This is a genomic window from Butyrivibrio sp. XB500-5 (genome assembly GCF_003625505.1).
Taxonomy (GTDB): Bacteria; Bacillota; Clostridia; order Lachnospirales; family Lachnospiraceae; genus Butyrivibrio.
Genome location: NZ_RAIS01000001.1, coordinates 230,687 through 346,029, shown reverse-complemented (window position 1 = coordinate 346,029; position 115,343 = coordinate 230,687). Strand labels below are relative to the sequence as shown.

The 115,343-nt window shown below is 41.9% G+C and carries 99 protein-coding genes and 1 other RNA gene (2 of these 100 running past the window's edge); 94 read left to right on the top strand and 6 right to left on the bottom strand.

Features of this window, described 5'->3' with window-relative positions:
* From D6856_RS01535 to D6856_RS01405, 28 genes are all read left to right on the top strand, one after another.
* Positions 1 to 259, top strand: the end of a protein-coding gene (locus D6856_RS01535) for a zinc dependent phospholipase C family protein (protein WP_120685450.1). The gene continues 446 nt to the left of window position 1, outside the view; 259 of the gene's 705 nt are visible here — the last part of the coding sequence; the start codon falls outside the window, past its left edge; its stop codon occupies positions 257 to 259.
* Positions 260 to 428: 169 nt separating this feature from the next.
* Positions 429 to 725, top strand: a complete 297-nt coding sequence (locus D6856_RS01530) for a zinc ribbon domain-containing protein (RefSeq protein ID WP_120685449.1) — start codon at positions 429 to 431, stop codon at positions 723 to 725.
* A 13-nt stretch (positions 726 to 738) separates the two neighbouring features.
* Positions 739 to 1,107: a DUF2085 domain-containing protein gene (locus D6856_RS15490; protein ID WP_092243818.1), complete on the top strand. Its 369-nt coding sequence runs from the start codon at positions 739 to 741 to the stop codon at positions 1,105 to 1,107.
* A gap of 121 nt (positions 1,108 to 1,228) precedes the next feature.
* On the top strand, positions 1,229 to 2,134 hold the full coding sequence (locus tag D6856_RS01520; protein WP_120685448.1) for a helix-turn-helix transcriptional regulator: 906 nt from the start codon (positions 1,229 to 1,231) through the stop codon (positions 2,132 to 2,134).
* A gap of 68 nt (positions 2,135 to 2,202) precedes the next feature.
* Positions 2,203 to 2,634, top strand: coding sequence for an MmcQ/YjbR family DNA-binding protein (locus tag D6856_RS01515; protein WP_120685447.1), 432 nt, complete (start codon positions 2,203 to 2,205; stop codon positions 2,632 to 2,634).
* 41 nt (positions 2,635 to 2,675) lie between these two features.
* On the top strand, positions 2,676 to 3,389 hold the full coding sequence (locus D6856_RS01510; RefSeq protein ID WP_120685446.1) for a DinB family protein: 714 nt from the start codon (positions 2,676 to 2,678) through the stop codon (positions 3,387 to 3,389).
* Between the two features lie 3 nt (positions 3,390 to 3,392).
* Positions 3,393 to 4,268, top strand: a complete 876-nt coding sequence (locus D6856_RS01505; protein ID WP_120685445.1) for an SPL family radical SAM protein — start codon at positions 3,393 to 3,395, stop codon at positions 4,266 to 4,268.
* Between the two features lie 53 nt (positions 4,269 to 4,321).
* Complete coding sequence (locus tag D6856_RS15120) at positions 4,322 to 4,483, top strand: hypothetical protein (protein ID WP_158588697.1); 162 nt, start codon at positions 4,322 to 4,324, stop codon at positions 4,481 to 4,483.
* Positions 4,484 to 4,491: 8 nt separating this feature from the next.
* Entirely contained in the window at positions 4,492 to 5,220 is a 729-nt protein-coding gene (locus D6856_RS01500) for an ion transporter (protein ID WP_120685444.1), read from the top strand.
* A gap of 143 nt (positions 5,221 to 5,363) precedes the next feature.
* Positions 5,364 to 7,487 carry a methyl-accepting chemotaxis protein gene (locus D6856_RS01495; protein WP_120685443.1) on the top strand — a complete coding sequence of 708 codons (2,124 nt, stop codon included), beginning with the start codon at positions 5,364 to 5,366 and terminating at the stop codon, positions 7,485 to 7,487.
* A 94-nt stretch (positions 7,488 to 7,581) separates the two neighbouring features.
* Positions 7,582 to 9,717: an HD domain-containing phosphohydrolase gene (locus D6856_RS01490; protein WP_120685442.1), complete on the top strand. Its 2,136-nt coding sequence runs from the start codon at positions 7,582 to 7,584 to the stop codon at positions 9,715 to 9,717.
* A gap of 36 nt (positions 9,718 to 9,753) precedes the next feature.
* Positions 9,754 to 13,989, top strand: coding sequence for a hybrid sensor histidine kinase/response regulator (locus D6856_RS01485; protein WP_120685441.1), 4,236 nt, complete (start codon positions 9,754 to 9,756; stop codon positions 13,987 to 13,989).
* Positions 13,990 to 14,025: 36 nt separating this feature from the next.
* Positions 14,026 to 16,428 carry an HD-GYP domain-containing protein gene (locus D6856_RS01480; protein ID WP_120685440.1) on the top strand — a complete coding sequence of 801 codons (2,403 nt, stop codon included), beginning with the start codon at positions 14,026 to 14,028 and terminating at the stop codon, positions 16,426 to 16,428.
* Between the two features lie 40 nt (positions 16,429 to 16,468).
* On the top strand, positions 16,469 to 17,227 hold the full coding sequence (locus tag D6856_RS01475) for a response regulator (protein ID WP_120685439.1): 759 nt from the start codon (positions 16,469 to 16,471) through the stop codon (positions 17,225 to 17,227).
* Positions 17,228 to 17,259: 32 nt separating this feature from the next.
* The gene (locus D6856_RS01470) at positions 17,260 to 18,942 is read left to right on the top strand and encodes a CotH kinase family protein (protein WP_120685438.1); all 1,683 of its coding nucleotides are present in this window, start codon (positions 17,260 to 17,262) and stop codon (positions 18,940 to 18,942) included.
* A gap of 16 nt (positions 18,943 to 18,958) precedes the next feature.
* Complete coding sequence (locus D6856_RS01465) at positions 18,959 to 20,053, top strand: substrate-binding domain-containing protein (protein ID WP_158588791.1); 1,095 nt, start codon at positions 18,959 to 18,961, stop codon at positions 20,051 to 20,053.
* A complete protein-coding gene (locus D6856_RS01460) occupies positions 20,046 to 21,524 on the top strand; it encodes a sensor histidine kinase (protein ID WP_120685436.1) in 1,479 nt (492 codons plus the stop codon). Before D6856_RS01465 ends, D6856_RS01460 begins: the two co-directional genes overlap by 8 nt.
* Before the next feature lie 49 nt (positions 21,525 to 21,573).
* A complete protein-coding gene (locus tag D6856_RS01455; RefSeq protein ID WP_092243786.1) occupies positions 21,574 to 23,169 on the top strand; it encodes a response regulator transcription factor in 1,596 nt (531 codons plus the stop codon).
* 4 nt (positions 23,170 to 23,173) lie between these two features.
* Positions 23,174 to 24,256, top strand: a complete 1,083-nt coding sequence (locus D6856_RS01450) for a sugar ABC transporter substrate-binding protein (protein ID WP_242948080.1) — start codon at positions 23,174 to 23,176, stop codon at positions 24,254 to 24,256.
* Positions 24,257 to 24,467: 211 nt separating this feature from the next.
* The gene (gene chvE / locus D6856_RS01445) at positions 24,468 to 25,622 is read left to right on the top strand and encodes a multiple monosaccharide ABC transporter substrate-binding protein (RefSeq protein ID WP_120685435.1); all 1,155 of its coding nucleotides are present in this window, start codon (positions 24,468 to 24,470) and stop codon (positions 25,620 to 25,622) included.
* A gap of 106 nt (positions 25,623 to 25,728) precedes the next feature.
* Complete coding sequence (mmsA, locus tag D6856_RS01440; RefSeq protein WP_120685434.1) at positions 25,729 to 27,276, top strand: multiple monosaccharide ABC transporter ATP-binding protein; 1,548 nt, start codon at positions 25,729 to 25,731, stop codon at positions 27,274 to 27,276.
* On the top strand, positions 27,276 to 28,466 hold the full coding sequence (gene mmsB / locus D6856_RS01435) for a multiple monosaccharide ABC transporter permease (RefSeq protein ID WP_120685433.1): 1,191 nt from the start codon (positions 27,276 to 27,278) through the stop codon (positions 28,464 to 28,466). The genes mmsA and mmsB overlap by 1 nt, the downstream gene beginning before the upstream one ends.
* 128 nt (positions 28,467 to 28,594) lie before the next feature.
* Positions 28,595 to 30,271, top strand: coding sequence for a M3 family oligoendopeptidase (locus tag D6856_RS01430; RefSeq protein ID WP_120685432.1), 1,677 nt, complete (start codon positions 28,595 to 28,597; stop codon positions 30,269 to 30,271).
* Positions 30,272 to 30,291: 20 nt separating this feature from the next.
* Entirely contained in the window at positions 30,292 to 30,858 is a 567-nt protein-coding gene (locus D6856_RS01425) for a GNAT family N-acetyltransferase (RefSeq protein ID WP_120685431.1), read from the top strand.
* Positions 30,843 to 31,679 (top strand): TrmH family RNA methyltransferase, encoded by an 837-nt coding sequence (locus tag D6856_RS01420; RefSeq protein ID WP_120685430.1) that lies wholly within the window; start codon positions 30,843 to 30,845, stop codon positions 31,677 to 31,679. The genes D6856_RS01425 and D6856_RS01420 overlap by 16 nt, the downstream gene beginning before the upstream one ends.
* A 49-nt stretch (positions 31,680 to 31,728) precedes the next feature.
* Positions 31,729 to 33,423, top strand: coding sequence for a phospho-sugar mutase (locus tag D6856_RS01415; protein ID WP_120685429.1), 1,695 nt, complete (start codon positions 31,729 to 31,731; stop codon positions 33,421 to 33,423).
* A gap of 54 nt (positions 33,424 to 33,477) precedes the next feature.
* Positions 33,478 to 34,917 carry a GGDEF domain-containing protein gene (locus D6856_RS01410; RefSeq protein ID WP_120685428.1) on the top strand — a complete coding sequence of 480 codons (1,440 nt, stop codon included), beginning with the start codon at positions 33,478 to 33,480 and terminating at the stop codon, positions 34,915 to 34,917.
* Between the two features lie 109 nt (positions 34,918 to 35,026).
* On the top strand, positions 35,027 to 35,986 hold the full coding sequence (locus D6856_RS01405) for an NAD(P)-dependent oxidoreductase (protein WP_120685427.1): 960 nt from the start codon (positions 35,027 to 35,029) through the stop codon (positions 35,984 to 35,986).
* A 49-nt stretch (positions 35,987 to 36,035) separates the two neighbouring features.
* Here the strand turns inward: D6856_RS01405 and D6856_RS01400 are convergent, their stop codons facing one another.
* Positions 36,036 to 36,845, bottom strand: coding sequence for a hypothetical protein (locus D6856_RS01400; protein ID WP_120685426.1), 810 nt, complete (start codon positions 36,843 to 36,845; stop codon positions 36,036 to 36,038).
* Between the two features lie 156 nt (positions 36,846 to 37,001).
* Between D6856_RS01400 and D6856_RS01395 the strand changes: the two genes are divergently transcribed.
* A complete protein-coding gene (locus D6856_RS01395) occupies positions 37,002 to 37,253 on the top strand; it encodes a hypothetical protein (protein ID WP_092243752.1) in 252 nt (83 codons plus the stop codon).
* A 103-nt stretch (positions 37,254 to 37,356) separates the two neighbouring features.
* Here D6856_RS01395 and D6856_RS15115 read toward each other — a convergent pair whose 3' ends face one another.
* Both D6856_RS15115 and D6856_RS01390 read right to left on the bottom strand, forming a co-directional pair.
* A complete protein-coding gene (locus D6856_RS15115) occupies positions 37,357 to 37,530 on the bottom strand; it encodes a hypothetical protein (protein WP_158588790.1) in 174 nt (57 codons plus the stop codon).
* 211 nt (positions 37,531 to 37,741) lie between these two features.
* Positions 37,742 to 39,205 (bottom strand): methyl-accepting chemotaxis protein, encoded by a 1,464-nt coding sequence (locus D6856_RS01390; protein ID WP_120685425.1) that lies wholly within the window; start codon positions 39,203 to 39,205, stop codon positions 37,742 to 37,744.
* 190 nt (positions 39,206 to 39,395) lie between these two features.
* Here D6856_RS01390 and D6856_RS01385 point away from each other — a divergent pair, with 190 nt between their 5' ends.
* The 20 genes from D6856_RS01385 (at position 39,396) to D6856_RS01290 (ending at position 62,649) form a co-directional block, all read left to right on the top strand.
* Positions 39,396 to 40,313: a glycosyltransferase family 2 protein gene (locus D6856_RS01385; RefSeq protein ID WP_330543865.1), complete on the top strand. Its 918-nt coding sequence runs from the start codon at positions 39,396 to 39,398 to the stop codon at positions 40,311 to 40,313.
* 95 nt (positions 40,314 to 40,408) lie between these two features.
* Positions 40,409 to 41,632 carry an EAL and HDOD domain-containing protein gene (locus D6856_RS01380; protein WP_120685423.1) on the top strand — a complete coding sequence of 408 codons (1,224 nt, stop codon included), beginning with the start codon at positions 40,409 to 40,411 and terminating at the stop codon, positions 41,630 to 41,632.
* Positions 41,633 to 41,660: 28 nt separating this feature from the next.
* Positions 41,661 to 42,803: a hypothetical protein gene (locus D6856_RS01375; protein ID WP_120685422.1), complete on the top strand. Its 1,143-nt coding sequence runs from the start codon at positions 41,661 to 41,663 to the stop codon at positions 42,801 to 42,803.
* A gap of 31 nt (positions 42,804 to 42,834) precedes the next feature.
* A complete protein-coding gene (locus D6856_RS01370; protein ID WP_120685421.1) occupies positions 42,835 to 44,763 on the top strand; it encodes an EAL domain-containing protein in 1,929 nt (642 codons plus the stop codon).
* Positions 44,764 to 44,790: 27 nt separating this feature from the next.
* On the top strand, positions 44,791 to 45,813 hold the full coding sequence (locus D6856_RS01365; RefSeq protein ID WP_120685420.1) for an extracellular solute-binding protein: 1,023 nt from the start codon (positions 44,791 to 44,793) through the stop codon (positions 45,811 to 45,813).
* Positions 45,806 to 47,482, top strand: coding sequence for a sensor histidine kinase (locus D6856_RS01360; RefSeq protein ID WP_120685419.1), 1,677 nt, complete (start codon positions 45,806 to 45,808; stop codon positions 47,480 to 47,482). Before D6856_RS01365 ends, D6856_RS01360 begins: the two co-directional genes overlap by 8 nt.
* 22 nt (positions 47,483 to 47,504) lie before the next feature.
* Positions 47,505 to 48,272: a response regulator transcription factor gene (locus D6856_RS01355; RefSeq protein ID WP_120685418.1), complete on the top strand. Its 768-nt coding sequence runs from the start codon at positions 47,505 to 47,507 to the stop codon at positions 48,270 to 48,272.
* A 184-nt stretch (positions 48,273 to 48,456) separates the two neighbouring features.
* Positions 48,457 to 49,635, top strand: a complete 1,179-nt coding sequence (locus D6856_RS01350) for an ABC transporter substrate-binding protein (RefSeq protein ID WP_120685417.1) — start codon at positions 48,457 to 48,459, stop codon at positions 49,633 to 49,635.
* Positions 49,636 to 49,722: 87 nt separating this feature from the next.
* On the top strand, positions 49,723 to 51,435 hold the full coding sequence (locus D6856_RS01345; protein WP_120685416.1) for an ABC transporter permease: 1,713 nt from the start codon (positions 49,723 to 49,725) through the stop codon (positions 51,433 to 51,435).
* Positions 51,436 to 51,450: 15 nt separating this feature from the next.
* Positions 51,451 to 52,512 (top strand): ABC transporter ATP-binding protein, encoded by a 1,062-nt coding sequence (locus D6856_RS01340; protein ID WP_092243700.1) that lies wholly within the window; start codon positions 51,451 to 51,453, stop codon positions 52,510 to 52,512.
* A 23-nt stretch (positions 52,513 to 52,535) separates the two neighbouring features.
* A complete protein-coding gene (locus D6856_RS01335) occupies positions 52,536 to 53,234 on the top strand; it encodes an MgtC/SapB family protein (protein ID WP_120685415.1) in 699 nt (232 codons plus the stop codon).
* Between the two features lie 158 nt (positions 53,235 to 53,392).
* Positions 53,393 to 54,607 carry a PrsW family glutamic-type intramembrane protease gene (locus D6856_RS01330; RefSeq protein WP_120685414.1) on the top strand — a complete coding sequence of 405 codons (1,215 nt, stop codon included), beginning with the start codon at positions 53,393 to 53,395 and terminating at the stop codon, positions 54,605 to 54,607.
* A gap of 147 nt (positions 54,608 to 54,754) precedes the next feature.
* Positions 54,755 to 55,849 carry a TRAP transporter substrate-binding protein gene (locus D6856_RS01325; RefSeq protein ID WP_120685413.1) on the top strand — a complete coding sequence of 365 codons (1,095 nt, stop codon included), beginning with the start codon at positions 54,755 to 54,757 and terminating at the stop codon, positions 55,847 to 55,849.
* A gap of 97 nt (positions 55,850 to 55,946) precedes the next feature.
* On the top strand, positions 55,947 to 56,471 hold the full coding sequence (locus D6856_RS01320) for a TRAP transporter small permease (RefSeq protein ID WP_120685412.1): 525 nt from the start codon (positions 55,947 to 55,949) through the stop codon (positions 56,469 to 56,471).
* Positions 56,471 to 57,766 carry a TRAP transporter large permease gene (locus D6856_RS01315; RefSeq protein ID WP_120685411.1) on the top strand — a complete coding sequence of 432 codons (1,296 nt, stop codon included), beginning with the start codon at positions 56,471 to 56,473 and terminating at the stop codon, positions 57,764 to 57,766. The genes D6856_RS01320 and D6856_RS01315 overlap by 1 nt, the downstream gene beginning before the upstream one ends.
* Before the next feature lie 12 nt (positions 57,767 to 57,778).
* Complete coding sequence (locus D6856_RS01310) at positions 57,779 to 58,249, top strand: YcxB family protein (RefSeq protein WP_092243683.1); 471 nt, start codon at positions 57,779 to 57,781, stop codon at positions 58,247 to 58,249.
* A gap of 187 nt (positions 58,250 to 58,436) precedes the next feature.
* Positions 58,437 to 59,816, top strand: a complete 1,380-nt coding sequence (locus D6856_RS01305; protein WP_243113986.1) for a sensor histidine kinase — start codon at positions 58,437 to 58,439, stop codon at positions 59,814 to 59,816.
* Between the two features lie 17 nt (positions 59,817 to 59,833).
* Complete coding sequence (locus D6856_RS01300; protein ID WP_243113985.1) at positions 59,834 to 60,625, top strand: response regulator transcription factor; 792 nt, start codon at positions 59,834 to 59,836, stop codon at positions 60,623 to 60,625.
* Entirely contained in the window at positions 60,622 to 61,632 is a 1,011-nt protein-coding gene (locus tag D6856_RS01295) for a TRAP transporter substrate-binding protein (RefSeq protein WP_120685408.1), read from the top strand. The genes D6856_RS01300 and D6856_RS01295 overlap by 4 nt, the downstream gene beginning before the upstream one ends.
* Before the next feature lie 21 nt (positions 61,633 to 61,653).
* Complete coding sequence (locus D6856_RS01290) at positions 61,654 to 62,649, top strand: helix-turn-helix transcriptional regulator (protein WP_120685407.1); 996 nt, start codon at positions 61,654 to 61,656, stop codon at positions 62,647 to 62,649.
* Here the strand turns inward: D6856_RS01290 and D6856_RS01285 are convergent.
* Together D6856_RS01285 and D6856_RS01280 are read right to left on the bottom strand one after the other, a co-directional pair.
* Complete coding sequence (locus D6856_RS01285) at positions 62,627 to 63,202, bottom strand: accessory gene regulator B family protein (protein ID WP_120685406.1); 576 nt, start codon at positions 63,200 to 63,202, stop codon at positions 62,627 to 62,629. The two genes, D6856_RS01290 and D6856_RS01285, sit on opposite strands and share 23 nt — an antisense overlap.
* Positions 63,203 to 63,206: 4 nt before the next feature.
* Positions 63,207 to 63,977 carry a LytR/AlgR family response regulator transcription factor gene (locus D6856_RS01280; protein ID WP_092243662.1) on the bottom strand — a complete coding sequence of 257 codons (771 nt, stop codon included), beginning with the start codon at positions 63,975 to 63,977 and terminating at the stop codon, positions 63,207 to 63,209.
* 213 nt (positions 63,978 to 64,190) lie between these two features.
* Here D6856_RS01280 and D6856_RS01275 point away from each other — a divergent pair, with 213 nt between their 5' ends.
* From D6856_RS01275 to D6856_RS01115, 33 genes are all read left to right on the top strand, one after another.
* Positions 64,191 to 65,492, top strand: a complete 1,302-nt coding sequence (locus D6856_RS01275; RefSeq protein ID WP_120685405.1) for a sensor histidine kinase — start codon at positions 64,191 to 64,193, stop codon at positions 65,490 to 65,492.
* A gap of 92 nt (positions 65,493 to 65,584) precedes the next feature.
* On the top strand, positions 65,585 to 66,316 hold the full coding sequence (locus D6856_RS01270; RefSeq protein WP_120685404.1) for a polyphosphate polymerase domain-containing protein: 732 nt from the start codon (positions 65,585 to 65,587) through the stop codon (positions 66,314 to 66,316).
* A gap of 46 nt (positions 66,317 to 66,362) precedes the next feature.
* The gene (locus tag D6856_RS01265; RefSeq protein WP_092243653.1) at positions 66,363 to 67,040 is read left to right on the top strand and encodes a DUF4956 domain-containing protein; all 678 of its coding nucleotides are present in this window, start codon (positions 66,363 to 66,365) and stop codon (positions 67,038 to 67,040) included.
* Positions 67,041 to 67,060: 20 nt separating this feature from the next.
* Positions 67,061 to 67,204 carry a cyclic lactone autoinducer peptide gene (locus D6856_RS01260; protein WP_120685403.1) on the top strand — a complete coding sequence of 48 codons (144 nt, stop codon included), beginning with the start codon at positions 67,061 to 67,063 and terminating at the stop codon, positions 67,202 to 67,204.
* Between the two features lie 410 nt (positions 67,205 to 67,614).
* Positions 67,615 to 69,114, top strand: a complete 1,500-nt coding sequence (locus D6856_RS01255; protein ID WP_120685402.1) for a tagaturonate reductase — start codon at positions 67,615 to 67,617, stop codon at positions 69,112 to 69,114.
* 112 nt (positions 69,115 to 69,226) lie between these two features.
* The gene (locus D6856_RS01250) at positions 69,227 to 70,147 is read left to right on the top strand and encodes a transporter substrate-binding domain-containing protein (protein ID WP_243113984.1); all 921 of its coding nucleotides are present in this window, start codon (positions 69,227 to 69,229) and stop codon (positions 70,145 to 70,147) included.
* Positions 70,148 to 70,323: 176 nt separating this feature from the next.
* The gene (locus D6856_RS01245) at positions 70,324 to 71,112 is read left to right on the top strand and encodes an amino acid ABC transporter permease (protein WP_092243644.1); all 789 of its coding nucleotides are present in this window, start codon (positions 70,324 to 70,326) and stop codon (positions 71,110 to 71,112) included.
* The gene (locus tag D6856_RS01240; RefSeq protein ID WP_120685401.1) at positions 71,096 to 71,872 is read left to right on the top strand and encodes an amino acid ABC transporter ATP-binding protein; all 777 of its coding nucleotides are present in this window, start codon (positions 71,096 to 71,098) and stop codon (positions 71,870 to 71,872) included. The genes D6856_RS01245 and D6856_RS01240 overlap by 17 nt, the downstream gene beginning before the upstream one ends.
* Positions 71,873 to 71,976: 104 nt before the next feature.
* Positions 71,977 to 72,864 (top strand): YicC/YloC family endoribonuclease, encoded by an 888-nt coding sequence (locus tag D6856_RS01235; RefSeq protein WP_120685400.1) that lies wholly within the window; start codon positions 71,977 to 71,979, stop codon positions 72,862 to 72,864.
* On the top strand, positions 72,857 to 73,120 hold the full coding sequence (locus D6856_RS01230) for a DUF370 domain-containing protein (RefSeq protein WP_120685399.1): 264 nt from the start codon (positions 72,857 to 72,859) through the stop codon (positions 73,118 to 73,120). Before D6856_RS01235 ends, D6856_RS01230 begins: the two co-directional genes overlap by 8 nt.
* Positions 73,110 to 73,730 carry a guanylate kinase gene (gene gmk, locus D6856_RS01225; protein ID WP_120685398.1) on the top strand — a complete coding sequence of 207 codons (621 nt, stop codon included), beginning with the start codon at positions 73,110 to 73,112 and terminating at the stop codon, positions 73,728 to 73,730. The genes D6856_RS01230 and gmk overlap by 11 nt, the downstream gene beginning before the upstream one ends.
* Before the next feature lie 51 nt (positions 73,731 to 73,781).
* Positions 73,782 to 73,976 (top strand): DNA-directed RNA polymerase subunit omega, encoded by a 195-nt coding sequence (gene rpoZ / locus D6856_RS01220; protein ID WP_120685397.1) that lies wholly within the window; start codon positions 73,782 to 73,784, stop codon positions 73,974 to 73,976.
* 115 nt (positions 73,977 to 74,091) lie between these two features.
* On the top strand, positions 74,092 to 75,447 hold the full coding sequence (gene rimO, locus D6856_RS01215; RefSeq protein ID WP_120685396.1) for a 30S ribosomal protein S12 methylthiotransferase RimO: 1,356 nt from the start codon (positions 74,092 to 74,094) through the stop codon (positions 75,445 to 75,447).
* Complete coding sequence (pgsA, locus tag D6856_RS01210) at positions 75,444 to 75,986, top strand: CDP-diacylglycerol--glycerol-3-phosphate 3-phosphatidyltransferase (protein WP_120685395.1); 543 nt, start codon at positions 75,444 to 75,446, stop codon at positions 75,984 to 75,986. The genes rimO and pgsA overlap by 4 nt, the downstream gene beginning before the upstream one ends.
* Positions 75,973 to 77,811: a DEAD/DEAH box helicase gene (locus D6856_RS01205; RefSeq protein ID WP_120685394.1), complete on the top strand. Its 1,839-nt coding sequence runs from the start codon at positions 75,973 to 75,975 to the stop codon at positions 77,809 to 77,811. The genes pgsA and D6856_RS01205 overlap by 14 nt, the downstream gene beginning before the upstream one ends.
* 38 nt (positions 77,812 to 77,849) lie before the next feature.
* Positions 77,850 to 79,526 carry a hypothetical protein gene (locus D6856_RS01200; protein WP_120685393.1) on the top strand — a complete coding sequence of 559 codons (1,677 nt, stop codon included), beginning with the start codon at positions 77,850 to 77,852 and terminating at the stop codon, positions 79,524 to 79,526.
* 15 nt (positions 79,527 to 79,541) lie between these two features.
* On the top strand, positions 79,542 to 80,747 hold the full coding sequence (locus D6856_RS01195; protein ID WP_120685392.1) for an ion transporter: 1,206 nt from the start codon (positions 79,542 to 79,544) through the stop codon (positions 80,745 to 80,747).
* A gap of 13 nt (positions 80,748 to 80,760) precedes the next feature.
* Positions 80,761 to 81,600 (top strand): HAD-IIA family hydrolase, encoded by an 840-nt coding sequence (locus D6856_RS01190; RefSeq protein WP_243113983.1) that lies wholly within the window; start codon positions 80,761 to 80,763, stop codon positions 81,598 to 81,600.
* Positions 81,597 to 82,988, top strand: a complete 1,392-nt coding sequence (locus D6856_RS01185) for a tetratricopeptide repeat protein (protein ID WP_120685391.1) — start codon at positions 81,597 to 81,599, stop codon at positions 82,986 to 82,988. Before D6856_RS01190 ends, D6856_RS01185 begins: the two co-directional genes overlap by 4 nt.
* A gap of 23 nt (positions 82,989 to 83,011) precedes the next feature.
* A complete protein-coding gene (locus D6856_RS01180) occupies positions 83,012 to 83,680 on the top strand; it encodes a thiamine diphosphokinase (protein ID WP_120685390.1) in 669 nt (222 codons plus the stop codon).
* A gap of 34 nt (positions 83,681 to 83,714) precedes the next feature.
* Positions 83,715 to 84,890 carry a cation diffusion facilitator family transporter gene (locus D6856_RS01175; RefSeq protein WP_120685389.1) on the top strand — a complete coding sequence of 392 codons (1,176 nt, stop codon included), beginning with the start codon at positions 83,715 to 83,717 and terminating at the stop codon, positions 84,888 to 84,890.
* A gap of 24 nt (positions 84,891 to 84,914) precedes the next feature.
* Positions 84,915 to 86,657, top strand: coding sequence for a DUF4153 domain-containing protein (locus D6856_RS01170; RefSeq protein ID WP_120685388.1), 1,743 nt, complete (start codon positions 84,915 to 84,917; stop codon positions 86,655 to 86,657).
* 91 nt (positions 86,658 to 86,748) lie between these two features.
* Positions 86,749 to 87,468 carry a hypothetical protein gene (locus D6856_RS01165; RefSeq protein WP_120685387.1) on the top strand — a complete coding sequence of 240 codons (720 nt, stop codon included), beginning with the start codon at positions 86,749 to 86,751 and terminating at the stop codon, positions 87,466 to 87,468.
* Between the two features lie 78 nt (positions 87,469 to 87,546).
* On the top strand, positions 87,547 to 89,094 hold the full coding sequence (gene gpmI / locus D6856_RS01160) for a 2,3-bisphosphoglycerate-independent phosphoglycerate mutase (RefSeq protein WP_092243586.1): 1,548 nt from the start codon (positions 87,547 to 87,549) through the stop codon (positions 89,092 to 89,094).
* Positions 89,095 to 89,176: 82 nt separating this feature from the next.
* Positions 89,177 to 89,419 carry a preprotein translocase subunit SecG gene (gene secG / locus D6856_RS01155; protein WP_243113982.1) on the top strand — a complete coding sequence of 81 codons (243 nt, stop codon included), beginning with the start codon at positions 89,177 to 89,179 and terminating at the stop codon, positions 89,417 to 89,419.
* 75 nt (positions 89,420 to 89,494) lie between these two features.
* Positions 89,495 to 91,858: a ribonuclease R gene (gene rnr / locus D6856_RS01150; protein WP_120685385.1), complete on the top strand. Its 2,364-nt coding sequence runs from the start codon at positions 89,495 to 89,497 to the stop codon at positions 91,856 to 91,858.
* A gap of 18 nt (positions 91,859 to 91,876) precedes the next feature.
* A complete protein-coding gene (smpB, locus tag D6856_RS01145; protein WP_092243578.1) occupies positions 91,877 to 92,347 on the top strand; it encodes an SsrA-binding protein SmpB in 471 nt (156 codons plus the stop codon).
* 82 nt (positions 92,348 to 92,429) lie between these two features.
* Positions 92,430 to 92,785, top strand: a transfer-messenger RNA (tmRNA) gene (gene ssrA / locus D6856_RS01140).
* Between the two features lie 65 nt (positions 92,786 to 92,850).
* Positions 92,851 to 94,530, top strand: a complete 1,680-nt coding sequence (locus tag D6856_RS01135) for a glycoside hydrolase family 3 protein (RefSeq protein ID WP_120685384.1) — start codon at positions 92,851 to 92,853, stop codon at positions 94,528 to 94,530.
* Between the two features lie 151 nt (positions 94,531 to 94,681).
* Positions 94,682 to 95,770, top strand: a complete 1,089-nt coding sequence (locus D6856_RS01130; RefSeq protein WP_120685383.1) for a glycosyltransferase family 4 protein — start codon at positions 94,682 to 94,684, stop codon at positions 95,768 to 95,770.
* 19 nt (positions 95,771 to 95,789) lie between these two features.
* Positions 95,790 to 96,305 carry an acyltransferase gene (locus tag D6856_RS01125; protein WP_120685382.1) on the top strand — a complete coding sequence of 172 codons (516 nt, stop codon included), beginning with the start codon at positions 95,790 to 95,792 and terminating at the stop codon, positions 96,303 to 96,305.
* Positions 96,306 to 96,361: 56 nt separating this feature from the next.
* A complete protein-coding gene (proB, locus tag D6856_RS01120) occupies positions 96,362 to 97,159 on the top strand; it encodes a glutamate 5-kinase (RefSeq protein WP_120685381.1) in 798 nt (265 codons plus the stop codon).
* A 75-nt stretch (positions 97,160 to 97,234) separates the two neighbouring features.
* Positions 97,235 to 99,004: a methyl-accepting chemotaxis protein gene (locus tag D6856_RS01115; RefSeq protein ID WP_120685380.1), complete on the top strand. Its 1,770-nt coding sequence runs from the start codon at positions 97,235 to 97,237 to the stop codon at positions 99,002 to 99,004.
* Between the two features lie 79 nt (positions 99,005 to 99,083).
* On the opposite strand, the gene D6856_RS01110 is transcribed toward D6856_RS01115, so the two are convergent.
* Positions 99,084 to 99,653: a hypothetical protein gene (locus D6856_RS01110; RefSeq protein ID WP_120656332.1), complete on the bottom strand. Its 570-nt coding sequence runs from the start codon at positions 99,651 to 99,653 to the stop codon at positions 99,084 to 99,086.
* Positions 99,654 to 99,754: 101 nt separating this feature from the next.
* On the opposite strand from D6856_RS01110, the gene D6856_RS01105 reads away from it, so the two are divergent.
* From D6856_RS01105 to D6856_RS01050, 12 genes are all read left to right on the top strand, one after another.
* Positions 99,755 to 102,562, top strand: a complete 2,808-nt coding sequence (locus D6856_RS01105; RefSeq protein ID WP_120685379.1) for an FtsK/SpoIIIE family DNA translocase — start codon at positions 99,755 to 99,757, stop codon at positions 102,560 to 102,562.
* Positions 102,563 to 104,239 carry a formate--tetrahydrofolate ligase gene (locus D6856_RS01100; RefSeq protein WP_092243562.1) on the top strand — a complete coding sequence of 559 codons (1,677 nt, stop codon included), beginning with the start codon at positions 102,563 to 102,565 and terminating at the stop codon, positions 104,237 to 104,239. It abuts the gene before it with no gap.
* 61 nt (positions 104,240 to 104,300) lie between these two features.
* Complete coding sequence (gene folD, locus D6856_RS01095; RefSeq protein ID WP_120685378.1) at positions 104,301 to 105,164, top strand: bifunctional methylenetetrahydrofolate dehydrogenase/methenyltetrahydrofolate cyclohydrolase FolD; 864 nt, start codon at positions 104,301 to 104,303, stop codon at positions 105,162 to 105,164.
* An 11-nt stretch (positions 105,165 to 105,175) separates the two neighbouring features.
* Positions 105,176 to 106,627, top strand: a complete 1,452-nt coding sequence (locus D6856_RS01090; protein ID WP_120685377.1) for a chitobiase/beta-hexosaminidase C-terminal domain-containing protein — start codon at positions 105,176 to 105,178, stop codon at positions 106,625 to 106,627.
* Positions 106,628 to 106,679: 52 nt separating this feature from the next.
* On the top strand, positions 106,680 to 107,555 hold the full coding sequence (locus D6856_RS01085) for a sulfide/dihydroorotate dehydrogenase-like FAD/NAD-binding protein (protein ID WP_092243553.1): 876 nt from the start codon (positions 106,680 to 106,682) through the stop codon (positions 107,553 to 107,555).
* A 43-nt stretch (positions 107,556 to 107,598) separates the two neighbouring features.
* Complete coding sequence (gene gltA / locus D6856_RS01080) at positions 107,599 to 108,984, top strand: NADPH-dependent glutamate synthase (protein ID WP_120685376.1); 1,386 nt, start codon at positions 107,599 to 107,601, stop codon at positions 108,982 to 108,984.
* A gap of 82 nt (positions 108,985 to 109,066) precedes the next feature.
* On the top strand, positions 109,067 to 109,684 hold the full coding sequence (gene ruvA, locus D6856_RS01075; RefSeq protein WP_120685375.1) for a Holliday junction branch migration protein RuvA: 618 nt from the start codon (positions 109,067 to 109,069) through the stop codon (positions 109,682 to 109,684).
* Positions 109,685 to 109,688: 4 nt separating this feature from the next.
* Entirely contained in the window at positions 109,689 to 110,720 is a 1,032-nt protein-coding gene (gene ruvB / locus D6856_RS01070; protein ID WP_092243544.1) for a Holliday junction branch migration DNA helicase RuvB, read from the top strand.
* A 46-nt stretch (positions 110,721 to 110,766) separates the two neighbouring features.
* Entirely contained in the window at positions 110,767 to 111,180 is a 414-nt protein-coding gene (zapA, locus tag D6856_RS01065; protein WP_092243541.1) for a cell division protein ZapA, read from the top strand.
* A gap of 97 nt (positions 111,181 to 111,277) precedes the next feature.
* Positions 111,278 to 113,587 (top strand): peptidase U32 family protein, encoded by a 2,310-nt coding sequence (locus D6856_RS01060; RefSeq protein WP_207667257.1) that lies wholly within the window; start codon positions 111,278 to 111,280, stop codon positions 113,585 to 113,587.
* A gap of 4 nt (positions 113,588 to 113,591) precedes the next feature.
* Positions 113,592 to 114,974 (top strand): FtsW/RodA/SpoVE family cell cycle protein, encoded by a 1,383-nt coding sequence (locus D6856_RS01055; RefSeq protein WP_120685373.1) that lies wholly within the window; start codon positions 113,592 to 113,594, stop codon positions 114,972 to 114,974.
* Positions 114,895 to 115,343, top strand: partial view of a peptidoglycan D,D-transpeptidase FtsI family protein gene (locus D6856_RS01050; RefSeq protein WP_243113981.1) — the beginning only. 1,054 nt of this gene lie beyond the right edge of the window; only the first 449 of its 1,503 coding nucleotides appear in the window; the start codon lies at positions 114,895 to 114,897; its stop codon lies beyond the right edge, outside the window. Before D6856_RS01055 ends, D6856_RS01050 begins: the two co-directional genes overlap by 80 nt.

Here is a 115,343-nt window from a genome sequence, read left to right as displayed (position 1 = left end):
TAGAGCGTTCAATATTTATGAGAACGCAACAAAGGAAGAGCTTTCCAATGATTTTATGGAGGAATTTCCGGACTATGCATTTGAGAACAGGCGTGAATATATATGCGGATTTTACAGAAGTGATAACCATGGCGATCTTCACAGAGAATATAAGTATTTGACCAAAGAGCGTGCTGAAAGGTTCGTAAAAGAAACTGTGGACATTATCATGGATGCTTTAGACACGCGAAATGACGGAAAAAGAGCGATTGGCGAATAAAGACGGTTTATTTTTTCATATTATCAAATAACTGTTTTATATTTTGCTAAATTGGCTATTGTATTATTATACTGTTTGCTTTAAAATTACACATGTATTAAGGGAGCTGTTAAAAAAAAACATGTATAACAGCTGGAAAAATTCATAGTTTTGGAAGGAGATATTGAAAATGAGTGAAAACAATTTTGAGGGAAACAACGAGAACAATGTTAACGGCGTTGAAAATCAGTACAACGCGCCTCAGTATCAGGGACAGGCACCTGTAGTTGATAACGGAGGATTCCTTTGGGGACTTCTTGGATGCTGTATTCCTATCGTTGGTCTTATTCTTTTCCTTGTTTGGAAGGATACAAAGCCCAAGACTGCTAAGGCAGCCGGAATCGGTGCACTTGTTTGCGTAGGTATTTATATCGTTTATGTAATTATTGTTGCTATCTTCGGTATAGGTATGGCAACCATGGGATGATGAGAATCTGAATATGATTGAATGGATGTATCGTTGGTTACCAAGAATATTCGGTTGTCACTGTCGAAGCGACAGATCCTTTTATTATAAAGGACATCAGTTTCCGATATGTGCCAGATGTACAGGTGAACTGATCGGCGTTTTATCAAGTGTAATCTTGTTCTGGTTTTGGAAACCGTCGGTACTTATATCTTTTATCATGATGATACCGCTTATCGCGGATGGTTTTATCCAGCGCTTAACAAGTTATGAAAGCACAAACCTAAGACGAGTGATTACAGGGGTTTTGTTTGGAATAGGAATTATGGCGTTGCTTGCGCATTCTACTATTTTTGCTTTTAAGTTTGGATATGATTATGGCTTATCATTAAAAACAAGATAATACTGATTAAATTTTTACCCGCTTCTTGGATTATTTCCGATAAGCGGGTAAAATTATTTTATAAACATGACATATAGCTGTCATGTTATCTAAGTTATGATGTTTACGGAGAGTAGGAAATATGAAGATTGACAGGCTGATCGGAATATTATCGATACTTTTGCAAAAAGAGATGACGACTGCTCCGGAGCTTGCAGAGCACTTCGAAGTCTCAAGAAGAACGATAAACAGAGATATAGAAGCGCTGTGTAAGGCCGGGGTACCCATACAAACAACGCAAGGCACCGGCGGCGGAATCAGCATAATGAGCGGATATCGCATGGATAGGACAATTCTTACATCCAAAGATATGCAGATGATCCTTGCGGGGCTTAGGAGTCTTGATAGTGTAAGCGGCAGCAAGTACTACGGGCAGCTTATGGAGAAGCTTCAGACCGGTTCTTCCGAGTTTATCAGCGGAAAAGATTCTATGCTTATCGATCTTTCTTCGTGGTACAAGACATCACTTGCTCCGAAGATATCAACGATTCAGGACGCTATCGAAAACAGGCACCTTTTGTCTTTTGAGTACTATGCGCCTTCAGGTGAGAGTAAGCGCACGATCGAGCCTTACTATGTTGTGTTTAAGTGGAGCAGCTGGTACGTTTACGGTTTTTGCAGGAAACGAAAAGACTACAGGCTTTTTAAACTCAACCGTATGGACAAAGTGAAGCAAACAGATAAGTCTTTTGTCTGCAGAAACGCCCCGTTACCTGATCTTGAGACCGAGAATATCTATCCTATGGAGATCAAGGTGAAAGCTCTTTTTACCCCCGATGTGAAGTGGAGACTTGTAGAAGAGTTCGGCCCCGGTTGCTTTGAGGAGACCAAGGATGGGAAGCTGTTATTTACGGCAGATTACACCGACGCGGACTATTTTACCGATTGGATAATGACATTCGGGGACAAGGCGGAAGTGCTGGAGCCTGTCGAGGTACGAAAGAGAATCCGTGACATCGTCATCGCGATGAAGAAAATGTATGACTGAGTTTGTTTTGCGCAAATAAGTGAGCAAAGTCTTTTTATAGTAAAAACTTTTATTTGGAGGAATGAGTAGTGAAATACCCATGGATAGATGAATTTCTTATGGAGAAGCCGGGTGTGACCAGAGACCATCAGAAGGACTGGAATTGGATGCGCTATCAGATCGGCGGAAAGATGTTCGCCGCCGTGTGCATGGATGATGACAATAAGCCGTATTACATAACGCTTAAGCTCGAGCCGATGGAGGGGGATTTCCTCCGCAAGCAGTATGAGGACATTATCCCCGGTTACTATATGAACAAGACGCACTGGAACTCCGTGAAGGCAGACGGAGCAGTTCCTGATGATCTGTTAAAAGATATATTGGATAAAGCATACGACATAGTATTCAAAAGTCTTACGAAGAAAAAGCAAAAAGAGATACTTGGTACCAGAGATCCAAGCATGTCAGATGAAGAGTTTATGAAAAATGTAGACGAGAGAGTGAAGCGACTAAAAGGATAATATTACTTTTAATTATCATATTAAAAAAAGGGGTAAACACAATGAACAAAGACGAGATGATCAAGGCAATCAACTGTACATTCGAGGAACTAAAGGCTGCGCTTGAGGGAGATGATCTGGATAAGATTAAAGATCTTACGCTTGAGCTTCATGCGATGGTGCACCCGGCGTTAGTCTCGGGTAGAAGTGAGAAGACGGTTGCGGATATAGTGCTGGACTATGTTCTTTCCGGCAATCAGAATGAGATCGTTCAGAGAGAAACCTGGGATGCGGATCTTCACTATGCGGGAAGCAAGACGGTTCCCATGTGCTGGCAGCTTTGGCATACCTATAGGATAGAGGATCTTGTAAGTAATATACTTATGGAGAACGGTCAGCAGATATTTAATGATGAGTGGCAGAAGAAGATCGGTTCATCAATAACCGATACGGGTAACGCTCTTGAGCCCGATGAATTAACAGAGTGGGCCAAGAACATAAACGCTGAGGAGCTTAAGAACTACATGATAACCGTCGGCAAGAACACGCGCCGTATTTTGGCAGGACTTACTCTTGAGCAAATTAAGAACATGGTTCCCGAAGAGTGGGTTATGAGAATCCTTGAAGAGGGTGGTGTGACAACCGATTTCCGCTCTGTATGGCTCCTTGTATTCTGGGGAAGGCTTACTATCGGCGGAATGATCTTAACACCTATGACTTCGCATCATATGATGCATCTTCCTACCAGTATAGATAAGATTTGTAACAAGGAGTGACCTATGCATTTTGTGGATGCAAAAGGAATACTGACTTCAAACAACGGCCTTCACGGGATGAACATCTACAGGGGATGCACACACGGCTGTATATATTGCGATTCAAGGAGCACGTGCTATCAATTCACGCATGATTTCGAGGATATCGAAGTTAAGCAGAATGCACCACAGCTCCTTGAAAAGGCGCTTAAATCCAAGCGAAAAAAGTGCATGATAGGAACGGGAGCGATGTCTGATCCGTACATGCACTGCGAAGAGCAGCTTGAGCTCACAAGGAAGTGTCTTGAGATCATATCAAGATATGAGTTCGGCCTTGCGATCCAGACCAAATCAGATAGGATACTTCGTGATATAGACCTTCTTGATGAGATAAACAGGAAGGCTAAGTGCGTTGTCCAGATGACTCTGACGACCTATGACGATGAGCTTTGCAAGATCATTGAGCCAAATGTCTGCAACACCAAACGTCGCATAGAGGTCCTTGAAGAGATGCAGAAGAGAGGCATACCGACTGTAGTGTGGCTCACACCGATCCTGCCTTTTATAAACGACACGGAAGAGAATTTGATTCCAATACTTAATGAATGTGCCCGCGTGGGCGTAAAGGGCATCATAATATTCGGAATGGGGCTTACTTTAAGAGAAGGCGACAGAGAATATTACTATGCGGCGCTCGATAAGTATTTCCCCGGGATGAAGAAGAAATATATAGAGCGATATGGTAATGCGTATGAACTGCAGAGCCCGAATGAGAAAGCTCTTTTGACCATATTCAATAAGTTCTGTGCTGAGCACGGGATAATATCGGATCCGTACAAGTGCTTTGGATATCTAAATGATCTGCCGGATAAATACGAGCAGATATCTTTCATAAATTAATCAAATTGCTTCTGTAACACTCCTGTGCTACCATTGAAATAGAGGTAATTTGTATGCGAAATGATGTTAATGAAACAAGCCATCTCATCGGGGATGACGGTGTATACGAGAATGTCAAGATCAGACAGGCCAAGGTGTTTATAGCGCTTTGCAGGATCATTACCGTTGCGCTTGCAGTGCTTGGCTTTATGGCGCTGTTTGTCGGAACAAGGTAGGGATAAGTATGTATAACATCAAAAAGCGAATTTATGAAGTGCTTGAAGTTTCAAGTGTGGGTGACAAATCCAGTAGGGCCTATGACGTTATGATAACTGCAGCCGTCATTGTAGGTCTTCTTCCCATGACTATGAAAGGGGAGAATACGTACACCCGCATCATCGAGCTTTTTACGAGCCTTATCTTTTTTGCTGATTACTGCGCAAGAGTCTACACGGCTGATTACAAGATGGGATTTAAGAGCGTAAGGACTTATTTTGCTTATATCCTTACGCCTCTTGCAATCATGGATATTTTGTCCATCCTACCCGTTATAGCACTGTTTGTGCCTGTTTCCGGGTTCATACGTCTTTTAAAGCTCTTTAGGTTCTTTAGGATATTTAAACTGATACGTTATTCAAAGACCATGATAATAATCGCCAATGTGCTCAGAAAGGTTAAGAAGCAGCTCTTTGCGGTTCTTATCCTGATCGTCATCTATATCTTTGTTTCCGCCATGCTGGTATTTCAGCTTGAGCCGGATCTTTTTAACACGTTCTTTGACGCCCTATATTGGGCTACCATTTCTATCACGACTATCGGCTACGGTGATATCTCGCCCGTGACCCCGATAGGACGTATGATCACCATGATATCAGCACTTATGGGAATGGCAGTCATTGCTCTTCCTACAGGTATCATCACCGCTTCTTACATGAATGAGATAACAAGAAAAAAATCCAAGTACGAGCTGTGAATATTTTATAAAAAGTTAATGATTTGCCGATAAGATTTAGAATAAATTTACGAACAAAATGGTAAGATGTATATATAACGTTTTTAATTGTCAGATAATTATTCCCGGCATGTTTTTCTTTGGTGCGTCAAGGAGGCTGAGTAATGAAGAAGATCAACAATTTGAAGATTTACGTTAAGATGAGTCTTGTAATTGGTCTTGTTATTCTTATCGGACTTGGAGCTATTTACGGCATAATCAATACAACAACAAGATCTATTATGAGAAAACAGACAGAGGTAAGGCTGGCTGAGCTTACCGAGAGCCGTGCGATCATAATTGATAAGCACCTGACGGAATTGCAAAGGCTTTGTAATACCTATGCAAGAGACCCTAAGGTCGTTTACCTCATGGAGCACGTAGACGACGCGGAGGCACAGCAGGTTGCACAGAAGACTTTGGAGAGTATTGTCACGACCAGATCTGACATAGAGAGTATGTACGTAGCCGATGATGCCACCAAGGTTTACACTCATACCGATAAATCATTTGTCGGACAGATAGCCAATGCCGAGATGGCCGGCTTCACTCAGATCATTGATACTCTGGGCGGACAGTTTGTCGCAGGTATTGTTCTTTCGCCGGCAACCAATACAAACGTTGCTATGGCTTTTTCAAATGTTTATAATGCAGCCGGCAAGGCCATAGGTTTTGTCGGAGGCTGCGTTTATGTTGAAGAGCTTCAGGATATTATCGTCGGACTTAGTGCCGAGGGACTTGATGAGGCGCAGATGTATCTGTTAAGTAGTGGAGACCCCAATACCGGATCACCTCCGGCTTATGTATTTGCACCCGATTCGGCGCTTCTCGGAGTTGCGATCGAAGATCCAAATCATCTTGCTGCAATTGAAAAAATGCAGGAAAATCCCGAGGGATTCTTTATGTTTAACAGAGCGGGAACCGGCAAGATGATTATGTCATACAGAAGTATCCCCGCTTTCGGATTCTGTTTCATAGTAGAAGATCCCGAAAGTGATTTCATGAGCGATATAAATGCTCTTAGTAATAAGATTCTTATTTTGACTGCTATCGTGTTCATCCTTTCACTTGTAGGAGTCATCCTTGTATCCAAAGCAATATCCAAGGATATCGAGGGCGTTACACACGTTATCAAGGATCTCGGAACACTTGATATTACCAAGCAGTCCGCACTTGCCAAGTACGACGGACGTAAAGATGAGGTCGGACTTATCGCGAACGCAACCAAGAACCTTTCGGGAGCGGTTGAATCGACGATCAGATCGCTTCGTACACTTTCCGGAAATCTGCAGTCCGGTTCCGGCAAGCTTCGTGAGAATTCGGAGTCAACACTTGAATCTATCGGTCAGGTTGATGTAGCGGTTCATGATATTGCTCAGGGCGCAACCAATCAGTCTATCGAGACCAAGAATGCTACCGATTCCGTAAAAGAAATCGGAGTTATGGTTGAGGAGACCAAAGAAAAGACAATGCAGCTTAAAGAGGCTTCTCAGTCCATGCAGGATTCCTCCAAGAAAGCCGGAGAGATCCTCAGAGAACTCGGCGAAGTCAACGAAAAGACCAAGCAGGCTGTTGATGCGATGTACGAGCAGACGGCGGAGACAAGCCATTCCGCAGACCAGATTGCAAAGGCTTCCGAGCTTATTGCATCTATCGCAACCCAGACCAATCTTTTGTCACTGAATGCTTCTATTGAGGCTGCAAGAGCAGGAGATGCGGGACGAGGATTTGCGGTTGTTGCAGGTGAGATCGGTTCACTTGCTTCACAGACCGCGGATACAACGAAAGAGATCAACGATATCATCCAGCAGCTTATTGATAACTCCAAGAGATCGATCGAGGCTATGGATGACGTTAAGAAGATAATTGACAGGCAGAACGAATATGTTCAGCAGACCAAAGAGATATTCGGATCTGTTGAGGGTGAGATCATCAATAACCTCGAAAGTATCGATGAGATCTCATCAACGGTTGAGAGACTTGATAATATCCGTGAATCCGTTGTCGGTGTTGTTGAATCGCTGTCGTCGATCGCAGAGACCAATGCCGCAACAACTCAGGAGACCAGTGCTTCTACATCTGTTGTAAGCAATATGATGGAAGAAGTTTCTTCGATCGCTACACAGATTTCCGATATCGCAAACGATGTACAGAAGGATATCGATGTATTTAAGATTTCAGACGAAGCTCCGGAAGAAGTTTGGGAAGAAGTTCCGGAAGAAATTTCCGAAGAATTACCTGAAGAATAAAAGAATAGTGTTTGACTTGACTTATTAAGAAGTTGGGAGGCGGTAATGTTGTTTTCGTTACCGCCTCTTTATATCCATGAGGGGATTTATCTTAGTGAAGGGACATTTAAGTAAGAGCAAACAACTTCAAATAGAGTTTATTCGCTGGGTAGTGATATGCGTGGCAGTTAATATCATTGCCCTGAGAATCACGGCTTTTTTTAATCTTCCGATATATCTTGATACTATCGGAACTATTTCTATGGCGTTTGTGTGGGGACAATTACCTGCAATTGTGGTAGCGGTCCTGACATATCTTATCTATGGCTTTTTTATTCCCGATTCTATGTGCTACGCAATGATAGGAGTTTTTGTGGCCATCAGGGCTACGGTATATATCGGGAAAGAAAATATAACTATTAAAAAATTACTCTGCTTTATTCTGGATTCCGCATTTATGAGCGGTGTACTCGGTGCGCTCTTTCAGTGGCTGCTTTTAGAAAAACCCCAGCTCAATTACATAAATGATACCGCTAGGCTTATGGGCGGTTCCAGTGAAAAGAACTTTGTTATAGCAATGATAATTCTGGTCATAACGCTTAATGTGATCGATAAGAGCATCTCCGTTCTGGCTGCATATGGTCTGTATAGACTGGTTCCTCAGGATTTAAGGATGATAATGTGGAACAGCAGATGGAAACAGACACCTCTTTCCAACAAAGAGAGAAAAGAAATAGTGCAGAACAGCAAAAAGGGCAACACATCCATTATGGTAAAAGTTGTGGTTGTCCTCATGCTTGTTACGATTTTTACATCCGTTATCCTCGGAGTGGTAAGTTCCAGAGTCAATTTTGATGAGGCAAAAGAAAGAGGAAGAAATATGTCGGCTGATGTCGCCAAACTGGTGGCGACTTCGATAGAACAAAGATATCTTGAGGCATTTGCCCAAAAGAATGTCAAGGTTAACGAATACAGAGATGTTAAGTATCTTCAGTATAACGAAATGCTAATGTCTCTAAAAGAATCGATTCCTTTGATCGAACGTCTATATGTTTTTGATATAAAAGATGACAGCATATATATGATTTTTGATACAGACGAGGATTTCCAAAAGAGCGGCATTTTAGGTGAAAAGACAGATGATGCAAATTTCCTTATGGATTCAATGAATGTTCTTTATGACGGACCGGAAAGCGGTTCCCGCGAGTCTATCGGAAAATACGGTTATCTGATCACATCTTATGAACAGATACATGCAACGGAAGATAAAGCCTTTTATGTAGGTGCGGAAGTTTCGCTTAAAGATTACAACATGTTCCTGAAAAAATATGTGATCAAAATAACTTTGACCTTCTCGGGATTCTGCGCGCTAATTCTTTCGTGCGGTTTTATGATGGCGGCGCACAATCTTGTTTATCCGATAGGTGCTCTCGAAATGCGCATTGACGAGTTTATGGAGAGTATCGAAGATCAGGATGAACTCGATGAGAGTGTTCGAAAGCTTGAAAGACTTGATATAAGGACCAATGACGAGCTTGAGAGGCTCTATAATTCCATTTGCAAGATGGCCAATACGACAGCCGAACAGATGCGAAATGTTTTGACACTCGCACAGTCCAATGAAAAGATGCAGGCCGGACTTGTGGCCACTATGGCGGATATCGTGGAAAGTCAGAACATCGACTCAAAAGCGCATATTCAGAAGACGACCGCTTATGTGCGGATCATATTGGAAGGACTAAAGAGGAAAGGCTATTACCCTGAGAAACTTACTCTCAAATATATGAAGGATGTTGAGATGTCTACGCCTCTTTATGACATAGGCAAGATCAAGATACCCGAATCAATCCTCAATAAACCGGATGCGCTTACCGATGAGGAATTTGAGATCATGAAGACTCATACAATTGAGGGTAAAAAGATATTGGACAATACGATAAGCTCCATGAAGGGAGAAAACTATCTCAAAGAGGCAAGGAACATGGCAGCTTACCATCATGAACACTGGGACGGCACAGGATATCCCGAGGGACTTCACGGAGAAGTCATTCCTTTGTCTGCGCGTATCATGGCAATTGCAGATGTATTTGATGCGGTAACGTCACTGCGTGTATATAAATCTGCGTCGAACTACCAAGATGCGTTGGATGTAATCCTTGACGGTTCGGGAACCAGATTTGATCCAAAGTGTGTAGAGGCATTTGCTGATTCATTCAGCGAAGTTAAGAACATTCTGAGAAAATATTCCTGATATGATTACCGGTTACAATGGAGGTCGTATCTGATAATGACGGGCAAATACATTAAAAAAATATATATTGCAATTCTTCTTTTTGTCTTTTGCTTGGGAAATATATCGGTACCTGCTTTTGCAGATGTACAAGGTGACGAGGAGCAGGAAGAGGAATCTCTGAACGGCGGTGGATATGCGACAACCGGCCAGCTTGGCGATGTCGGATACATGGCCAAAGTTTATGATGCGACAAACGGAATTCCAACATCGGAAGCAAACTGTATTCTCGGAGCTTCCGACGGTTACATCTGGATAGGCGGGTATGCCGGAATCATAAGATATGACGGTTCATCTTTTGAAAGATTACCCGCATCTATGGGACTTACAAACGGAAGATATATATTTGAAGACAGAAAAAATCGTATCTGGGTCGGAACAAATGACAACGGTGTGGTTGTTCTTGATAAAAATGATTTTATCCATTATTCAAAGGACGAAGGATTGTCGTCTTCATCAATCAGGTGTTTCGCAGAGGATATGCACGGAAACGTCTATATTGCGACAACATCCGGTGTTGACTACGTGGATAAAGAAATGAATCTTCATTCTATAGATGATGACAGGATCAATGGGGAGAGAGTATTAAAGCTTACTTCGGATGCTGTCGGAAATGTTTACGGCCAGACCAAGAACGGTGCAGTTTTTCAATTATCCCGTGATACGGTGAGCCAATACTATGAAAGCGAAGAGCTTGGGACAGGTCTTATAACCACTATTCTTGCGGATCCCCGCGAACCGGGAATCCTGTATTTCGGAACGGAAACCGGGCATATCTATTACGGTAGCCTTGGTCAAAATGTCGAAAGTCTTATTTGCTATGATGCGACAGAAGCCGGTAATATTCACTGGCTAAGCTATGACTGTAATAGAATATGGGCATCTTCGGGCTCGGTAATCGGTTATTTTACCGAGGTCGGAAGATTTATTGTGATTGAAGATCTTCCTATGGATGCGGCTATTGAAATGCATACCTCCGACTATCAGGGAAACATGTGGTTTGTATCTTCCAGACAGGGAGTAATGAAAATAGTAGTAAACAATTTCCTGAATTTCACTGCGCTTTCCGGAATCCCTGATGAAGTGGTCAATGCCACATGCTTCTACGGCGGAGAACTGTACGTCGGAACTGATGATGGCTTGTATATAGCGGGACTTGGGCATAATTCGGTAAGTAACGATCTTACAAAATATCTCAAAAACATAAGAATACGTCACTTTATGAAAGATAAAAACGGTAAGCTTTGGATTTCCACTTTTTCAGGGAATAAAGGGCTTATTTGTTATGAAAAAGATACCTCGATAAAATCTTACACTATCGAAAACGGGCTTCCTTCCAACGAGATCCGCTGTGCATATGAGATGACGGACGGAACTGTTGCCGTTGGTACCAATGATGGGCTTGTTTATATAAAAGACTATCAGGTAAAAAGAACTGTCGGAAGCGATGACGGAATGATGAATACCGTTATACTTACCGTTACCGAGGGCGATAACGGTGAGATCTTTGCGGGAACCGATGGAGACGGCGTATATGTTATAGATGATAGCGGCGCGAGAAAAATGGAAGGAAAGCTTACCAGCGACGTTATCATGAGACTAAAAAAAGATAAAGTAAATGGGCTTTACTGGATAATAACTTCCAATTCAGTGGAGTATATGAAAGACGGAGAAATTACCGAAGTAAAATCATTCCCGTATAACAACGTTTTTGATGTTTTTACGGATAACGTCGACAATTACTGGTTTATGTCATCGCAGGGATTGTATGTTGTAAAAAAACAGGAATTGTTTGATGACAATATATCGGATTACAGACTATATACCATGGTAAACGGAGTTACCAGTATACCCGTTGCGCATAGCTACAGTTTTCTTTCGGATGACGGAAATCTTTATATCGCCGGCAGGACCGGAGTTTCCAAGGTTAATATCAACAACTTCCTGGAAGAAAAACTTATTGTTAAAGTTGCGATAGCTTCGATTGTATATGACGGAGAAGTGGTACTTCCGGATGAAAACGGCGGGTATTCAATCCCTGCCGGAAACGGACGAATCCAGATCATTCCTGCGGTACTTGATTACAGTATGTCTAATCCGACCGTAAGGGTATTTTTGGAAGGAACGGATGACGAAGGTATGACGATAGAGCAGAGCAGGCTGTCCAACCTGGAATATACGGGGCTTGGATACGGCAACTATGTTCTGCATATACAGATCCTGGGAAGAGACAGAAAGACAGTTTTTAACGATACCTCTTTTGACATAAGAAAAGAGCCTCAGTTCTTTGAACTTATTACAGTCAGGATTCTTATGATCGCGCTTCTTGTTTCTTTGGTCGGTTTTATCGTATGGCGTGTTATGAACGGAACTGTCATAAGAAAGCAGTACTTGCAGATACAGGAAAGTAAGGAAGAAGCCGAGAAGGCCAATATGGCAAAATCAAGGTTTCTTGCCAATATGTCCCATGAGATCAGAACTCCCATTAACACTATCCTGGGAATGGATGAGATGATCATAAGAGAGGACGGACGAGGTGTACCGGAGGGTTATTATCAATCGGTTCTTGGATATGCCCATGACATAAAGGGAGCGACGGAATCGCTTCTTAGTCTTATAAACGACCTTTTGGATATTTCAAAGATCGAGTCGGGTAAGATGCATCTTGTCGAGCAGGAATACGACGTTGTAGAGATGCTAAGATCCGTTATCAAGATGATCAGGGTAAGAAGTGAAGCCAAAAAGCTGAGTTTTGATGTTGATGTCGATCCTACCACTCCCGTAAGACTGTACGGAGACGAGGGAAAGATCAAACAGATAATACTTAATCTGCTTACCAATGCCGTTAAATATACGGAAGAAGGCGGATTTGTTTTAAAGGTCTGGGTTACGGAAAAAAGTGAGCTTTCATGCGCACTTAGGATATCCGTAAAAGACACCGGAATAGGCGTTAAGAAAGAAGATCTTGATAAGCTCTTTAATGCTTATGAACGTCTGGACGAGGAAAAGAACAGCTCCATCCAGGGAACGGGACTCGGACTTGATATATCTAGGCAGTTTGCGCTTCTTATGAACGGCAAGCTCTGGTGCGAGAGTGAATATGGTGAAGGAAGTGAATTTATCTTAACGCTGTCTCAGAAGATTATAGACGACCATGAGATAGGAGCATTCCATGAAGATAACGACACGGCGGGCAAGGGCGTTTACGTGCCTAAGTTTATTGCGCCCGAAGCGGATATCCTCGTTGTAGATGATAATGCGATGAACCTTGCGGTTATTAAAGGTCTTTTGAAACCAACGAAGATGTTTATAACTACAGCCGAGAGTGGAAAAGAGTGTCTTGAAAAATTAAAGACGGGAAAATTCGATGTGGTATTGCTTGATCATATGATGCCCGGAATGGACGGAATCGAGACTCTTGAGCATATAAGGAAAAATCATCCCGATCTTCCCGTATATGCACTTACCGCCAATCAGACGGTTGGAGAATCGTTCTATCTGGAAAAAGGCTTCAACGGTTTCCTTGCAAAACCTATAGATACGGTTCAGGTCGAAAATGCCATAATGAAGCATCTGCCTGAGAATATCATGATGAAGCCTACGGATGCCGACGCCGAGACTGTAGAAAATGAGCTTCCGAATGAATATGAGTGGCTTAGAAATATTCCGGAGATATCCGTGGATGACGGAATCAAATACTGCGGAGGAGCGGATGCATTTATCGATTCGCTGAATATGTTCCTTGATACGATTGAAGATAATGCTGCGCTTATTGAGGGAGCGTATAAGGATAACGATATCAAGCTGTATACCATAAAGGTGCATGCGCTAAAGAGTTCCTCAAGGATAATAGGAGCGCTTGATCTTTCCGAGAGATTCCGCCTGATGGAAGATGCGGGAAATGCGCATGATATTGAATATATCAGTAACGGCATCGATGAACTGATGAAGGACTACAGAGAGTATGAATATAAGCTTGAAAAGCTCAGAGAAATGTCTGATGAAGCAGGTGATGCCAATAAGGCTGAAATATCCGCAGAGGATCTTTCTGATGCTTATGAAGCATTAAAAGAGCTTGTTCCAATGATGGATTATGACGGTGTTTTGATGGTGCTTGATCAGGTTGATGAATATAGACTCCCGAAAGAAGATGCCGCTAAGATGAAAGATCTGCGAAAGAATCTAAAGATCTTTAACTGGGATGATATGGAAAAGCTATTGGGAATTGAGTAAAGACATCGAAAGAACGGTAGGGAAAGGAAAACGAGAATGTTGGATACGCTTAAACTATATCAAGTTGATATTATGCTTGCGCTTGCATCCGTATGTGCCATCATAGCTCTTTTTACCTTTATAAGTAAGATCATGTCAAGGCGCAGAAAGATTATTCTTTTGATGATGCAGGTGGGCGCGGCGATATGGCTTGAAGCGGACAGGATTTCCTATTTGTACAAAGGATTGCTTGATACGCATAGTTATTATGCGGTCAGAGTCGGTAATTTCTTTGTCTTTTTCATGACAGTGTTCGTTTTACTTACAATAAACTTTTATCTGGATGATATTTTAAGAAATGAAGGCGATGTACCTAAGATACCGATAACTCTTAAGATTTCTTATGTTTTAGGTGCAATAGCGCTTTTTCTTGTGATCCTATCACAGTTTACGGGACTTTATTATACTTTTGATGAATACAACCTGTACCATAGGTCTTCGTTGTTTTATGTAAGTTATATTTTCCCGTACGCGGTCATGATATTGCAGATCGTCACTCTGTTCATATACAGAAAGAGTATTAAAGGAAAGCTGGCTTTATCGGTATTTCTTTTTGATGCTGTTTGTATTTTTGCATCACTTGCACAGTATTACATCGCAGGCTTCTCGTTTGTTGATATTGCTGCGGTATCGATGGTTGTAGGATTGTATATTTTTGCGCTGCTTGATATGAATGAGAGAGTGGAAAGAGCCAACAAGATTGAGATTGATAACTTAAAAGGAGAACATGAAAGTCTTAGGCGTTTATATGAAAAAACCGCGACGGCGCTTGTGACGGCTATCGATGCGAAAGTTGAATATACCAAAGGACATTCCTTAAGAGTTGCTGAGTATTCAAGGGAAATAGCAAGACTTGCGGGGATGGATGAAAAAGAATGTGATGAGGCATACTTTGCGGGGCTTATGCATGATGTCGGAAAGATCGGAATACCCGATGAGATAATAAAAAAGGATACCGGGCTGACTACGGAAGAAGATAAGTTTTTTAAGCAGCATTCCGAGATAGGTGCGGAATTTCTTTCAAATATAGATGAGTTTCCGTCTCTTTATATCGGCGCTAAGTATCACCATGAAAGATATGACGGTAAGGGATATCCCGAAGGACTGTCAGGGGAGAATATTCCTGTGTATGCCAGAATAGTTGCGGTGGCTGATGAGTATGATTCGATGACATCCAAGAGAAGTAACAGAGAGATCATGCCTCAGAGTACAGTCAGAGAAGAGATCATCAAAAAGGCAGGAACTCAGCTTGATCCGAAATTCTGTGAGATCATGGTTGATATGATCGACCACGATACGGAATATATGATGCGATACAAAGAAAACTATCTTGCATCACGAAACAGCGAAGATCTGGTAACTTCGGGTGAAATGTATTTTAACGAGTACAAGGAGCATATTTCGGAGGGAATACAGATTACCGAAAGTAAAATGGAGATAAAGCTGGACAGCCAGGCAGAGGTGGGATTTGAAGAAGATATTTCGATTCCTACGATAATTCTTTTTGATTCACATGATGCCTGTGTGCATAACGATGACAGAGAGATAAGACTGCTTCAGTATGTAGAGTATGCAGAGATATGGCTTGACGGTCATGTGATCGCTACGCAGGCCAGAGATATACGTGTACAGGAGTTGCCGGCAGATGAAGGATTCGCTGAAGATAAAAAGGGTGTAACGCACTATGAGATCGAAGCTTCAAAATACAGAGATCATGTACGGCTTAAGATTGCCACATCAAAACGTATTTTTGATGTGACCGTAGCGCTTCCGGATGCAATAAGGTACTGTTATCTGGCATTCACCGGAGAGCATTGCCATATCATGAATGCTTCATTTAATGATACGGGGCAGCAGATCGATGAAAAGTATATCCCGAGGATAGTGCAGGAAATAACCTATACCGACAAGATAGAGGGGGATATTCCCAATGTGCAGATAGAGGGGTATAGGAAGGCATATTCAAAAGCAATTCCGGTTATCAACGGAATGAGGATCAAGCTTAGAACAATGAGTCTTCCCACTGCCAATCTTATATGGCACTGTGCTTACATACTCCTGTTTTCATCAGATGACAGACTTCCGGAGGGAAGCGGATATACGGAGCATTGCTGTATCCGTCTTGACGGTGAAGATGCTACGGAAAACAACCTTGCGGACAATGAACTGAGTGTGCACAAAGGAGAAGAATTTAAGGGATGGGATGAATGGAAGAAGCTGAATAAAAAGGGATTTGAATGCACTTTGTCATTTATGAGAAGACGCAACAAGATCACGTTGGAGACCGAAAACTTCGGAATAAATATCAGGTGTACGACAAATGTTCCCAAAGGGAAAGAAGATGTGTATCTGGCGATTACGGGGGACCAATGTGTAATAACAGATATCAGAATTTTATGATATTATTATATATATAATCGTTTATTGCCAAGGAGATCATATGCAAAAGAAACGTATTATGGTTATCGGGGAAAAAGAGACCTTTCTGGTTAAAGTACTCGTACAAAAGATAAATGAATCCGGAATGACCGGCGTTTTTGAGCCTTTTGATGTCAACGCCATCGGAATGGACTGGGAAGGCACCGATCTGGTCACTATTTATATGAATGACGGTGACAGACCGGACGATAGCGTATTACGCTTTTTGATCGACAGGCTTACCGATGAAGACAAGATGATGATACCTATCGGCGAGAAGAATGACATCGTTTTCATTCAAAAGAACGTTCCTCTTGAGCTTATATATAAGTCGATGCTGCGCCCTATCGATAATGTGGAATACATTATGACGGTGAAAGAGCATTTCAATAAGGCTGAGCAGGGCGAATTTAAAAAGACGATATTGGTAGTGGACGATGACCCCAGCTATCTTAATCTTGTAAGAGAGTGGCTGAGGGAAAAATATAAGGTATCTATGGCTAGCTCCGGACTTCAGGCAATAAAGTGGCTTGGCAAGAATAAGGCCGATCTTATCTTGCTTGATCATGAGATGCCGGTAACATCGGGACCTCAGGTCCTTGAGATGCTAAGAAGTGATACGGAGACCAAGAATATACCTGTTATCTTCCTTACGGGAAAGAGCGATAAAGACAGTGTAATGAGTGTCGTTTCACTTAAGCCGGAGGGATATCTTTTAAAAACAATAGATAAAAGAGAGCTTCTTGATAAGCTCGAAGAGTTCTTTATAATGAGTAGATAAGAAAAAAGAAAAATGTTGGGTCGGGGGAACACTTGAAAGCATTAAACATAAAAGTTTTTATTTTTCTTGTTATTTCGCTGCTTCTGCTATCCGTGCCATTTATAGAACATAAAGACAAGGATACGGAGGATAACTTTAGCGCGAGCCTTGATAATGTCGCGGTTTATTACGGAAAGAGAGCTTTTGGCAACGAGATCTGTATGTGCAAAAGCTATGATCTTGATAATGTAGAATCGGGAAAAGATACTGAAAATGACAAGTGGTATCTCTTTTTGCCGTATTCCACGGACACGGTGGGAAGCTATAAATTTAAGCTTCCAAAGGGCACCAATCTGGAAATTGACGGACATATTTATCGTTCGGATTCTGAGATTCCCATTTCGTTACAAGATGCTAAGGTAAGGCTATTGGATCGTCGCAAAAATGTGTTGTGCGAGGGTCTTCTTTCGGTGAGCGTTGCAGATGGCTTAAACTCTGTTTTTCTTACAACCTCAGATGAGGATTCGGAGGCTGTTTTTACTGATAGGTATGCGCTCATAAATGCCGTGATGATAACGACGGATACAAGAGGGCAGCAGGATAAGATGATACACTGCATTACCGGCGGAAGAGGTGGTTCGACCTGGGCTTCTTGTCCCAAGAGACCTCTTAGGATCAATTTACCCGATGATATTGGATTATTCGGTATGTCGCCGTCTTCCAAATATGCGCTTATAGCTAATTATATGGACCCTTCGAATCTAAAAGATGCCATCGTTTACAAGGCAGCAGATATGATCGGTATGAAGTATTCACCGCAGTTTAGGCATGTGAACCTTTATGTGAACGGGGAATATGCCGGACTCTATCTCCTTTCCACAAGGATCAACACAAGAGGCGGAAGCGTTGATTTTGAGCATAATCTTGATGATGCCAATAAGATTGCCAACAGTGTACTTCTGACGGATGTGCCAAAGTCTGAGATTCTGGATGAAAAGACAAGGTATGAGATCAAGTATAGTATTCTTGATAAAAATCCCGAGGATATCACGGGCAGTTACCTTATGGAGTTTGATCTTGAGGGAAGACCTCAGGAAGAGCAGTACGTAAACAGCTGGTTTAATACCGAGAATAAGACCGTTGTGATAAATTCGCCGCAGTATGCGTCAAAAGAGGAGACTTTTTATATCGCGGATTATGTGAGGCAGGTCGAAAAGGCTGTGTACAGCGAGGATGGGATCAATCACGATACGGGGCTTTCTTACAAAGATTATCTCGATGTGGAGAGCTGGAGTACCATGTGTCTTATGCAGGATTTCTTTGCTCTGCAGGATTATTCGGACGGAAGCCTTTTTATGTACAAGCTTGCCGGCGATGACAAGATTTACGGCGGACCGATCTGGGACTATGACAAGTCCATGACTGATGATTTTTATTCGGATAAAAGATTTGCCTATAACGATTGTATCGAGCTTGGCGGCTGGTACGGACAGCTCAGTAAATTTACAGATGTCTCCGAAACATCGAAAGCAGTTTACAGAGACAAGCTTTCACCTGCTCTGGAGGACATTATAGACGATTATCTTCCGAAGGAAATGTCAGCCATTGCTCTTTCTATGAAAATGGATGACATAAGATGGGCCCGTGATGAGGGCGATGAAGAAGATAGAGCCCGGGAAGTGTATACGTGGCTGATGGACAGAAAATTATTTTTTGACAACGTACTGTCAAAGTAATGCTATAATGTATGGTATGGGTAAAAAGCCACTTGGTTTTATAAGAAATAAACTTAATAAATCTAATGTTATTCTCTCACTTACAATTCTTTTTGTGATACTTGTAATTGTCGTGGGTCTTGTTGTGTTTAGGTTCAATATTCTTAAGTACAACGTTCAGACTGATGACAAGGAGTATGACAAGTACTACGTTATGATTACGGATAACTATAAGTCTGACTTCTGGCAGGAGATATATAAGGGGGCTTTTGAAGCAGCCCAGGAGCAGAATATCTATGTGGATCTTTTGGGAGACAATCTTCCCACGCAGTATTCCTGTGAACAGCTTATGAAAATAGCGATAGCGTCCAAGGTTGACGGTATCATGGTCTACGCAAACGAATCGGATAAGATGACGGAACTTATAAACAACGCTGAGGAAGACGGAATCCCTGTTGTTACGCTGTACAGCGACAATGCACATTCCAACAGACTTAGCTTTGTCGGTGTCGGAAGCTACAATATCGGACGAGAATACGGCAAGCAGATCGTCAATATCATGAAGAATAAGGACAATAATGAGTATGACGAAGACGGCACGGTCAAGGGAGTTGCCACGACCGATATAGCCATTTTGGTCAATTCCAATGATCAAGAGACCGGACAGAATGTCCTTATATCTGCCATAAAAGATGCTATTGAACAAGGAAAACCCGAAGGAACCGATTTTTCTTTTTCCATAATAACAATAGACAATACCAACGCATTCTCGGTTGAGGAGTCGATAAGAGATATTTTCCTTGCGGATGATATCCCGGATGTTATAGTGTGCCTTAATGAGCTCAACACGGTCTGTGCATATCAGGCACTGGTTGACTTTAATAAGGTCGGTGAGGCCGATATCCTCGGCTATTATGATGCTGACGCCATAATCAGAGAGATTGAAAAAGGCACTGTCTATGCGACTATCGAGATTGATACTACGCAGCTTGGCCGGTACTGCATAGAAGCGCTTTCCGATTTCTATGCCTTTGGCAATACCAACCAGTACTATACTGCGGACGTTACCCTTATAAACAGGGAAAATGTCGAGCGCTATCTTAAGATGAAGGAGGCGCAGCAGGATGAATAGATTTCTTGATAAGCCTCTTCAGTATAAGATCATAAGCGTTTGTGTGCTCGCCAATATCATTATCTTTGTGGTAAACATCTTTTTGCTACTTGGTATCAACAGTATGTCGGTTGAGATGGAGATGGTTTACCAGGACAACCGTAATCTTAACGAGCTGTCGACTTCACTTACAAAAGTTCAGGATTCGATGACTGAGTATCTAAGCTCCAAGACAACGGATTCACTAACGGGCTATTACAATAATGCTCAGCAATTTGTGATGATGACTGACAGGCTTGACGACAAGATCACCGAGCTTTCGTTCGGAAGAATGGAGAGAAACATCAAGTATATGTCCCAGAACTATCTTGATGAGGTATCAAAGACCATTGAAGCAAAGCGCGGACGTAACGTTGAGGAGTACCGTACATATTATGAGAACGCGACAGAGATGTATGAGTATATCAATAATTACATTACACGTCTTAACCTTGAACTTTTTGTAAATAACTCCAAGCATTATTCGGAACTTAATACGGCGTTCAGACACTATGAGTTTATAAGCTTTATCGTTATCACTTTGGTCATGGCCGGCAATATTCTTATAATCACAAGCTTTGTGAGCACCATGATCATGCCGCTCAGACGCCTTGCCGATTCAGCCAACGGCGTTGCGGAAGGAAACTTCGATACGGAGCTTCCCGAGCTTACTTATAACGATGAGATCGGAACGGTGCTTAATGCCTTCAATAAGATGGTCATCAGTATCAAGCAGTATATCGAAAAGCTCCGCGAGAGTATGGAGAAAGAGAGATATATGCAGGAAAAAGAGCTGATGATGGAATCCCATCTTAAGGATGCGCAGCTTAAATATCTGCAGGCGCAGATCAATCCGCACTTTCTTTTTAACACGCTCAATGCCGGAGCCCAGCTTGCCATGATGGAGGGTGCCGATAAGACCTATGAATATGTTCAGACGGTAGCTGACTTTTTCAGATATAACGTAAACGGCAAGAAGACCGAAGCTACCATAAGAGAAGAGGTTACGCTTGTAGATAACTACATAAGGATCCTCAATGTTCGTTTTTCGGGCGACATAGGTTATGATAAACAGGTGGATGAAAGACTCCTCGATGTTTCGATGCCCAATATGATCTTGCAGCCGATCGTTGAAAATGCCGTAAACCACGGTATCAGAGAGATGGGTGATAAGGGTAAGATCACGCTCAGGGTATACAGAGAGGACAATAGCGTTTGCATCAGCATATTTGATAACGGAAAAGGTATCAGTCAAGAGGATATCGATAAGATAATGAGCGGACGCTGGCAGCACAAGGAGCATCAGTACGACAATAACGGAATCGGAATGGATAATGTTATTTCAAGGCTTCGTCTCTTCACCGATAACAGTAACTCGTTTAATATAGAGAGTAAGGGTGAAAATCAGGGCTGCGAAGTCATAATACGACTTCCTTATATAGAGACACAATGACTACCGCTTCAAGGAGCTGTGTTATAAATTCAAGATACGGAGTTATTCAATGTACAGGATAATGATCGCCGATGACGAGGGTATCGTTATCGATTCAATGAAATTCATAATTGAGAAGGAATTCGGAAGTGACTGCGAGGTACAGTTTGCCAAGACCGGAAGAAGCGTAATAGAGCTTGCCGAGAGATTCAGACCGGATATTGCCGTAATGGACATTCATATGCCCGGTATCAACGGTATCGAAGCAATTAGAGAGATCAAGCGCTTTTCCGCCGGAACTGTTTTTATTGTCATGTCCGCATATGATAAATTCGATTATGCCAAAGAGGCCATAAAGCTCGGTGTACTTGAATATATCAACAAACCCATGGATAAGACCAAGGTTGTTGACGTTCTTAAAAAGGCAATGGCCAAGATCGACGGCGAGAGAGAAAAGAGAAGTAACGAGCTTAAGATAAAAGAAAAGCTCGAGACAATAGAACCTATCCTTGAAAACGGACTTATATACGACATCCTTCTTCAGGAGCACTTTGAAGAGGATTTTGACAACTACAAGACCATTCTCGGAATCGGAGAAAACTACGGCTATATGATGGCTATCGTCTGCGGTGATAAGCAGGAAGGCAATCACATGACCAACGCGATCGGAAGCTCGGTCAAGATATCTACCAGATATCAGGAGATAAGAGATGCGGTAAAAGACTATTTTTCCTGTAAGATAGGAAATGTCATGGCCAATAAGATAGCGGTTCTGATCCCTTTTGATAATTCCAAGATGGAATACAATGAAAGAACCGAGCTTATAGACAGAGCAAGAGAGCTTGCAAGAGGACTTAAGAAGAAAACCGATATCTCTTTCAGAATAGGTATAGGCGGAGTGAAACCTCTTCGCGAACTCGGTGATTCATACAGAGAGGCCCTTAATGCGCTTATCGCGACAACGGGTTCCGTGGCACATGCCGATGACCTTGTAATTGGCTGCGACTACGAGGACGATTATCCGATAGAGCTGGAGAAGCCGATGTTTGATGCGGTAAGTAACGGCGATCTCAATCAGATGCTTGTTACCGCGGAGAAGTATACCGACTGGATGTGTAAAAGAGCCGGAAACGGCGACCTTCAGTCGATGCGTATAAAGGTACTTGAATTTGCGCTTTATGCAGAGCGCCTTTCATTTATGAACGGCGGCCAGACTTATAAATATTCCGCAAGAGACAATTATCTGCCGGAGCTTATGGCTATAGAGACAGCGGATGGTTTAAAAGACTGGTTTATAAATAAACTCTCGGAAGCTTGCAGAAATGTTATAAGTAAAAGAGAAGAAAAGAGTAACGACATCATTAAAAATGCCAAGATATACATCGCCGATAACTTCTCCAAGGAGATATCATTAGATGATGTATCGCGTTTTGTAAATATCTCTCCTTATTACTTCAGTAAGCTGTTTAAGGAAGAGAGCGGACTTAACTTTATCGAATATCTGACAAACATTAGGATTGATAAGGCAAAAGAGCTTCTTCTTAATTCCGACATGTCTATGAAAGAGATATGTGTGGCCTGCGGATATACCGATCCCAATTACTTTAGCAGAAGCTTTAAAAAGAATGTAGGAGTCACACCCACCGAGTACAAGGAGGGAAAATAAAGTAATGATGGTAAGACAAAAAATTGCTAAGAGATCAATATCTTTATTTTTATCCATGTTGCTTGTCTCGGTATGCCTTTTGGGCTGCAATAAAGATGCCGCCGAGAATAAGAGTTCCGGAAGTACAGAGGAAGACAAGATACAGATAGGAATGAGCTTTGATTCTTTTGTTATAGAGAGATGGCAAAGAGACAGAGACGTATTTGTTTCCATGGCCAAGGAGCTTGGCGCGGAAGTTAATGTGCAGAACGCCAACGGTGATATTGAAGAGCAGAAGAAGCAGATAGATTATTTCATCAAAAAAGGAATGGATGCGATAGTTGTCGTATGTATTGATTCCGATTCGCTTCAGGATTCCGTTAAAAAAGCCAAGGATGCCGGAATTGTGGTGGTCGCATATGACAGGCTTATAAATAATGCGAATGTGGACCTCTATATTTCTTTTGACAATGAAAAAGTCGGAAACATGATGGGACAGGCGTTTGTTGACGCGGGACTAAACGACGGAAAGGTTATTATGATATGCGGTTCCCCTTCCGACAATAATGTTCCTCTTGTTGAAAAAGGCTTTAGAGATGTCATGAACGGCAGTAATAACGAGATTATTGATTGCATATATGCAGACGGCTGGAAAGCCGAGATAGCATATGAATATATGTCCGACAATACGGGTATAGTTAACGAAGCAGATGCAATAATGTGCGGCAATGACGATCTTGCGAGCAGAGTCGTGCACGCACTTGCCGAGAGAAGACTTGCGGGTCGAAAGCTCGTGGTAGGTCAGGACGCAGATCTCGAGGCTTGCCAGAGAATAGTGGAAGGTTCGCAGCTTATGACAGTTTATAAGCCGATCGAGAAGTTAGCGAAACAGGCGGCGGTAAGTACTATAGAGCTTGTTCAGACACATGAGCTATCGGATAACGATGTTGATATATCCGAGATAGATGACGGAAGTTTTATCGTTCCGTATCTTAAGATCGAGCCTCAGAGCGTAACGGAAGACAATATCAATGAAGTTATAATCAAGAACGGCTTCCATTCAAAAGAGGACGTATATCGCTTTGTCCCTGACAAAATGCCGCAATAACGCGAGATTAAAATCACACATAGCACAAAATTAATATATCCGACTATGACAGCAATATAATGCTAGCATAGTCGGATTTCTATATTTTTTGATAGTAAAAATTTACAGAACATCATAAATTATTCCTATTTTATTTATGATAGATTGTTATTTGTAAAGAGCAGATATGAATCTGCAAAAAACTATATTTCATAGGGAGGAAATAACAGTTATGAAGAAAAAGATCATTGGCGCACTTCTTTCAGTTGCTATGGTTACTTCAGCACTTGTAGGATGCGGCACAGCTGCAGCACCTGCAACAGAAGCACCCGCAGCAGAGGCACCTGCTGAGACAGCAGAGGAAGCTCCTGCAGCAGAAGCTGAGGCTCCTGCAGAGGCAGCTGCAGCTGGCGGAAAAGTTGGTGTATCAATGCCTACAAAGGATCTCCAGAGATGGAACCAGGACGGTGCTAACATGGAAACACAGCTCAAGGACGCAGGCTATGAGGTTGATGTTCAGTACGCTTCTAACGACGTACCTACACAGGTTTCTCAGATTGAGAACATGATCAGCTCAGGCTGCCAGGTTCTTGTTATCGCTGCTATCGAAGGTGATTCACTCGGAACAGTTCTTCAGCAGGCTAAGGAAGCTAACATTCCTGTTATCGCTTACGATCGTTTGATCATGAACTCTGATGCTGTTACTTACTATGCTACATTCGACAACAAGCTTGTTGGAACAAAGCAGGGTCAGTACATCGAAGAGAAGCTTGATCTTAAGAACCAGGCTGGTCCTTTCAATCTTGAGATCGTAACAGGTGATCCCGGTGACAACAACGCTAGATTCTTCTATGGCGGTGCTATGGAAGTTCTTGAACCTTACATCAAAGAGGGTAAGCTTGTTGTTAAGTCAGGACAGATCGAATTCGAAAATGTTGCTACACAGGGATGGGCTACAGAGAATGCTCAGTCAAGAATGGAAGCTATCATTTCAGCTAACTACGCTGACGGCACAAAGCTTGATGCAGTTCTTTGCTCAAATGACTCTACAGCACTTGGTGTAATCAATGCCCTTAAGGCTAACTACACAGGTGAGTGGCCTATCGTTACAGGACAGGATTGTGATAAGGCCAACGTTAAGCTTATGATCGAGGGCAAGCAGGCTATGTCAATCTTCAAGGATACTCGTGATCTTGCAGCTCAGACTGTAAAGATGGTTGATGCTATCATGAAGGGCGGCGAGGCTCCTGTAAATGATACTGATTCTTATGACAACGGAACAGGTAAGATTCCTTCATACCTTTGCGAGCCCGTATTCGCTGATAAGGACAGCTATAAGAAGCTTCTTATCGACTCAGGATACTACACAGAGGATGATCTTAAGTAATTGATTTAAACAAAACAATATAAACAGGGGGGCGGGCCTTATAAGACCCGCCTCTTTATAGGAAAAAAATGACTAATCTTAATTTATTTAATAAGGAGGGGTAAACTTGGCGAAGATATTATTGGAAATGAAGAATATCACCAAAACCTTCCCCGGTGTGAAAGCCTTGGATAATGTAAATCTTCAGGTTGAAGAGGGCGAAATTCACGCGCTGGTAGGTGAAAATGGCGCTGGTAAATCTACACTGATGAACGTGCTTAGTGGAATTTATCCTTACGGATCCTATGAAGGTGATATCATATATGACTCCGAGGTTTGCAAATTCGAAGATATAAAGAACAGTGAAGAAAAAGGAATAGTTATCATTCATCAGGAACTTGCACTTATTCCTTATCTTACAATAGCTGAAAACATGTTCCTTGGTAATGAGAGAGGTAATTCTTTCAAGATCGATTGGAACGAAACAAACGCTTTAGCTCGTAAATATCTGGATATTGTCGGACTTAAGGACAGTACTCAGACACTGATTAAGGATATTGGTGTTGGTAAACAGCAGCTTGTTGAGATTGCGAAGGCTCTTTCAAAGAACGCAAGACTTCTTATTCTCGATGAGCCCACATCATCACTTAATGAGAGTGATTCTAAGGCACTTCTTGATCTTATGCTCAAGCTTAAGAAGGAACAGGGCCTTACATCTATCATCATTTCTCATAAGCTTAACGAGATTTCTTATGTTGCCGATAAGATTACGGTTATCCGTGACGGTTCAACTATTGAGACTCTTACAAAGGGTGTTGATGACATCTCTGAGGCTAGGATCATTAAGGGAATGGTTGGTCGTGAACTTTCAGACAGATTCCCCAAGAGAGAACCTCATATCGGCGAAGTAATGATGGAAGTTAAGAATTGGAATGTTTACCATCCTTTATATACTGATAAGAAGATAGTAAAGAATGTCAATCTTAACGTCAGAAAAGGTGAGGTACTCGGCATTTCCGGACTTATGGGTGCCGGAAGAACAGAACTTGCCATGAGTATTTTCGGAAGAAGCTACGGAGAGAATATTTCCGGTCAGCTCTTTATTAACGGCAAGGAAGTTCACCTTAAATCGGTTAAAGATGCCATTAAACATAAGCTTGCTTATGTTACTGAGGATCGTAAAGGAAACGGACTTATTCTTACCAATCCCATCAAGATAAATACAACACTTGCAAATCTTGAGGAAGTAAGTAATCGTTCCGTTATTGATAAGGATAAAGAATTCTCTGTTGCGGTTGAGTATAAGGATAAGCTTAAAACAAAATGTCCTACCGTAGAACAGAATGTAGGAAACCTTAGTGGTGGTAACCAGCAGAAGGTTCTTCTTGCAAAGTGGATGTTTGCTAATCCTGACATTCTTATCCTCGATGAGCCTACAAGAGGTATCGACGTAGGTGCTAAATATGAAATTTACTGTATTATCAACCAGCTCGTTGCGGAAGGTAAATCAGTTATCATGATTTCTTCTGAGCTTCCTGAAATTCTTGGCATGTGTGACAGAATATATGTTATGAATGAAGGCCAGATGGTAGGAGAGCTTGATGGTAAAGACGCTACTCAGGAAAAAATTATGACTTATATCTTGCAGTCATCCGGAAATAAGGAGGTTAAATAATGAGCGGACAGCAAATTCTTGGATTTTTAAAAAAATATACAATGATCTTTGTATTGATCATAGTAGTAGCATTCTTTTCATGGAGAACAGGCGGAGCGCTTCTTCTTCCCATGAACGTTAGTAACTTGATTTCACAGAACGCATACGTATTTATTCTTGCAACAGGTATGCTTCTTTGTATCTTGACCGGTGGTAACATCGATCTTTCGGTTGGATCGGTTGTATGTTTCGTTGGTGCCGTTGGTGCAACACTTATGGTTAACAAGGGTGTTCCCGTTTGGCTTACGATCATCATCATGATCTTGGTTGGTACAGCAATCGGTGCATTCCAGGGCTTCTGGATCGCGTTTGTAAGAATTCCTCCTTTCATCGTAACACTTGCAGGTATGCTTGCATTCAGAGGACTTTCAAACGTAGTACTTAACGGTCTTACAGTATCAATTACCAATAAGACTATATTCGTTAACCTCTTCGGTGGCGGAGCTGACTGCTATATTCACGATGTATTCGGAAACGGAACACTTAACCTCACATGTCTTCTCGGCGGTCTTGTAGCTGCTACAGTATACGTACTTACACAGTTCGGATCACGCATCAAGAAAAAGACCAAGAATTATGAGGTTGAGGCACTTTGGATCTTTGTTGGTAAGCTTGTTGCAATTGTAGCCGTTATCATGGCATTTGCTTATAAGCTCGCTCAGCACAAGGGTATTCCTACAGTTCTTATCTGGGTTCTTGCAGTTATTATCGTATATGCTTACATCACAGGTAACACAACAATCGGTCGTCACTTCTATGCGGTAGGTGGCAACGAGAAGGCTACAAAGCTTTCAGGTATCAATACTGACAAGGTTTACTTCCTTGCTTATACAAACATGGGATTCCTTGCAGCACTTGCAGCTATGGTTACAATCGCAAGACTTACATCCGCTCAGCCTACATACGGTCAGAACTACGAGATGGATGCTATCGGTTCCTGCTTCATCGGTGGAGCATCTGCTTACGGCGGAATCGGAACAGTTCCCGGGGTTATTATCGGTGCGGTTCTTATGGGTGTTATTAACCTTGGTATGTCACTTATGGGTGTCGATGCCAACATGCAGAAGGTGGTTAAAGGTCTCGTTCTTCTTGCAGCCGTTATCTTCGACGTTGTTTCAAAGCGTGGCGGTAAGCTTTTCGCAAAGAACTGATTTTTTAGAGAAAAAGGTTAATCTTATAGGGGTATATGGTTACAATATGGGAGCGCCTGTTAACGCAGGCGCTCCTCTTTTTTTGTGTTATAATGGAACGAAAGAAATGAAAGTAGGATTTAATTATTATGAAATTTTCAGAGTTTCCTTATGAGCGTCTTGATATGGATAAGGTAAAAGCTTTCTTTGAAGAGCTTATCCGAGACAGCAAGAACGCCAAGAGCGGCGAGGAGCAGTTTGACCTCCACATGAAGTACTATAAGATGAGAGGAGAGATCTGGTCCAATTTCGTTATCGGTAGATTCCGTTATGATATCGATACCACAGATAAGTACTACGAAGAAGAAAAAGAGTATATTGATGAGATTTCCCCTATTGTTGCACAGCTTCAAAATGATTACCTCAAGGTGGTATATAAGTCACCATACAGAGCTTATCTTGAAGAAAAGATAAGTAAGGTTGCATTTAAGAACATGGAGCTTGCCAACAAGTCCATAAACGATAAGATACTTCCCCTTATGCAGGAGGAAAACGCACTTATCGCCAAGTATGACAAGATAATCGCATCCGCCAAGATTCCTTTTGACGGTGAGATCTACAATATTTCCCTTCTTTATAAGAAGATGACCGACAATGACAGAGACGTTAGAAAGAGAGCGTGGAAGGCTCTTTCCGACTTCTTTTTATCGGTTACGGATGAGATCGATGATATATTCGATAAGCTTGTAAAAAATAGAACAGAGCAGGCTAAAGAACTTGGCTATGATTCTTATGTTGAGCTTGGCTACAATCGTATGAACAGAAATTCATACAGAAGAGCCGAGGTTGAGAATTTCAGAAAGCAGGTCAAAGAGTCTTTTGTTCCTTTTGTTACAGGTATGCAGGAAGAAAGAAGAAAGCTGATCGGCGTAGATGAGCTTAAATACTACGATGATGATATGTATTTTAAAAATGGAAATCCCGCACCGATCGGAACTCCCGAAGAGATACTTAAGTCCGGACAGGAGATGTATTCTGAGCTTTCACCCGAGACCAAAGAGTTTTTTGATTTTATGGTGAAGAGCGAACTATTTGATGTACTCGGAAGAAAGACCAAGAAGCAGGGCGGATATATGGAGTTTATTCCAAAGTACAAGGCTCCCATTATTTTCGCCAATTTTAACGGAACAAGCGGCGATGTTGATGTTATCACACATGAATGCGGACACGCTTTCCAAGGTTATATCACGAGAGATGAAGAAATTCTTGAGAAAAACGATATTACCATGGAGACTGCTGAGATCCACTCTATGTCCATGGAGTACTTTACTTACGGCTGGATGGATAAGTTCTTTGGAGAAAGAGCGGGTGATTATCGCAAGATGCATATGGCTGATGCCATCACATTTATTCCGTACGGATGTATGGTTGATGAATTCCAGCATATCGTTTACGACAATCCGGATATGACGCCTCTTGATAGAAAGAACGCATGGAAAGAGTTGGAAAAGACCTACAGACCTTGGCTTGATTTCGATGGTGATCCGTTCTTTGACGGAGGTGGTTATTGGCAGAGACAGGGACATATTTTCTGGAATCCTTTTTATTACATTGATTATGTTCTTGCGAGCGTTGTCGCTATGCAGTTTAAAGTTTGGATGGATAAGGATTTCAAGGAGGCTTGGGAGCATTATCTTGAGCTTTGTAAGTTATCCGCCAAGGACTTCTATGAGAATGAGCTTGCTGCCGTAGGCTTAAAGAGCCCCTTTAAGGATGGCACAATAGCTGAGCTTTCTGATGAAATGAGCAGAAAGGTTTTTAAATAAAATAGGGATTGGTAAAAGAAATGACTATAGAGAAAGTTTCGGAAGAAGACGTGTCGCAGCTTTTGTCAATTTATGCTCCTTATGTGGAGAAAACCGCGATCTCTTTTGAATACGAGATTCCTTCACTTGAGGAATTTAGAGGACGAATAAGAGATATTTCGTCAAAGTTTCCCTACATCAAGGCTGTCATAGACGGAGAGATCGTAGGATACGCATATGCGACTACTTTTAAGGGAAGAAAGGCGTATGATTGGTCCGTTGAAACGACCGTATATGTCAGAGAAGATTGTAAAAGAGGCGGCGTTGGAAGAAAGCTGTACGATGTCCTTGAAAAGTCATTAAAGGATATGGGCATTCTTAATGTAAATGCCTGCATTGCTTATCTTGACGGCGACAGAACAGATGACAATCTTACCAATGACAGCTGTAGATTTCATGAGAAGATGGGCTACAGGATAGTCGGCATTTTTCATGACAGCGGTTACAAATTCGGCAAATGGTATGACATGATATGGATGGAGAAGATGCTGGGAGAGCATAATGATAAACCCGGTGCCGTTAGGTTTGGAGAATGGGATATAGACTGATAAACGTAAGTGATCTTAATAGTGACGAATTAAAGATATATCATGAACTTTCCGAGAACCGGCTGAGTCGTATCTATGAGCCAAAGCTTGGACTGTTTATCGCAGAGACTGCCAAGGTTATAGAAAGAGCAATGGATGCGGGGTATGAACCTGCATCCATTCTTGTCTTAGATACGGAGCTTGATAAAGAGGCACGAGAGGTTCTTTCTCGATGTGAGAATGAGGAAAGATTTAAAGATACAGATATTCCGGTGTACGTTGCGGGTGAGGAAATTCTGGAATCCATCACGGGTTTTCATCTTACAAGAGGTCTTTTGTGTGCGATGAAAAGAAGGGAGCTTCCTTCCGTGGAGGAGATATGCAAGAATGCGAAGAGGATAGCAGTTCTTGAAAATGTGACCAATCCCACCAATGTCGGGGCGATAGTAAGAAACGCTGCGGCTCTTAACATGGATGCGATCCTTTTTACATCGGGCTGCGCCGATCCATTGTACAGAAGAGCTGCGAGAGTGGCAATGGGAACGATATTCGGCATTCCCTGGACCTATATTCCCAAGGATAAGCCTGTCAGTGATCTGAAAAATTATGGCTTTAAAACAGTGGCGTTGGCGCTCAGGGATGATACAACAGATCTTGGCGACGAAGAGCTGTACAACGAAGATAAGCTTGCAATTCTCCTTGGTTCTGAGGGGTATGGTCTCTTACCGGAAACTATACGGGATAGCGATTACTGCGTAAAGATACCTATGAGCCACAATGTTGACTCGCTGAATGTAGCGGCCTGCAGTGCAGTGGTTTTTTGGCGGTTTGGAAAAAGATGATTTATTAACTAAAAAATGATAAAATATTGATATATGCGGAGGTTAATCTATGGATTATATTACGAGATATAATGAATGGCTTACAAATCTTAAGGACGACGATCCGTTAAAGGCAGAGCTCCTTGGAATCAAGGGAGATGACAAGGAGATCGAGGACAGATTCTATCAGGATCTGTCGTTTGGTACTGCGGGACTTAGAGGGAAAGTGGGCGCAGGTACCAACAGAATGAATTTCCTTACAGTCGGCAAGGCTTCTCAGGGTGTTGCCGCATACATTGTATCAAAGGGCAAGGAAGCAATGGACAAGGGTATCGTGATAGCGCACGATCCCAGACATTTTTCAAAAGAATTTTCTATGTTCGCGGCAGGTATCTTCGCGGCAAACGGTATTAAGGTATATACATTCCCGGATCTTCGCCCGACACCTGAGCTTGCTTTCATGATAAGAAGGCTCGGAACAACGTCGGGAATCAATATCACAGCTTCTCACAATCCCAAGGAATATAACGGCTATAAGGCATATTGGGACGACGGATGTCAGGTTTCATCCGATGTTGCTGACGGAATGACGGAAGAGATCAATAAAGTTGATATCTGGACGGGAATCAAGACATCTGATTTTGATGAGGGTGTGAAGTCCGGCATGATCACGGTTCTTTCCGCAGATTATGACAGAGAGTATCTTGATAAGATTGAGGGAATGGCGATTCACGAGGGTGATGAGCTTGATCTTGGTATTCCTCTTGTTTATACGCCTCTTAACGGCTGTGGTTCCATTCCTTTCAGGCAGATGCTTACTGACAGAGGCTTTACAAACTGGAAGATCGTTCCGGAGCAGGAAAATCCGGATCCCGATTTTACAACGGTCGGATATCCCAATCCCGAGGATCCCAAAGCATTTAAATTAAGCGAACAGTACGGAAGAGAGTTTGGGGCAGAACTTCTTATGGCTACCGATCCCGATGCGGACAGATTTGCTATTGAGATACGTGATGACAACGGCAACTATATTCCTCTTAACGGCAATCAGACGGGATATCTTCTTGTAAATTATGTTCTTGAGGGACACAAGTCCGCCGGAACATTACCCGAAAAGGGTGCCATGGTAAAGTCGATCGTTACATCGACTCTTTCAACTATAATGGCGAGCGCTTACGGCGTAGAGATGTTTGAGACCTTAACGGGCTTTAAAAATATCTGCGGCAAGATACCTTATCTTCACGAAAACGGATACACATATCTCTTTGGATATGAGGAGTCCGTAGGATATGCGGTATGCGAGGATATCCGTGATAAGGACGGAATCTCTGCGGGTATGCTTGTTGCCGAGGCGGCTGCATATTACAGAAAGCAGGGAAAGACTCTTTGGGACGTTCTTCAGGAGATTTATGCAAAGTACGGATTCTTTGCCGAGGATGAACCCAATATCGTACTTGAGGGTATTCCGGGAGCTCAGAGAATACAGCGCATGATGAAGTGGTTTAGAGAGAATATACCTTCAGAGGTTGCGGGGGCAAAGACTGAGAAGGTAATTGATTATATTAATGGCTATGAGGATATACCGCCTCAGAACGCTATCAGGATCTTCCTTGATAACGGTTCCTGGTTTGCAATAAGACCGAGCGGAACAGAGCCTAAGATCAAGTTTTATTTCTATTCAAACAGAAACTCAAGAGAGAATGCTCTTTTGACCAATAAACAGATAAAAGAAGAAATTTTCGGACTTATCAATTCAGTAGAGTAATTTATTTACATAGGGCTATTGTAGTTTTTATTCAGCATATTTTATGAGGGTAAAATGATGAAGAAAAATTATGAGAATTCGCTTAAGTTCCACATTATTCTGGTATGCATGTTGATCATTGTGTTCCTGTGTCTGGTGCTGAGTGTTGTCAGCTTCTATATCTTCAGGACGAGTATGATGGATATGTATACGAAGAGACTTGAAGATGTTGTTAATCTTACGATTGACAGGATTGATGCCGAGGATCTTGATAAATGTATCGAGACTAAACAAAAGTCCGAGAAATTTGAAGAGATGACGGTGTTCCTTGAGCAGGAGCGTAAATGGTCGAGACTCGATTATATCGTTCTTACCAAGGCTGTTAAGGTTGATGACAAGTATGATCTGATGCAGGTTGTGTCGGGACTTAGCGAAGGAGAAAAGACGGGAGCCGATCTTAATCCCGATATTCCGATGCCCGACCTTGGCGATCTTATCGGACAGTTTTTTAACCCCGACGATCTGCCGCGCCTTTATGAAGAACAAAATACACTTAAAGAACCAATATATAAGATTGAGCACAGTGATTTCGGTGATGAGTACGGAGCAGAAGCAATCATAAGAACTTCTGACGGTAAGCCTGTTGCAATCCTTTCAACGGGTGTCAGCCTTGCCGAAGTTGATCAGGCATTAAAAGAGTATGTCATGGTCATAGCTCTTTTCGCCCTCATACTTGCTATAATATTTGCGGCTATCATGGTATTCTGGCTGCAGAGAAGAGTTATCGATCCTCTTCAGAAAATCGAGAAGAGTGCTTCCGATTTTGCAAAGAGAAGCCATTTACAAAAGGATCCTTCAATGCTTGTGCTTGAAGATCCCGGAATTCACACGGGTGACGAGCTTGAGTCCTTGTCCGATACGATAGTCAGCATGTCAAAAGATATGCAGAACTATGTTGAAGAGATCATTGTTTCGGCAAATAAGATTGACAATATGGCACTCGAGATGACCAAGGTTAATGACTTTGCGCTCCGAGATGCCCTTACGGGAGTTAAGAATAAGGCTGCTTATGACAAGACCGAGGTACGACTTAATTCCGATATTATTACTCAGACAGCCAAGTTCGGCATGATAATGGTTGATATTAATTATCTTAAGCGAATCAACGATACCTTCGGACATGAGTGCGGAGATCTTTATATCAAGAATATGTGTAAGCTTATCTGCGATACATTCGAACATTCACCCGTTTTCCGTATCGGCGGAGATGAGTTCGTTGTTCTTCTTGAGAACAGAGATTTTGAGCACCGAGATATGCTTATAGCCAAGATGAAATCCAGAATGGAAGAGCTTCAAAACGACAAGGAACTTCAACCTTGGGAGAGAATCTCCGCTGCGATCGGTGTTGCTATTTATGATGATAATATCGATGAGACGGCATACTCCGTGCTTAAGAGAGCAGACCGTGAGATGTATGAGAATAAGAAACAGATGAAGGCTGTTCGTCAGAGATAGATCAAAAAATAATAAGTCATCGCCTGAGAGATGTGATAGAATGTCTTTCAGGCGATATTTTTGAAAGAGTCCGGGCGGCTCTTTTATTTTATGAAAACGGAGAATTATTATGAAAGTAGTAGTAGCAGATATTGACAGCGTAGGCTCAGACATGGATTACAGCCTATATGACGATCTTGGAGAGGTGACATATTATCCCGATAAGATCACCGATGATAACGCGGCGGAAAGGCTTAAGGATGCGGAAGTACTTATGATAAATAAGAGTGCGATATCCGATGTGATCCTGGATGCTGCTCCCAATTTAAAGCTTATATGCGAGTTTGCGACGGGCTTTGACAATGCCAATATTGAGGCATGCAACAGACATGGAGTAAAGGTTGCCAATGTAGTTAATTATTCAACGGCATCGGTAGCGCAGCATACATTTGCACTTCTTTTTTATCTTATGGAGAATAGCCGTCACTATGATGAATTTGTAAAGAGCGGAGGATATGCCAATCAGCCTCATTTTTGTTGCCTGGATATTCCGTTTGAAGAGCTTGACGGAAAGACATACGGAATCGTGGGAATGGGTAATATCGGAAGAAAGGTAGCTCAGATCGCTACGGCTTTCGGCGCCAATGTTATCTTTTACTCGGCTTCGGGAAACAGCACTTGTACCGAGTATGAGAGAGTTGAGTTTGACGAGCTTTTAAAGAGATGCGATGTGATCTCGATTCATTGTCCTCTTACAGAGAGGACCAGAGAGCTGTTTAATAAAGATGCGTTTGAAAGAATGAAGGAAACAGCGATACTTATAAACGTTGCCAGAGGCGCGGTCGTAAACGAAAAAGATCTCGCCGATGCTCTTAAAGAGGGTAAGATTAAGGCTGCAGGTCTTGATGTGCTTAATCCTGAACCTATGGCAAAGAATTCGCCCCTTCTTGAGATTAAGGACAGTGGGAAGCTCTTTGTGACACCTCATATGGCATGGGGCAGCACAGAAGCGAGAAAGAGATGTCTAACGGAAGTAAAAAAGAATGTTCTTGCGTTTATGAACGGAGAATCAAGAAACATAGTAAATTAAAAAAGCGGTCGCGGCTATATTGTCATAGTCGCGACCGTTTCAATATTTTTTAGTTATCACTTGATTCTGTTTCGGCTTCATCGGGAGCAGCGGAACTTGCTTCCTCGGCGGAACTGGCTTCTTCGGATGAATTGTCGCCTGCCGGTGCGGTTTCCGTTGCAGCTTCCGTCTTACCGTTTACCGAACTGTCAAAAGACGAAACACTGGTTACGTTCCAGGAATCGGTTTCTGTATTCTTCTCAAGAGAAAGAACAATTGCATATGTCTCAGGCTTAGCTTCCGAGATTATCTTGTTATATGTATCAACTACAATCTGAATTCTCTTTTGATATAACTGTGCTTCGGCTTCTTCTTTACCAAGGTCTTCGTACATTTTGGAGATTTCCTCATCGTGCTCTGCGTGATAATTCTCAGCAGCTTCCTTGATCTTGGCGGTTGTCTCGTCGCTTCCGAAGATATTTACCGGAAACTCGGTATTTATCTTAACTATCGCATTAGCGGTATTTTTCTTATCTATACTTACTTTGGTAATTTCATAGCCGGTGACCATTCCGGATATCTTGGAATATAGCTCATTAAGAAGGGTAGAAGTCTCAGAATCAAGTTCCTCCGTCTCGAGCCCCTGCTTGAACTGTTCGATCAGATATTCAGAATCGAAAGTCTTTACGAACTCGCCGCTTGTAACTTCCTTGGTGGCGTACTGTTCGATATTATCATTGGTACCGCTCTTTACAATATCAAGGAATGCGGTTACTGTCTCCTTGGCAGCCGTTCTTTCCTGTGATGCGCAGCCTAAGAGCGCAGTTGTACTGAGAGTTAATACGATGGCTAAAGAGCCTATTTTTTTACATATATTCATGAACGGAAGTCTCCTATATCTACTATAATTATTATTACGGATTAATTAACACAGAAATTAGTATAGCATATATAAGCAAAAAGTCCAAAGAATATCGCAATTACATTTATTTAATGATAGAATAGTGATACCACGAATTGTAAGGAGGGTAACGCTATGAGAGTACTTTTTGGAGAAGGAGTAGTCAAAGAAGTAAGTTCGGTGGAAGTCAAACCCATGGATCTGGGCGACGGTACGATCAGCGGAACACAGGTTAATTTTGTGCTTACAAGCGGAGACAGGATTGAGTATATCTACAGCGTTAATGTTCCGATCGAAGAATCGGGAAGAAGGGCAATAGAATTTGTAAAAAAACTCTATGAAGACGGAAAAGCAGACTTTTCACATGAATCTGTGGAGATGTTGTAAAAAGCTCATAATAGACAAAAGAAGAGGTCCTATGCTCACGACGGCATAGGACCTTTAATTTACCAGATCTTCCATTGTATTCTCCATTCATTTATATAAATGATCAATGTTTTCCAAGTTGACCCTGATGTTTGAGCTCAATGAGCATATCAAAAACAATTCCCAATGGTAAACCGGTAACTCGAGCTACTTTCTCGGGATCGGGATAATATTCATTATCGAAATCCTTTCGGATGCAGTCCATTACTTCTGTTCTGATGTCGTATGTAGCTGTCATACACGTATTTCCTCCTTCCGTAAATAGTCAGATAATTACATGACCGTATTTATCTGTTATTTATAATTATATCGTATTTTTAATTAAAAAGTTAACCTTTTTGTGTCAATAATTATGAAAATTTTATAAACGGAATTACGATTATTATTTTGCATAAAAAAGTGGCATTGAGATCCGGTCCCAATGCCACATATTATTATGCTTCTTGATATCAGTTTGTCTGCATATCTCTTAGCTTATTTGCTTCCTGGAAGATATTGAGAAGTATCATCTTAAATGCTTCGAATTTCTCAACCGCCTGCTCGGAAGCCTGAGCGCCTTCATTGGAAAGAGAAGCGACTTCTTCACTTGTTGCGGAGAGATTGGATATGCTGTCGTTGATCTCGGTCGTTGACGCTGCGATAGCTTTCATGCCTTCAGCAATCTCGGCAAAGCGTGAGAGCATCTCGGTTACGTTTTCATTGATGCTGTTGAAGCTTTCTCCGACAGATTCGATCATTTCGTTCTGCTCGCTGACTGTATTTACGGTTTCGTCTATGCTGGAAATAGCTTTATGTACTTCTTCATTGAGCTCTGCAATGATGCTTGTTATCTCTGTTGATGCAGTATTGGTCTCGGCAGCGAGTTCACGAACGTTGTTGGCAACAACGGCAAAGCCTTTTCCGGCTTCTCCGGCTCTTGCAGCCTCTATACTTGCATTAAGAGCAAGCAGATTGGTCTGCGTTGAAATAGACATGATGGAACCGACAATGTTCTGAACCGCTTCAACTTTGTTCATAACGGCCTGAGTAGCATCAACTGTTATCCTGCTGGCTTTTGATACATCCTCTGATTTAACCTTAAGATCTTCAATGACACGAACACCTTCCGTGATAGCATTCTGCGTGCTGTCGGAAGCGGCACTCATTTCAATTCTGTGCTTCTCGGTAGAATCCGTCTGCTCCTGAATCTGCTGAACCTTTTCAGCCTGCTTTGTAATAGACTGGGCGGTGCTCTCCATGCTGGTAGCGATATCCGTCATACCTGAGTGCTGTGTTTCTATAATGTCTTGAAGGCTCATAAGATCTTCCTGTGAAGAATTGAACAGATCCGTTATGCTGTTGGCAATCTCTGCCATGCTGTTACCCGTTGCGAGTGTCTTTTCTGCGTTGGAGCTGATGACGAGATTGTTTTCTCTGTTAAAGCTAGTGAGAAGGCCTACAACCGAAAGGCTTGCCACAAAAGCAAGAGCCAGGGTGATGAACACGGGAAGTAGATTAACATCAAGTCCGCCCGTTGAAATAAATGTCTTTATGACCAGAACGACGTAAGAAAAGCAGATTGCGGATATTCCGATTCTGCACAGTCTTACGTTAAGATAGATGATGCTGCAGATAAGTATCGGAAGTCCGAACGCAAAGTATATTATGTTGTCTTCAGCGATAAGAAATACCAGATAAAATAGTGTTGCACCGCCCATGATAAGGATGGAACCTGCTTTTACAGTGCTGAATTTGTAATTTCCTACGATGATCATAACGGCGGAAACGACTGTTGAAAGTATGATAGCGATACGCCCGATACTCGGTCCGTTATGTGCAAAAGAAAAGACGGTAAGAAACAGTCCGCAAGCCAGAACTATCATACATACAATAAAGCTGCATTTGTTTGCTCTACGATATTGTTCAGCATTCATATTATTTGATTCCTTTCGCAAAAGAAAAATTTATTTAGATATATTCAATTATATATATAAAATTTTATCACAATAAAAGTATTCAAACCAGCACCGGCACTGAATATTTTGTATCATTTCTTGTTTTTTTGATGCTTATTTATGGTATAATGAGCCACAGATACAATTCTTATGAATGGAGGACTCTGCAGTGCTTTCTGTAGTTATACCCGCATACAATGAAGAGGAAATGATCCCAAAGACCTCACAGACAATAGAGAAGATATTGAAAGAAGCCGGAATAGAACACGAGCTTCTTTTTATAAACGACGGTTCCAAGGACAATACCTGGACTGTTATAGAAGATGAAGCTAGGAAGAATCCTCTCGTCAAGGGTGTATGCTTTTCCAGAAATTTCGGAAAAGAATCCGCTATCTTTGCGGGTCTGTATGAATCAAAAGGCGACTGCGCGGTTGTTATAGATTGCGATCTTCAGCATCCGCCGGAAAAGATCGTCGAGATGTACAGACTCTGGGAACAGGGCTATGAGATAGTGGAAGGCGTTAAGGCCAGTAGAGGCAAAGAGAGCGGACTGCACAGATTTGCAGCCAAGAGCTTTTACAATATCATGACCGATGCTGTGGGCTTTGACATGTCCAGAGCTTCAGATTTCAAGCTCCTCGACAGAAAGGCAGTCAATGTCCTTCTTAATATGAATGAGAAGAATGCGTTCTTTAGAGCTCTTTCTTCCTGGATCGGTTTTAAATCCACAGAAGTTGAATACGATGTAAGAGAGAGGGAAGCCGGCACTTCCAAGTGGAGCACCAGAGCTCTTATTAAATATGCCGTGACCAATATCTCTTCATTTACATCAGCTCCGCTTCAGATCGTGACATTACTTGGTGTTCTTGTATTCGGACTTGGACTTTATTCAATAATAGAGGCTTTGGTCAGGTACTTTATGGGAACCGCCAAGGAAGGATTTACGACAGTTATCATACTTCAGTGTCTGACAAGTTCTGCTATCATGCTCGGACTGGGCATCATAGGCTTTTATATTTCCAAGATATACGAGGAAGTAAAGGGCAGACCTAAGTTTATAATTGATAGAACCACGTACGAAAAATAACGAAATAATATAAAAAATCTTGGTTAAATCGCAATAATGGGTTAAAATATTAATGAGTGGTAATTTATCTTGTGTAAACGAGAAAGGAGAAATTAATGCTTGCAACGTTGATTCCTTTGTTTGACGAGAAAATGTCAGTATGTGCTTATTCTGTTTTTGCTCGAAAGGAAAACCACTTTTTAAACCCCGAAATGGAGGGTGGAGCGAGATTTGACGGTGCCGGTACGGTTCATGAGCTTGAAGTAGTAAGCAGTATGGGCGTAGGCACTCTTTCAGGCGGAAAAGAAGTATTTGTTCCGATAAATCAATTTTCGTTATTTGCAGAGATTTCACTTCAGTGTACGGTTCCCGCAAATAAGGTTGTCCTTTTGATGGACAACTCCATTTTACCCGAAGAGAATTTTATCAAGAGAGTAAAAGAACTTAAGCAACAAGGTTACAAGCTTGCGATAAGGAAGCTTCCGATATCTTGCTTTGAGCCCTACAAACAGATCTTGAATCTGTGTGACTATATTTTCCTTAATCACGCCAAGATCGATATATCCAAAGCTAAGATCTATTTCAGTAATGTATATCCCAATATTAAACTTTGCGTTGTCAATGTGGATTCTCAGGAAGATTATGAGATGCTCACGAAGGACGGCGGATACGACCTTTATGAAGGAAGTTTTTTCAGAATGCCGATCACGCATTCTGAAAAGCAGGTCAATCCTTTGAAGGTCAACTATATAGAGCTTCTTAACGTTGTAAATGCACCGGACTATGATCTTACCGATGCGGCTGATGTTATCGGAAAAGACCCGGCGCTTGTTATCTCGCTTCTTGAGATAGTAAACAGAATGGCTCTTAATTCCGAGATCACATCGATAAGACACGCGGCTGCGATGCTCGGTCAGAAAGAACTTAAAAGGTGGATCAACACGGCAGTTACGAAAGAATTGTGTTCGGACAAGCCTTCTGAGATCACAAGGCTTGTAATGATAAGAGCCAAATTTGCGGAGAATCTCGCGGAAGTATTTGAGATGGCAATGCAGGCTCCGGAGCTGTTCCTTATGGGACTTTTCTCAGCACTTGATATCATGCTTGAGAAGACTATGGAGGAAGCGCTTGATATGGTAGTTGTATCCAAGAACGTCAGAAGTGCTCTTCTTGAGGGAAAGGGAGAGTTTGCACCCGTTCTTGAATTTATCAAGAAATATGAGGATGCGGATTGGACAGAAGTTTCAAGACTTATGGTTCTTGGAAACATGGATATGAAAAAAGTTTATGAAGCATATCTTTCGGCACTGAGATGGTACAGGGATCTTATTCCCGTATGACGAAGGAAACGCGACGTGGGGTAGCGTTATGTTTAGTGATCAGACATTCGGTGTAATTGCTTACAACCTGTCGGCACTTATTGTCAGTGTTACTTGCATCATTTACAAGCTGATAATTCCCAGCAGGCTCAAATTCAGAAACAGATTATTTAATTCGCTTATTATTATTCTCGCCATAGATGCTTTTTCCGCTATCTATGGCGAAATTATACGCGGTTACGATATGGCACACGAGACCGCGCTTTTTCTTCGCAATCTAAACGAGATGCTCTACTTCTCAAGCCACTTTGCCATCGCTCCGATTATCGCAAGATACACCATGCTCAAATGCGGTGTGGAGCACAAGATAAGAGGCTGGAGAGTGGTCGCCGTCCACTTGCCTTTTTTGATCTCGGAATTCATGATTCTTTCCAATCCATGGTTCCATCTTATCTATACCATCGACGACAATCTAGTATATTCAAGAGAATGGGGCGTCTATGTTGTTTACATCATAGGTGGTCTGTATTTCATATTGTCTGCCGTATTTATCTATTTATATTGGGATCTGTTAAAGAGACTGGAGCAGATCGCGGTAATCTTTTTTTACATCCTCGTTCTTATCGGAACCCTTATACAGATGGTCTTTCCCAATATAAGCTGCGAGCTGTTGTGTGAGGCAATAGGTGCAATGGGAATGATGGTCGTCCTTGAAAACGATGATGACAGAAGGGATTATACGACCAAGGCATATAACAGGAATGCTCTTATAAATGATATGATGATCTATTTCAAATATAAGAGACCTTTCGATGTTATATTCATAGACATACTCAATGAGGAAATACTGCGAAGACTGCTTACTTACACGGATTATGAAAAGATACTTACAGAGGTCGTTAAGTTCCTTAAATCCTTGAGTGAAAAGTATGATGTATACAGAGTCGGCGTGAACAGTTTCTTTGTGGTCTGTCCTGAGATCTCGGAAAAAAGAGCCAAGAAAACTGCCGAAGAAATATATGGAAGATTTAAAGAGTTTTGGACCTACAGAGGCAGGATAGCTACGCTTAATGCGAAAGTCGTTCAGGCCGGAACCGAGGACGGAATAGGTGATATCGATAAGCTCTTTAAGGTACACGGAAGCGGTAAAAACGTCGAAAAAGACGGCCCGATCTTTTATGATGAGCTATAGATCTTTTTCTTAGAATAAAAAGGGAAAAAATATGCTTGAGGGAAATTTACCGGGAAGCCTTAATTTTGTAATAGCTTCTCTGGCAGTCAGTTTAACAAGTATTTTATGCATGGTTGTTATCAGGAAGAAAAAGAATGCTAGGAACCGCCTTCTTATTGCGCTTCTTTTTATAGTATTTTTGGATTCGATAACGGGAATAGTATCAACTATTTCTTACATTTCTTCCGCGCCGTATTTTATCAGGATAACTCTGTGCTATTTTCCCAAATATATTTATTATTCAACGCATTTTCTTATGATGCCGATCTTTTACTGTTACATTATAAGAGTTTGCGGCATTCATCATTTGTTTACCGGAAAACTTTTTTCGATAATCGGCATACCTGTGGCTATCCTTGAGCTTCTTGTATTTTCCAATCCGTTTACAAAGCTTACCTTTTATGCAAATTCCGATCTTATTTTTCACAGAGGAATAGCTGTTTATATAGCATACGTGATCAGTGCGCTCTATTTTATTTTGTGTATCGTTACGCTTGTGATGTATTGGACCAATATAGATAAGCTTAAAAAGATAGCACTTGTCTATTTCCTTGCACTCGCCATTGTGGGAATCGTTGTTCAGATGCTGTTCCCTGCATTTAACTGCGAGCTTTTGTGTGAAGCAGTGGGACTGATGGGAATAATGATCATTCTGGAAAAAGACGATGACAGGGCGGATTCCATCACGGGTCTTTATAACAGGAATGCACTTATGACCGACCTTGATAAGAATATCTTATTAAAAAAAGAATTCCATGTTATCTGCATTCGAATCGAAAATGTCGAGCTCTATCAGACTATCGTAGGATACGACTGTTTTGAGCTTGTTAAGCATGAGATCGCCAAGTATCTGTTTGTTGCTGCCGATAAATTCGATGTTTATACCGATGAGATTTCCTGTTTCTACATCATCTGTCCCAAAGAGCATGAAAAGGAAGTCAAGAAGCTGATATTTGACATAAAGACAAGGTTCGATAAGAGCTTTAAGGTAAAGAAACAGGAGATATATGTGAATCCCGTTATCCTTTGCGTAAGCTCACCGGATATGTTTAAGAGCACAGAGGACATCTTGCTTCTTGGAGAATCTTCCATCAGTGACAATGACTACGGAAACGTCTACATGTGGCATGATCTTGATGAAGTTCAGAGAAGGATTGATATTGAAAAAGCAATCGTAAGAGGCATCAACACCAGACACTTTAAGGTAAAATACAAACCCATTTTTTCCAAGGAGGGTAGAAAGCTTAAGGGAGCGGAAGCGCTGATCGCTCTTGAAGATACCGATATAGGTGAGGTTTCTTTTGAAGAGCTTATAAGTGTTGCGGAGAAATATAATCTGGAAGAAGTCATGCAAAAGATGATGATCGAGGACATCTTTGATTTCCTTGACGGCGAGTTTGAAGAGGCTGTATCGGGCTCTTTTGACCTGATGCTTATTCATGCGCTCTCACAGAAAGTCCTCAATGAAGATATGACTAACGCAATTACAAGGCTTGTTGCGAAGTACAATATCGATGTTACGGGTGTAGCTGTCGACATAAGTCAGAATATTGTCGATGCCTATGCAGAGAAGGCTCTTTATGCCCAAAAAGAGCTTAAAAAGAGTGATATTCGAGTATTCCTCGGAGACTACAGGATAAGCTATCTCGATGACAAGGATGATAACATTCCGGGATTCGACGGAGTTATCCTTAACATGAAATCTTTTATTGAAAAGATGGGAATGTCGCAAGGCCGCATCACTCTCGGAAATAAAGCACAGATGATAAAAGAGCTCGGAAAAAAGGTTCTTATTACGGGAGTAGAATCTTTGGAATACTATGATATGATAGAGGATATTTATGCTGATTATATTTTTGGCAGTTATCTGTCTGTTCCGCTTTCCAAGGAGCAATTTGTCGAGCTGCTTAAAAAAGAATGATCAGCTTTGGGGTAAGGAACTTAGTGTATGAAAAAGTGGGGTATTGCAGCTTTAGTTGTTATTTTGATCGCTGCGCTTGTCATATATATTGATTGGAGAGGAAGAAGCTATGAGGTTGTGGAGGGCGATAAGCTTGTTGTCGTTTCGCCGCATCCCATAGAGTTTATGATTCCTCTTATCCAGGAATTTGAAAACGAGACGGACATTTCCGTGGACCTTAAAAGTATGGGAACGTCCGCAGCGATAGACAGCATAGTTAATGATGAAAATGTTGATATTATGTGGGGCGGATCTCTTCTTTCGGTCGGCCCTTACTTAGATAATTTCTATTCTTATGAAACTCCCAACAAAAAAGACTTTATGTATGCGTTTACCAATGAGGCAGGCACGGTAACATGCTTTTCCGATGTGCCGAGTGTTCTTATGGTCAACACCGATCTTATAGGCGATATCAGTATATTGGGATATAAGGATCTTTTGAATCCGGCGCTTAAAGGGAAAATAGCGTTTGCAGATCCCGGAAGATCGTCGTCTTCTTTTGAGCACCTTGTAAATATGCTCTATGCGATGGGTGACGGAGAGCCCGAAAACGGATGGAATTATGTGAAAAGCTTTATTTCGCAGCTTGACGGTAATCTTCTTGAGAGTTCTTCTGTCGTATATCAGGGCGTTGCCAACGGTAAGTATGCGGTGGGCCTTACCTTTGAAGAGGCTGCCGTTACCATGCTTAAAAGCGATAAGCATGTAAGTATTGTTTATATGAATGAGGGAGTGGTAATGACTCCCGATGGAATCTATATTTCCAAGAATTCCAAAAGACTTGAAAATGCCAAAAAGTTTGCGGACTTTATGACATCCAAGGATGCGCAGCAATATATGGCAAGCGACCTCGGAAGAAGGTCTGTGAGAAGAGATGTTGAATCATCGATCCTTGTTGTTCCGAGGTATAAGATAAACAATCTTCCCGTAGACAGAAATAAAGTTATTGAAAGTAAAAATACGTGGATAGAAGAATTTAACAGGATCCGGAAGGAGGACGGCAATGGCTAAAGAAGTGCGCTCCTTTCAGGAAAATATAAGAAGAACCTTCATAAGATTTTCTATCGTTCCCGTTGCTGCGATCGTTATGGCTGCGCTGATACTGTTTGTCTTTTCCTGGCTTACCTTTATGGCATCATCAAATGAACAGGAAAACAAGGCGGCAAGCGAAGAGATAGCGGGTAAGCTTGATGTGTATTGCAGCATGGTTGATAAGGTCGCTTCCGAGATCAAAAAAGAAGACTATGATGTATCGGGAAACGATGTTTTCAGAATATTGTACGAGTGTACATCAGAGTATGGTGACATCGGAAATCTACTTATTATGTCGCCTTCTATGGAAGCTCTTTTTTCAAGTAAGGATCATGTACCGGCATTTCTGACGCAGTCCGAGTATTCGAACTGGGGAATCTGGAATGTGATAACTACATATAAAGGACAGACTAAGGTCACTTTGTACAGCGGTAATCTCTGCGTTTCAAAAGGTATTTATGAAGGCGGCAGATTGCAGGCTGCGGTTGTGTACATTATTCCGAAAGAAGTAATGTCATCCGTTATAAGTAATCAGAACAGATACGTGATCATAACAGACAAGCACGGATGGGTATATACGGCAAATACCAGAGGACTTCAGGATGTGTTTGGACAGATAGACAATACGATAAGCTCCGAAGTCGGCTTTGTTAAGCTTGACGGCAATCTCTATTATTCGTACAGAACTGAGCTTAAAAAGGGACTTATAGTCTATACCGTAAATGATGTCAACAGAAGCGTACATTTGATATGGGCGATAATTGCCATTATCACGGTGATCTTCCTTGCAATCGCGCTTATCACTGTAAAGAGCACGGCCATAAGCTCTGTAAGATACACGAAAGATATCAAAAAAATCGAAGATGCTTTTGAAGAGGTCCAAAAAGGTAAGCTAGATGTCAATCTTGATATTCACAGCAGCAAGGAATTTCAGACAATCGGTGATGACTTTAACGAGATGCTGGAAGGACTTAAGGAGCAGATAGGAAGGAATAAAGAGCTTGCGGAGAACGTTGCCTTTTCGCAGGTTAAGCAGCTTGAGAGCCAGTTTAATCCGCACTTTATTTTTAATACGCTTGATAATATAAGGTTTATGGCAAGGATCGATGCGGCCGCGGCAGATAAGATGATAGTGTCGTTATCGGGACTTTTGCGCTACAGTATCAAGGAAGTAAGAGAAGAGGTAACGGTAAAAGAGGACCTTGATCATTTGCAGTATTACCTGAATATCCTGCAGATCAGATTTAATAAGCGTTTTGCGTATTCGATAGAGGTTCAGGATGATATTATGGATTGCCTGATCCCTAAGCTTCTTATACAGCCTCTTTTGGAGAATGCCGTTAAATACGGTTTTAACGGACAAGAGAAATTGACGGTAAGTATCAGAGGTTACCAGATGCAGGAGAAACTGATATTTATCTGTGAGGATGACGGCGCGGGAATTGATGAGGAGCTTCTGGAGGAGATCAGGAACAATCTTAAGGCAGAAAACAATACATCGTCCCACTACGGTATTTACAACATTCATCGAAGGATCGGCCTTATGTATAACGGTGATTTCGGGCTTGATATTTCAAGTAAAAAGAATGCGGGAACGCTTGTAAGGATAACTGTTCCAAAGCGCGTAGGCGAGGAGAAGATTATTTGATTGATCACAGAGGTGTTTTACAATGTACAGAGTTTTGATCGTTGAAGATGAGGATATCATCAGAAAAGGAATTGCATATACGATGGACTGGATGGGCATGGGATGCACCATCGCGGGAGAAGCCTGCAACGGAAAAGAGGGGCTTGATAAGATAAAAGAGCTTGAGCCCGACATCGTTCTTGCGGATATCATGATGCCCGTTATGGACGGAATAGAGATGATAAGAGAAGCCAAGAAAAGAGGCATCGGAGATTTTAAGAGTATTATACTGACAAGCTATGCGGATTTTGAATATGCCAAAGCAGCGATAGATCTTGATGTTTCCGCATATCTTATGAAGCCTGCCTCGGAGGATGAACTTAAAAAAGATGTTGAGAAGATAATCGCTGAACTTGAGAAGGAGTACAGGTTCAAGGAGTTTTCCAAAAAGCAAAGATCCTTTGAAGATATTGATACCGTATATATCAAGCAGGATAAAGACAATGACTATGTCAAATATGTTCTTGAGGCGACCAAGGAGCATTATGCCGAGAAGATAAGCATAGAGCAGTTTTCTGAAAAGCTTGGAGTATCGGGAAGTTATTTATCGAGGAAATTTAAAGAGGCAACAGGCACAAGCTATCTTGATTTTCTTAATAAGTACCGTGTTCAGCAGGCAATACGTCTCCTTGAGACCGGCAAGTATAAAGTATATGAAGTGTCGGATATGACGGGATTTTCCGATTATAAGCATTTCAGCACCGTTTTTAAGCGCTATACGGAAGTCGCACCGTCGGAGTTTTTGAACTAAAGTCAAACCCCGGTTCTGCCGGAATTTATAGACCGATATCATGAAAAATGAACCTTTGGATTATAGGAGGTTCATTTTTTTGTTCAGAAAATCGGATAACTAAACAGAAATATAGGTATTTATAGATTAATCTTTTTCCTAGAATAGTATTATCAAATATTTATTTGATGAAAGGAGAAGGATAATGAAAAAGAGATTAGCAATGGTATTGGCAGGACTTATGGCTATCGGTGTTGTTGGATGTGGTGTTAATTCTGCGCCCGCTGCACCTGAAGCAGCTCCCGCAGAGGAAGCTAAGCCTGAAGCAGACGCTCCTGCACAGGAAGAAGCAAAAGCTGAGGAAGCCGGAGATACAGCGAACTTAGATGAGCTTATTGAAGCAGCTAAGGCTGAGGGCGAGCTTGTCGTTTACGGTTCTTGTGAAGAAGAGTATCTGGCAGCTGCTTGTGAGCACTTCCAGGAACTCTACGGAGTTAAGGTTACATACCAGAGACTTTCAACCGGTGAGGTTCAGAGTAAGATAGAAGAAGAGAACGGTAATCCTTCAGGTGACGTTTGGTTCGGCGGTACAACCGATCCTTATAACGTAGCTGCAAGCGAGGGCCTTCTTGAAGCATATGAGGCACAGAACGCCAGCCATCTTATCAGCAATACATATCGTGATGCCGATGGATATTGGTATGGTATTTATAAAGGAATCCTTGGATTCATGGTTAACATGGATGAGCTTCAGCGTATGAATATTGACCAGCCTCAGGATTGGAAGGATCTTCTTAATCCCGAGTACAAAGGTCTCATCTGGCTTTCAAACTACAACACAGCCGGAACCGCTAAGCTTGTTGTTAACACAATGATCCAGAAGTACGGACATGATGAAGGTATCCAGTACCTTGTAGATCTTGATAAGAATATCGAGGTTTATACAAAGTCAGGTTCAGGCCCTTCTAAGAATGTCGGAACAGGTGAGTGTATTGTTGGTATCGGTTTCCTTCACGATGGTATTACACAGATCGTTGATAACGGATACGGCAACATCGGACTTATCATTCCTTCATCGGGAACATCATTCGAGGTTGGTGCAACAGCTATCTTTAAGGGAGCTAAGCACCCCAATGCAGCTAAGCTTTGGATTGAGTATGCTCTTAGCCCTGAGTGTGTTGAGCTTGCGGCAGAGAACGGTTCATACCAGTTCCTCGTACTCGACAATGCTAAGCAGCCAGAAGTAGCATCTCAGTTCGGACTTAATCCCGATAACGTTATGGATTATGACTTTGCGGATGCAAAAGAGAATACTCCCAAGTACGTTGAAGAAGTTATGAACGCACTCGGAAGTGCAGCAGACGATCGTTTCCAGACTGAATAATCTTGATTGTTATGTGGGGCGGGTTGCGTATAGATCCGCCCCATATTTATTCCGCAATGTATTTATTTTCACAAGGAGGACTTAGTAATGGCAAAGAGTCAAAGTGCCAGCCTTGACAGGAAGAAGCTGATGGCCGATCCCATTATGGTTACGACCATTGCGCTTTTGATTGTTTTTTTGACAGTTTTCATCTTATATCCGCTCGCAATCTTGCTTGTGGACAGTTTTGTTTCCGAGACGGGATTTACTTTCGATACATTTAAGCGTGTTATGGCGCTTCCGAATTTCAGACGTGCTATAACAAATACTTTGAAGGTAGGTTTTCTTGTTGGTATTGCATCGGCTCTCATAGGTCTTTTGTTTGCCTATGTTGAGGTGTATGTCAAGCTTCGTACAAGATTCATGGAGGGACTTTTCAGAGTCGTATCCATGCTTCCCGTTGTTTCACCACCATTTGTTCTTTCATTATCGATGATCATGCTTTTCGGTAAGGCAGGTATCATCACCCGTTTCCTTTTAAAGATATACGATAACAGTGTTTACGGCTTCTGGGGAATTACGATCGTTCAGACCCTTACGTTCTTCCCGGTATGCTATATGATGCTAAAGGGTCTCCTTAAGAATATCGATCCATCTTTGGAGGAAGCTGCAAGAGATATGGGAGCTTCCAGATTTAAGGTATTTACGACGGTTACATTACCACTCATTCTTCCGGGTCTGGGCAATGCGTTTCTCGTAACTTTTATCGAGTCTATCGCAGATTTTGCAAACCCGATGATCATCGGTGGTTCTTACGATACACTTGCAACAACTATCTATCTCCAGATCACGGGTGCTTATGATAAACAGGGCGCTGCGGCAATGGCTGTGGTTCTTTTGGGAATAACACTTCTTATGTTTATTGTTCAGAAGTACTATCTGGAGGCTAAGAGTACGGCAACTCTTTCCGGAAAAGCATCGAGAGAGCGTATGCTTATTACCGATAAGAGCGTTACGGTTCCGCTTACGATACTTTGTTCCGCACTTGCCATTTTCGTTATTCTCATGTACATCTGTGTTCCTTTCGGAGCGATGTTCCGCACATGGGGATATGATTTCCATCTTACATTTAAGTGGTTCGGACAGGTGTTTAAAAAGTACAAGGGCTTCAAGGCGTTTAAGGACAGCTTTATCCTGTCGCTTATTTCCGCGCCGATCACAGCTCTTTTGTCCATGATCATTTCTTATCTTGTTGTAAAGAGAAAGTTTAAGGCAAAAGGATTTATAGAAGCGGTTTCAATGCTTGCCATGGCGGTTCCCGGTACGGTTCTCGGTATCGGATATATCAGAGGTTTTTCCGGAGGTCTTTTCGGAAGCGGAATTCTTCAGGGCTTATACGGAACCGGTGCGATACTGGTGATCGTATTTGTTGTTCGAAGCCTTCCTACCGGAACACGAAGCGGTATCTCAGCTCTTCGTCAGATCGACAAGAGTATTGAGGAATCGGCTTACGACATGGGCGCTGACAGCTTGAAAGTATTTATGACGGTGACGCTTCCTCTTATTAAGGACAGTTTCCTTAGCGGTTTCGTAACCTCATTTGTACGAAGCATCACGGCGATCAGTGCGATAATTCTTTTGGTTACACCTTCGTACCTGCTCATTACCGTACAGATCAATGAGTTTGCAGAGAAGGGTGCATACGGAATTGCCTGCGCGTTTGCGTCAATTCTTATTCTCATAACTTACGGCGCGGTTCTTATCATGAACATACTTATGAAGTATTTCGGAACAAGCCGCAGAGTACAGACAAACGATTAATGAAAGAGGTGTAAAATGGCTAAAGAGAAAAAGGGTGTTCGCCTTGAACACATTTCAAAAATTTATAAAGATCCTAAGACAGGAAAAGATTTTTATGCGGTAAAGGATGCCAATCTTGAGATTGAGCCCGGTAGCTTCGTTACATTGCTCGGTCCTTCCGGATGCGGTAAGACAACAACGCTTCGTATGATCGCGGGCTTTGAGAGTCCCGACGAAGGTGAGATCTATTTGGGAAATGAGCCCATCAATGCTCTTACTCCCAATAAGCGTGATACGGCGATGGTATTCCAGAGCTATGCGCTTCTTCCTCACTACAACATCTTTGATAACGTAGCTTACGGACTTAAGCTTCGCAAGATGGACAAAGAGACTATTAAGCGCAAGGTTACCGATATTCTCGGACTTGTAGGACTTGAGGGCATGGAAAACCGTATGACCAATCAGCTTTCAGGTGGTCAGCAGCAGAGAGTTGCTCTTGCAAGAGCGCTTGTAATCGAGCCCGGAGTTCTTTTGTTCGATGAGCCTTTATCAAACCTTGATGCCAAGCTCAGAGTATCGATGCGTACCGAGATAAGAAGAATCCAACAGGAAGCAGGAATAACGGCTATCTATGTAACACACGACCAGAGTGAGGCTATGGCGATCTCAGACAAGGTTATCATCATGAACGGCGGCAATGTTGAGCAGATCTCAACTCCTCAGGAAGCATATTATTATCCGAATAATAAGTTCGTTGCGGACTTTATCGGTGAGGCTAATTTCCTAAAGGGTGTTGTAGCGGCTCAGGATAAGGTTGAGATAGCAGGATCACAGATCAGCTGCGCAACAGGTAATTTAACGATAAATTCTGATTGTAATGTTGTACTTCGCCCGGAAGGTGCTATACTTGGAGATAGTGGAGTGCTTAAAGGAAGCGTTAAGTATTCATGCTTCATGGGAGCATATCAGGATTACCATATCCTTGTTGGTGATACTCTTCTTAAGATACAGGAATACAATCCAAAGAATAAGAAGATATACAATGTGGGAGATGAGGTATTCCTCAGCTTTGAGGATAATACTCTCTACGCACTTTAATATTAAGAACGGAGCATTATTATATGAATGCATGGTCACTTATTGAATTTTTGGAAAGCTCCAATGATATTGCGGTTGCAATAAGACTCGTTGTGGCGACATTCTTCGGCAGCCTTATCGGTTGGGAGAGAATTGTCAAAAGACACAGCGCCGGAATCAAGACTTTTGCGCTAGTGAGTCTGGGCTCCGCTGTCGCAACAGCACTTAATGTTTATCTTGCACAGTTGCCGGGACTTAACGCCGATGTTAGCCGTATACCTGCCGGTGTTGTAAGCGGTATAGGCTTTCTCGGAGCAGGAACGATCCTTGTTACCGGAAGACAGCAGATCAAGGGACTTACGACCGCTGCTTCATTGTGGGTTACATCATGTATGGGAATGGCTATCGGAGGAGGCTATCTGATAATCGGAGTTGTATGCTTTGCTCTTGTTATGATAGCCAATGTCATCCTTCTTCATCTTAGTCATCGAGTAGAGGATAACAGCAAGTACATGAGCGTTTATGTTGAAGTTAATAAAGCGAAAGGCGTCAACAAGCTTATCCAAACCTTATCGTCTGAAAACTGTAAGATAAGCAGTATGACCAAGAGTAAAGAAAAGACTCTTCAATCATCGGACGCAGCAATAATTGTGGATATTGATTTTGACAGAAGACGTTCACATAAGGAAGTATTGGACTTATTAAATGCTCAGGAATTTGTTAATTATGTGGAAGAAATCTGACATTTTGTAAAGAAATCTAAAAATAGACTGATTAAAGAACTGCCAGCGAAAAAACCTCGTTGGCAGCTTTTTTATCTTGACATTTCTTTACAAATATATTAACATTACCAAAGTGACAATTATTTATTATTATGAAAAAAGTTGAAGGGGACAATTAAATGACGATTCTAGCATTTTTGGCAGTTCTTCCTGCCGCAGTTTTATTGTACGTTATCTACAAGGCAGACAATGTCGAGAAAGAGCCTATCGGGCTTATGGCATTGGTGTTTTTCTTGGGAGTTCTTTCCACGATTTCAGCAATGATCTTGGAAACGATCGGTACATATGTACTTGATCTGGCATTTATGAATATGGGTGGATCGAGAAATCTTATTTACACATTTCTTATGACTTTCCTTGTTGTCGGTGTTGCCGAAGAGGGCGGTAAATATTTCGTATTAAAGAAGATGACATGGAAAAATAAGGAATTCAATTTCTCATTTGACGGTATCGTTTATTCGGTGTGTGCATCATTGGGATTTGCAACACTTGAGAATATACTTTATGTTCTTCCCGGCGGTTTTGGTGTCGGAGTTGTAAGAGCTATTTTATCAGTACCCGGACACTGCATCTTTGGTGTGTTCATGGGTGTTTATTACGGACTTGCCAAGGGCAATGAGCTCAGAGGAAATATGGAAGGCATGAAGATGAATCTTCGCAAGGCTTTCTGGATTCCCGTTGCAATCCACGGTTTCTATGATTTCTGTCTTATGGCTGAAATGGAGATCTTGCTTCTTGCATTCTTGGGACTTGAGATATTCATGGTTGTTCGTGCGATCAAGATGATCAAACTTATGTCTAAGACAGACATGCCTCTTATTCCCGGCGTTACTGCAGAGGAAGCTATCAATATAAGAAACATGCAGGCAATGCAGCAGGCTATGCCTCAGGGAATGGCCTTCCAGCAGGGAATGGCAATGCAGCAGGGCATGCAGATGACTCAGGGAATGGCTCAGAACATGCAGCAGCCATATGCTCAGATGAATCAGAATATGGCAGGAAACTTCCGGCAGCCTTACACAAATATGAATCAGAACGTTCAGCAGCCTTACAATCAGATGCAGAACGGTTACGGATATACACCTGTTCAGAACGCACAGCCTATGCAGAATGATGCATTCGCCGCTCAGCCCGTTCAGAATGCACAGCCCGTTCAAAATGAGCAGCCGCTTCAGAATGTTCAGGAGATAGTTAATACAAATACTCAGAACACGGTTAATAATCAGACAGAGGAACTCTTCAACCAGGATCCCGCTATCATGATCCAGAATGAGCCTTTAACTGACGGACTTTCCAATCCGGCTCCCGTGTTTACGGCAGATGAGCTTACTTGATAAGTTTTAATTTGATTAAAGACATTAAGATTGTACTAGGATTCTTAAAAATATCCGATTTTTTCTAACATGGCTATAACCTATAATGACATTGTCGAAAAACGACAATGTCATTTTTTATTTCCAAATTTTATGGGAGGTTATGGTATGAAGAAAAAAATTATCGCAACTATTTTAGCTGCAGCAACAGTTCTTTCTATGACAGCATGTGGCGTTTCAGCTCCTGAAGCTCCTGCGGCACCTGCAGCTACAGATGCAACAGAAGCAGCGGCAGAGACACCTGCGGCAGATGCAACAGCAGCTGAGGCAGTAACACCTGCAGCTGATGCTATCACACTTGTTATGGCAGAGGTTAATAACCTTGATACCATCGTTGGTATGACAGATGCTAAGTTTAAGGAAGAGGTTGAGAAGAGATCAAACGGATCTATCATTATTGACCTTCAGCCCGGTGGAGTTCTCGGTGATGAGGCAGCTGTGCTTGATTCAATGCTTGGTGGCGGCGGAACAATCGATATGTCAAGAATTTCCGCTTTCGCTCTTACACCTTACGGCGGAGAGAAGTCAATGCTTCTTTCACTTCCTTACACATTCGTAAACCGTGAGCATTTCTGGAACTTTGCCAATTCAGATCTTGCACAGGAATTCCTTCTTGAGCCCTCAGAAAAAGGCAGAGGCATCAGAGGTCTTTTCTATGGTGAGGAAGGCTTCCGTCATTTCTTCACAAGAGATGCAATTACAGGTATCGAGTCATTCAAGGGCATGAAGCTTCGTGTTTCTACAGACCCTGTTATGACAGGTCTTGTTGAGGGTCTTGGCGCATCTGCTACACCTATTGATTTCAACGAGCTTTATCAGTCACTTCAGACAGGTGTTGTTGACGGTGCTGAGCAGCCTATTGCTAACTACAAGTCAAAGGCATTCCCTGAAGTTGCTCCCAATATGATCCTTGACGGACATACGCTTGGTGCCATCCAGGTAGTTATCACAGACGATGCTTGGAACAAGCTTACACCTGAGCAGCAGGAAATCATTACAGAGGCAGGTAAGGCAGCTTCTGAGTACAACCGTTCAATCTCTGAAGAGAAGGAGAACGAGGTACTTGAGCAGCTTAAGGCTGACGGTGTAAACATCGTTGAAGTTGAGGATATTACTCCTTGGCAGGAAGCAGTTAAGCCTGTTATCGAAGAGAACACTAAGGGACAGGAAGATCTTTACAAGAAGATCTGCGATATGAAGTAATCTTTTTTCAAGATTAAATTACAGTTTTAATTAAGCAATAAATTACAAGGCACAGAGAGTCTTACTTCCTGTGCCTTGTTTAGAAAAGAGGCATTTTATGGAAGGCATTTTTAATCAGATTGATAAGATCAAGCCTTTATACGATATGACATATAAGGTTATGCTTTTTATCTGCAAGCTTCTACTTGTTGCAGATATCCTTATCACTAGCATAGCAGTTGCATGTAGATATATACCTTTTGTTACCGCTCCTGCATGGTGTGAAGAGATAGTGCTTACACTTATGGCGTATATGGCAGTATTATCAGCTGCGCTTGCTATCAGACGCGGTGCACATATCCGTATGACAGCTTTAGACTCATATTTACCCAAGGTTGTCATTAAAGCGCTTGATATTTTAAACGATGTTTTTGTTTTTGGGCTTGCGCTGGTAATGATCACTGTGGGATGGAAGTATGCACTCAAATTAGGAAGCATGGGATCATATACAAGTGTGCCTTTCCTTTCAAGATTTTGGCTTTATTTCCCGATTCCCGTTGCGGGCGTGGCAATGGTGGTCTTCGAAATAGAAGCGTTCTACAACCATATTAAGAGCATAGTTATTAAGGAGGAGAATAAGTAATGGCAATAAATACAACAGCTATTGCAATATTGCTTGTGAGCTTTCTCGTTATGATTTTGCTCAGATTTCAGATTGCGTATGCAGTAGCACTTTCATCTATTTTCTGTTTGTTATATCAGGGATTCCCGCTTACAACAGTTTGTCAGCAGATGGTTAAGGGAATCAGTTCTTTTAGTTTGATGGCGGTACCGTTCTTCATCACCATGGGTTGCATAATGGGTAGCGGAGGAATATCCGAGAAACTCATTGCTCTTGCAAATTCCTGCGTTGGATGGATGACAGGCGGAATGGCGATGGTTAATATCGTTGCTTCATATTTCTTCGGAGGTATTTCCGGATCTGCAGCTGCAGATACAGCATCACTTGGAACAATCCTTATACCTATGATGGTAGAAGAGGGATATGATGACGATTTCTCAACAGCTGTAACCATCACATCATCATGTGAGGGACTTCTTGTTCCTCCCAGTCACAACATGGTTATCTATGCCATGAGTGCAGGAGGTATATCTGTAGGAAGCCTTTTCCTTGCAGGATATATTCCGGGAGCACTTCTTGCTATCTCTCTTATGGTTGGATCATATATCATATCCAAGAAGAGACATTATCCCAAGGGAGAAGCATTTAACATAAAGAGTTTTATTAAACAGCTCGGAGTATCTATCTGGGCTCTTGCAGCAATCATTATTGTTGTAGTGGGAGTTGTAGGTGGTGCGTTCACAGCTACAGAGTCTGCAGCTATTGCAGTTATCTATAGTCTTATTGTCAGTGTATTCATTTATAAGGGACTTGACCTTAAGGGAATATGGAAGACTCTTGAGCAGTGTATTGACACACTTTCCATTGTGCTTATCCTTATCTCAACTTCAAGTATCTTTGGCTTTTGCCTGACAACACTTCATGTACCTGATCTTGCTGCAAATGCTATTATCGGACTTACACGTAATCCGATACTTATAGCACTTCTTCTTAACCTGATACTTCTTGTACTCGGATGCATTATGGATATGGCTCCCATCATCCTGATAGCTACACCTATCCTTCTTCCGATCGCACAGTCTATCGGTATCAATCCGATTCAGTTTGGTATCATGATCATCCTTAACTGCGGTATCGGACTTCTTACACCTCCTGTAGGAGCTGTATTATTCATCGGTTCCGCTGTAGGTAAGGTTAAGATGGAGAAGGTCGTTAAGGCAACACTTCCTTTTTATTTATGCATGATCATTGTACTTTTGCTTCTCACATTTATACCTGAGATCAGCATGTTCTTACCTAACCTGTTTGCTAAATAAAAGGATTATTGTATGGAATACAGATATATTTCAGATGTAAAGCCAAAGGATCTTATGTTCATAGCAATGCTCAGAACCTATCGTTCATTCATCGGAGTTATCAATGTTGTGTTTACGGTGGCTATGATAATGCTGACTGTTCACTTTTGGAGTCAGACCGGAGGCTTTATAAGAACCCTCATGCTCATCGGTTGTTTTCTTTTTCCTGTTATTCAACCTCTCGCTATTTACGGAAGAAGTGTAAAGCAGCTCGAGAATCTGCCCGGAAGAGTAGAGCTTATGTTTGATGATAACGGTGTTCATGTTGACAGTGAAGGCAAACACGAGGATATCAAATGGAACAAGATATCCAATGCCATCAAGCAGACCAATATGATCGTTGTTATGTCTGATGCGACCCACGGATATATGCTCACCAACAGGATTCTCGGTGATGAGAAAGAAGAGTTCTACGAATTCTTGTGCAAAAAGATTCGCAAATAAAAAGAAAAATAGAAATTTATCGAAGGCAGCGATATAATACTTTAATAGTAACTATACGCTGTCTTCTTTTAAAAATATGAAAAAATTAAAAGCCTTTTGGAAAAAGATTACCATAAAAAACAAAATAACTCTCTTTACGGGAACTGTTTTTCTTACCATATTGGTCGCCATTGTTTTTGATGCCATATTGATAAGACTTTTTGTTATAGACGTCAATGATATCATGGAAGACAATTCAAAAGGCGGAGAGATAGTTGCGGTTCTTGATAAGGAGAAAGATTGTTTCAATGCATATATAGACAACAATTCTTTGGAGAACAGAGAAGCTCTTTTGAATTCTTTCAGTGAGACGGATAAGGCAATAAACGAGATCCCGCTTGATTACGACAGACTCGGAGAGAATAGGTATGCTCAGCTCTTTTCTCTAAGAACTTGTTATGATGTGTATTGTTCATCCAGAGATGAGTTAGTTAATGAGGAACTTCAAAGTCATGACTACGTAAGCAGACTGTATTCCGTTTACACAATGCAGGACTACCTTCTTGGCTATGCCCAAAAGTTTGTCGATCTTACTCTAAAAGACGGAAACGCCAAGTACAGAGAACTTATCCCGACCGTTTTTGCCGTTCCTCTTATCGCGGTCACTCTAAGTATCTTGCTTTTCTCGATTGTCCTTGAGATATCCAGGATGATGAACAAAGCGATCACTGAGCCTGTACTTAAGCTTGCGAATGCTTCAAGAAGGATCGCGGCAAACGACTTTTTTATCGATGATGTCCAAGCCGATAACGAGGATGAACTTGGGGAACTCGTGGTTGCTTTTAACAAGATGAAATATGCGACGGGAGAGTATATCGAGGCGCTTGAGCAAAGAAGGGAAGCACTTGATAAACTTCATGCGCAGGAAGTTGAAACTCTTGAAGCCGAGAAGCAGCTTGATGCAATGAATCTCGAGCTTTTAAAGAATCAGATCAATCCACATTTTCTTTTTAATACATTGAACGTTATCGGCGGAATGGCCAATCTAGAGGGTGCATCAACATCCGAGCAGATGATAAAGGCTCTTTCGTCGCTGTTTAGATATAACCTCAAGAACCAGGCTAAGGAGGTTCTTTTGTCACAGGAACTTAAGGTTTCGGAAGACTATATGTATCTTCAGAAGATGAGATTCGGTGACAGAGTTAAGTACGTTGTTAATTGTGAAGTCGATGCGGACAATGTTATGGTTCCGACTTTTACATTACAACCGATAATTGAAAACAGTATCATTCACGGAATATCTCCTAAGGTTGAGGGTGGATGTGTATCTGTAGATGTTTCCAAGGTCGATGATAATCTTGTTATCGTGATCAAGGATACCGGAAAAGGTATGGACAGCGAAACTCTTAAAAAGCTTCATGAATCACTTGAAGGAAAAGAGAATGGCGGTGTCGGAATCGGAATCGGAAATATCTACAGAAGAATTAAGGGCATGTACGCGGAAGGCGACATGAAGATTGACAGCACAGAAGGTGAGGGAACGACTATAACAATTACACTTCCTTATCTTGCGGGCGATACTGACTAAATCAAGGAGAGTAGCTGATGTACAGAGTACTTATTGCAGATGATGAGCCTATCGAAAGACAGGTTATTTCAAAAAAAATAAAAGGTTTTTTTCCGGATCAGGTAGAGATTTTTTTGGCGGAAAACGGTGTTGAGGCTGTTGAGGAGTTTAAGAAAAATAAGTGCCGGATAGCACTTCTTGATATTGCGATGCCCGGAAAGAGCGGACTTGAAGCAGCAGAAGAGATAAGAGAGTTTGATCGTGATTGCAGTATCATTTTTCTTACGGCATTTGATGAATTCAGTTATGCGAAAAAAGCTATTGAAGTAAAGGCACTTGATTATCTTCTTAAGCCGGGATCCGATGAGGATCTTATCAGTGCTTTTGAGGAGGCATTCAGCGTTGCCGATAAGAACAGCGAAAAAGATACAATTTGCGATAATGATAATGATATGGCATCAACACTTTTTGATTTTGATGAGGGTGATGTTGACAGTAAAAAATCAGGCATAATCGTCAGAAAGGCTAAGAATTATATCGACGAGCATTACAAGGAGGATATCTCACTTCAGGATGTGGCCGGAGTTTTGGGATATTCCGATGTGTATTTTTGCAAGCTCTTTAAGCAGAATTTCGGAAAGAGCTTTATCGTATATCTCAATGAATTTAGGATAAGCAAGGCAAAAGAGTTTCTTGCCAATCCCGCGATCAACATTAAAGATATCAGCTCAGAAGCGGGATATCGCGATGCCAATTATTTTACCAGGGTCTTTAAGAGGATGACGGGAAAGACTCCCAGCGAGTATAGAAACGGAGTATTGGGCTCATGAAAAAGAGATGGATAATCGCATCGACCATATTGTTTGCGGCAGCTGTTGCCGTCGTGGGCATTTGGTTTTTCAATAACAGAAAAAAGACTGAGAAAGCTCCCGAGTATGTTTTAATGTATGCCGAAAACCAGTCCGCGAACTATCCAACTACGCTTGGCGGAGAAAAGTTCGCAGATCTTGTTTATGAGCGCACGAACGGAAGGATCAAGATTCAGATAAAATACGGAGCGGAGCTTGGAAGTGAGGCAGAGGCCATCAATCAGATGAAGTACGGCGGAATAGCTTTTGCCAGAGTTTCTGTATCACAGCTTGCCGAGAAAATCCCGGAGATGAATGTACTTCTTTTACCGTATCTTTATGATGATTCGGCGCATATGTGGAGAGTTCTTGAAGGTGAGATCGGTGATGAGTTCCTTAAGAAAACAGAGAACTATAACCTGGTAGGTCTTTCCTGGTATGATGCGGGTGCAAGAAATTTCTACAGTGCAGACAAGCCGATCACTTCGGTTGAAGACTGCGCCGGAATGAATATAAGAGTTCAGGAATCTGCGATAATGGCGGACATGATCTCTGCGCTCGGAGCAAATCCGATCGAGGTTGTATATTCTGATGTTTATTCCGCGCTTGAGCAGGGGATAGTTGACGCCGCTGAGAATAACTGGCCTTCATATGAATCGATGAATCATTATAAAGTCGCGAAGTACTATACTATCGATGAGCACGTGAGAGTTCCCGAGATGCAGATCTGTTCGGAGTATGTCTGGAACATGTTTTCTGATTCCGATAAAGAGATAATAACGGAGTGTGCCAAAGAGTCTGCTCAATATGAGAGAAAGCTCTGGATTCAAAGAGAAGAACGCTCCAAGAAAAAAGCTATCGACAGCGGAACACAGGTAACGACGCTGTCGCCTGAAGAAAAGAAAAAATTCAGAGACGCAATGAGCGATGTGTATGTAAAGTATTGCGGTGATGATATGGATCTTATCAATAAGATAATTGATTATTGATAGGAGTTTTGGGAGGATGCTATGCCTAAGGGGGCCAATCAAAAGCTTAAGTTATATTATTTAGCCAAGATCATGGTAGAAAAGACGGATGATGAACATTTTCTTACCATGCCTGAGATCAGGGAACAGCTTGAAGTCTACGGTGTGACTGCGGACAGAAAGAGTTTGTACGATGATATGGAAGCACTCAGAGTTCTTGGTATTGATGTTATAGGAGAGCAGGAGGGAAGACATTTTTATTATCATGTCGGCTCCAAGCACTTTGAGCTTGCCGAGCTTAAGCTTTTAGTTGATTCTATACAGTCATCCAAATTTATTACAGAAAAGAAATCTTCCGAGCTGATAAAAAAGGTTACGGCTCTTGGCAGTGAGTTTGAGGCTATGCAGCTTAGAAGGCAGGTTGTGGTGCAGGGCAGGATCAAGACCATGAACGAGAGTATCTACTACGTGGTCGATGAGATTCACAATGCTATCGCTCACAACAAGAAGATCAGATTCGAATATCTTCAGTGGAATCTTGAAAAGAAGATGGTTCCAAGGAAAGACGGTATGTATGAGATAAGTCCCTGGGCTCTAACTTTTGACGATGAGAATTATTATCTTATAGGTTATGATTCCGCTGCATCCAAGATAAAGCATTACAGAGTCGATAAGATGAGAAATATAGTTCATCTTGAAGAAAAAAGAGAAGGCAAGGAAGCCTTTAACGCCCTTAATATGGCGGCTTATTCACGCATGAACTTCGGCATGTTCGGAGGCGAAGAGACAGCTGTAAAGCTTATGTTTAAAAATGAGATGGTCGGAATTCTTCTTGATAGATTCGGGAAAGATATAACGATAAGAAAGAGTAAAGAAGAAGGTTACAGCGAGACAATCGTTAACGTCGCTTTGAGCGATCAGTTTTTTGGATGGATATTTGCACTTGGAAACGGCGTAAAAATAACTGCGCCAAAAGAAGTGGCGCAGAGATTTGCCGATGAACTTAAAGACAGGCTCAAGAACCTGTATATCGATTAAAGTTTTTTCCCAGGATTCCCGTTATTGCCGTAAAAGCAAAGGTTACGGCTTCAAGGAAAAGATATGATTTGTTTCCTGAAAAATATAATGCAAGAGCTGTAATTATACTGATACCGATTATTATATAAGATTTAAGCATGAATTTTTTGCTATCCGATTCTTCAACCGGTTTGTTTGGGTGATCCACAGGGCCGGTGGTCAGGATAACAAGAACCGATATAGCGTATATTATCAGAGAAACCGGTGGCTGTGAGGTGATTTTTTTTACCAAAAAAAGACATGCTACAAGCAATAAACACGAGAATATATAACACGCTTTAAAGGTTTTAAGATGAAGACCTCCCGTGTATGAGCGCATCATAAGAAAAAAGAAAGAGAAGAAGAGCGCCTGCGGGATTGCATGCATAAAGGCTGCAATAACAAGAACGGATGCAAAGCAAAAAGCTGTTTCGAGTAAAGATTCGAAACCATATTTGTATATCTCGTAGTTTTCTTTTTCTATCACGTTCTTTTTAAGTATATAGTCAGTTAGTTTCTTGGACAGATATTCCATTTTTCTATTGATCCTTGTGATTCGGACAACCCGTACTTTCGAATTTGCTCTGTGCTACCGCGATGTTACACACTTTATCGCGGATTTCTTTTTGCTTTTTCTCACTTATCTTTAATTCGACTTCTTCATTTCCAACGTGCATTATTACATACGAATAGCTGATTCTTTTAACGTACTTATAATTTACGAGGAAAGACTGATGTATTCTGAGGAAAAAGAAGCGATTGCTCTCGATGCTTTTTTCTATGTCATTTATTTTGCCGTAAAATTGCCTAACAGAACCGTCGCTTAAATGGATATGTACGAGTCTGCTTGAGCTTTCAAAATAAACGATGTTTTTGAACGGAACTTTAATAAGCTCTCTTTTATAGATATATTGGAAGAAGCCTTCGTTTTCTTCGAGCTTTCCGAGAGCTTGATTAAAATACAATTTGAATTTTTCCAGATTGACGGGTTTGGACAGAAACCGGAATGGTTCAACTTCAAAGAGTTCTTTTAGGTAATTTTCATAACCCGATATGTAGATAAGGATCACATCCTTACTGAACTTACGTATGTTGCGGGCGGTTGAAATACCATCCATATTTTCCATCTCGATATCAAGGAAGATGATATCGTAGCCTTTTCCTTCTTCAAAACTTTTTACCAGTGGAAGACCATCATAGAAAATATCGATATCGGCGCGTATGCCGCTGTTTAGGCATTCATTGTTAACATGAGATTCCAGCCATCCGGCCAGTTTAACGTCGTCGTCGCATATGGCTATTTTTAACATATCCTATCTCCTTCAAGCTGTTATCATTATGTAATGGTTAATTTTGTAGGATGGGTATGTGTTTACAAAAGGCACTTAAACGTTTTCTGTGCCTTCCTACGTAGTATATCATATTTTGGCAAGCTTTTGAAAACACGTGTTGCATAATGGGGTGAGAAAATGTTTTAATGGAGGTTAGATGGGCTGTATAGAAAATATATAGGTGGTGGGGATATGACAGATCAAATAATGCTAATACCGGAATTTTTTGTTCCATTTCTTTATGCTTATGTCTTTAGTAAGCTGATGACACTGTTTCTTGGAAAAAAGAATAACAGAATCATTGCCGGAAGGATTGGCTGGGGCTGTTTCATCGTATATCAGATATTAACCAATCATTTTATTAATTTTATAAATCCCTGGATAATGATCAGTATCAATATTTTTATTCTTTTCCTGATCGGAATAATTGAAAGGGGCGCTTCCCTTATGCGGAGTGCATTCTTTGCAATTATTGTCTGCGTTATAAATATGCTTATGGAAGTTGCAGGCATATTAATTATGACTTTTATCGGCGTTGATAGTAGTATTACCAATATAACGGGCGGTTATATGGCTTCGGTATTATTGCTTATTATGGATATTATTTTGAGCAGGACCAAGAGAGAAAAGAGACATAATGACATTCCGTTAAAAATCTATTCTATAATCCTAATTATTCCGATTGTAACCATTATTCTAATGAACTGGCTGTTTATGATCGCATCAATTCAGACAGCTTATGCCAATATAGCTATCATTTCGGGATGTTTTTTTCTGCTTATGAATTACATTATATTTGAGGTTTATGACAGGATCAGCCTTGATGCAGAGCTTAAATCGGAGAACAGGCTATACTGCAAGCAGCTTGAGCTTTGCTCTGCCCAAGCAAGCGATCAGGAAAATTTCTATGCAGAGATCAGAAGAACCAGGCATGATATGAAAAACCATCTTACGGGACTATTTGAGATGATCAAGCAAGGACATAACAAAGAGGCTTGCGAATACATAGAAAGGCTCCTTAAAGACGGTATAAATGTCAATGCGGAGGAGATATCACGAAGCGGAAATATTATCATAGATTCTCTTATCAATCATAAATATAAAATAGCAAAGGAAAACGGGATTAAATTTGATGCTACCGTTTTTGTCCCTTCAAAGCTTGAATTTAGAAGCGATCATCTTGTCATCATACTTGGAAATCTTTTGGAAAATGCGTTGGAAGCATGCTATAAGGTGGCTAAGGGGTTAAGATATATCAACGTTGAAGTGTCGTATGAAAAGGGTATTCTTCATATTTGCATAAAAAACAGCTGCATAAGTGAGAAAAGAAGAGGAAGTGACGGGGCTTATTTTACGACCAAAGAAGATAAGGAAAACCACGGAATAGGCTTATCCTCAGTAAGGAAGGCAGTTAAGTATTACGACGGTGAAGTGAAGATAAAAGACAATATTGAAGATTTCACTGTAGTCGCAATTCTATATGGAATTCATTAAAAATTACATAAAAATCCGTATTTTTTACAACATGAAAATATGGCCTCCGAAAACGTTTATAATGGGTTTTAGCTCGAGCGAAGGAGGTACATATGGCGGGTTACAAAGATGTCTTCGAGAGGATCGAGGTCAAATACCTTTTGGATGACATGCAATATGTAGCGCTGAGAAAACGACTTGAAGGTATGGCGAGGGTAGATAGTTATGGGAAGACTTCAATTCTGAATATCTATTTTGATACTCCGGATTTTGCTCTTATCGAGAATTCTCTTGATAAGCCTATCTACAAGGAAAAGCTCAGATTGCGTTCATATGGCGTGGCCGCAGACGACACCAATGCTTTTATTGAGATCAAGAAAAAGTATAAGGGCGTTGTCTACAAAAGAAGAATCTCAATGCCTTATTCGGAAGCAATTGATTATCTTGTGAAAGGTAAAGAGCTTGAAAATCAATCGCAGATATCTACTGAGATTGATTATATGAAGAAGCACTATGGGGAATTAGTGCCTGCGATGGCGATTTCTTATGACAGGATCGCAATGGAGGGGATTCATGATCCGGATCTTCGGATCACATTTGATACTAACATCAGATGGAGAACGGACAAATTATCGTTAAAAGAGGGGAATGTGGGCAAGGATATTCTTGAGCCCGGGCAGCATCTTATGGAGCTTAAGATTGCTGGAGCGATGTCCGTAGAACTTGCAAGGATTTTGGATGAGCTAAATATTCGAAAGACTTCATTTTCTAAGTATGGAAGAGGTTATATCGATTACATGAGCGGCAACGAGCCCAGATTTGTGGCAATGAGCGCCGCCGTATAAAAACTGAATATCGGCAATACTATAAAAAAGACAGAAGGAAAAAACAATGACAGCAGACTATATATTTGGGTCCATTATGACAAATGGGATGGTTACGGGGGTCACCTTCCTGGTTTCAACTTTTGCATCACTTGCTATCGGTATTTTTATAGCATTTATGTATACACTAAGAAACAGCTATTCAAAGAGCTTTTTTGTTACGTTATCGCTGATACCTGCAATCGTGCAGATCATTATCATGCTTGTTAACGGTAACCTTGGAGTCGGAGTGGCTGTGGCCGGAGCTTTCTCTCTGGTTAAGTTTAGATCGGCACCGGGAGCCGGCAAAGAGATAACAAGTATTTTCCTTGCTATGGCATCGGGCCTTGCGACAGGTATGGGATACATTGGTATTGCCGTTATCTTTGTTGTGATACTTTCACTTGTGAGTGTGATTCTCAACAGTCTCCATATCGGAGAGAACGAGAAGCTGCTTAAAATCACAATTCCGGAAGGATTGGATTTTGAAGGTATTTTTGATGATATACTTGCAAAGTACACAACCAAGTCTGAATTACAGGAGGTTCGTACCTACGGAATGGGAAGTTTATATAGACTGAGCTACAAGATCATCATGCAGTCAGGTGCATCAACCAAGAGCATGATAGATGAGATGCGTGTAAGAAACGGCAATCTCGAGATCAGCTGTTCCCGTACCGTGGCTATTAAAACCGAGGAACTGTAATAGTAGGAGGTGATCTTGCAATGAGGAAAAAGAAAGTATTGGCTAAGGGGCTGGAGAGACTATCCAGGCTGGCAGTAAGAAATACTGTGGAAACTCGGTGCATGATGTATGGCCATCAGCCACTTGTACCTAAAGGAATGAAAAGTTTCCTATCATCAAAATAATAACAATGAACAATAAACATATACGCTTCGGCGCCTTGCCATATGCAGGGCGCCGAAGTGTTTCTTTAACAAAAAAAGAATGTCGTAAGACATTCTTTTTTTAGATTGCTTTTTCTTTTTTCTTTTCTTTTTTTTCTTCGTTAATCTTTTCTATAAGTCTATCAATTTCAGCCTGTGAAAGCCTAACGTAGTCATTATTAACTTCTGACATTAGAATACCTCCTATTACAAGACACCCCTATAAAAACATTTATACCATATTTCGGTTCAAATTTATATAAATTTTATAAAATCCATAAAAAGTTCATAATTAATTATTGTAAACGCTTACATTACTTGATATAACTATTAATGAGCTAAATATCCATGGTATCTGAATGTAAATATTTACATTTTTGGAGGTTCGATATATGAAACAATTAAATTACGATATTTTGGAAAAGTCTGGTTATAAAGGATATGCTTTAAAAGATGCGCCGATCAAGGTGCTTCAGTTTGGCGAAGGCAATTTTTTAAGGGCTTTTGTGGACTTCTTTTTTGACATGAGTAATGAAAAAGCGGGTTTTGACGGAAAAGTTATGCTTGTTCAGCCTATAGCACAGGGGCTTACAGATATAATAAATAAGCAGGAAGGGCTCTATACCTTATATCTCAGAGGAAGTGAGAATGGCAAGAAGATAGACAATAAGCGCGTTATTTCCGCTGTGAAATCCTGCGTCAATCCGTATGATTCCAAGGATTATCAGAAGATGCTTGATGTTGCGACCGGCGATGACCTTGATATTATCGTTTCAAATACCACCGAAGCCGGTATTTCTTTTGACCCTTCATGTAAAATGAATGACATTCCCGCAAACAGCTTTCCGGGAAAGCTCACTCAGGTTCTTTATGCTCGTTTTAAGGCCGGTAAGAAAGGCGTTGTCGTTCTTTCCTGCGAGCTAATAGACAATAACGGAAAAGAGCTTTTGAAGTGTGTCAACGAATATATTGATCTTTGGGGACTTAGCGATGATTTCAAGATATGGGTGAATGAGAGCAATATCTTTTGCTCAACTCTTGTCGACAGGATTGTTCCCGGCAGAATCAGGGATGAAGCGGAGATTGCAAGGCTTGAAGATGAAAACGGATATCACGATGAGCTTATCGATGTCGGAGAGATATTCGGTGTTTGGATAATTGAGGGGCCCAAAGAGCTTGAGGACAGGCTTCCGTTTAAGAGAGCGGGGGTTAATGTACATGTTGTTCCCGATGTTATGCCATATAAGCATCGCAAGGTAAGGATACTTAACGGGGCACATACAGGCTTTGTTCTTGGTGCTTATCTTGCCGGAGAAGACATTGTCAGAGATTGCATGAACAACAAGATAATCGCAGGGTTTATGAACAAGATGCTTGAAGAAGAGGTAATACCGACGATGACGGATCATCTTGATGAGAAGGATCTTAATGAATTTGCGGCAGCGGTAAAAGATAGGTTTAACAATCCTTTTGTTAACCATGAGCTTATGTCCATTTCACTTAATTCGACAAGTAAGTGGAAGGCAAGAAATATGCCGTCGTTTCTCGGCTTTATAGAAAAGAACGGTAAGCTTCCTGTTTGTCTTACTATGTCGCTTGCTGCTTACATTGCTTTTTATTCAAGTAATATCAAGGGGCTTAATGACAAGGGACTTGTCTGCGAAAGACCATCCGGAAATGAGTATGTTGTAAGCGATGACAGGTGGGTTCTTGAGTTTTATAATGACAAAAAAGATGCATCGGAAGAGGAACTTGTAAGAGCTGTCCTTGGGAATACAAGGATGTGGGACATGGATTTAAATGAGATAGACGGACTTACGGATTTAGTTGTTGATAATCTCAAAACCATAAAAAGAGAAGGCGCTTTAAAAGCTTATGAATCCTGCCTTTGAGCAAGTTGTGAAATATTATTGAACAATGCGCACCTTTTGTTGCAAAACGAAATAAAAGATATTATCATTCGTCTTAGACATATATGTTATTGCATATTAGGGAGGGAATATTATGAAAAAAAAGATCATGGCAGCTATTATGATAGCTACAATGACATTAGGACTTGCGGCATGCGGTTCATCCAAAGAGAACGCGCAGAGCACATCAAATAATGCTGATCAGACGGGGGCTGAGACAGCCGATGCCGGAGCTTCTGCCGGCGATAATGCTTCAGAAGAGAAGGCACAGATTTCAACAGTAACACCGGGTAAGCTTACAGTAGCTACATCACCCGATTTTGCACCTTATGAATTTTATGCGATCAACGAAGATGGCACACCCGAGCTTGCCGGATTCGATATTGCACTTGCAGGTTATATCGCAGATTATCTCGGACTTGAGCTTGAGATTGTTCCCGTTGAGTTTGACGGAGTTCTTATGGAGGTTCAGACCAAGTCGGTTGATATCGGAATCTCAGGGCTTTCACCCGATCCCAAGCGTGAAGCCATCATGGACTTCTCAGAGCTTTATTATATGGGAGGTCAGTCTTTTGTAACGACAAAGGCCAATAAAGATAAATTTAAGAAGCTTGACGATACCAATAAATCCAATCTTGAGATCGGAGCACAGACAGGTTCCATTCAGGTTGATCTTGCCAATATTTACAGCTCATCTGCTGACATTGTTCAGCTTTCAAAGGTGACGGATATAATTGCGGAGCTTATAGCAGGTAAGCTTGACGGAGCATATATAGAGACTCCCGTTGCAGAGAGCTATGCCAAGAACTATCCCGATCTTTGCATCGCACTTGAGGTTCCTTATGAAGGAGCGGAGGGCGCAGCTGTAGGAGTTGTCAAAGGTAATGAAGAACTCCTTAAGGGTGTCAACGAAGCTATTGCAAAAGCACTTAAAGACGGTACAATGGATGAGTTTGTCGCAACAGCAAACGAGAAGGCTTCAGGCGAGATTCATGAAGGACTTCTTGATAACTGATCTTTCTTAAAACAATAAGAAGCTTACATGTAAATAAGTGTTTTTAATTCATAAAGTAAGAGCATTGGAGGGCTTTGTATACTCCAATGCTCTTTTATGCCGTAATTGACGATGTGTATCGGCGATGGATATAATGGAAATAACGTTAATTAAGCAATAGTTGGAGATTATTACTTATGGATAATTTTGTACAGATTGAGAATTTCGGAAGGATAGCTCCTTACTCGCAGCTCTTTGTTCAGGGCGTGATAGTAACGGTTATGCTCTCTGTTTTTACCGTGGCGATCGGATTTGTTTTGGCTATAATCTTATCAGCCATGAGAATGTCTAATTTCTGTCCTTTCGCTTTTTTGGGACTTGATAAGGAAGGACATCAAAAAGAAAGGGGATTCGGAGTTGCTTTGAGTAAATTCAATCCTTTATCTTTTATAGCAACAGCCTATGTTGAGATCTTAAGATCGACTCCTGTAATCGTGCAGGTTGCCATAATCTATTACGGTGTATTCGGAGCCCTTATTGAGCTTCCGAGTTTTACTTTCTTTGGATTTATCAAATTTGAAAGATTTTTCCCCGGCGTGGTGGCTCTCGGAATGAACTCCGGAGCATATCTTTGCGAGATCATGAGATCGGGAATCCAGTCTATAGACGGCGGACAGACTGAGGCGGCAAGGAGCCTTGGAATGAGTTGGTTACAGAATATGAGATATATCATAATGCCTCAGGCAATAAAGAATATCTTGCCTGCGATCGCCAATGAGTTCGTTGTTATCATAAAAGAGTCGGCTATTACTTATACAATAGGTGTTCAGGACATTATGTCGGCTGTTAACGCGGTTCGAGGAGCGACATTTATAATTATCGAGCCTTTGCTTGTGGCTACGGCGATCTATTTCTGCTTATGTTTCCCTACAAGCAAACTTATAGCACACTTTGAGAGGAGGATGAGCCGTGGAGACAAGAGATAAGATCATTCAGGTTACTGATTTGGAAAAACACTACAATTTCGGCGCCATCAAGGCTCTCGACGGTGTGACTGCCGAGATAGACAAGGGAGACGTTGTGGTTGTCATCGGTCCTTCGGGAAGCGGTAAGTCTACATTTCTTAGGTCTCTCAATCTTCTTGAGGAGCCCACGGGCGGTGCTATCATATTTAATGATGTAGATATTACCAAGAAAAAATATAAGGATGAGAACGGCAAGTGGGTCAAGGTCAACATGGATATTCACAGGCAGAAGATGGGAATGGTTTTCCAGCATTTCAATCTTTTCCCTCACAAGACCATCATGGACAACATGATACTTGCACCCGTTAAGGTCAAAAAAGTTCCGGTAGAGGAAGCAAAAACCAAGGCTCTTGCCCTTCTTAAGAGAGTGGGCCTTGAGGATAGAGCGGATGCGTATCCCATACAGCTCTCCGGCGGTCAGAAGCAGCGTATTGCTATTGTGCGAGCTCTTATGATGGAACCTGAGGTTATGCTTTTTGATGAGCCCACATCGGCTCTGGATCCCGAGATGGTAGGCGAGGTTCTTGATGTTATGAAACAGCTCGCTACAGAAGGCATGACAATGGTTGTTGTCACTCATGAGATGGGCTTTGCCCGCGAGGTCGGCAATAAGATCCTGTTTATGGCAGACGGTAAGCTCCTTGAACAGGGAACTCCGGAAGAAATCTTCGGTGCTCCCAAGCATCCGAGATTACAGGAGTTCTTGAGTAAGGTATTGTAAGAAAAACGCGCATTTTCGGGGCAATTAACATTGACCGAAATATTGCGATATATTATAATGACTTGTGTATTACTATGCCCAAAAATAAGGGAGGGTACCTACTTATGGTATGCAGTATGACTGGGTTTGGCAGGAGTGAAGTCACAGAGGGTCAGCGCAAGTATATTGTTGAGCTTAAATCTGTAAACAATCGATACCTTGATATCAATATCAAGATGCCCAAGAAATTCAATGCATTTGAGTCTGCAATTCGTTCCGAATTAAAAGGATATATGAAACGAGGCAAGGTTGATGTATTCATCAGCTATGAGGATTTCTCGGAATCAGATTCCAGAGTTAAATATAACAAGGCGATCGCAGAAGAATATGTTACTTATTTAAAAGAGATGGCTTCCGATTTCGGACTTGATCAGGATATAAAGATATCTTTTTTGTCCAGATTTCCTGAAGTATTTACTATGGAAGAGGAAGAACTTGATGAGGAAGAGGTCTGGGCAGGACTTAAGAAGGCTCTTAACGAGGCCGGACAGAAGTTCCTTGATTCCAGGATAAAAGAAGGCGAGTTCCTTTGTAACGATCTTACTTCCAAGCTTGACGGTATGCGCGAGAATGTTGAATATATCTCAGAGCGTTCACCCGAGATCATCAAGGAATATAAGAGCAAGCTCAGAGAGAAGATCAGCGATCTTCTTGAAGATAAGCAGATAGATGAGAACAGGCTTGCCATGGAAGTTACGATATTCGCCGACAAGGTGTGTGTAGATGAAGAGATAACAAGACTTCGCAGCCATATCGGTGCTACCAAGGATACTCTTTTAAGCGGTGATGACAAGGATGGAATCGGAAGAAAACTGGATTTCCTTGCACAGGAGATGAACAGAGAAGCCAATACTATTCTTTCCAAATCCACAGATCTTAAGATCTCGGACAGAGGAATCGCACTTAAGACCGATATAGAAAAGGTAAGGGAGCAGATTCAGAACATTGAGTAAACTCATCCATGTGGGCTTTGGCAATATAGTCAACGCCGATAAGATTATCAGTATAGTCAGTCCTGATGCGGCCCCTGTAAAAAGGATGGTCCAGAGGGCCAAGGAAGACGGAACAAGTGTTGATGCAACACAGGGCCGTAAGACCAAGGCTGTCATAGTCATGGAAAACGGTATGCTTGTTTTGTCGGCTCTTTTGCCCGAAACAATCAGCGGCAGGACACAGATGGAGAGTGAGAGTATTGCAGATGAATCGTAAAGGTATTATAATCGTTGTCTCGGGTTTTTCGGGAGCAGGTAAGGGAACTATCATGAAGGCGCTTACAGCCAAGTATGATCAGTATGCATTATCTGTTTCGGCAACTACAAGATCACCCAGAGAAGGCGAAGTTAACGGTAGAGAGTATTTCTTCATTACCAATGAAGAGTTTGAGAAGCTTATTGAGGAAGACGGACTTATAGAACATGCCAAGTATGTCAATCATTACTACGGCACGCCCAGGAAGTATGTTGAGGACAAGCTTGCACAGGGAATAGACGTCATCCTTGAGATAGAGATACAGGGTGCGCTTCAGATCAAGAAGCAGTATCCGGATGCGGTATTATTGTTTGTTATGCCACCTTCCGCACAAGAGCTTGAAAAGAGACTTCGCGGCAGAGGAACGGAGACCGATGATGTTATCAGGCAGCGCCTTAACAGAGCGGTTGAAGAGTCGGTTGGCATAGAGAATTATGATTATATAGTCATCAATGATAAGCTTGAGGACAGTGTAGAAAATGTGCATAAGATCATAAATGCGGCACATTTAAGTCCCGGCAGGAATCTTGATTTTATAGAAACTATCAGAGAGCAGCTTAAGAAATTATAATATAAATAATCGGCTGTTTATTGCGGAAGAGTCCGCAGGAAAGGAATTATTATGATACATCCTTCATATGTAGATCTCATGAAAGTTGTTAACAAGGGCGTTGAAGAAGGTGAGGAGCCTGTTATCAGCTCAAGATATTCTGTAGTTATGGCTACAGCCAAGAGAGCAAGACAGATCATCGCAGGTGATGAGCCTATGGTTAGAGTTAAGGCTAAGCAGAAACCTCTCTCAATCGCTGTTGATTAGATGAACGAGGATACACTCAGAATTCTTACGGATGAGGAAAAGGCAGCACTTGCAAACGCTGCGGAAGTTACGGAAGAAGTAGCTAAGGAAGCAGAGAATACTGAAGAAAACTGATATGAAGATAATATTTGTGTCGCTTGGATGCGACAAGAACAGAGTCGATACCGAGGTTATGCTTGGAATACTTCGAAGCAGAGGCTATGACTTTACGGACGATGAGAACGAAGCGGAAGCAGCAGTTGTTAACACCTGCTGCTTTATCAATGATGCCAAACAGGAGAGCATAGACACAATCCTGGAACTTGCAGATATGCGAAAATCCGGCAAGCTTAAGGCGCTTATTGTTACGGGATGCCTTGCACAGAGATACAAAGAGGAGATCCAAAAGGAAATCCCCGAGGTGGATGAGATTCTCGGAGTTACGGCAACAGATAAGATCATTGATGCAATCGATGAAACTCTTTTCAGAAACAAGTTATTTTCTCACAAGAACTATTTCTATGATATCAACAAGAAACCCGTCGGTGGTATGGACAGAGTTATCACTACGGGAGGTCTTTTTAACTATCTGAAGATAGCGGAAGGTTGTGACAAGCGTTGCACCTACTGCATTATACCCAAGGTTAGAGGCGGATACAGAAGTGTTCCCATGGAACAGCTTCTTGAAGATGCCCGGAAGCTTGCAGAAGCCGGAATCACCGAGCTTTTGGTTGTTGCTCAGGAGACAACTTTATACGGAGTAGACCTTTACGGTGAAAAGAAATTACCCGAGCTTCTTCATAAGCTGTGTAAGATAGAAGGATTTAAGTGGATCAGGATATTGTATTGTTATCCGGAGGAGATAAATGAAGAGCTTATACAGACGATAAAGAGCGAGCCAAAGATATGTAATTATCTTGATATTCCAATACAGTCGGGGTCTGATAATATCCTTAAGAAGATGGGAAGGCGCACGAACAACGCGCAGATACGAAGCCTTGTTAAAAGACTTCGCGATGAGATACCCGATATCTGTATAAGGACTACACTTATAAGCGGGTTCCCGGGAGAGACGGCAAAAGATCACAATGAGACAATGGCTCTTGTCAGGGATCTTAGGTTTGACAGACTTGGTGTGTTTACGTATTCACAGGAGGAGGACACACCTGCTGCAACAATGCCGGATCAGGTTACGGAGAGGGTTAAGAATACCCGTAGAAATAAGCTTATGCGTCTTCAGCAGGAGATTGCATTTGAGGAAGCTGAGAATATGGTCGGAAGAACACTTGATGCGGTTGTGGAGGGGCGTATCGGTGATATTGAGGATGACGGCACATATTCCTACGTTGCAAGGACGTACAAAGATGCGCCCGATATTGACGGCTATTTGTTTGTTACCGGCGTAAGACGTGAACTTATGACCGGAGATTTTATCAAAGTTCGAATCACAGGTTCTAATGAATACGACCTGATAGGGGAGGAAGTACGATGAATTTACCTAATAAATTAACTGTAGCAAGAGTGGTTTTGATTCCTTTTTTTGTTTTCTTTCTTTTGAGCGATCCCTACAATGATATTTTAAAGTGGGCAGCGCTTGCGACATTTATAATCGCATCACTTACAGATCTTTTGGACGGAAGGATTGCCAGAAAGTACAATCTTGTAACTGACTTTGGAAAGTTTATGGATCCTCTTGCCGATAAGCTGTTGGTATGTTCTGCAATGATCGGACTTGTAGAACTCGGAAGAATCCCTGCGGTTATTGTTATTACTATTATTGCAAGAGAATTTATAATCAGCGGTTTCAGACTTATAGCCGCAGATAACGGAAGAGTTATTGCCGCAAGCTACTGGGGCAAATTTAAGACTACTTTCCAGATGCTTATGGTAGTGCTTATGATCGCCAATATAGGCGGTCCTGTCATGCCTACGATTACCACAGTTATTATGTGGATAGCTCTTGCGCTCACAATTGTTTCACTGATTGATTATCTGGTGAAGAATAAGGATGTTTTGAATGGAAGTAAGTAAGAAAAAAGAAGAAGTAAGGGTCAGATACGATGAATCCGGCCTTGATGAAAGAATTATCCGCGCTGTAAGCGAGATGGGTTTTGAATATATGTCTCCCATACAGAATGCGGCGATTCCCGTTATGATGGAAGGTAAGGATATTATTGGCCAGGCTCAGACGGGAACCGGAAAGACAGCAGCTTTCGGTATACCTCTTTTGGAAAAGGTAGACCCTGAGAATAAGCATTTACAGGCGGTTGTTCTGTGTCCTACAAGAGAACTTGCGATGCAGGCAGCTGACGATATCAGAGATTTTGCGAAATATATGCACGGGATCAAAGTCCTTGCCGTATACGGCGGACAGGACATTTCCAGACAGATAAGAGCACTTTCAGCCGGAGTTCAGATTGTTGTCGGTACTCCCGGCAGAGTTATGGACCATATGCGCAGACATACCATGAAGATGAAGAGCGTAAGAGTTCTTGTACTTGATGAGGCGGATGAGATGCTCGACATGGGCTTTAGAGAGGATATAGAGACTATCCTTGACGGAATGCCGGAAGAGAGGCAGACAGCTCTTTTCTCAGCTACCATGCCTGAACCGATCCTTCAGATAACAAGAAAGTATCAGAAGGATGCAGAGTATATTAAGATGACTCCCAAGGAGATCACGGTTGCCGCTATTGAGCAGGCATATTACAGAGTTCCTCAGAAGATGAAAGAGGAAGTTCTTGTAAGACTCCTTGACTATTATAATCCGGGAAGAACTCTTATTTTCTGTAACACCAAGAAAATGGTAGATCAGCTTGCCGAGAGCCTTAAAGGAAAAGGCTATCTTGCAGACGGGCTTCACGGAGATCTTTCTCAGAATCAGAGAGACACCGTTATGAATCTTTTCAGAAAAGGAAGGATCAATATTCTTATCGCTACTGATGTTGCGGCAAGAGGAATTGATGTAAGCGGTGTTGAGGCTGTATTTAACTTTGATATCCCCGAGGATATCGAATATTACGTTCACAGGATCGGAAGAACGGGTCGTGCCGGAAAGAGCGGAAGATCGTTTACTCTTGTCGGTGGACGTGAGATGTACAAGCTTCGCGAGATTGAGAAGGTATGCCATACTCGTATCGAAGAAAGACGCGTTCCTTCTGCAAAAGAGATCACGAGGGCGAAATCTCAGAAGGTATTTGCCGAGGTTATTGATATTATTGAGAATTCCGATATTTCATCGGTTCTTGAGTTTGTTAATCAGAAGATTGAAGAGGGCGAATATACAGCCGAGCAGCTTGCTGCAGGCTTTATGAAGCTTAAGATGGGCGCCGATCTAGAAGATCTTGTTCTTTTTGAAAAGAGAAGTGACAGAAGAGACGGCTATGGAAGAAGAGGCAGAGGCGATTCACGCGGCTCATATTCAAGATCTCGTGACGGTAAGTCCGGAGATAGGAGACGCAGCTATAAGGGCGATCGCAAGTATGACGACAGAAAGCCCGGAGACAGAAGATCAGGCGGTAAGAGAAACGATGAGAGATCACGTGACGGAAGAAAGTCTGATGACAGAAGAAAAGCTGAGGATAGAAAGCGTAAACCCAGGAAACAGGCTTCCGAAGGTTTTGAAAATGTCGGAAGGATAAACATAAAGGGTGAAGGTTCTACCAAGGCGTGGTATCTTGATTCAAACGACAACAAGCGTCCTGCTAAGAAGAGCGAAGATACCAATACCATGAACGTTTCTAAGACAGACAAGAAGAAAATCAAGTCTGATAACAAGAAGAGAAGCCTTGATTATCTTCAGGATGTAAGTGATCTTGTAATGGAGAGCTTCGGAAAACGCAAGAAAAATAAATAAACTGAAATTAAATAACGCATAAGGAAATGGGTACTGTGATGAAGAAAAAGACATTATATATTGCTTGTATATCATTATTGATATGGGCATTGTGTGTATGCTTTGGTTATGTATCATATGACGTGAATGATGACGCCGGCATGAATATGGCCGCGGCAGGTGCATATGGGATCTTCTCGCAGTACCTTGTTTATACCAATATTGTTCTGGGATATATGATAAAGTTTTTTTATTTTATCTTTCCCGGAATAAACTGTTATCTTTGGTTTTATCTTATAACCGACTTATTTGCGGTAATCATGCTGACGCTGGCTTTTTCGGATAAACTGTCAATAAAGCATTCTGTTATCATCACTGTTTTTCTGAATTTTCTTTTGGCCGGTGAATTTTATATTCATATCCATTATTCCAAATCAGCGGTACTTTATGTTGTTGCCGCAAGCATTTATATGATCATGCTCTTTAGGCGTGATGAAAAGGTTGATAAGATATCTTTTTCTTTGGCATCCTTAATGCTTGTATTGGGATTTTGCGTAAGGATTCAATCCTTTGAAAGTGTATTGCCTTTTGTATTTGTATTGTTCGTATTTGGAGCATGGGCTTTAAGAAAAACGGACAAACTTATGCGATACAGATTATTGCTCATCCCTTTTGCAGCATGTGTTCTTTGTTTTGCAATTAATTATCATGCTTACTACATGACGCAGTGGCGCGATTTTAAGGTGAGTGACGATATCCTTATAAAAGTCAGAGACTTTGGAATGTATGATTATTCCAACGGCTCAGAGGATTATGAAGCTGAGGGGATAACAGCTGCGGATTTTGATATGATACATCATTGGATGTTCAATGATCCGGAGACGTTTAACGAAGCAAACTTAAGAAAACTTGAGAGCGTTGGAGAGAAGCATAATAACAGCGGCCTTGGCCTAAACATGAGTGTACTTAAGAGTACAGTAAAGGAGTTTGTATCCAGATTCGGAAACAGGACTCTTGCAGGCCTTTTGATGGTGATCGTTTTACTTTCACTTGCGATAGGTGACAGATGGCTTATTGCTCAGAATATCATTTATGCGGCGCTTTCTTTTGCCGAGTATTATTATCTGATCTTTAAGGGAAGATTCTTTTGGAGAGTTGAGATCATCATATGGCTTTCGGCTGTCTTGATTAGCGGCTTTATTGTTGTGGATCATCTTTCTTCTAAGATTGAAAAGAAAGATAATATTACCGAGCTTTCAAAGAGATTCGAAAAGATTGCTGTATGTGCCGTTTTGTTATTCCTTATAGCTACCGTATTTATCAAGTCCGAGGTGATGGATAATTCCAAATTTACCAACGGCGATAGCAAGTATGAAGATTTTCTCAATATACGAGAAGCAAAAGGACATTTCGTGATATATAATATAGCTGATTACGGAATGCTTCTTGGAGCTAAGGATATTTTTGATATAGACCGTAAATATGCGGATTATTATGCGAATATCACCGAGATGGGCGGAAACGGTAATTCTCCGAGCGGTTTATATTTTGCCGGAAAGGCAGGTATTTCCAATCCGGCCAAAGCATTGTTTGAAAACGAAAACGTATTTTTTGTAAGTGATGATGAAGCCAAAGATACCTTGATGGGTTATCTCAATGAGAAATACGGACCGGGCATAGATGCAAGATCGGTTGAAGTTGACGGAGTGGCAGCCTGGAAGTTTTATACTAATTAAATACAGGAGGGGGTAATGAGTAAAGGCACGAATACAAAGAGCAGAAGAATAAGAGCTAAGCTGTTTAACATGGTAAGCGTGGGTGTTGTCGATGAGCCCATAAACAGATTGTATGATGTTATCAGTATTATTGCGCTGGCTTTGAATCTGTTTTCAGCTTTTGCGATTACCTTTGATCATATGGAGCAGAACTACGGTTCGCTCCTTCTTGCTATAGAAGCAGTAACGACATTTTTCTTTGCGGTGGATTATGTTCTGAGAGTTTTTACCGCTCCGGAACTTTATCCGAAGGAATCCGAGAGATATGCACCTGTTAAATACGCGGCATCGTTTACCGGTGTTATCGACCTTATATCATTCCTGCCGTATTATATGCCGTTTTTCTTCCCCAGAGGAACTGCGGTGTTTAAGCTCTTTAGAGTGGCAAGGATACTAAGACTTTTTAGGATCAATTCCTATTACGATCAGCTCAATGTTATCACTGAAGTAATCAGCCGCAAAAAGCAACAGCTGATGGCATCGGTATTTATCATCCTGATACTCATGATGTCAGCGAGTCTTTGTATGTACAGTGTGGAACATGAGACGCAGCCCGAAGTATTTCAGAATGCTTTTTCGGGAATCTGGTGGTCCGCGTCGACTCTTTTGACTATAGGCTACGGTGACATTTATCCAAGGACCGTTGCCGGTAAGATACTTGGAATAGTTATAGCTTTCCTAGGCGTCGGAATGGTCGCTATCCCAACGGGTATCATTTCCGCGGGCTTTGTCGAGCAGTATCAGAGACTTAAGTCGATCGGTGAATATACTGAAGAAGAGAATATTCACTTTATCAGAGTAAGACTCGGCGCCGCTGATAAGTGGTGCGATAAGAAGATAAATGAGATCGGGCTTCCGAAAGATATGATGGTAGTTGCGCTCCAAAGAGGTAATGACACCATAATACCAAGGGGCGATACCGTTCTTATGAAGAACGATCTGGTTGTAATGTGTGCCGAGAAGACCAAGGATCTTCAGCCTATCGATCTTAAAGAAATCGTTATAAATGAAGGCCATTCCTGGAACGGAACGGCGATAAGAGATATAGATATTTCAAGACAGAGCTTTATCTTCATGATAAGAAGAAACGGGAAAGCACTTATTCCCAAGGGGAGTCTGTCTCTTAAAGCGGGCGATACCGTGCTGATCTACGGTAAGCATGTCCAAAATGAAAATGTTTAGGCGGTAGTTTTTTATGATGTTTGATCTTGATACGAAGAAAGAAATCCTTGATAAAACGGAGCTTTTCGTCCTTGATATGGACGGCACGTTTTATCTTGAAAATGATATTTTAGACGGTGCGTTGGACTTTTTGGAAGCGGTCAAAAGAGCCGGTAAAAGATATATCTTTTTCACCAATAATTCATCGACATCGGCTGAGCTCTATATAGAAAAGCTCGCCAAGATGAATTGCCATATAACAAGAGATATGATCATGACTTCGGGCGATGTTATGACGGCATATCTTAATACCAATCATAAAGGTAAATCCGTATATCTTCTTGGCACAAAGCCTTTGGAAGATAGCTTTAAAGCTGCGGGTATCAATCTTTTTAATCTTGAAAATGAAGATGCTCTCGCAAATATGGACAAAAGACCTGACATTGTGGTTGTGGGCTTTGATAAGACACTTACATTTGAAAAGCTCTCCAATGCCTGCACATATATAAGGGAAGGTGCGCTTTTTCTTGCAACCCACCTCGATATCAATTGTCCGATGAAGGGCGGATTTATCCCTGATTGCGGAGCTATTTGTAAGGCTATAGAGCTCTCTACCGGTAAGCAACCGGGGTTTGTCGGTAAGCCATTTAAAGAGACTGTAGATATGGTTGTCGGTGCGACAGGTGTTTCCAAAGAGAAGATTGCGTTTGTCGGAGACAGGATTTATACTGACGTGGCGACCGGAGTTAATAACGGCGCAATCGGAGTTTTGGTGCTTTCCGGAGAGACCAAACTCGAGGACATGGATAAGTTTGATTGCAGTCCCGATGCCGTATTTGAGTCTATAAAAGAGATGGGAGAGCTTTTACGTTGAGTTACTATGATAGAAGAAGGCCTGTAAACAGAGGCAGAAATTCATACAGAGGCAGAAGAAGACGCAGAAAGAGATTTGATTTTAGAAAGGCGGGAATCATAGCTCTTTCTTTTGTTGTGGTATTTATAGCAGGGCTTTTGATATATACGCATCTTCCGAAAGTTAAGGTAAAAAAAGCGATAGCTGCAGGCAATGAATATTCTAAAAATGCCGATTACAACGCAGCGATAGATTCCTATAACAAAGCGATAAGTATAGATTCCAAATCTGTTGTTGCCTATTCCAATATGGCAGGAGCTTATCTAAGCATAGACGATTCCGAATCGGCCAAGAAGATCTTATATGACGGATGGAAGAACACCGAGAATGAAGATCTCCTTGATAATTATCATGCCGTTGTCTTAAATGAAGCGGTTGATAAAATGAATCATAACGCTACCGACATAAGTGTGGTTGAATCCATAGTGAACGTTCTTGAAGAGGATAATGACAACAAGGATGCGATAGAGCTTATTGACGCGGCATATCTAAGATGCTTTGAGGATTCCTACGGAAGCGATATCAATGCTCTTTTCAGACCGGAATTTGTAAAAGGTGAAAAAGAATCCGATTGCTCTTTTGAAAAGTATGAGAGCGTCGTTGACAGGATGATAAACGTCTGCAATGCCAATCCGTCGGATGAGCTTAAATCTGTTATCAGAGAATACCTGATACCTAACGAAAAATCTTTTACGTTGAATATTTCCGATATTTCCGGATACAAAGAACTGATTGGAAGAGCTGTTAACGTAATAGGAAGTGATGATAATATAAAGTCTTTTGAAGCCTGTCTCGACGACAGTCTTAGAGTACAGGCTATATTTGCGGATATTTTTACTCAGCTTGATGTCGGTAATGTAGATGAGCTTAGAAGCTTTGTTGTATCCGATGAGTATCTGGCGCTTAGAGATGTCTTTTTGAATAAAGAAAAGACTCCTTTGGAGAATACAGTCTATGTACCTATCAGCAGAGAGGCAGTGATCTTAAATCAAAAGAACGATGAGTGGAGCTATAGATTCTTAAGCTTTGAAGAGAATCCGTCTACTTCCGGTGTTATAACTCTTTGGGCCAATTATTTCGAAGATGACGGCGTTCAGAGAAATTCGATCTCATATGAACCGGCCTCTATAGAAGACAATATGTATCCACACACCAAGTATTCGGTTACTTATCTTTACAGCTACATTACTTCAGGTAATTCAACAAGGGTAGCCAAAATGAATTACAGGTTGGATACAACCATCGAACTGCGTGACGGCACTGTCGAGGAAACGATCGTCGGTGACTGGGGCGGAGAAAATGAATGGGAAATGGATATAGACACTATTGAATCAAGGATTAAAGCCTGATCCGGCATAGGGAGATATAAGACATGAGAGAACCAAGATGCGTTATTATTTCTGCCGGGAGTTTTACTCCTATAGAAATTCCTCTTGAAGAAGGGGATTATTGTATTGCATGCGATGCGGGATTTATGTATGCCAGAGACCTTGGGATATTGCCGGACTTGATCGTCGGAGACTTCGATTCTCTTAACGAGCTTGGCCCCGATGCCGTAAGAACGCTTGAAGAGATAAGAGAGAGCGACCCTGACAGGATAATGCAGCTTGAAGTCAGAAAAGATGATACTGACACGATGAAGGCTGTTAAGATAGCTCTTTTAAAAGGTTATAAAAAGATCTTTTTATACGGGGCTTTGGGCGGACGAAGGTTTGATCACAGCTTTGCCAATGTACAGACTTTATTGTATATTAAACATAACGGCGGAACGGGATACATCATGGATCATGACAAAATGCTCATGATAGCTGAGAATGAGACCGTCAAGTTTAACAGAGGAAATACCGGGTATATTTCTGTATTTTCTTTATCGGAAAAGGCGGAGGGTGTGACGATCAAGGGACTTAGCTATACTCTTGATAACGGCGAGCTTTCATCCGATTTTCCGCTTGGAGTCAGTAATGAATTTATCATTGATGAGGAGGCTGAGCTGACGGTAGAGAGGGGAACGCTTCTTATCTGTGTGGAGTTTGCAGATTAGAGTTTTGTGCGTTTGACCGCGGCTTGTACAACTTATGATATCTTTTCTTGCAACCTTTTTTATAAAGGATCACAATAACACGGATGATCTTGAAGTAAGGAATAAGTACGGGATTCTCAGTGGAATAGTGGGCATTTGCCTTAATTTCATCTTATTTGCATCCAAGCTTTTTGCGGGTATTATAAGCAGCTCTATTTCTATAACGGGCGATGCGTTCAATAATTTATCAGATGCCGCATCAAGCATAGTTACGCTTGTCGGCTTCAAGCTTTCAGGGCAGGAGGCTGACGAGGAGCATCCGTTCGGACACGGAAGACTTGAGTATATTGCGGGGCTTATTGTAGCTCTTTTTATCATCATTATGGCAGTTGAACTGATGCATTCATCTGTTGAAAAGATCCTTCATCCGAAGGAGACTTTGTTTAACGGCGTTATAGCCGGCATTCTTATTTTTTCCATAATTATCAAGTTAATAATGTTCCAAGGAAATCTTGAGGCTTCAAAAAAGATAGAGAGTGCGGCACTAAAGAATACCGCCATGGACAGTATTTCCGATGTTGTCACAACGGGTATTGTTTTGCTGTCGTCATTTATTTCGCATAAGACGGGAATAATTCTTGACGGATATATAGGTATTCTTGCATGCGTTTTTATTGTAAAGACAGGCTGCGAAGCTGCGCGTGATACGATCAGTCCGCTTCTGGGTGAACCTCCGAGCAAAGAACTGGTAAAAGAAATAAATGAATTTGTTCTTGGTTTTGACGGAGTTCTGGGTGTACATGACCTTATAATACATAATTACGGCCCAGGAAGAAATTTTGTGTCTCTTCACGTTGAGGTTCCCGGAGATAAAGATATCGTTACGGTTCATGATCAAATTGATGATATTGAGAATGAGATCAGAAACAAGTACGGATGTATGATCGTTATACATATGGATCCCGTAGTTACGGATGATGAATTTTCAGAGGCGCTTAAGAGAAAGGTAAAGCACATTGTTGCTGAGCTTGACCCCAATCTTAGCTTTCATGATTTCAGGGTTATTCATGCAAAAGGTGATTGCAGAAGAGTAGCATTTGATTTGACTGTTCCGTATAAATATGATATCAAGGATGATAACATAATTTCATATTTGGATGAGCATATAAAAGGAATCCAGCCTGATATCGTATGTGATATCACAATCGATAAGGCTGATCTTACTGAGTAAATTATTCGTTTTAGGAGGAAAGAGATGTTAGGACTTAAAAGAATAAAAGATGCATTTTTAATGATTTTGAGGGAACACTCGATATCAACTTCGAGTGTTTTTTTATCAATGCTGTTGTATGCGATTACGTCTGACGGCTTTGATAAATATGAATCGGCAGAAAAAGTGATCAATCTGATAGCGACCTTCTTAGTGGTGTTTGCTGTCGGAGCACTGGTATGTGAAACCTATCGCTTATACAAAAAGACAAATGACGGGGATTATGATTTTAAGAATAAAAAGTACATTGTCGCAAATGCCTCGGTAATGGCTGTTTCAGCGGTACTGGGATTTTTTTCCGGAGTTTCTTTGGCTTATGACAGTAAAGATGTTTCAAAGGTAATCGGACTTAACGAGCTGTCTGTAAGGTTTATTTATGAGTATGCGATAAGGATTACTTTTTGCTTTGTGGTTGCAGCAATCTGCGCGACTTTATATTTTTTCTATAAAAAGAGTAAATGTTCATTCGAGATCTATACCGCTAAGGCTTTTTGCGGTCTTTTGAAGGCCGAGCTTGTTTATGCTGTTATTACGATTGGCTTGTTTCTTATAGTGGCGGCGTTCAATGCGCTTTTGTTTGAACTTGACTATAGCGTATATGAGAGACTTTGGATATTTCTTCTTGGACTTGTGCAGTTTCCTTGCATTCTTGTCGGACTTTCCAAGACCGATGGCGAGATCAGTAAATTCGGCAAAGTGATGCTGACTATTGTACTTCCGGGGCTTCTGGCGATTGCTTTTTTGATCGTCTATATCTATATCATCAAGATCATAGTTACGCTTAAGTTCCCTTCAAATCAGGTATTTGGTATTCTTACGGCGATGTTCGCTTTCGGAGTGTTTATCTGGACAATGGCACAGGGAATCTGCGAAGAGAATACAAAGAAGATATTTAGGATAATGCCGCTTATATTTATTCCGTTTATCATCTTGCAGATCATTTCGATGTCTATACGTATTTCAGGTTACGGACTTACTCTTGCAAGATATGCGGGAATAGCGGTAGTTGCATTTGAGATAGGATATTTTGTTTTGTATTTTATCGGTATAGCCAAAAAGAAAGAAGTAATTTATTTAGCGCTTCCTTTGATCGCAGTTATAGTAGTGATCTCTTATTTGGCGCCCGGGATCAATGCATATTCTTCTGTTATAGCATCGCAAAAGGGCAGGATCGTAAAGTACTTCAATAATAAAGACAAAGCAGGTAAAAGAACTGTAAAGGAAGCATCTGAAGCATATTCGACCCTCAGGTATTTTTGCGGAGCTACAGGTGAAATCTATATCAAAAATCATTACAGTGATGAACAGTTAAGAGAGCTGGAAAAGGCTGCGAGAGTTATTGAAGAAAGTGAGAATACTTTAGAATATATAGTAGTACAGAGAGCTGAAGATGCTCATTATAATTTCAGCGTACCGTATACCGATTTTTACAATGTACAAATCCGTTATGATAGAGAGGATGATGGTATTGATCTTAAGACTCTGGAACTTGAAATAGTTTGTAATGAAGACGAAGTTGTCGATACGATCAATATTAATGATATTGTCAGTGATATTATGACCTTGTATAAAGCCGGAGCTGAAGATGATGAACTTAATCGGGTACTCGATAAGAATATACAACTTGAGAACGGCGGTGAACTTGTAATAAGCTGGCTCAGTATTGATCTAAGTGATGACGGTAAGATCATAGATAATGTATACGTAGACGGATATGTGTTTAAATAAGGCATAGAAGAAGATCTCTTGCAAATAATTAACGAATCTGTTATATTTTAGAAATAATATTTAATAGTTTGTTTTTATTTGGAGGAAAGAGATGTTTAGATTAAAAGGGACATATAAGGAGATTATTAGGGAACATTGGTTTTCTGTGGCATGTTTTTTGGTTGCAACATTTTTTGCAAGTATTACCATGAGTTTTATGCCTACATATCATTCAATGAGCGATAAGGCGTTTAGTTGTCTTTCGGGTATATTTTTTGGAATTACATTTGCAATATTGCCTTTTGAAGCTTATCGCGCATGGAAAAAGAATGTGTCCGATGATAACAGCGGAAAGAAAGGCGGATTTATCGCAGCGCTTATTGCGGTAACGGCAATAGGGATTATTTTAGGTATCGCAAACGGTATTTTTTCATCGACGACAACGGAAGGATTGGCGAGAAACTTAGAGAGTTTCGGGTTTACGGAAAAAACTGTTTTAACCATGGCCAATACTGAGTTTGTGATCAATCTGATCTTTGTGCTTATCACTTATATTTTTGCTTTGTATTATTTTTATAAAGCAAGTGGCCTGCCGGCAGGAATGTATATTCTGAAAGTAATGGTTGCGGGAGTTATATCGCTTATATGGCTTGGAGTATCCGCTGCGATATATATAGCGATCGGACAAGCTGCTGCAGGTCTTGTTGCGTATTTTTATCAGATATATATACTGATCTTCCTGTTGTACATAGGTTTGGTGCTGTATCCGTTCAGTCTTATACTGTTGTCCAAAACAAAATCAAACCCATCTTGTCATAAAGCCATTATTTGAGATATACTATGCAGTGGTAAAAATATAATTTTATTAGTTTTTTAATCGCTATATGCGTAGAAGATGGAGGATATATAAATGAGAGGTTCAAAGCCAACAGTTCTTTTGATCCTTGACGGATACGGAATCAACCCCAATCCTGAGGGAAATGCCATTGCTATGGCAAAGACTCCCGTTATGGATTCACTTATGAAGGAGTATCCTTTCGTACAGGGACTTGCAAGCGGACTTGCAGTAGGTCTTCCCGACGGACAGATGGGTAACTCAGAGGTCGGACACATGAACATGGGTGCCGGCAGAATTGTTTACCAGGAGCTCACAAGAATCACAAAGTCAATCGAGGACGGTGATTTCTTTACTAACGAAGGACTTATGGCAGCGATCAATAATTGCAAAGCCAATGATTCTGCACTTCATATGTACGGACTTGTTTCCGACGGCGGTGTACACAGCCATATCACTCATATTTACGGACTTCTTGAACTTGCTAAGAAGAACGGACTTAGTAAAGTTTATGTTCATTGCTTCCTTGACGGAAGAGACACACCTCCGGAGAGCGGAATTGACTTTGTACAGCAGCTTGAGGACAAGATGAAAGAACTTGGCGTTGGCCAGATTGCTTCTATCTCAGGTCGTTACTATGCTATGGACAGAGATAACAACTATGACCGTGTTGAGGTTGCTTACAACGCAATTACAAAGGGCGAGGGCAACAAGGCTGACAGCGCTCACGAGTGCATGGTTCAGACATACAAGGACGGTAAGACAGACGAGTTCGTTATCCCTACTGTTATTATGAAGAACGGAGCACCCGTTGCTACGGTTAAGGATAAGGATTCGATCATCTTCTTTAACTTCCGTCCCGACAGAGCAAGAGAGATCACACATTGCTTCTGCGATGATGATTTTGATAAGTTTAACAGAGGTAAGAGACTTGATGTAACTTATGTTTGCTTCACAGACTACGATCCTCTTATTCCTAATAAAGAAGTTGCATTTAAGAAGGTTCTTCTTACAAATACATTCGGTGAGTGGCTTGCCGCTAAGGGACTTAAGCAGGCTCGTATCGCTGAGACAGAGAAGTATGCACACGTTACATTCTTCTTTAACGGCGGTGTTGAGAAGCCCAACGACGGTGAGGACAGAGTGCTTGTAAACAGCCCTAAGGATGTTCCCACATACGATCTTAAGCCTCAGATGAGCGCACCCGAAGTATGCGAGAAGATTCTTGATGCCATCAACTCTCAGAAGTACGATGTTGTGGTTGCCAACTTCGCTAACCCCGACATGGTAGGACATACAGGTGTTATCCCTGCAGCGGTTTCCGCTATCGAGACTGTAGATGAGTGCGTTGGAAAGATCGTTGAGGCTATCAAGGCTGTTAACGGAACAATGTTCATCTGCGCAGACCACGGTAATGCCGACATGATGATCGACTATGAGACAGGTGAGCCTTGGACAGCTCATACAACAAACCCTGTTCCTTTCATCTTGGTTAACTATGATCCCGCATATACTCTTAAAGAGGGCGGTTGCCTTGCTGATATCATTCCTACACTTATCGAGTGCATGGGAGAAGAGCAGCCTGCAGAGATGACAGGAAAGTCTTTGTTGATTAAAAAGTGATAATATGATAAAGTAGTTTGTGCGCGACATTTAGCGCATGATTCTATAATATGCAGAATATGTACCGGGAGGAATGTATTTCGTGAGTACTTTAAGTTATGTAGTAGGAATTATTTTTATATTGGTTTGCCTTGCACTTGTTGTGCTTGTTCTTGCGCAGGAAGGTAAGAATCAGGGACTTGGTGCTATTCAGGGAACAGTTGAGAATACATATTGGGGCAAGAACAGAGGCCGTTCAAGAGAGGGAATTCTCAAGACTATAACGGTTGTTTTATCTGTGTTGTTTATAGTACTCAGTATACTTCTGAACATGAAACTGTTCTGATAGAACTGTTATTGTAAGATTATCGCAAGGCACTCTATAATAAAATAGAGTGCCTTGATTATTTTATGAGGGAATATGAGTAAAGGAAGAAGACTTAAAAGAGTAGAAGAAAGCTTATTCGGTAATAGCAAGAAATATGCTGACAACCATGTGGTAGGTCAGTTTATTTCTAATGCAAGAGGATTTGGCTTTGTGACTGTAGAAGGGGAAGATGAGGATATTTTTATTCCCGAAGATTACGTTCACGGAGCTTTTCATACAGATACTGTGGAAGTCGAGATTCTTCCCGTTCAGAGCGGCAAACGTAAAGAGGGACGTATCAGAAACATCCTTGTAAGAGGTATTCAGGAGATTGTCGGAACTTATCAGGCCGAGAAGAATTTCGGTTTTGTCATTCCAGACAGCGATAAGTTTACAAGCGATATCTTTATTCCGATTGAATTTCACGGAAGCGCTGTTACGGGAGATAAAGTTGTAGTTACCATAACGGATTACGGCGATGCCAAGAAGAGACAGAAGCCCGAGGGTAAGGTAAAAGAGGTTATCGGAAACATCAACGATCCGGGTGTCGATATCTTATCTATTGTAAAGAACTACGATATCCCGACGGAGTTCCCCGAGAAAGTTATAAATCAGGCCAATAAATGTCCCGATGTCATAAGTGAAGCGGATATGCTTGGCAGAATGGACCTCAGAGACGTTACTATGGTCACGATAGACGGAGAGGATGCAAAAGACCTTGACGATGCAGTAAGTCTTTCTATTGACGATGAAGGTCTTTACCATCTCGGAGTTCATATTGCGGATGTAACCAATTATGTTCAGGAAAAGTCGGCTCTCGATAGAGAAGCATTAAAGCGCGGAACCAGTGTTTATCTTGTGGATAGGGTTATACCCATGTTGCCTCACAGGCTTTCGAACGGTATCTGCTCGCTTAATCACGGCGAGGACAGACTTGCTCTTTCCTGCCTTATGACAATTGATAAGAACGGCGGCGTTATCGATCATGAGATCGCTGAGACTGTTATAAATGTCAACGAGAGAATGTCTTATACTTCCGTTGCCAAGATACTTGAGGATGAGGACGAAGAAGAGATCGCAAGATACGAAGAACTTGTGCCCATGTTCAAAGATATGGCCAAGCTTTCGTCCATTCTTAGAAAAAAGAGAGAGAAGAAGGGCGCAATAGACTTTGATTTCCCCGAGACCAAGATTATCCTTGATAAGGACGGAAATCCCATAGATATTGTTCCTCATGAGAGAAACACGGCAACGAAGCTTATCGAAGACTTCATGCTTGCGGCGAACCAGACGGTTGCCGAACACTTTTATTTCCTTCAGAGTCCGTTCGTATATCGTATACATGAGCAGCCCGATCCCGAGAAGATCGCTACGCTCTCTGCTTTTGTAAATAGCTTCGGACTTCATATAAAGACAAGACGCGATGAGGGAGTTAAGCCAAAAGAGCTGCAGAAGCTCCTTAAGAATATAGAGGGAAGCAAGGAAGAGGCTGTTATAAGCAGGATGACTCTTCGCAGTATGATGCAAGCTAAGTACAGCACGGAATGCACGGGACACTTCGGACTTGCATTTGACTACTATTGCCATTTTACCTCTCCCATCAGAAGATATCCCGATCTTCAGATCCACAGAATAATCAAAGATCATTTAAGAGGCAGGATGAATGAAGCCAAGATGCTTCATTACAGCGAGATCCTTGATGAAGTTGCCAAGCATTCTTCGGAGACGGAAAGAAGAGCTGAGGAAGCAGAGCGTGAGACCGATAAGCTCAAGAAAGCTCAGTACATGGAAAATCATGTCGGAGAAGTTTTTGAGGGCGTTGTATCAGGTGTGACCGCTTGGGGGCTTTTTGTTGAGCTTGAGAATTCCTGCGAAGGAATGGTCGCTGCTGCATCTATGGCCGATGATTTCTACGTATATGACGAAGCTCAGATGAAGCTTGTCGGCGAAAGATATCACAAGGAATACACTCTTGGTCAGAAGGTTAAGATCAAGGTTGTAGGAGCAGACAGAATCTCAAAGACAATCGACTTCAGGCTTGTCGATGAGGACTTTGATGAGAATGAAGATGAATTGTATTATGAAGAAGAGTATGTCCCCAAGGCTCGTAAGCTTGCGGGCGATAAAGCCAAAAAGATAAGAACTCTCAGCAAAAAAGCCAAGGAAGAGGTCGATAATGCGCAGATTTCCGAAGAAGTAGACAGGCTTTTGAAAAAGGCCAAGAAGGAATTATCAAAGACTTCCAAAGGAAAAGCTTCTAAAAAATCTGATAGGAAATCCGATAAGAAATCCGATAAGAACGCGGATAAGAAGTCTAAGTCCACAAGGAAGGTCTATAAGGTCCACAAGTACAAGAAATCTGCAACGAGCAAGGCTGCAAGAAGTGCGCAGGGTAAGGGCAGAAAGAAGAAAAGATAAAGAGAACAGGTAAGTAACATGGCAGAAGATAACAAGGCTAGAAAGCTTGTAGCTAACAACAAAAAAGCATATCACGATTATTTTATCGAGGAGAAGTACGAAGCGGGTATTGAGCTTTTCGGAACCGAGGTAAAATCAATCCGTCAGGGCAAGTGCAGTATAAAAGAAGCATGGATCAGCATTGATAAGGGCGAAGCTTTTATTATGGGCATGAACATAACCCCGTATGAGAAGGGCAACATCTTTAATAAGGATCCCTTAAGGGTTAAGAAGCTTCTTTTGCACAAAGCCGAGATAAGAAAGCTCGACCAGCAGAGAATGGTTCAGGGTTATACACTTGTACCTCTCGAGGTTTACTTTAAGAACGGCAAGGTTAAGGTTGAGATCGGTCTTGCCAAAGGTAAGAAGCTCTATGATAAGAGAGCCGATATGGCAAAAAAGGATCAGCAGAGAGAAATTGAAAAAGAGTTTAAGATGAAGTTCAAGTAAGTTTTCATTCATTAAACTATAGGTATATTGATTTTAGCTTTATTTGTCGATATACTTATGGAAGCGTAAGCTTCATATATAAGGGTTAGTAAAGGTTTCGACAGGGATTTTGAAGCTGGAGAAGCTATCCGCAGGATGGTGCGTTAAACCTCAAATTAAAATTAAACGCTAAAACAGATTTAGCTTTTGCTGCCTAAGCGCAGCTCGTCGACCTGAGTGCACCTACACATTTAGTAATCGGCGTCAAACTTTGTAGGAAACGACATGGCCTAAGCTTTGCGGTCATGGTCGTATCATGAAGCTACCGATTGTTTGCAGTTGTCAATTACCGCGAGCATGAGGGAACAGGGATGCAGAATCCCGAAATAATTGACTATGATAGTAGAAGTACAGGGGATGAATTTTTGGACACGGGTTCGACTCCCGTCTAATCCACTCTTAAAAGCGCTTGGTTAAGCGCTTTTTTCTTTAATGTTATAATTGTTTGATAAGAGGGAGAGTTTATGAGGAGAATCACATCGTTATTATTATCATGTATATTGGGAATAGGTATGTTTGGCCGGAACACTGTCTTTGTACAAGCTAAAGAAACCGCTGATTCCGTTGTCGCGTCAATGACGATAGATCAGAAGCTTGCGCAGATGATAATGCCGTCGCTGAGGACATGGAACGATCAGGATCTTACGGCTATGAACGGTGAACTTTCATCTGCTTTGGCAAAGTATGATTTCGGCGGGGTGATATTGTTTTCACAGAATACGAAGGATGCGGCGCAGACTACCGAGCTTATAAACGGCATTCAAAAAGCACACCTAAGCGGCGGATTTAAATCCAAGCTGTTTGTTGCGATAGATCAGGAAGGCGGCAGAGTTACTAGGCTGCAGACAGGTACTAAGATGCCCGGTAATATGGCTCTTGCTGCAACGGGGAATGCCACCAATGCTTTTAAGGCCGCAAATGTGATCGGAAGAGAACTTGCCGTTCAAGGATTTAATCTTGATTTTGCACCTGTTGTCGATGTAAATAATAATCCTGAGAATCCTGTGATAGGAGTCAGGTCTTTTTCGGATGATCCTGCTGTTGTGGCTCGTTTCGGTGCACAATTTGTAAAGGGACTTCACAGCCAAAAAGTGATGGCATGCCTTAAGCATTTTCCGGGACACGGGGATACGAATGTCGACAGTCATACGGGACTTCCAGTGATCAACAAAACCTACGAGGAATTAGAAAAAAATGAGCTTGTTCCGTATGTTTCTTTGGTTTCCAATGCGGATTTCATAATGACGGCTCATATTCAATATCCTCAGATTGAGAAAGATACATATGTTTCCAAAGCAAACGGGCAAAAGATAAATTTGCCTGCGACACTTTCCAAAAAGATTTTGACCGGAATCCTTAGAGAAAAACTGGGATATAAGGGACTTATAATTACCGACTCCATGGAAATGAAAGCCATTTCCGACAATTTTGACAAGGTAGATGCATCCGCAATGGCTATAAATGCAGGAGCGGATATGATCTTGATGCCGGTTCAGCTGTCTTCTGACAAGGCTCTGAAGGAGCTTGACGCATATATGGACGGTCTTTTGACCAAGGTAAAGAGCGGAGAGATATCCGAAGACAGAATAAATGAATCTGTAAAAAGAATCATAGAGACCAAGAATAAATACGGGCTTTTAAATACAAGCGTTGAAGCTTCTTCAAAAAAGGCTGCGGATGTTGTGGGCTCAAGGCAGAACAAGGCCGTTGAATGGGAGATTGCAAAGGCCGGAGTTACCGCCGTTAAGAATGACGGAGTATGTCCTATTGAAAAAGATAAAAAGGTAGTTGTTTTCTATCCTCAAGCCGATCAGCTCGGATCCATACAGAACGGTATAGATATTGCAGGAGCTTCTGCGGCCTCACTTATATGCTATGGAAAAGGTCTTGATGCTTCGGCAGATTCCGCGATACAAAACGCAGATGTAGTGGTGTGCTTATCGACCTGCGCCACGGGGGAAGAGTTACATAAGAATACTGAGGTAAAGACGCTTGTTGAAAAGACTAAACTCGCAGATAAAAAGATTGTGGTTTTAAGCACAAATCTGCCGTATGATCTTAGGGAACTTGAAAACGCAGATGCACTTGTTGCATGCTACGGACCGGGAATAAATGTTACCGCCGCAATATACAAGTTGTTTTAAGGCATATTATTTTTCCGCTTTTTATCTATAATTTAGAGAAGAAATAGCGAAAAACAGATACTGTTAAACAATGTCGCAGTGTGGTATATTATTTGCATATGGTGGCGTTTTTTCTTGAAAATAAGGGAATTGAAGCGTCGGGGGATGGTATATGTCAGAGAATAAACGCAGAGTTTGCATGATCGTGCAACAGCGTGATGTCAAAGGCGGTATCGCCGCGGTTGTTTCCGGATATTATGGAAGCAGACTGGAAGATGACTATGATATCAGGTATGTTGAATCGTATTGTGACGGAAGCAAATTCCAAAAGCTTATAAAAGCAGTGAAAGGCTTAATGGAGTATCGCAAGGTACTCAGAACCTTTAAGCCCGAGCTTGTTCATATTCACTCTTCTTTCGGTCCGAGCTTTTACAGGATGCAACCCTTTTTGTATTTGGCCAAAAGAAAGAAAATCCCCGTTATAGATCACCTTCACGGCGCTGATTTTAAGACATTTTACGAGGAAGCTTCGGATAAAAAGAAGAAGCTCATCAAGAAGGTTTATAACGATTTTTCTAAGATAATAGTTCTTTCCAAAGAGTGGGAAGAGACTATGTCACATATTGTCCCAACAGAAAAGCTTACAGTTATCGAGAATTATTGCAGACCCCAAGACAAAAGCACTGTAGAGAGCTTCTTTGACGACAGGTTTGATAAAAAGCAGATTCTTTTCCTCGGAGAACTCGGGAAAAGAAAAGGCGGTTATGATTTTGCGCCTATAGTAAAAAAGACGCTGGCCAAGGTTCCGGACGCATCCTTTGTTTTTTGCGGAAGCGGAGATGAGGCCGATGTTGAAGAGATAACGTATGATGTATACAGCGTGACCACTAAGGAGAAAGCTCTTTTTCCCGGTTGGGTCAGAGGAGAAGAGAAGGATAAGTTCCTTAGAGAATCCTCAATATATCTTCTTCCGTCTTATGATGAAGGACTTCCGATGTCGATTCTTGATGCGATGGCTTACGGACTACCCGTTGTTTCGACCAATGTAGGCGGAATTCCCAAGATCGTACGAGGCGGAGTAAACGGCTTTATATCAGGACCAGGTGACGTCGACAGTATAAGCGACGGGATCGCTAAGTTGTTATCTGACAAGGATGTATATATCCGTGCTTCAAAGGGAAGCTATGAAATAGCTGACAAAGAGTACAATTTTGATACACATATTTCCAAGCTTGAAAAGGTATATGATACTTTCCTTTAAATAAAAAACGGAGGAAAAAATGAGATCACCCTTTCTGTATTTTAAAAATTTCATAGGAATCGGATGTAGGAAACTTCGCTTTTTATCTGCTTTTTCTGCGGGAGCGATCCAGACTTTCGATAAGCTTCATGTAGAAATATATAAAAAAGGTAAGATCAAACTCGGAAGCTACAATCAGAACAGAGGTAATCTCTATCTTGTAGCGGACGGCGGAGAGCTTAAGATCGGTGATCATTGTTTTTTTAACACGGGAACATGTATTACCGCAGCCAAATCCGTAACCATCGGAAATAACTGCAAATTCGGCAACAACGTTGTTATCGTGGATCACGATCATGATTTCAGGAATAAGACTGACAGTGAGTTCATCAGTGCCGACGTCGTTATTGAAGATGACGTGTGGGTCGGCGCGGGAGCGGTGATTCTCCGCGGAACTCATATCGGTAAGGGCGCTGTAATAGGTGCCGGTAGCATAATAAAAGGAAAAATTGATCCAAACGCTATAATAATTCAGAAGAGATCGACCGATATATAATGAAATGTCATATTGGCCGGATTGATAATAAACATTATAAGAGAGTGTAAGAAGACATGGCAGTCAGTAAAAAAAGAATTGTTGTTAAGGTGGGAACATCCACTATCACTAACGAGAGCGGTAATGTAGATATTCGTGCTCTCGATCATTTATGCAGAGCTCTTTCGGGAGTTGAGAATCTTGGTTATGACCTGGTGCTTGTATCATCGGGTGCCATCGCTGTAGGCGCCGGAAAGATGAGGCTTGCTCAGAAACCAAAGGAACTCAAGATGAAGCAGGCGGCTGCAGCCGTAGGTCAGACAGAGCTTATGCATCTTTATGACAAGTTCTTTGGTGAATACAACAGAATGGTAGGCCAGATACTTCTGGATAATGCGGATTTCAGCAATCCTGTCAGAAGTGAGAATCTAAAGAACACATTTGATGCTCTTTTGGAAAATCATATTATTCCAATAGTTAATGAAAACGACTCCGTAAGCCATACGGAGATCGAATCGGAAAAGAAGCTGTTCTCCGATAACGACATGTTATCGGCTCTTGTTGCGGTATTCTGCAATGCAAGTAAGCTTATCATCTTTTCCGATATAGACGGACTTTACGACGGTAATCCCAAGACGGATCCCAATGCCAAGGTGATCAGCAGAGTCGAGGAGATTACAGACGAGCTTAGGAAAGTTGCTTCGGGATCAGGCTCTAATAGGGGGACGGGCGGAATGATCACCAAATTGGAAGCGGCTGAGCTTGCTACTTCTCACGGAATCGATGTTCTTGTTACAAACGGCAAGAATCCCGAGAAGCTCTATGACATCATAGAGAAAAAGAAGGTCGGAACATTGTTCGTCGCAAAAGAGTGACGCAAGTCGCGTGCACCTAATCATAGGGGAGACGTCCCCTGTGGTGTATAAAAAATCAAATATGGAGGCCAGTGTATGAAAAGCAAAAAGAAAAAAGGGGTAAAATGGTATCATTCAATTTTATTTCAGGTTATCGCCGTTAACGTTGCGATGTTGGTCGTATTCGGAGCGGTAATGTTCCTCACAATGGACTCACTCGATAACACTGTCAACAATTCTAACGCTTTGATCAATTATGTTGCTGAAGCCAACATGTATGAAGGGAAAGTTTCAACACAAATATATGATATTTATGCTCAGCCGTTTGTTTATATTTACGCGAGCAGAGATCAGAAACCCGAGATTGATACAACGGTAAGGGCAGATCTTGAAGAACTCAAGACATCAATGAATTCACTTATCGGAGTTTTTTCCAAGAACGACGATAAATTTTCCGCCAATGCTCTCAAGATCGCGAAGGAACTCAGTGTACGTGTCGATACGTATATTTCTTCCGTTACAAACGCCATGGATCTTGCCAAATCCGGAGCAGGTGCTCAGTGTACCGTTGTCATGGAGGGCGAGGTTAAAGAACTTATGAAAAATATCGACCGTCGTTTGGCAGAGCTTGACGCTGCGGTTGACGCTCTTTCATACGGTTCGATAAACAACATGATAGATTCAAGGAATCAGGCAGTGCTTAAGTCTGTTATCGGACTTGCTATATTCCTTATCTGTCTTGCATTAACATTTGCGCTTAACTACTTTGTTATCGTTAAGAAGATCAGATCTATCTCCAATGAAGTTAATGCCATCATAGATGATATTGATAACGGCAAAGGAGATCTTACGACAAGGATCAATACCAAGACTAATTCCGAGCTTATTTTCTTTAAGAACGGTTTCAACAGATTTATTGAGAATCTTCAGAACGTTATGCGTGAAGTTAAGAACGGAACGGTTGTACTTACAACATCGGAGGAAGAGGTTTCCGAGAAGATACAGAAAGCCAACGACAATGTTACCAATACTTCGGCAGCTCTTCAGGAGCTCTCTGCAAGCATGGACACTGTATCGGCTACAGCTACAACAATGACTGAGAAACTTGTTGATGTTAAGAGCGCTACAGACAGCATCAATGCAGAGGTTGCGGAAGGAAAAGAGACAGCAGAGCACATCAAGATTGAGGCTGAATCCGTTCAGGAAGAAGTTAACCAGAAGAAGAGCAACACAGGAAGTAAGATGGAAGAGCTCAGTGCCGTTCTAGAGCAGTCAGTTCAGGATTCCGAGCAGGTTAACCAGATCGGTGAGCTTACCAATGTAATTCTTGATATCGCATCACAGACCAATCTTCTTGCTCTTAACGCCAGCATTGAAGCTGCAAGAGCAGGTGAAGCCGGAAGAGGCTTTGCGGTTGTTGCTGAGGAGATCAGCTCACTTGCCGAGAACAGCAGACAGACAGCGGGTAATATCCAGAAGATCAGTCAGGATGTTACCGATGCGGTTAAGGCTCTTTCAGATAATGCCATGCAGGTGCTTGAATTCATCAACACCACTGTTCTTTCCGATTACGATTCATTTGTAGAGGTTGGAGAGAAGTATGAGAATACTGCGGCAATAATTGATGATATGCTCAATAAGTTCAGTGAAAAAGCTGAGAATCTCGGCGTTATCATGGAGCAGATGTCAGAGCATGTTACATCGATCAACCAGTCGGTTCAGGAGAGTACGGTTGCCATCAATACTTCAGCTACAAACTCAACAGAGATTGTAGGACAGATGCAGGGCATCGGAGAAGCTATGGACAACAACAACAGAGTTACTAGTCAGCTTTCAGACAGCACAAAGCAGTTTGTGACCGTTTAAGTTTAATAAATATTAACGGCATCGCCTTTATATAGGCGATGCCGTTTTTTATACCATAAGGCAATTATTTTATTGGTGATCAAATATTCTCATGATACTTGTCATAGATCTCGGTGAGATATGACTTAACTATCTGAATATTGGTCATCTTTCGAAGATCGGAATTGCCCATCATTACGGCAATTTCATCTGCAAGAAGAAGCATATTGTAGATTTTGAGCTTAAACTGATCTCTGTCAAGCTCGTCGATGTTGACCTGCATAAGAGGTGAACCGAGCTTAAGTGTAACGTTGTCATCAGCGATACCTGTGAGCATCATACGTGTTGTGGGATCGAAGTTGACATAGAGAATAAGTTTTTCTTTCTCATGCTTCTTAAGTGTGTTCTCATTCTGATGAGAAGTCTCGAGCCACTCGTAAAGATCTGCTTCATCAGGGTTTAAAAGGAACTTTGTAAGCTCATCCTTGTGCTTTTCTACATACTGCATATATTTGCTGGCGCTGGGACCAGTGTAAGCAAGTTCAACTCTTACTCCCGAATCCGAGCGTACAAGCCTGCATTTCTCGGCAACCTCTTTAATCTTTAATGTTGTTTCGTTTGATCCGATCATCTTAAAGGTGCCGGTTTCTAATTCCTGCTTGAATTCCATTGTGATCTCCTTTTTTCTAAATCTACAGTAACGTAAGTATAGCATAAGGGTGCTAAAAATGGTATACTAATAGAGATTTTGTAAAGAAATAAGGGGATAACATGTCACAGAGTAACAAGGGGAGAAAACAGACAAGAAAATCATCCAACAGCTCGTCATCAAGGAGCGGTTCAAGGACTACTCAGCGTCATATTAATGAGGAAGTTGACTATTCCTTAAGAAGCGAGCTTATTGTCATTGCAATGGTAGCTCTTACCATTTTCCTTTTTTTGTGTAATTTCGGTATCTGCGGAAGCATAGGAAACACCATAAGCGGAGTATTGTTCGGCTTATTCGGTTTCACGGCTTATCTTGCGCCTTTACTTGCGCTGTTTTGCGTGGTTATAGGCGTTGCCAACTTCGGATCCAGCGCTTCTACAAGAAAGATAGTTTCCGGGATCGTTCTTTTTATCATTTTAGGTATGATATTGGAGCTTTTCACCAGAAGACCGCAGGGAACCGAGTCTTACAGCATTTCATATGTTTTCAACGAAGCAAGAAGAGCGCACAACGGAGGAGGATTCTTCGCAGGCTCACTTGCATATCTTTCATATAAGTATTTATCACTTGCCGGAACGGCTCTTTTGCTGCTTTTGATCGGTATAGCAAGCGTTGTTATCTTTACCGAGCAGTCTTTTGTAGGCGGTATCAAGAAGGGCGGCCGCAAGATCATCGAAAAGACCAAGGAAGACGCCGCCAACTACAGAGAATACTCAAGAGAGCGCAGAGAGAGGATTGAACAAAGACGTGCTCAGATTGAGGAAGACAGACGTCTTGCCATTGAGCAAAAAGAGGATGAGAAGATCCTTCGCATGGAAAAGAATGTGCGCGGTGTTATGATCGATACGCAGCTTTCCAAGGAAGATGAAGAAGCGGATGATATGAGCGAGATCCGTATTCATGGCGCCGACACGGAAGATAAGAAGAATATCTTTATTCCCGATGAAGATGAGTTCCACGATGACATACATGAGATCGTACTTAAGAAACATGAGATAGAGACTGATGTTGAGCCCGACGGACAAAGAGCCTTTAAAACAGGCATCAAGATCCACGGAATGGGTTATGACGACTACGAGCCCGAAGACGAAGCACGTGATGAAATACATGATATTAAGCCTTCGACTAAAGGTAAGCTTGTTGCCACAGCGGCTAAGGAAGCTCCCATGGAAGATGATATTCTTCCGGATGTTCCTATTCATGCGGAGAACCTTGGAAACGGAATGAACGGCGAATATGCAATACATGCTCAGGATCATATATCAAGGAGCCCCGGTGCTTCTTCTAAGATAACGTCATCGGCTTCAATGCCTACAAGCACCCATGTGCCTGACGGCCCGGGTCCTCATACGGTTAATGTCGGTATGGAAAAAGAGATTGAGCAGCACAAGAAGGCTATGCCCAAGAAGTATGTATTTCCGCCGCTTTCTCTTTTGGAAAAGGGTACAAGAAATAAGAATTCGGATTCTGCAAGGCAGCTCAAAGAGACTGCGCTTAAATTGCAGGAGACTCTCAAGACCTTTGGAGTTAACGTTACCGTTACCGATATAAGCCAGGGACCTTCTGTCACAAGATTTGAGCTTCAGCCTGAGGCAGGTGTAAGAGTTAATAAGATAGTCGGACTTGCGGATGATATTAAGATGAATCTGGCCGCAAGAGATATCAGAATAGAAGCTCCCATTCCGGGCAAGGCAGCTGTGGGAATCGAGGTTCCGAACAGAGAAAATCAGGCCGTTGCCTTAAGAGATCTCTTTGAATCCAGAGAGTTTAAGGACTTTTCATCCAAGCTTGCTTTTGCGGTTGGTAAAGATATCGCAGGTAAGACGGTTGTTACCGATATAGCCAAGATGCCACACCTTCTTATTGCGGGCGCTACCGGATCGGGTAAATCGGTATGTATAAATACGATCATCATGAGCCTTATTTACAAGGCTAAGCCTGAAGAAGTGCAGATGATCATGATCGATCCCAAGATCGTTGAACTTAGTGTTTACAACGGAATCCCGCACCTTATGATCCCCGTTGTGACTGATCCCAAGAAAGCTGCTGCAGCTCTTAACTGGGCGGTTGCGGAGATGACTAACAGATATAAGAAGTTTGCCGATGCGGGTGTTCGTGACCTCAAGGGATATAATAAGCTTGCAGAAAAGAGCAGCGATCCCGAAATGAGCGTTATGCCTCAGATCGTGGTTATTGTAGATGAGCTTGCAGACCTTATGATGGTATCCGCCAACGAGGTTGAGGATGCTATCTGCAGACTTACACAGCTTGCGAGAGCTGCGGGCATTCATCTTATTATTGCTACTCAGAGACCTTCCGTTGATGTCATCACGGGTCTTATCAAGGCGAACATGCCCAGCCGAGTTGCGTTTGCGGTATCGAGCGGTGTTGATTCGAGAACCATTCTCGATATCAACGGTGCCGAGAAGCTTCTTGGTAAAGGAGATATGTTATTCTATCCTCAGGGCTATACGAAACCTGCCAGAATTCAAGGAGCGTTTGTTTCTGACAAGGAAGTTCAGGCGGTTACGGATTTCATAAGAAATCAGGATATACAATCAAGCTACGGCGAAGGTGTTGAAGAACAGCTTGCAAATTACCAGAGTCAGTCCGGCGGAAGTAGCGGTGCTTCCATAGGTGGAGATTCGGACAGAGATGAGTATTTTGTACAAGCCGGAGAGATTATCATAGAAAAAGAAAAAGCGTCCATAGGAATGCTCCAGAGAGTATTCAAGATCGGCTTTAACAGGGCCGCAAGGATTATGGATCAGTTATGTGAAGCCGGGGTGGTCGGCGATGAAGAAGGTACTAAACCCAGAAAGGTACTAATGACCAAAGCTGAGTTTGATAGGTATGTAGGAGGAGAATAAATGGCTTTTAAAAGTGACATTGAAATCGCACAGGAAGCAAAAATGCTACACATCAGAGATGTAGCGGAAGGAATCGGGATTGAAGAGGACGATCTTGAATTCTACGGTAAGCACAAGGCTAAGCTTACAGAGGAGTATCTTAGAAAGGTACAGAGTAACAAGGAAGGAAAACTTATCCTTGTAACAGCCATCAATCCTACTCCTGCGGGAGAAGGAAAGACAACCACAAGTGTTGGACTCGGAGATGCACTCAGAAGACTTGGATACAAGACTGTTATAGCTCTTAGAGAGCCTTCACTCGGACCTTGCTTCGGAATAAAGGGCGGAGCGGCCGGCGGCGGATACGCACAGGTAGTTCCGATGGAAGATCTCAACCTTCATTTTACAGGTGATTTCCATGCCATTACATCCGCAAACAACCTGCTTGCGGCTATTTTGGACAATCATATTCAGCAGGGTAATGAACTGCAGATCGATACAAGACAGATCATATGGAAAAGAGCCGAGGATATGAATGACAGAGCTCTTCGAAATATCGTTGTAGGTCTTGGAGCCAAGACTGACGGTGTTCCCAGAGAAGATCACTTTGTTATTACGGTTGCTTCCGAGATAATGGCAATTCTTTGTCTCGCAAGCGATCTTAACGATCTTAAGGACAGACTTTCAAGGATTATTGTTGCATATAACTTTGCGGGAGAACCCGTTACCGCAGGTGACCTTCAGGCGGTCGGCGCTATGGCCGCACTTCTTAAGGATGCACTTAAGCCCAATCTTGTTCAGACACTTGAGCACACACCTGTAATCGTACACGGCGGTCCTTTTGCAAATATCGCTCACGGATGTAACTCCGTAAGAGCTACAAAGACAGCACTTAAGATAGCAGATTATACTGTAACGGAGGCAGGCTTCGGTGCCGATCTCGGTGCAGAGAAGTTCCTTGATATCAAGTGCAGGATCGCGGGACTTAAGCCTGATGCTGTTGTTCTTGTTGCAACTATCAGAGCTCTTAAGTACAACGGCGGAATCCCCAAGGCTGAGCTTGGAACAGAGAATCTTGAAGCCCTTAAGAAGGGAATCGTTAATCTTGAGAAGCACATAGAGAACATCCAGAAATACGGTGTTCCCGTTGTTGTAACGCTTAACTCATTCCTTACTGATACAGAAGCAGAGACAGAGTTCGTCAAGAAGTTCTGCGAGGAGAGAGGTTGTAACTTCGCTCTTTCAGAGGTTTGGGAAAAAGGCGGAGAAGGCGGACAGGATCTTGCAATGAAAGTTGTCGAGAGCATCAAGAACAAGCCTTCTAACTATGCACCTATCTATAAGGATGAGCTTTCGCTCAAAGATAAGATCAATACTATCTCTACTGAGATTTACGGCGCCGATGGCGTTACATATACACCTGCTGCGTCCAAGCAGCTTGCCAAGATTGAAGAGATGGGTTTCGGAAATCTTCCTGTCTGCATGGCAAAAACACAGTATTCTCTTTCGGATGATCCCGCAATGCTCGGAAGACCTACAGGTTATAACATCACAGTAAGAGAAGCTTATGTTTCAGCAGGAGCAGGCTTTGTTGTTGCACTTACAGGTGCGATCATGACAATGCCCGGACTTCCCAAGCATCCTGCAGCTTACGACATCGATGTCGATGAGACGGGCAAGATCACAGGATTGTTCTAAGAGTTAATGCGGATTTCGCATATAATATTTACAAAAATCTTTCTACAAAACAGGAGACACGATGAGCGCACAGATTATTGACGGAAAAGCAATTTCACAGAATATTAAGGACGAACTTAAGGAAAAGACAGCTCTTTTAAAGGAAAAGGGTATAGAGGTAACTCTTGCCGTTATCCTTGTCGGAGAGGATCCCGCTTCGCAGGTTTATGTAAGGAATAAAAAGAAAGCTTGCGAGTATATCGGATATAAGTCTTTATCCTATGAGCTTCCGGCAGATACAACTCAGGAAGAGCTCCTTAAGCTCATCGATGAGCTTAATAACAGAAAGGATGTAGACGGTATTCTTGTTCAGATGCCGCTTCCTAAGCAGATTGATGAAAAGACTGTTATTGATGCGATATCTCCCGATAAGGACGTAGACGGATTCCATCCGATGAATGTCGGCGCTCTTTGCATCGGTGAGCAGGGCTTTGTATCATGTACACCCGCAGGAGTTATCCAGCTTCTTAAAAGAGGTTGCGACGGAAAAATAGATATTGCCGGTAAAGAGTGCGTTATCGTCGGAAGATCCAATATTGTAGGTAAGCCTATGGCTCTTTTGATGCTCAGAGAAAATGCGACTGTTACGATCGCACATTCAAGAACCAAAGATCTTAAGGATGTTTGCAAGAGAGCGGATATTCTTATAGCGGCTGTAGGAAAAGCCGGCATGATCACTGCAGAGCATGTCAAAGAGGGCGCGGTTGTTATTGATGTCGGAATTAACAGAGGCGCAGACGGAAAGCTCTGCGGCGATGTCCTTTACGATGAAGTTTCACAGATTGCAAGTGCGATCACTCCGGTACCCGGCGGCGTAGGTCCCATGACCATCGCGATGCTTATGAACAATTGTTATGAAGCGGCACTTATGCATAATTCTATTTGAGGTTGATCTTAATGATATGTCCCGTTTGCGGTAAAGAAATTCCCGAAGGGCACATGTATTGTGACGAATGCGGCAAAGAGATCAATTTCGTTCCGGATTTCGATCCGGAGGTTGAAAATGAGATAAATGCCACACTTTCGGGAGTTGCCGATGAACTGAATAAGGAAGCTAAGCTAAAAGCCTTGCGTATTCAAAAGCGAAAGGAATTTTTTAGCGCGTTAAAGAAAAAAAGCACGACAATTTTATTATTTTCTGCTACTATTATCATCATAGTGATTGTTGTGACATTATTATTGGCTTTTCACAACAAAACGCCTCTTTATTATCTTAGTATCGCAGAGTCTTCAAGAAATTCGGGAGATCTTGATAAGGCTATCGAGTATCTGGTTGAGGGTAATAAAGATAATCCCGAGAGCACTGAGATCATATTCAGGCTTTCAGATTATTATCTGGAAGCGGGTGATCCCGATAAGGCAGCCGAGACACTTTGTCTTATAACAAACTCAGATTGTTTTTCCGATGAGAAGGTAACCAATGCATATGAAGGAATTATCTCTATATATAAGGAAAACGGCGATTACGACAAGATAGTTGAGCTTTTGAGTAACGATGAGAATGAAATAGCCAAGGGGCTTAAGGAGAAATATATTCCTCCGACGCCCGTTATGAGTCCCGAAGGGGATACATATGAGGACAGTATCACAGTAACTGTTTCCAAGGGAGCGCCTGATGATGAAGTTAAGGTATACTACACTGTAAACGGTGATAATCCCGACAACAGCGGTATCCCTTATGAAAAAGAGATCGTGCTTGACGCAGAAGGCGAATATAAGATAAAGGCGGTTTCCGTAAACAAATATGGATTCTTAAGTGCAGTTGCCGAAAATACTTATACCATTGAGGCAGGAACTCCCGATGAGCCCATTATAATGGAGGCAAGCGGAGAGTATAGCCAGAACACTATGATTGTTGCCGTTACCGAACCCGGAACTTCGATTTTTTATACGACGGACGGATCGGACCCGACAATGGATTCCAAGCAGTATATTTCACCGATATCGATGCCGGTTGGTACTTCGCACTTTAAGTTTATTGCCTATAACAACGAAGGTCTTTGCAGCGAGATAGTGGAAAGAGACTATCACCTTGTTTTTGCCAGACTTGTGACCAAGGAGCAGGCTGTAAACAGTGTGGTAAGTACACTTGTAAGACTTAATTATCTTCTCGACGAAACGGGTAAGGAGATAGGTGTACCCGGACACAATGAGTATGTGTATCGCTCCGAGATTGAAGTGGAAGGCGCCGGTGAGTATTATGTCATCGATGAGATACGTGTCGGTAATGACGGTTCCAGAAATCCTTCGGGAAGAATATATGCAGTCAACACACATGACGGCACCGTAAACAGACTGGGATATGATTCCGGCGGTAAATATATACTTATAACTATTTCCAATCGATAAGAAGCTATTTGGCTTTAAAATATTTATTTTTATATCTAGTAGGAGGATGACTATGTTCAAGATTTTAGAGGCTAATGAGCTTACTACGAACATTTTTCAGATGATCGTTGAAGCTCCGCGTGTAGCAGACGCGTGTTTACCCGGACAGTTTCTTATTATCCGTGTAGATGAAGAGGGGGAAAGAATACCGCTGACAATTTGTGATTATGACAGAGAAAAGGGAACTGTCGAGATAGTTGTTCAGGCTATCGGAGCTGAAACATTTAAACTTTCCAAGCTTAAGGCAGGCGATTCTCTTGCCGATGTTGTCGGACCTCTCGGTAAGCCTTCAGATCTTTGCGAAGAGAGCATTGATGAGCTTAAGAAAAAGAAGATCGTATTTATCGCAGGCGGTGTAGGAACAGCTCCCGTATATCCCCAGGCTAAATGGCTCAAGGAGCAGGGCGTTGACTGCGACGTTATCATCGGTGCCAAGACAAAAGATCTTGTTATTCTTGAAGATAGATTCAAGAAGGTTTGTAACCTTCATATCACAACAGATGACGGTTCTTACGGAAGAAGCGGAATGGTTACAAAGGCACTTCAGGATCTTTGGGATGAGGGCAACAAGTACGATCACTGCGTTGCCATCGGTCCTATGATCATGATGAAATTTGTTTGCAAGCTTACAGAAGAGCTCGGAATTCCTACAATTGTCAGCATGAATCCTATCATGGTTGACGGAACGGGAATGTGCGGCGCTTGCCGTCTTACAGTAGACGGTCAGGTTAAGTTTGCTTGTGTTGACGGACCTGAGTTCGACGGACACAAGGTTGACTTTGACCAGGCTATGAACCGTATGAAGCTGTATAAGACTGAGGAGGGAAGACTTTTCCTCAAGGCTCAGGAAGGTGATACACACCACGGCGGCTGCGGCAATTGTAACTAAGAAAATACCATGTTTCGTGATTACTATATAGGAGATTAAATAAATGGATGGATTTGTAAGAGTTCCGGTCCGCGAACAGGACGCCAAGGAACGTGCTACCAATTTTAAAGAAGTTTGTCTTGGATATAACAAGGAAGAGGCAGAAAAAGAGGCATTAAGATGTCTTAACTGTCCCAATCCCAAATGTGTACAGGGATGTCCCGTATCTATCAACATTCCTGCTTTTATCGAGCAAGTTAAGAAGGGAAATGTTGAGGGTGCTTATCAGGAGATCAGCAAAGCAAGTGCTCTTCCCGCTGTCTGCGGACGTGTATGTCCTCAGGAAAGCCAGTGCGAAGGCCAGTGCGTAAGAGGAATCAAGGGCGATGCCGTTTCAATCGGTAAGCTTGAGAGATATGTTGCAGATACTGCAAGAGAGATGGGCATCAAGCCCGAAGGAGCAAAGGAGAAGAAAGGCAAGAAAGTTGCCGTTATCGGATCAGGCCCTTCAGGTCTTACATGCGCAGGCGACCTTGCCAAGATGGGGTACGATGTAACTATTTTCGAGGCTCTTCATGAGGCCGGCGGAGTACTTGTATACGGTATTCCCGAGTTCCGTCTTCCCAAGGACGCTGTAGTTAAGAAAGAAGTTGAGAACGTTAAGGCTCTCGGCGTTAAGATCGAGACTGACGTTGTTATCGGTAAGTCAGTTACAGTTGACGAGCTTATGGAAAAAGAAGGCTTTGAGGCTGTATTCGTAGGATCAGGTGCAGGTCTTCCCAGATTCATGAATATCCCCGGCGAGCAGGCTATGGGTGTATTCTCAGCTAACGAGTTCCTTACAAGAAGCAATCTTATGAAAGCTTTTGACGAGAATTCAAGAACACCTATCATGAAACCCAAGAAGTGCGTAGTAGTAGGTGGCGGTAACGTTGCTATGGACGCTGCAAGAACTGCTCTTCGTCTCGGTGCTGAGGTTCACGTTGTATATCGTCGTGGTGAGGAAGAGCTTCCCGCACGTAAGGAAGAAGTTGGACATGCTAAGGAAGAGGGAATCATTTTCGATCTTCTTTGCAATCCCGTTGAGATCCACGCTGATGAGAACGGATGGGTTAAGAGCATCACATGTATCAGAATGGAGCTTGGTGAGCCCGATGAGTCAGGAAGAAGAAGTCCTGTAGAGGTTCCCGGTTCTGAGTTTGAGATTGAGTGTGACGCTGTTATCATGTCACTCGGTACATCACCCAATCCTCTTATCACTTCAACAACAAAGGGTCTTGAAGTAAACAGAAGAAAATGTATCGTTGCTGAAGAAGCTACAGGTCAGACATCTAAGCCCGGCGTATTTGCGGGCGGTGATGCCGTTACCGGTGCGGCAACGGTTATCCTTGCTATGGGTGCCGGTAAGGCAGCTGCAAAGGGAATCGACGAGTATCTTCAGAATAAATAATTTATAGTATAATCATATTAACTAAATAGCACCGGGCTAAGTCAAATTAGCCCGGCGCTTTGACTTACAGGGGGATAATTACGTGATAGCATATGTAAACGGAATACTTGAAAACCTCGAAGAGGGTAATGCTGTCATAGACGTTAGCGGTTTTGGCGTCAATGTTAATATCTCGGGTTCAACTATGGACAGAATGCCCGGTATCGGTGAGATGGTCAAGCTCTATACTTACACCAACGTCAAAGAGGATGCTTTTTCTTTATTTGGTTTTCTTTCAAGGGATGAGCTTAATCTTTTTAAGATGCTGATAACCGTAAACGGAATAGGACCAAAGGGCGGACTTGCCGTTTTATCGGTTCTTTCTCCCGATGACCTTAGATTTGCCATCATTTCAGGTGACAGTGCGTCTATAGCCAAGGCACCCGGTGTCGGCAAGAAAACTGCCGAGAGGATCACTCTTGAGCTTAGAGATAAGATCAAGGTTACCGAGGATGATCTTTTATCACCTTCGGGAGCTGTTTCCGGCGACGATCTTACGGGCGAAGCCGCAATGGCAAAAGACGAAGCAGTCGCAGCGCTTGTCGCACTTGGATACAATTCTTCGGATGCCGTCAAGGCTGTCAGAAAGGTGTTAAAAGAAAACGATGCGCAGCTTGATGCAGAAGTTCTTTTAAAGCTTGCTCTTAAGGAGATGTTCTAAAAGCATGGAAAAAAGAAAAATCGTTACTTCCGCAAGAGGCATTGATGCCAATGTAAATGTGGAAGATGAGAAGATTGAAGGCTCATTAAGACCACGAAGCCTTGATAAGTACATAGGACAAAAGAAGATAAAGGAAAGCCTTAAGATCTATATTGAGGCGGCTAAGAAAAGAGGAGAATGCCTCGATCACCTTCTTTTTTACGGACCACCCGGTCTTGGAAAGACAACACTAGCAGGAATCATTGCTTCGGAAATGGGTGTAAATATCAAGATCACCAGCGGACCGGCAATCGAAAAGCCCGGTGATATGGCTGCGATACTCAATAATCTTCAGGAAAACGATGTTCTTTTTGTTGATGAGATACACAGATTGAACAGACAGGTTGAAGAGGTTCTTTATCCCGCAATGGAAGACTACGCCATTGATATCATGATCGGAAAAGGCCCGACAGCCAGATCTATAAGACTTGATCTTCCTCATTTTACCCTTATCGGTGCAACAACAAGAGCGGGAATGCTATCCGCACCCTTAAGAGACAGATTCGGAATGATCCATAAGATGGAATTCTATGAGCCTGACGAGCTGTGCGAGATAATCATGCAATCGGCCAAGGTTCTTGATGTCGAGGTTGATCCAAACGGAGCCGCCGAGATGGCAAGACGCAGCAGAGGAACACCAAGACTTGCAAACAGAATACTTAAGAGAGTAAGAGATTACGCTCAGGTCAAGCATAACGGCGTTATAACCAAGGATGTTGCCGTTACAGCCCTTGATCTTATGGATGTTGATAAGATGGGCCTTGATCATACCGACAGAAATATATTATTTACAATGATAAATAAATTCGGAGGCGGCCCGGTGGGACTTGATACGCTTGCCGCCGCGATCGGAGAGGACTCGGGAACAATAGAGGACGTCTATGAGCCTTATCTGATCAAAAACGGATTCATTAATAGGACTCCGAGGGGCAGAGTTGTGACGGATACGGCCTATACCCATTTGGGGCTTGAAAACAGAGCTTCCTCAGAGATATAATTAAAAAGCAACCAAGCTAAAAAGAATTAAAAGCAGGGGTGGATTTATGGCATCTAAAACAGATACCGAGGTAATTATCGGGGGGAAGGTATTTACCTTAAGCGGATACGAAAGTGAAGAATATTTACAGAAGGTGGCGTCTTATATAAACAATAAGATCGGTGAGTACAACAAGATCGACAGTTTTAAGAGACAGCCGATAGATACTCAGAATGTTCTTCTTCAGTTAAATATTGCAGATGACTATTTCAAGTCTAAGAAGCAGATTGAGCTTATGGAAGAGCAACTTGCCGAGAAGGAGAAGGAGCTCTACGATCTTAAACATGAGCTTATTGCTACGCAGATAAAGCTCGAGAATACCGAGAAGAACGGTAAGAGCCTTCAGACCAAGCTTGATGAGTCATCAAAGAAGATCATTCAGCTTGAAACTCAGGTCAAAGGTACCGGAACAAAGAAATGATTGCATTTAAAAGGCTGTCTAATTAATGACAGCCTTTTCTTTTTTAAGGATTATGAACAAGGTAGAATTACTTGCCCCCGCAGGGGGTTATGAAACAATGGTATGCGCTTTCAATGCAGGCGCCGATGCCGTTTATCTCGGAGGTTCCAAATTTGGCGCCAGAGCCTATGCCGATAACTTTGACAGGGATCAGGTTCTTGACGCTGTTTCTTATGCCCATTTGCATGGGAAAAAGATATATCTTACTGTAAATACCCTTGTTAAAGAAAGAGAATTCGGAGAACTCTATGAGTTTATGCTTCCGTATGCCGAAAAGAAACTGGACGGCGTGATCGTTCAGGATCTCGGAGTCATGCGCTTTATAAGAGATGAATTCCCGGGGATCGAGCTTCATGCAAGCACTCAGCAGACCGTTACGGGTATTTACGGAGCAAAGCTTTTAAAAGAGCTTGGATGCTGCCGTGTTGTTCCCGCAAGAGAACTAAGTCTGTCTGAGATGAAGGCTATCAGGGAAAAGGCTGATATTGAGGTTGAAGCTTTTATTCACGGAGCTATGTGCTATTGTTATTCGGGAGCTTGCTTATTCAGCAGTATGGTCGGAACAAGGAGCGGAAACAGGGGAAGATGTGCCCAGCCTTGCAGACTTCCGTATACTTCCGATTTATCTCGAGATAAAGGTGAACAATATCCGCTTAGCCTTAAGGATATGTGCACGATCGATATGATCCCTGAGCTTATTGAAGCGGGAATTGATTCTTTCAAGATAGAGGGCCGTATGAAGAAGCCTGAATATGCTGCGGGAGTTACGTCGCTTTACAGGAAATATATTGACCGTTATTATGCGGAACCTAATAAAAAGCATGAAGTATCCAAAGATGATATGGAGATCCTTAAGTCTTTATATCTTCGAACAGGTATCAGTTCGGGCTATTATCATAAGCATAACGGAAAAGAGATGGTGACAGTTGTTTCACCTGCTTATAACGGAACCAAAGACGAAGTCCTTAAGAAAGTCAGAGAGGATTATCTTGGCCGCGAGCTTAAGATCAAATGCGATATTTACTGCAAGCTAAAGCTCGGTGAAAAGGCTGAGATTATCATGAATGTAGATAATAACGGTGATTTTGTATCTAAGACCGTATACGGAAACGAAGTTCAGGCAGCGTCTAAGAGACCGATGGACGAAGAAAGCGTAAGAAAACAGCTTGAGCGTCTCGGTAATACACCTTTTGAAGCTGATTCCATCGAAATCTCAATTGATGACAATAATACCGGAAACGGAATCTTTATTCCTGTAAGTGAGCTAAATGAGCTTAGAAGAAAGTTATGTGAAGATATGGAAGCAGAGCTTCTAAACGTGGGAAGTTCCGATAGCCATGGTGAGAATACATCTAAGCATTCATCAACGGGAAGTGTTGCCGGAAAAGAAGGAAGTGTTGCCGCCGAGAAAGACAACAGATCCGTGCACAAGGATACTGATGTTCATGTTCTGGTTAACACAAAAGATCAGCTTGAAGCCTTGAAGGATTTTCTTTTGGTTGTTCGTAAAGGCGATAATGCGGAAAATAAAGCACATGCTGTCACAAGGTTATATCTTGATAGCGAGCTTTTGCTTAATGACAAATATTCTTTTGCAACGAAAGAGTTATTGGATAATCCTGCTTTTTCGCATACAGAGATCATAGCGGCTCTTCCTTACGTGACAAGAGAAGAGTCTTTTGACGGAACTAGTGATATCAAGGCTTTGAGTGACATGCCCGGTAGTTCTGTATCCGGAGTTCTTGTAAGGAATCTTGAACAGCTTGGATATCTTAAGGAAAAAGATTATAAGGGAAAGATCATACTCGATTATGGCGTGTATGTATGGAATGCCGAAAGTTCTAAGCTTTTGTCGGAAATAAAAGGCGCCGCCGGAAGTTCTTTTGTCTCTGAGATATCGGTCCCTTACGAGCTTACGATACATGAGACCCTTGAGGCTGTAAAAAGTATTGCGAAAGAAGTCGGCATACCGATTTCGTATAATATATACGGACATGTGCCCATGATGATAAGCGCGGGCTGTATCAAAAAGACACTTGATAAATGCAGCGGTAAGCTAAATACGTACAATCGTGAGGTGCTTGCAATTACGGACAGGATGGGGAACAGAATGCCTGTAACAACTAATTGCAGGAATTGTTATAACATAATATGGAATACGAATCCGACGGCTTTGTATAATAAAATGGATGCGCTTTATGAAAAGCATGTTTTCGATCACTTTAGGATCGATCTTACCGTTGAAGATAAGGATATGGCCAAAAAAGTACTTAAAGCCGGCATATGCAAAGAAGATAAAGAATTCAGAGATTCTTTTTTGCAGGGGATCAAATCTACTAATGGACATTATAAACGCGAGGTAGAATAAAGGAATGGAGTTATATGTAACAGAAATATCTAAATATGTCATTGCGATAATGCTGCTTTTGTATACCGTCACGGCATTTATGGCGTTTAGACTTAGGAGCAGAGAAGCAAGGACTAAAATATATGTAGCACAGATCATGCTGATATTCATGATCCAGATTGCTTGTTTTATCCAGATAATTGCAAGGACCGGAAAGGTACTCTATCTGTTTTTCTTTGCATTTCAGATAGTTGTTTTTTCCGCCGTGCTTATGCTGTTTTATTTCATTTATCCGGACGGAAACAGGCTTATCATAAACAACTGTTGTCTGCTTCTGATGATAGGAGTGGTGATCTTGACGAGGCTTTCGTATGAGAAGGCGGTCAAGCAGTTTGTTATCGTGGCAATATCTTTTTTGATAGGCTTTTTTATTCCCGAGATGATCTTCAGGTTTAACTTCCTAAAACGGTTTACCTGGATCTATGCCGCTGTCGGAATCGCAGCGATAGGAGCGGTTTTGGTGCTTGGTGTTGCGATCAACGGATCAAAGCTTAATTATTCGATAATGGGAATAGCTTTCCAGCCTTCGGAAGTTGTAAAGGTATTGTTCCTGTTCTTTATGGCGGGAGCGCTGTATAAGGCGGAAGGAATAGTGGATATCCTGATAGCATCGGCTGTCGCGGCCGTTCATGTTATCATACTTGTTCTGTCAAAAGACCTTGGAAGTGCACTGATCTTTTTTATGTTGTATCTTGCACTTATTTACATATCGACGGAGAATATCGGATTATTCATTATGGGACTTGCCTTTGTGACGTTTGCAAGTGCCGTATCTTATAGGTTGTTTGCACATATTCGAGTAAGAGTACATGCGTGGCTCGATCCGTTCAGTGATATAACAAACACGGGCTATCAGCTTTCGCAGTCTCTTTTCGGAATAAGTAGCGGCGGAATGTTCGGCCTTGGATTATACGGCGGGTCGCCGAAGACAATACCGTTTGTTGAATCGGATTTTATTTTTTCAGCAATTGCAGAGGAGATGGGAATTCTTTTTTCCATACTGATGGTACTTGTATGCTTAAGCACTTTCCTTCTTATCATGCAGGAAGGCTATTACATTCATGATAAGTTTTACAGGATGATCATATGTGGTATCGGCATATCATATATCTTCCAGACTTTTCTTACGATCGGCGGAGGATGTAAGTTTATTCCGCTTACGGGTGTTACTCTTCCTCTTTTAAGTTACGGTGGATCGTCGGTTCTGGTCACCATTGTTATGATTATGATTGTTGAAGGCATCTGTATGATCGGTTCGGATGAAAGGTATGAGGAATACCTGGAAGAAAGACGCTATTACGAGAGGAAAAGAAACAGATATGAAAGATACGAGGACGAAGAGTACTAACAGACGAAGAAGAGTAAGGTCTTATCCGATAATCGTTCTGACAAGCATATATGTTCTTTTGTTTGTCGGTATGATCGGATATATCGCTCATTATTCGCTTACTCATAAACAGGAATTTATAAATAACGACCATAATACAAGGCAAAAGATACTTCTTAAGCAGAATCAGCGTGGTAAGATCCTTTCAAGAGACGGAGATATTCTTGCTTATTCGGAAAAGAACGAAAACGGAAAAGAAGTAAGAGTATATCCGTATAGTAATGAGTTTTCACATATAGTAGGTTATGTATCAAAAGGAAAAGCCGGAATAGAAGGTTTTTCAAACTATTACCTGATAAACACTAATATCGATCTTTCAAAGAAGGTCGC

Excerpts from the sequence above, each read along its gene's own strand:
- D6856_RS01530 (WP_120685449.1), top strand. The coding sequence starts at position 429 with ATGAGTGAAAACAATTTTGAGGGAAACAACGAGAACAATGTTAACGGC.
- D6856_RS15490 (WP_092243818.1), top strand. The coding sequence starts at position 739 with ATGATTGAATGGATGTATCGTTGGTTACCAAGAATATTCGGTTGTCAC.
- D6856_RS01520 (WP_120685448.1), top strand. The coding sequence starts at position 1,229 with ATGAAGATTGACAGGCTGATCGGAATATTATCGATACTTTTGCAAAAA.
- D6856_RS01510 (WP_120685446.1), top strand. The coding sequence starts at position 2,676 with ATGAACAAAGACGAGATGATCAAGGCAATCAACTGTACATTCGAGGAA.
- D6856_RS01505 (WP_120685445.1), top strand. The coding sequence starts at position 3,393 with ATGCATTTTGTGGATGCAAAAGGAATACTGACTTCAAACAACGGCCTT.
- D6856_RS15120 (WP_158588697.1), top strand. The coding sequence starts at position 4,322 with ATGCGAAATGATGTTAATGAAACAAGCCATCTCATCGGGGATGACGGT.
- D6856_RS01500 (WP_120685444.1), top strand. The coding sequence starts at position 4,492 with ATGTATAACATCAAAAAGCGAATTTATGAAGTGCTTGAAGTTTCAAGT.
- D6856_RS01495 (WP_120685443.1), top strand. The coding sequence starts at position 5,364 with ATGAAGAAGATCAACAATTTGAAGATTTACGTTAAGATGAGTCTTGTA.
- D6856_RS01485 (WP_120685441.1), top strand. The coding sequence starts at position 9,754 with ATGACGGGCAAATACATTAAAAAAATATATATTGCAATTCTTCTTTTT.
- D6856_RS01480 (WP_120685440.1), top strand. The coding sequence starts at position 14,026 with ATGTTGGATACGCTTAAACTATATCAAGTTGATATTATGCTTGCGCTT.
- D6856_RS01475 (WP_120685439.1), top strand. The coding sequence starts at position 16,469 with ATGCAAAAGAAACGTATTATGGTTATCGGGGAAAAAGAGACCTTTCTG.
- D6856_RS01465 (WP_158588791.1), top strand. The coding sequence starts at position 18,959 with ATGGGTAAAAAGCCACTTGGTTTTATAAGAAATAAACTTAATAAATCT.
- D6856_RS01460 (WP_120685436.1), top strand. The coding sequence starts at position 20,046 with ATGAATAGATTTCTTGATAAGCCTCTTCAGTATAAGATCATAAGCGTT.
- D6856_RS01455 (WP_092243786.1), top strand. The coding sequence starts at position 21,574 with ATGTACAGGATAATGATCGCCGATGACGAGGGTATCGTTATCGATTCA.
- D6856_RS01450 (WP_242948080.1), top strand. The coding sequence starts at position 23,174 with ATGATGGTAAGACAAAAAATTGCTAAGAGATCAATATCTTTATTTTTA.
- chvE (WP_120685435.1), top strand. The coding sequence starts at position 24,468 with ATGAAGAAAAAGATCATTGGCGCACTTCTTTCAGTTGCTATGGTTACT.
- mmsB (WP_120685433.1), top strand. The coding sequence starts at position 27,276 with ATGAGCGGACAGCAAATTCTTGGATTTTTAAAAAAATATACAATGATC.
- D6856_RS01430 (WP_120685432.1), top strand. The coding sequence starts at position 28,595 with ATGAAATTTTCAGAGTTTCCTTATGAGCGTCTTGATATGGATAAGGTA.
- D6856_RS01425 (WP_120685431.1), top strand. The coding sequence starts at position 30,292 with ATGACTATAGAGAAAGTTTCGGAAGAAGACGTGTCGCAGCTTTTGTCA.
- D6856_RS01420 (WP_120685430.1), top strand. The coding sequence starts at position 30,843 with ATGGGATATAGACTGATAAACGTAAGTGATCTTAATAGTGACGAATTA.
- D6856_RS01415 (WP_120685429.1), top strand. The coding sequence starts at position 31,729 with ATGGATTATATTACGAGATATAATGAATGGCTTACAAATCTTAAGGAC.
- D6856_RS01410 (WP_120685428.1), top strand. The coding sequence starts at position 33,478 with ATGATGAAGAAAAATTATGAGAATTCGCTTAAGTTCCACATTATTCTG.
- D6856_RS01405 (WP_120685427.1), top strand. The coding sequence starts at position 35,027 with ATGAAAGTAGTAGTAGCAGATATTGACAGCGTAGGCTCAGACATGGAT.
- D6856_RS01400 (WP_120685426.1), bottom strand. The coding sequence starts at position 36,845 with ATGAATATATGTAAAAAAATAGGCTCTTTAGCCATCGTATTAACTCTC.
- D6856_RS01395 (WP_092243752.1), top strand. The coding sequence starts at position 37,002 with ATGAGAGTACTTTTTGGAGAAGGAGTAGTCAAAGAAGTAAGTTCGGTG.
- D6856_RS15115 (WP_158588790.1), bottom strand. The coding sequence starts at position 37,530 with ATGACAGCTACATACGACATCAGAACAGAAGTAATGGACTGCATCCGA.
- D6856_RS01390 (WP_120685425.1), bottom strand. The coding sequence starts at position 39,205 with ATGAATGCTGAACAATATCGTAGAGCAAACAAATGCAGCTTTATTGTA.
- D6856_RS01380 (WP_120685423.1), top strand. The coding sequence starts at position 40,409 with ATGCTTGCAACGTTGATTCCTTTGTTTGACGAGAAAATGTCAGTATGT.
- D6856_RS01375 (WP_120685422.1), top strand. The coding sequence starts at position 41,661 with ATGTTTAGTGATCAGACATTCGGTGTAATTGCTTACAACCTGTCGGCA.
- D6856_RS01370 (WP_120685421.1), top strand. The coding sequence starts at position 42,835 with ATGCTTGAGGGAAATTTACCGGGAAGCCTTAATTTTGTAATAGCTTCT.
- D6856_RS01365 (WP_120685420.1), top strand. The coding sequence starts at position 44,791 with ATGAAAAAGTGGGGTATTGCAGCTTTAGTTGTTATTTTGATCGCTGCG.
- D6856_RS01360 (WP_120685419.1), top strand. The coding sequence starts at position 45,806 with ATGGCTAAAGAAGTGCGCTCCTTTCAGGAAAATATAAGAAGAACCTTC.
- D6856_RS01355 (WP_120685418.1), top strand. The coding sequence starts at position 47,505 with ATGTACAGAGTTTTGATCGTTGAAGATGAGGATATCATCAGAAAAGGA.
- D6856_RS01350 (WP_120685417.1), top strand. The coding sequence starts at position 48,457 with ATGAAAAAGAGATTAGCAATGGTATTGGCAGGACTTATGGCTATCGGT.
- D6856_RS01345 (WP_120685416.1), top strand. The coding sequence starts at position 49,723 with ATGGCAAAGAGTCAAAGTGCCAGCCTTGACAGGAAGAAGCTGATGGCC.
- D6856_RS01340 (WP_092243700.1), top strand. The coding sequence starts at position 51,451 with ATGGCTAAAGAGAAAAAGGGTGTTCGCCTTGAACACATTTCAAAAATT.
- D6856_RS01335 (WP_120685415.1), top strand. The coding sequence starts at position 52,536 with ATGAATGCATGGTCACTTATTGAATTTTTGGAAAGCTCCAATGATATT.
- D6856_RS01330 (WP_120685414.1), top strand. The coding sequence starts at position 53,393 with ATGACGATTCTAGCATTTTTGGCAGTTCTTCCTGCCGCAGTTTTATTG.
- D6856_RS01325 (WP_120685413.1), top strand. The coding sequence starts at position 54,755 with ATGAAGAAAAAAATTATCGCAACTATTTTAGCTGCAGCAACAGTTCTT.
- D6856_RS01320 (WP_120685412.1), top strand. The coding sequence starts at position 55,947 with ATGGAAGGCATTTTTAATCAGATTGATAAGATCAAGCCTTTATACGAT.
- D6856_RS01315 (WP_120685411.1), top strand. The coding sequence starts at position 56,471 with ATGGCAATAAATACAACAGCTATTGCAATATTGCTTGTGAGCTTTCTC.
- D6856_RS01310 (WP_092243683.1), top strand. The coding sequence starts at position 57,779 with ATGGAATACAGATATATTTCAGATGTAAAGCCAAAGGATCTTATGTTC.
- D6856_RS01300 (WP_243113985.1), top strand. The coding sequence starts at position 59,834 with ATGTACAGAGTACTTATTGCAGATGATGAGCCTATCGAAAGACAGGTT.
- D6856_RS01295 (WP_120685408.1), top strand. The coding sequence starts at position 60,622 with ATGAAAAAGAGATGGATAATCGCATCGACCATATTGTTTGCGGCAGCT.
- D6856_RS01290 (WP_120685407.1), top strand. The coding sequence starts at position 61,654 with ATGCCTAAGGGGGCCAATCAAAAGCTTAAGTTATATTATTTAGCCAAG.
- D6856_RS01285 (WP_120685406.1), bottom strand. The coding sequence starts at position 63,202 with ATGGAATATCTGTCCAAGAAACTAACTGACTATATACTTAAAAAGAAC.
- D6856_RS01280 (WP_092243662.1), bottom strand. The coding sequence starts at position 63,977 with ATGTTAAAAATAGCCATATGCGACGACGACGTTAAACTGGCCGGATGG.
- D6856_RS01275 (WP_120685405.1), top strand. The coding sequence starts at position 64,191 with ATGACAGATCAAATAATGCTAATACCGGAATTTTTTGTTCCATTTCTT.
- D6856_RS01270 (WP_120685404.1), top strand. The coding sequence starts at position 65,585 with ATGGCGGGTTACAAAGATGTCTTCGAGAGGATCGAGGTCAAATACCTT.
- D6856_RS01265 (WP_092243653.1), top strand. The coding sequence starts at position 66,363 with ATGACAGCAGACTATATATTTGGGTCCATTATGACAAATGGGATGGTT.
- D6856_RS01260 (WP_120685403.1), top strand. The coding sequence starts at position 67,061 with ATGAGGAAAAAGAAAGTATTGGCTAAGGGGCTGGAGAGACTATCCAGG.
- D6856_RS01255 (WP_120685402.1), top strand. The coding sequence starts at position 67,615 with ATGAAACAATTAAATTACGATATTTTGGAAAAGTCTGGTTATAAAGGA.
- D6856_RS01250 (WP_243113984.1), top strand. The coding sequence starts at position 69,227 with ATGAAAAAAAAGATCATGGCAGCTATTATGATAGCTACAATGACATTA.
- D6856_RS01245 (WP_092243644.1), top strand. The coding sequence starts at position 70,324 with ATGGATAATTTTGTACAGATTGAGAATTTCGGAAGGATAGCTCCTTAC.
- D6856_RS01235 (WP_120685400.1), top strand. The coding sequence starts at position 71,977 with ATGGTATGCAGTATGACTGGGTTTGGCAGGAGTGAAGTCACAGAGGGT.
- gmk (WP_120685398.1), top strand. The coding sequence starts at position 73,110 with ATGAATCGTAAAGGTATTATAATCGTTGTCTCGGGTTTTTCGGGAGCA.
- rpoZ (WP_120685397.1), top strand. The coding sequence starts at position 73,782 with ATGATACATCCTTCATATGTAGATCTCATGAAAGTTGTTAACAAGGGC.
- rimO (WP_120685396.1), top strand. The coding sequence starts at position 74,092 with ATGAAGATAATATTTGTGTCGCTTGGATGCGACAAGAACAGAGTCGAT.
- pgsA (WP_120685395.1), top strand. The coding sequence starts at position 75,444 with ATGAATTTACCTAATAAATTAACTGTAGCAAGAGTGGTTTTGATTCCT.
- D6856_RS01205 (WP_120685394.1), top strand. The coding sequence starts at position 75,973 with ATGGAAGTAAGTAAGAAAAAAGAAGAAGTAAGGGTCAGATACGATGAA.
- D6856_RS01200 (WP_120685393.1), top strand. The coding sequence starts at position 77,850 with ATGAAGAAAAAGACATTATATATTGCTTGTATATCATTATTGATATGG.
- D6856_RS01195 (WP_120685392.1), top strand. The coding sequence starts at position 79,542 with ATGAGTAAAGGCACGAATACAAAGAGCAGAAGAATAAGAGCTAAGCTG.
- D6856_RS01190 (WP_243113983.1), top strand. The coding sequence starts at position 80,761 with ATGATGTTTGATCTTGATACGAAGAAAGAAATCCTTGATAAAACGGAG.
- D6856_RS01180 (WP_120685390.1), top strand. The coding sequence starts at position 83,012 with ATGAGAGAACCAAGATGCGTTATTATTTCTGCCGGGAGTTTTACTCCT.
- D6856_RS01175 (WP_120685389.1), top strand. The coding sequence starts at position 83,715 with ATGATATCTTTTCTTGCAACCTTTTTTATAAAGGATCACAATAACACG.
- D6856_RS01170 (WP_120685388.1), top strand. The coding sequence starts at position 84,915 with ATGTTAGGACTTAAAAGAATAAAAGATGCATTTTTAATGATTTTGAGG.
- D6856_RS01165 (WP_120685387.1), top strand. The coding sequence starts at position 86,749 with ATGTTTAGATTAAAAGGGACATATAAGGAGATTATTAGGGAACATTGG.
- gpmI (WP_092243586.1), top strand. The coding sequence starts at position 87,547 with ATGAGAGGTTCAAAGCCAACAGTTCTTTTGATCCTTGACGGATACGGA.
- rnr (WP_120685385.1), top strand. The coding sequence starts at position 89,495 with ATGAGTAAAGGAAGAAGACTTAAAAGAGTAGAAGAAAGCTTATTCGGT.
- smpB (WP_092243578.1), top strand. The coding sequence starts at position 91,877 with ATGGCAGAAGATAACAAGGCTAGAAAGCTTGTAGCTAACAACAAAAAA.
- D6856_RS01135 (WP_120685384.1), top strand. The coding sequence starts at position 92,851 with ATGAGGAGAATCACATCGTTATTATTATCATGTATATTGGGAATAGGT.
- D6856_RS01130 (WP_120685383.1), top strand. The coding sequence starts at position 94,682 with ATGTCAGAGAATAAACGCAGAGTTTGCATGATCGTGCAACAGCGTGAT.
- D6856_RS01125 (WP_120685382.1), top strand. The coding sequence starts at position 95,790 with ATGAGATCACCCTTTCTGTATTTTAAAAATTTCATAGGAATCGGATGT.
- proB (WP_120685381.1), top strand. The coding sequence starts at position 96,362 with ATGGCAGTCAGTAAAAAAAGAATTGTTGTTAAGGTGGGAACATCCACT.
- D6856_RS01115 (WP_120685380.1), top strand. The coding sequence starts at position 97,235 with ATGAAAAGCAAAAAGAAAAAAGGGGTAAAATGGTATCATTCAATTTTA.
- D6856_RS01110 (WP_120656332.1), bottom strand. The coding sequence starts at position 99,653 with ATGGAATTCAAGCAGGAATTAGAAACCGGCACCTTTAAGATGATCGGA.
- D6856_RS01105 (WP_120685379.1), top strand. The coding sequence starts at position 99,755 with ATGTCACAGAGTAACAAGGGGAGAAAACAGACAAGAAAATCATCCAAC.
- D6856_RS01100 (WP_092243562.1), top strand. The coding sequence starts at position 102,563 with ATGGCTTTTAAAAGTGACATTGAAATCGCACAGGAAGCAAAAATGCTA.
- folD (WP_120685378.1), top strand. The coding sequence starts at position 104,301 with ATGAGCGCACAGATTATTGACGGAAAAGCAATTTCACAGAATATTAAG.
- D6856_RS01090 (WP_120685377.1), top strand. The coding sequence starts at position 105,176 with ATGATATGTCCCGTTTGCGGTAAAGAAATTCCCGAAGGGCACATGTAT.
- D6856_RS01085 (WP_092243553.1), top strand. The coding sequence starts at position 106,680 with ATGTTCAAGATTTTAGAGGCTAATGAGCTTACTACGAACATTTTTCAG.
- gltA (WP_120685376.1), top strand. The coding sequence starts at position 107,599 with ATGGATGGATTTGTAAGAGTTCCGGTCCGCGAACAGGACGCCAAGGAA.
- ruvB (WP_092243544.1), top strand. The coding sequence starts at position 109,689 with ATGGAAAAAAGAAAAATCGTTACTTCCGCAAGAGGCATTGATGCCAAT.
- zapA (WP_092243541.1), top strand. The coding sequence starts at position 110,767 with ATGGCATCTAAAACAGATACCGAGGTAATTATCGGGGGGAAGGTATTT.
- D6856_RS01060 (WP_207667257.1), top strand. The coding sequence starts at position 111,278 with ATGGTATGCGCTTTCAATGCAGGCGCCGATGCCGTTTATCTCGGAGGT.
- D6856_RS01055 (WP_120685373.1), top strand. The coding sequence starts at position 113,592 with ATGGAGTTATATGTAACAGAAATATCTAAATATGTCATTGCGATAATG.